96 protein-coding genes (1 of these 96 cut by a window edge) are annotated in these 115,343 nt (G+C 50.5%); 29 read left to right on the forward strand and 67 right to left on the reverse strand.

Annotation, left to right across the window (positions count from 1 at the left end; all coding sequences use genetic code 11):
- Positions 1–82 precede the first annotated feature (82 nt).
- Entirely contained in the window at positions 83–262 is a 180-nt protein-coding gene (locus F0L74_RS11950; protein ID WP_149838096.1) for a hypothetical protein, read from the reverse strand.
- Between the two features lie 445 nt (positions 263–707).
- On the opposite strand from F0L74_RS11950, the gene F0L74_RS11955 reads away from it, so the two are divergent.
- The gene (locus F0L74_RS11955; protein ID WP_149838097.1) at positions 708–1,346 is read left to right on the forward strand and encodes a 4'-phosphopantetheinyl transferase family protein; all 639 of its coding nucleotides are present in this window, start codon (positions 708–710) and stop codon (positions 1,344–1,346) included.
- 63 nt (positions 1,347–1,409) lie between these two features.
- On the opposite strand, the gene F0L74_RS11960 is transcribed toward F0L74_RS11955, so the two are convergent.
- The 3 genes from F0L74_RS11960 to F0L74_RS11970 form a co-directional block, all read right to left on the reverse strand.
- A complete protein-coding gene (locus tag F0L74_RS11960) occupies positions 1,410–2,282 on the reverse strand; it encodes a sugar phosphate isomerase/epimerase family protein (RefSeq protein ID WP_149838098.1) in 873 nt (290 codons plus the stop codon).
- Positions 2,283–2,381: 99 nt separating this feature from the next.
- Positions 2,382–3,044, reverse strand: a complete 663-nt coding sequence (locus F0L74_RS11965; RefSeq protein ID WP_149838099.1) for an NAD(P)-dependent oxidoreductase — start codon at positions 3,042–3,044, stop codon at positions 2,382–2,384.
- A gap of 170 nt (positions 3,045–3,214) precedes the next feature.
- Positions 3,215–4,633, reverse strand: a complete 1,419-nt coding sequence (locus F0L74_RS11970; protein ID WP_149838100.1) for a DEAD/DEAH box helicase — start codon at positions 4,631–4,633, stop codon at positions 3,215–3,217.
- A 216-nt stretch (positions 4,634–4,849) separates the two neighbouring features.
- Here F0L74_RS11970 and F0L74_RS11975 point away from each other — a divergent pair, with 216 nt between their 5' ends.
- The gene (locus tag F0L74_RS11975) at positions 4,850–6,121 is read left to right on the forward strand and encodes a PQQ-dependent sugar dehydrogenase (protein WP_149838101.1); all 1,272 of its coding nucleotides are present in this window, start codon (positions 4,850–4,852) and stop codon (positions 6,119–6,121) included.
- Between the two features lie 5 nt (positions 6,122–6,126).
- On the opposite strand, the gene F0L74_RS11980 is transcribed toward F0L74_RS11975, so the two are convergent.
- From F0L74_RS11980 to F0L74_RS12010, 7 genes are all read right to left on the reverse strand, one after another.
- The gene (locus tag F0L74_RS11980; protein ID WP_149838102.1) at positions 6,127–6,756 is read right to left on the reverse strand and encodes an HD domain-containing protein; all 630 of its coding nucleotides are present in this window, start codon (positions 6,754–6,756) and stop codon (positions 6,127–6,129) included.
- A gap of 32 nt (positions 6,757–6,788) precedes the next feature.
- Positions 6,789–7,184: a VOC family protein gene (locus F0L74_RS11985; protein WP_149838103.1), complete on the reverse strand. Its 396-nt coding sequence runs from the start codon at positions 7,182–7,184 to the stop codon at positions 6,789–6,791.
- Between the two features lie 15 nt (positions 7,185–7,199).
- Positions 7,200–7,940, reverse strand: a complete 741-nt coding sequence (locus F0L74_RS11990) for a protein phosphatase 2C domain-containing protein (RefSeq protein ID WP_149838104.1) — start codon at positions 7,938–7,940, stop codon at positions 7,200–7,202.
- An 18-nt stretch (positions 7,941–7,958) separates the two neighbouring features.
- Entirely contained in the window at positions 7,959–9,020 is a 1,062-nt protein-coding gene (locus F0L74_RS11995; RefSeq protein WP_149838105.1) for an aldose epimerase family protein, read from the reverse strand.
- Positions 9,021–9,040: 20 nt separating this feature from the next.
- Positions 9,041–11,254, reverse strand: coding sequence for an alpha-amylase family protein (locus F0L74_RS12000; protein WP_149838106.1), 2,214 nt, complete (start codon positions 11,252–11,254; stop codon positions 9,041–9,043).
- 61 nt (positions 11,255–11,315) lie between these two features.
- Positions 11,316–12,842, reverse strand: coding sequence for a RagB/SusD family nutrient uptake outer membrane protein (locus F0L74_RS12005; RefSeq protein ID WP_149838107.1), 1,527 nt, complete (start codon positions 12,840–12,842; stop codon positions 11,316–11,318).
- An 18-nt stretch (positions 12,843–12,860) separates the two neighbouring features.
- Positions 12,861–15,893 (reverse strand): SusC/RagA family TonB-linked outer membrane protein, encoded by a 3,033-nt coding sequence (locus F0L74_RS12010; protein WP_149838108.1) that lies wholly within the window; start codon positions 15,891–15,893, stop codon positions 12,861–12,863.
- Positions 15,894–16,073: 180 nt separating this feature from the next.
- On the opposite strand from F0L74_RS12010, the gene F0L74_RS12015 reads away from it, so the two are divergent.
- Positions 16,074–16,982, forward strand: a complete 909-nt coding sequence (locus F0L74_RS12015) for an AraC family transcriptional regulator (protein ID WP_149838109.1) — start codon at positions 16,074–16,076, stop codon at positions 16,980–16,982.
- On the opposite strand, the gene F0L74_RS12020 is transcribed toward F0L74_RS12015, so the two are convergent.
- From F0L74_RS12020 to F0L74_RS12055, 8 genes are all read right to left on the reverse strand, one after another.
- The gene (locus F0L74_RS12020; protein WP_149838110.1) at positions 16,965–18,167 is read right to left on the reverse strand and encodes a hypothetical protein; all 1,203 of its coding nucleotides are present in this window, start codon (positions 18,165–18,167) and stop codon (positions 16,965–16,967) included. The genes F0L74_RS12015 and F0L74_RS12020 overlap by 18 nt on opposite strands.
- Positions 18,168–18,233: 66 nt before the next feature.
- Complete coding sequence (locus F0L74_RS12025; protein ID WP_149838111.1) at positions 18,234–19,001, reverse strand: porin family protein; 768 nt, start codon at positions 18,999–19,001, stop codon at positions 18,234–18,236.
- Between the two features lie 315 nt (positions 19,002–19,316).
- On the reverse strand, positions 19,317–19,475 hold the full coding sequence (locus tag F0L74_RS33265; RefSeq protein ID WP_213086947.1) for a hypothetical protein: 159 nt from the start codon (positions 19,473–19,475) through the stop codon (positions 19,317–19,319).
- A 169-nt stretch (positions 19,476–19,644) separates the two neighbouring features.
- Entirely contained in the window at positions 19,645–20,544 is a 900-nt protein-coding gene (locus F0L74_RS12035) for an AraC family transcriptional regulator (RefSeq protein WP_149838112.1), read from the reverse strand.
- A gap of 23 nt (positions 20,545–20,567) precedes the next feature.
- Positions 20,568–21,767 carry an SGNH/GDSL hydrolase family protein gene (locus tag F0L74_RS12040; RefSeq protein ID WP_149838113.1) on the reverse strand — a complete coding sequence of 400 codons (1,200 nt, stop codon included), beginning with the start codon at positions 21,765–21,767 and terminating at the stop codon, positions 20,568–20,570.
- A gap of 6 nt (positions 21,768–21,773) precedes the next feature.
- Positions 21,774–23,975, reverse strand: a complete 2,202-nt coding sequence (locus F0L74_RS12045; protein WP_149838114.1) for an alpha-galactosidase — start codon at positions 23,973–23,975, stop codon at positions 21,774–21,776.
- A gap of 64 nt (positions 23,976–24,039) precedes the next feature.
- Positions 24,040–26,394 carry a glycoside hydrolase family 95 protein gene (locus tag F0L74_RS12050; protein ID WP_149838115.1) on the reverse strand — a complete coding sequence of 785 codons (2,355 nt, stop codon included), beginning with the start codon at positions 26,392–26,394 and terminating at the stop codon, positions 24,040–24,042.
- Between the two features lie 320 nt (positions 26,395–26,714).
- The gene (locus F0L74_RS12055) at positions 26,715–27,437 is read right to left on the reverse strand and encodes an SDR family NAD(P)-dependent oxidoreductase (protein WP_149838116.1); all 723 of its coding nucleotides are present in this window, start codon (positions 27,435–27,437) and stop codon (positions 26,715–26,717) included.
- Between the two features lie 110 nt (positions 27,438–27,547).
- Between F0L74_RS12055 and F0L74_RS12060 the strand changes: the two genes are divergently transcribed.
- Together F0L74_RS12060 and F0L74_RS12065 are read left to right on the forward strand one after the other, a co-directional pair.
- Positions 27,548–28,015: a hypothetical protein gene (locus tag F0L74_RS12060; protein WP_149838117.1), complete on the forward strand. Its 468-nt coding sequence runs from the start codon at positions 27,548–27,550 to the stop codon at positions 28,013–28,015.
- Positions 28,016–28,017: 2 nt separating this feature from the next.
- A complete protein-coding gene (locus tag F0L74_RS12065; protein ID WP_149838118.1) occupies positions 28,018–28,332 on the forward strand; it encodes a DUF3817 domain-containing protein in 315 nt (104 codons plus the stop codon).
- Here F0L74_RS12065 and F0L74_RS12070 read toward each other — a convergent pair whose 3' ends face one another.
- The 4 genes from F0L74_RS12070 to F0L74_RS12085 all read right to left on the reverse strand — a co-directional run bounded on the left by F0L74_RS12070 (position 28,333) and on the right by F0L74_RS12085 (position 32,106).
- On the reverse strand, positions 28,333–28,746 hold the full coding sequence (locus F0L74_RS12070; RefSeq protein ID WP_149838119.1) for a pentapeptide repeat-containing protein: 414 nt from the start codon (positions 28,744–28,746) through the stop codon (positions 28,333–28,335).
- A 78-nt stretch (positions 28,747–28,824) separates the two neighbouring features.
- Positions 28,825–30,495 carry a serine hydrolase gene (locus F0L74_RS12075; protein WP_188315975.1) on the reverse strand — a complete coding sequence of 557 codons (1,671 nt, stop codon included), beginning with the start codon at positions 30,493–30,495 and terminating at the stop codon, positions 28,825–28,827.
- Between the two features lie 51 nt (positions 30,496–30,546).
- Complete coding sequence (locus F0L74_RS12080; protein WP_149838121.1) at positions 30,547–31,101, reverse strand: dihydrofolate reductase family protein; 555 nt, start codon at positions 31,099–31,101, stop codon at positions 30,547–30,549.
- Between the two features lie 183 nt (positions 31,102–31,284).
- Entirely contained in the window at positions 31,285–32,106 is an 822-nt protein-coding gene (locus F0L74_RS12085; RefSeq protein ID WP_246197685.1) for a PfkB family carbohydrate kinase, read from the reverse strand.
- 229 nt (positions 32,107–32,335) lie between these two features.
- Between F0L74_RS12085 and F0L74_RS12090 the strand changes: the two genes are divergently transcribed.
- Positions 32,336–34,765 (forward strand): CehA/McbA family metallohydrolase, encoded by a 2,430-nt coding sequence (locus tag F0L74_RS12090; RefSeq protein ID WP_246197686.1) that lies wholly within the window; start codon positions 32,336–32,338, stop codon positions 34,763–34,765.
- Between the two features lie 17 nt (positions 34,766–34,782).
- On the opposite strand, the gene F0L74_RS12095 is transcribed toward F0L74_RS12090, so the two are convergent.
- Positions 34,783–35,211, reverse strand: coding sequence for a VOC family protein (locus tag F0L74_RS12095; protein ID WP_149838123.1), 429 nt, complete (start codon positions 35,209–35,211; stop codon positions 34,783–34,785).
- 163 nt (positions 35,212–35,374) lie between these two features.
- Entirely contained in the window at positions 35,375–36,145 is a 771-nt protein-coding gene (locus tag F0L74_RS12100; protein ID WP_306462922.1) for a DeoR/GlpR family DNA-binding transcription regulator, read from the reverse strand.
- A 391-nt stretch (positions 36,146–36,536) separates the two neighbouring features.
- Between F0L74_RS12100 and F0L74_RS12105 the strand changes: the two genes are divergently transcribed.
- The 7 genes from F0L74_RS12105 (at position 36,537) to pafA (ending at position 48,192) form a co-directional block, all read left to right on the forward strand.
- A complete protein-coding gene (locus tag F0L74_RS12105; protein ID WP_149838124.1) occupies positions 36,537–38,141 on the forward strand; it encodes a glycerol-3-phosphate dehydrogenase/oxidase in 1,605 nt (534 codons plus the stop codon).
- 42 nt (positions 38,142–38,183) lie between these two features.
- Positions 38,184–39,680: a glycerol kinase GlpK gene (gene glpK / locus F0L74_RS12110; protein WP_149838125.1), complete on the forward strand. Its 1,497-nt coding sequence runs from the start codon at positions 38,184–38,186 to the stop codon at positions 39,678–39,680.
- Positions 39,681–39,687: 7 nt separating this feature from the next.
- Positions 39,688–40,452 carry an MIP/aquaporin family protein gene (locus tag F0L74_RS12115; RefSeq protein ID WP_368732353.1) on the forward strand — a complete coding sequence of 255 codons (765 nt, stop codon included), beginning with the start codon at positions 39,688–39,690 and terminating at the stop codon, positions 40,450–40,452.
- Between the two features lie 232 nt (positions 40,453–40,684).
- Entirely contained in the window at positions 40,685–41,614 is a 930-nt protein-coding gene (locus F0L74_RS12120) for a glycerophosphodiester phosphodiesterase family protein (RefSeq protein WP_149838127.1), read from the forward strand.
- Between the two features lie 66 nt (positions 41,615–41,680).
- A complete protein-coding gene (locus F0L74_RS12125; RefSeq protein ID WP_149838128.1) occupies positions 41,681–44,740 on the forward strand; it encodes a SusC/RagA family TonB-linked outer membrane protein in 3,060 nt (1,019 codons plus the stop codon).
- Positions 44,741–44,763: 23 nt separating this feature from the next.
- Positions 44,764–46,332: a RagB/SusD family nutrient uptake outer membrane protein gene (locus F0L74_RS12130; RefSeq protein WP_213086948.1), complete on the forward strand. Its 1,569-nt coding sequence runs from the start codon at positions 44,764–44,766 to the stop codon at positions 46,330–46,332.
- Between the two features lie 213 nt (positions 46,333–46,545).
- Entirely contained in the window at positions 46,546–48,192 is a 1,647-nt protein-coding gene (gene pafA / locus F0L74_RS12135; protein WP_149838129.1) for an alkaline phosphatase PafA, read from the forward strand.
- 85 nt (positions 48,193–48,277) lie between these two features.
- Here the strand turns inward: pafA and F0L74_RS12140 are convergent, their stop codons facing one another.
- The 4 genes from F0L74_RS12140 to F0L74_RS12155 all read right to left on the reverse strand — a co-directional run bounded on the left by F0L74_RS12140 (position 48,278) and on the right by F0L74_RS12155 (position 50,413).
- The gene (locus F0L74_RS12140) at positions 48,278–48,712 is read right to left on the reverse strand and encodes a VOC family protein (protein ID WP_149838130.1); all 435 of its coding nucleotides are present in this window, start codon (positions 48,710–48,712) and stop codon (positions 48,278–48,280) included.
- A 26-nt stretch (positions 48,713–48,738) separates the two neighbouring features.
- On the reverse strand, positions 48,739–49,278 hold the full coding sequence (locus F0L74_RS12145; RefSeq protein ID WP_149838131.1) for an SRPBCC family protein: 540 nt from the start codon (positions 49,276–49,278) through the stop codon (positions 48,739–48,741).
- 105 nt (positions 49,279–49,383) lie between these two features.
- Positions 49,384–49,809 carry a VOC family protein gene (locus F0L74_RS12150; protein ID WP_149838132.1) on the reverse strand — a complete coding sequence of 142 codons (426 nt, stop codon included), beginning with the start codon at positions 49,807–49,809 and terminating at the stop codon, positions 49,384–49,386.
- 112 nt (positions 49,810–49,921) lie between these two features.
- Positions 49,922–50,413 (reverse strand): anthrone oxygenase family protein, encoded by a 492-nt coding sequence (locus F0L74_RS12155; RefSeq protein WP_149838133.1) that lies wholly within the window; start codon positions 50,411–50,413, stop codon positions 49,922–49,924.
- A gap of 149 nt (positions 50,414–50,562) precedes the next feature.
- Here F0L74_RS12155 and F0L74_RS12160 point away from each other — a divergent pair, with 149 nt between their 5' ends.
- The gene (locus F0L74_RS12160) at positions 50,563–51,396 is read left to right on the forward strand and encodes an NmrA family NAD(P)-binding protein (RefSeq protein ID WP_149838134.1); all 834 of its coding nucleotides are present in this window, start codon (positions 50,563–50,565) and stop codon (positions 51,394–51,396) included.
- Positions 51,397–51,457: 61 nt separating this feature from the next.
- On the opposite strand, the gene F0L74_RS12165 is transcribed toward F0L74_RS12160, so the two are convergent.
- Genes F0L74_RS12165 through F0L74_RS12180 form a run of 4 tightly spaced genes read right to left on the reverse strand, consistent with a single transcriptional unit; the run spans position 51,458 to position 58,459 of the window.
- Positions 51,458–51,862: a response regulator gene (locus tag F0L74_RS12165; protein ID WP_149838135.1), complete on the reverse strand. Its 405-nt coding sequence runs from the start codon at positions 51,860–51,862 to the stop codon at positions 51,458–51,460.
- A 9-nt stretch (positions 51,863–51,871) separates the two neighbouring features.
- On the reverse strand, positions 51,872–56,356 hold the full coding sequence (locus F0L74_RS12170; protein WP_149838136.1) for a chemotaxis protein CheB: 4,485 nt from the start codon (positions 56,354–56,356) through the stop codon (positions 51,872–51,874).
- Complete coding sequence (locus F0L74_RS12175) at positions 56,353–57,882, reverse strand: GAF domain-containing protein (RefSeq protein ID WP_188315976.1); 1,530 nt, start codon at positions 57,880–57,882, stop codon at positions 56,353–56,355. Before F0L74_RS12175 ends, F0L74_RS12170 begins: the two co-directional genes overlap by 4 nt.
- Positions 57,863–58,459 carry a biliverdin-producing heme oxygenase gene (locus tag F0L74_RS12180; protein ID WP_188315977.1) on the reverse strand — a complete coding sequence of 199 codons (597 nt, stop codon included), beginning with the start codon at positions 58,457–58,459 and terminating at the stop codon, positions 57,863–57,865. Before F0L74_RS12180 ends, F0L74_RS12175 begins: the two co-directional genes overlap by 20 nt.
- Positions 58,460–58,634: 175 nt before the next feature.
- Between F0L74_RS12180 and F0L74_RS12185 the strand changes: the two genes are divergently transcribed.
- Entirely contained in the window at positions 58,635–59,048 is a 414-nt protein-coding gene (locus tag F0L74_RS12185; protein ID WP_149838139.1) for a c-type cytochrome, read from the forward strand.
- Positions 59,049–59,315: 267 nt separating this feature from the next.
- Here the strand turns inward: F0L74_RS12185 and F0L74_RS12190 are convergent, their stop codons facing one another.
- From F0L74_RS12190 to F0L74_RS12210, 5 genes are all read right to left on the reverse strand, one after another.
- On the reverse strand, positions 59,316–60,392 hold the full coding sequence (locus F0L74_RS12190; protein ID WP_149838140.1) for a M48 family metallopeptidase: 1,077 nt from the start codon (positions 60,390–60,392) through the stop codon (positions 59,316–59,318).
- A 6-nt stretch (positions 60,393–60,398) separates the two neighbouring features.
- Positions 60,399–61,385, reverse strand: coding sequence for a YjgN family protein (locus F0L74_RS12195; protein WP_149838141.1), 987 nt, complete (start codon positions 61,383–61,385; stop codon positions 60,399–60,401).
- Between the two features lie 140 nt (positions 61,386–61,525).
- Positions 61,526–61,858 carry a tRNA-binding protein gene (locus F0L74_RS12200; RefSeq protein ID WP_149838142.1) on the reverse strand — a complete coding sequence of 111 codons (333 nt, stop codon included), beginning with the start codon at positions 61,856–61,858 and terminating at the stop codon, positions 61,526–61,528.
- A gap of 29 nt (positions 61,859–61,887) precedes the next feature.
- Positions 61,888–63,009: an AAA family ATPase gene (locus tag F0L74_RS12205; RefSeq protein ID WP_246197687.1), complete on the reverse strand. Its 1,122-nt coding sequence runs from the start codon at positions 63,007–63,009 to the stop codon at positions 61,888–61,890.
- On the reverse strand, positions 62,972–63,688 hold the full coding sequence (locus tag F0L74_RS12210; protein WP_149838143.1) for an RNA ligase family protein: 717 nt from the start codon (positions 63,686–63,688) through the stop codon (positions 62,972–62,974). The genes F0L74_RS12205 and F0L74_RS12210 overlap by 38 nt, the downstream gene beginning before the upstream one ends.
- A gap of 183 nt (positions 63,689–63,871) precedes the next feature.
- Here F0L74_RS12210 and F0L74_RS12215 point away from each other — a divergent pair, with 183 nt between their 5' ends.
- Entirely contained in the window at positions 63,872–64,621 is a 750-nt protein-coding gene (locus F0L74_RS12215; RefSeq protein WP_149838144.1) for a cupin domain-containing protein, read from the forward strand.
- On the opposite strand, the gene F0L74_RS12220 is transcribed toward F0L74_RS12215, so the two are convergent.
- Complete coding sequence (locus F0L74_RS12220) at positions 64,596–65,804, reverse strand: FAD-dependent monooxygenase (protein ID WP_149838145.1); 1,209 nt, start codon at positions 65,802–65,804, stop codon at positions 64,596–64,598. The genes F0L74_RS12215 and F0L74_RS12220 overlap by 26 nt on opposite strands.
- A gap of 135 nt (positions 65,805–65,939) precedes the next feature.
- On the opposite strand from F0L74_RS12220, the gene pepE reads away from it, so the two are divergent.
- Positions 65,940–66,659, forward strand: a complete 720-nt coding sequence (gene pepE, locus F0L74_RS12225; protein ID WP_149838146.1) for a dipeptidase PepE — start codon at positions 65,940–65,942, stop codon at positions 66,657–66,659.
- Between the two features lie 90 nt (positions 66,660–66,749).
- On the opposite strand, the gene F0L74_RS33270 is transcribed toward pepE, so the two are convergent.
- The 3 genes from F0L74_RS33270 to F0L74_RS12235 all read right to left on the reverse strand — a co-directional run bounded on the left by F0L74_RS33270 (position 66,750) and on the right by F0L74_RS12235 (position 69,636).
- Positions 66,750–66,893, reverse strand: a complete 144-nt coding sequence (locus F0L74_RS33270; protein ID WP_188315978.1) for a hypothetical protein — start codon at positions 66,891–66,893, stop codon at positions 66,750–66,752.
- 87 nt (positions 66,894–66,980) lie between these two features.
- Positions 66,981–68,498 (reverse strand): choice-of-anchor I family protein, encoded by a 1,518-nt coding sequence (locus F0L74_RS12230; RefSeq protein ID WP_149838147.1) that lies wholly within the window; start codon positions 68,496–68,498, stop codon positions 66,981–66,983.
- A 97-nt stretch (positions 68,499–68,595) separates the two neighbouring features.
- Positions 68,596–69,636, reverse strand: coding sequence for a phosphotriesterase family protein (locus F0L74_RS12235; RefSeq protein WP_149838148.1), 1,041 nt, complete (start codon positions 69,634–69,636; stop codon positions 68,596–68,598).
- A 94-nt stretch (positions 69,637–69,730) separates the two neighbouring features.
- Here F0L74_RS12235 and F0L74_RS12240 point away from each other — a divergent pair, with 94 nt between their 5' ends.
- Complete coding sequence (locus tag F0L74_RS12240) at positions 69,731–70,711, forward strand: NAD-dependent epimerase/dehydratase family protein (protein WP_149838149.1); 981 nt, start codon at positions 69,731–69,733, stop codon at positions 70,709–70,711.
- A gap of 14 nt (positions 70,712–70,725) precedes the next feature.
- Here the strand turns inward: F0L74_RS12240 and F0L74_RS12245 are convergent, their stop codons facing one another.
- Positions 70,726–71,535 carry a GNAT family N-acetyltransferase gene (locus F0L74_RS12245; RefSeq protein WP_149838150.1) on the reverse strand — a complete coding sequence of 270 codons (810 nt, stop codon included), beginning with the start codon at positions 71,533–71,535 and terminating at the stop codon, positions 70,726–70,728.
- A 118-nt stretch (positions 71,536–71,653) separates the two neighbouring features.
- Here F0L74_RS12245 and F0L74_RS12250 point away from each other — a divergent pair, with 118 nt between their 5' ends.
- A complete protein-coding gene (locus F0L74_RS12250) occupies positions 71,654–72,784 on the forward strand; it encodes a YncE family protein (protein WP_149838151.1) in 1,131 nt (376 codons plus the stop codon).
- Positions 72,785–72,793: 9 nt separating this feature from the next.
- Here the strand turns inward: F0L74_RS12250 and F0L74_RS12255 are convergent, their stop codons facing one another.
- The 13 genes from F0L74_RS12255 to F0L74_RS12310 form a co-directional block, all read right to left on the reverse strand.
- Positions 72,794–76,081, reverse strand: coding sequence for an AsmA family protein (locus F0L74_RS12255; RefSeq protein ID WP_149838152.1), 3,288 nt, complete (start codon positions 76,079–76,081; stop codon positions 72,794–72,796).
- Positions 76,082–76,289: 208 nt separating this feature from the next.
- Positions 76,290–77,060, reverse strand: coding sequence for an SDR family oxidoreductase (locus F0L74_RS12260; protein ID WP_149838153.1), 771 nt, complete (start codon positions 77,058–77,060; stop codon positions 76,290–76,292).
- A gap of 28 nt (positions 77,061–77,088) precedes the next feature.
- Positions 77,089–77,697 (reverse strand): TMEM175 family protein, encoded by a 609-nt coding sequence (locus F0L74_RS12265; RefSeq protein WP_213086949.1) that lies wholly within the window; start codon positions 77,695–77,697, stop codon positions 77,089–77,091.
- Between the two features lie 24 nt (positions 77,698–77,721).
- Positions 77,722–78,720: an L-histidine N(alpha)-methyltransferase gene (locus F0L74_RS12270; protein WP_149838154.1), complete on the reverse strand. Its 999-nt coding sequence runs from the start codon at positions 78,718–78,720 to the stop codon at positions 77,722–77,724.
- A 27-nt stretch (positions 78,721–78,747) separates the two neighbouring features.
- Positions 78,748–78,876 carry a hypothetical protein gene (locus tag F0L74_RS34020; protein ID WP_262714233.1) on the reverse strand — a complete coding sequence of 43 codons (129 nt, stop codon included), beginning with the start codon at positions 78,874–78,876 and terminating at the stop codon, positions 78,748–78,750.
- Positions 78,870–79,046 (reverse strand): SUMF1/EgtB/PvdO family nonheme iron enzyme, encoded by a 177-nt coding sequence (locus F0L74_RS33885; protein WP_246197688.1) that lies wholly within the window; start codon positions 79,044–79,046, stop codon positions 78,870–78,872. The genes F0L74_RS34020 and F0L74_RS33885 overlap by 7 nt, the downstream gene beginning before the upstream one ends.
- 109 nt (positions 79,047–79,155) lie before the next feature.
- A complete protein-coding gene (locus tag F0L74_RS12280; protein WP_149838155.1) occupies positions 79,156–80,025 on the reverse strand; it encodes an alpha/beta fold hydrolase in 870 nt (289 codons plus the stop codon).
- A gap of 78 nt (positions 80,026–80,103) precedes the next feature.
- Entirely contained in the window at positions 80,104–80,970 is an 867-nt protein-coding gene (locus F0L74_RS12285; RefSeq protein ID WP_149838156.1) for an alpha/beta fold hydrolase, read from the reverse strand.
- 104 nt (positions 80,971–81,074) lie between these two features.
- Positions 81,075–81,614, reverse strand: a complete 540-nt coding sequence (locus tag F0L74_RS12290) for a TetR/AcrR family transcriptional regulator (RefSeq protein ID WP_149838157.1) — start codon at positions 81,612–81,614, stop codon at positions 81,075–81,077.
- Positions 81,615–81,905: 291 nt separating this feature from the next.
- Positions 81,906–82,445, reverse strand: a complete 540-nt coding sequence (locus tag F0L74_RS34025) for a TetR/AcrR family transcriptional regulator (RefSeq protein WP_149838158.1) — start codon at positions 82,443–82,445, stop codon at positions 81,906–81,908.
- A gap of 169 nt (positions 82,446–82,614) precedes the next feature.
- Positions 82,615–82,866 (reverse strand): hypothetical protein, encoded by a 252-nt coding sequence (locus tag F0L74_RS12300; protein WP_149838159.1) that lies wholly within the window; start codon positions 82,864–82,866, stop codon positions 82,615–82,617.
- A 300-nt stretch (positions 82,867–83,166) separates the two neighbouring features.
- The gene (locus F0L74_RS12305; RefSeq protein WP_246197689.1) at positions 83,167–85,494 is read right to left on the reverse strand and encodes a S9 family peptidase; all 2,328 of its coding nucleotides are present in this window, start codon (positions 85,492–85,494) and stop codon (positions 83,167–83,169) included.
- Between the two features lie 257 nt (positions 85,495–85,751).
- A complete protein-coding gene (locus F0L74_RS12310) occupies positions 85,752–86,408 on the reverse strand; it encodes a dienelactone hydrolase family protein (protein ID WP_149838161.1) in 657 nt (218 codons plus the stop codon).
- Between the two features lie 323 nt (positions 86,409–86,731).
- Between F0L74_RS12310 and F0L74_RS12315 the strand changes: the two genes are divergently transcribed.
- On the forward strand, positions 86,732–87,154 hold the full coding sequence (locus F0L74_RS12315; protein WP_149838162.1) for a response regulator: 423 nt from the start codon (positions 86,732–86,734) through the stop codon (positions 87,152–87,154).
- Between the two features lie 3 nt (positions 87,155–87,157).
- Here F0L74_RS12315 and F0L74_RS12320 read toward each other — a convergent pair whose 3' ends face one another.
- The 4 genes from F0L74_RS12320 to F0L74_RS12335 all read right to left on the reverse strand — a co-directional run bounded on the left by F0L74_RS12320 (position 87,158) and on the right by F0L74_RS12335 (position 91,406).
- Positions 87,158–87,319 carry a phosphatidate cytidylyltransferase gene (locus tag F0L74_RS12320; RefSeq protein WP_149838163.1) on the reverse strand — a complete coding sequence of 54 codons (162 nt, stop codon included), beginning with the start codon at positions 87,317–87,319 and terminating at the stop codon, positions 87,158–87,160.
- A gap of 118 nt (positions 87,320–87,437) precedes the next feature.
- Positions 87,438–89,027 (reverse strand): MFS transporter, encoded by a 1,590-nt coding sequence (locus F0L74_RS12325; RefSeq protein WP_149838164.1) that lies wholly within the window; start codon positions 89,025–89,027, stop codon positions 87,438–87,440.
- Positions 89,020–90,084, reverse strand: coding sequence for an HlyD family secretion protein (locus F0L74_RS12330; protein ID WP_149838165.1), 1,065 nt, complete (start codon positions 90,082–90,084; stop codon positions 89,020–89,022). The genes F0L74_RS12325 and F0L74_RS12330 overlap by 8 nt, the downstream gene beginning before the upstream one ends.
- A 5-nt stretch (positions 90,085–90,089) precedes the next feature.
- Positions 90,090–91,406 carry a TolC family protein gene (locus F0L74_RS12335; protein ID WP_149838166.1) on the reverse strand — a complete coding sequence of 439 codons (1,317 nt, stop codon included), beginning with the start codon at positions 91,404–91,406 and terminating at the stop codon, positions 90,090–90,092.
- Positions 91,407–91,509: 103 nt separating this feature from the next.
- Here F0L74_RS12335 and F0L74_RS12340 point away from each other — a divergent pair, with 103 nt between their 5' ends.
- On the forward strand, positions 91,510–92,295 hold the full coding sequence (locus tag F0L74_RS12340) for an AraC family transcriptional regulator (RefSeq protein ID WP_149838167.1): 786 nt from the start codon (positions 91,510–91,512) through the stop codon (positions 92,293–92,295).
- Here F0L74_RS12340 and F0L74_RS12345 read toward each other — a convergent pair.
- The gene (locus tag F0L74_RS12345; RefSeq protein ID WP_149838168.1) at positions 92,258–92,638 is read right to left on the reverse strand and encodes a hypothetical protein; all 381 of its coding nucleotides are present in this window, start codon (positions 92,636–92,638) and stop codon (positions 92,258–92,260) included. The two genes, F0L74_RS12340 and F0L74_RS12345, sit on opposite strands and share 38 nt — an antisense overlap.
- 110 nt (positions 92,639–92,748) lie before the next feature.
- On the opposite strand from F0L74_RS12345, the gene F0L74_RS12350 reads away from it, so the two are divergent.
- From F0L74_RS12350 to F0L74_RS12385, 8 genes are all read left to right on the forward strand, one after another.
- Positions 92,749–93,390, forward strand: coding sequence for an RNA polymerase sigma factor (locus tag F0L74_RS12350; protein WP_188315979.1), 642 nt, complete (start codon positions 92,749–92,751; stop codon positions 93,388–93,390).
- A gap of 83 nt (positions 93,391–93,473) precedes the next feature.
- Positions 93,474–94,067 carry an RNA polymerase sigma factor gene (locus tag F0L74_RS12355; protein ID WP_149838170.1) on the forward strand — a complete coding sequence of 198 codons (594 nt, stop codon included), beginning with the start codon at positions 93,474–93,476 and terminating at the stop codon, positions 94,065–94,067.
- 68 nt (positions 94,068–94,135) lie between these two features.
- Complete coding sequence (locus tag F0L74_RS12360; RefSeq protein ID WP_149838171.1) at positions 94,136–95,296, forward strand: FecR family protein; 1,161 nt, start codon at positions 94,136–94,138, stop codon at positions 95,294–95,296.
- A gap of 235 nt (positions 95,297–95,531) precedes the next feature.
- The gene (locus F0L74_RS12365) at positions 95,532–98,798 is read left to right on the forward strand and encodes a SusC/RagA family TonB-linked outer membrane protein (RefSeq protein WP_188315980.1); all 3,267 of its coding nucleotides are present in this window, start codon (positions 95,532–95,534) and stop codon (positions 98,796–98,798) included.
- 16 nt (positions 98,799–98,814) lie between these two features.
- Positions 98,815–100,329 (forward strand): RagB/SusD family nutrient uptake outer membrane protein, encoded by a 1,515-nt coding sequence (locus F0L74_RS12370; protein ID WP_149838172.1) that lies wholly within the window; start codon positions 98,815–98,817, stop codon positions 100,327–100,329.
- A gap of 18 nt (positions 100,330–100,347) precedes the next feature.
- Complete coding sequence (locus F0L74_RS12375) at positions 100,348–101,205, forward strand: PKD domain-containing protein (protein ID WP_149838173.1); 858 nt, start codon at positions 100,348–100,350, stop codon at positions 101,203–101,205.
- Positions 101,206–101,218: 13 nt separating this feature from the next.
- The gene (locus F0L74_RS12380; RefSeq protein ID WP_149838174.1) at positions 101,219–102,325 is read left to right on the forward strand and encodes an acyltransferase family protein; all 1,107 of its coding nucleotides are present in this window, start codon (positions 101,219–101,221) and stop codon (positions 102,323–102,325) included.
- Between the two features lie 4 nt (positions 102,326–102,329).
- On the forward strand, positions 102,330–103,709 hold the full coding sequence (locus tag F0L74_RS12385) for a Gfo/Idh/MocA family protein (protein WP_149838175.1): 1,380 nt from the start codon (positions 102,330–102,332) through the stop codon (positions 103,707–103,709).
- Positions 103,710–103,767: 58 nt separating this feature from the next.
- Here F0L74_RS12385 and F0L74_RS12390 read toward each other — a convergent pair whose 3' ends face one another.
- The 6 genes from F0L74_RS12390 to F0L74_RS12415 all read right to left on the reverse strand — a co-directional run.
- Positions 103,768–106,059: an FAD-dependent oxidoreductase gene (locus F0L74_RS12390; RefSeq protein ID WP_149838176.1), complete on the reverse strand. Its 2,292-nt coding sequence runs from the start codon at positions 106,057–106,059 to the stop codon at positions 103,768–103,770.
- A 37-nt stretch (positions 106,060–106,096) separates the two neighbouring features.
- On the reverse strand, positions 106,097–108,061 hold the full coding sequence (locus F0L74_RS12395; protein ID WP_149838177.1) for a glycoside hydrolase family 2 protein: 1,965 nt from the start codon (positions 108,059–108,061) through the stop codon (positions 106,097–106,099).
- A 21-nt stretch (positions 108,062–108,082) separates the two neighbouring features.
- Complete coding sequence (locus tag F0L74_RS12400) at positions 108,083–110,860, reverse strand: hypothetical protein (protein ID WP_213086950.1); 2,778 nt, start codon at positions 110,858–110,860, stop codon at positions 108,083–108,085.
- A complete protein-coding gene (locus F0L74_RS12405; protein WP_149838178.1) occupies positions 110,838–112,685 on the reverse strand; it encodes a glycoside hydrolase family 97 protein in 1,848 nt (615 codons plus the stop codon). Before F0L74_RS12405 ends, F0L74_RS12400 begins: the two co-directional genes overlap by 23 nt.
- A 149-nt stretch (positions 112,686–112,834) precedes the next feature.
- Positions 112,835–114,253: an SGNH/GDSL hydrolase family protein gene (locus F0L74_RS12410; RefSeq protein WP_149838179.1), complete on the reverse strand. Its 1,419-nt coding sequence runs from the start codon at positions 114,251–114,253 to the stop codon at positions 112,835–112,837.
- 22 nt (positions 114,254–114,275) lie between these two features.
- A protein-coding gene (locus tag F0L74_RS12415; RefSeq protein ID WP_149838180.1) for a hypothetical protein crosses the window boundary here: on the reverse strand, positions 114,276–115,343 show its 3' end. It continues 2,337 nt past the right edge of the window; 1,068 of the gene's 3,405 nt are visible here — the last part of the coding sequence; its start codon lies off the right edge, out of view; the stop codon is at positions 114,276–114,278.

Below are 115,343 nucleotides of genomic sequence, written 5' to 3' on the forward strand. Positions count from 1 at the left end.
GTTACAACAAAATGCCCAAGGGCCGGATAACCTTTCGCCCCAGAGGAACAACAATCCATTGCAAAAGAAAAAACGTAAATGACTAAACGAGCCAGGTGATGGCATTCTTTACAATAACGCCTACAGTACCAACAATAGCGGGTACACCCTGTACCAGGCTTACCGCATTGGTCAGCAGGTCTGATAATAAACCACCGCCTTGTACTTCCGTTAATTCCTGTGAGGTTAATTCTGTGAGGTTTTCAGTGGGGAAGTTTTTCATAGTTTGATTAATTTTTATGGTTACTTTTTTGCCTACTCTATTCAAAGCTTTTCGGCTGCCGCTTATGAAAGGAAAATTGCAACAAATTAGCATGCCAAACAAAACCCCTTAGTTTTAAATTATAGCCATCAGTTCTAAAACGAGATATTTCATATAACTAATAATGAACAAAGGATAATTAATCTTCATAACTGCAATTTTTGCACGCATGATGAAGCTGCTGATAGCATTGGGTTTACAAGGCAGTAAGCAGTTAAGTAACGTTGTTTGAAAATGAATTTGCGTGGAATGCCCTACATATTGTAGTTATCACACGATAGTGTGTATTAAGTTATTGTGATAAAGGCGCAACGATGAGTACACAAATTAAAATTATATTTTATGTAATAATTTTCCAAAATTGCGGTTCCAAATTCATTTTTTAATCCTTTAACTATCCTATTGCATGGCGGGAACCATTTACTTTGCCACTTATCCTATGCCGCTGCCCACCGCGGGTTTTCAGGCCTTACTGGAGCAATTACCTGCTTACATGCAAAAGAAGGTAACGCAGCTCAGAAGATGGGAAGACGCCCACGCCTCTCTCTTAGGTAAACACCTGCTGCTCACTGCCCTAAAGGCACGGGGCAGCGCAGATACGTTGCTGCAGCTGCGTTACTCCGGCTATGGACGCCCTTTCCTGGAAGGGAATATGGATTTTAATATTTCGCATGCCGGACGGATGGTGGCCTGCGTAGTAGCCCCGCAGGCAAGAGTGGGCATCGACGTGGAGCAGATCCGCCCGGTACAGATCGCGGAATTTAAAAGGCAGTTCACTGACCGTGAATGGGCGGCCATCAATAACGCGCCCAACCCGGTGAATGCCTTCTATTCTTTCTGGACCTGTAAGGAAGCGGTATTAAAAGCAGATGGCAGCGCCCAGCATGGCGCTTTGCCCAATATGGATGTAACAGATAAAAAACCGGTGGTACTGGATGGACATACATGGCATCTACACGAGATAAAAGCATTCAGGGACTATGCCTGCCATATTGCCGTTGATAAAAAGGGGGTGGAGTTTAACGTGGAGGAGGTAAAGTTCTGATAAAACAGGAAGGATGGATAGCTATGTTCAGCTGCTATCCATCCTCCATAATTACATTATCTTTTAATCGCGCAGGCTTAACAGGTATTTGATACTCTGCGGCACCTGGGTTTCTACGTTGCTGCTTTCGTCTTCTATATAATAATGCTCAATAGCGGAGCGTTGAGCGGCCTTCAGCACAGCCGGTATATTTATCTCGCCGGTGCCTAAGGTTACATCATTCTCGCTGGAGGTGCCACCGGAAAGATTGCCGGGTACCCCTTTCTTCAGATCCTTCACATGCATAAGGCGGAAACGGTTACCATATTTCTTTAACAGCGCTACCGGGTCCTGACCGGGGAAATGTACCCACAGGATATCCATTTCAAAGCTTACATACCGCGGATTGGTCTGCTGCATGATATAATCGAACAGCGTACCCTTTTCATAGGGTTGGAACTCAAAGCCATGATTATGGTATACCAGTGTTAAGCCGTATTGATCTTTCAGGATCTTGCCCACGCGGTTAAACTCGGAAATGGCCTGTTTGGCCTCATCCAGCGTTAAACCGGTTTTGCTATGCGGAAAGCCTGCTACGCGCACAAACTTGGCGCCCAGCGTACGGGCATTTTTTGCCACCTCGTCTGTCTTACCTGTCAGGTCTTCATAACCCACGCCAAATGAGGAACATTTGATACCTCTTTCATCGATCATCCGGCGGATATCCGCAGCTGTTTGTCCAAACAGGTTGGAGAACTCTATATCCGTAAACCCGGTCTTTTTTACCAGGTCCAGCGTGCCTGGCATATCCGTGGCAAATGCTTTACGGTAAGTATAAGATACAACGCCCGGATGTTGTTTTAGCAGGGGGCGGCCTGTTTGAGCGCTCAGCGGCAGATGGTTATACAGCAATCCGATCAGTAAACAACTAAAAAGCGCTAGTTTCCTTACAATCATAAGTGGCAATTTATATGGTTAGGCCACTAATATAACAGTTCTGTTGTAAAGATCATAGTGGAAAGGCGGACGCCCCTGGCAGCCCTTTGCCACCGGCGCTTAATAAGCAGCGGTAAAACGCCGGCGTATATGGTTGGACTGCTCCAGTTCATCCACGATCACAATGGCGGTATCTTCCACGGAGAGCCGGCTTCTGCCGTCTTCATCAAATACCGGCGTATCCAGGCTGGTACGGTACAAGCCGGTACGCTCGCCGGGATGTGCGGGGCTCATTTCAATGGCAGGGCTCAGGAAGGTCCAATCAAGGTCCTTTTCCTCTTTAAGTATATTCAGGTAATCGCGCGCGGCCGTAGCGCCGTCCTTAAACTGCGCCGGGAAATTGGGCGTGTCTACCAATTGCATACCGGGGGCTATTTCCAGGCTGCCGGCGCCGCCGATAGTGATGAACCTTTTTACGCCGGCCTTTTTTACGCCAGCCTGTATGGCTTTGCTGCCGGTCATAAAATCTGCATAGATATTAGGATTGTCCCAGCCAGGGTTAAAAGCATTGATCACCGCGTCCATGCCGGATACCAGCGCCGCCACAGCATCCTCATTGTATACATCGCCTTTTTTAACAACCAGGTTGGGATGCTCCGTAGTGATCTTTTCCGGGTTACGTACGATAGCGGTTACCTGGTGACCACGGTTCAGTAACTCCTGCAGGATATGTGCGCCTACAAAACCGGAGGCGCCTATCAATGCGACTTTTTTGCTTTCCATATTATAGTATTTATACTGTAACTTTTAACATTACAGTACAAAAGTAGGGATATTTATATGAATCTTCCAAGTCTTTTATTTTATCCTTTCCAACACGGTAGATCTATAAAAAATAGGATGCACTGGTTACCCGGTACATCCTATTGTTTATTACACGATCAGTAAATAGCTTATTGCTGTCCGCTGGCTTGCTCGCTGCGCGGACGGCGGCGGAAATTGTTGCGGGAACGGTTGCCGTTACCACTATGGCCGCCGGAATGATGGCCTTCAGCACGGTTTCCATCAACGCCGTTTCCATTAGCGCGGTTACCATTAGCATGGTTACCATTACGGTTGCCACCCTGGGAACGGTTACCGTTACCATTAGACGGGCGGCGCTGTTGTTGCCGCTGGCCGTTACCCTGGGTCTGGGCAGGCGCCTGCGATGATACAGCGGTGTTATTACTATGCCAGGGATGTGTGTCCATCACCGGTATATTACGGGCGATCAGTTTATGGATATCGCGCAGGAAAGCCCTTTCTTCCGCATCGCAGAAGGAGAAGGCGGTGCCATTGGCGCCGGCACGGCCTGTACGGCCAATACGGTGCACATAGGTTTCCGGTACGTTAGGCAGCTCATAATTGATCACATAGGCCAGTTCATCGATATCAATGCCCCTGGCGGCAATGTCTGTAGCCACCAGTACCCTGGTTTGCTGTGTCTTAAAATTTGTTAAGGCACGCTGACGGGCATTCTGGGATTTATTACCGTGAATGGCTTCCGCGGTGATACCAGACTTGTTCAGGTCCTTCACTACCCGGTCTGCCCCATGTTTGGTACGGGTAAACACCAATACGGTCTTTATATCCCGGTCCTCCAGCAGGTGCAGCAAAAGGTTCTTCTTATCTCCCCGCTCTACAAAATATACCCATTGTGTAATGGTTTCTGCGGTGGAGGAAACAGGCGTTACCTCTACTTTAGCGGGATTATTTAAGATAGCATTGGCCAGTTTCTGTATTTCCGGCGGCATGGTAGCAGAGAAGAACAGGCTTTGACGTTGTGCGGGCAACAGGGTAAGGATGCGTTTTACATCATGTACAAAACCCATATCCAGCATACGGTCTGCTTCATCCAGCACAAAGAATTTAAGCTGTTGCAGGGAAATGAACCGTTGTTGTATAAGATCCAGTAAACGGCCTGGTGTAGCAATCAGTATATCCACGCCTTTTTTCAGCGCCAGCGTTTGCGGATGCTGGGATACGCCGCCAAAGATCACCAGGTGTCTCAGGTCCATATTTTTACCGTAGGCGGCAAAGCTCTCTCCTATCTGTATGGCCAGTTCACGTGTAGGGGTCAGCACCAGCGCTTTAATGTTGCGTTGTGCCCTGGGCTGTGCGCCCTGTGATTGTTGATGTGTATGTAATAATTGTAATAAGGGCAGCGCAAAAGCAGCGGTTTTACCGGTACCGGTTTGCGCGCAACCCAACAGGTCGCGTTGCTCTAATACAATGGGGATAGCTTGTTGCTGTATAGGGGTTGGCGTTGTATAACCTTCACTTTCTAAAGCGTTCAGCAGCGGGGCAATGAGCCCAAGTTTCTCAAATGACAATATTCAATATTTTATAGTGATTTAATAGTGGTAAGGCTATCAAAGAATGAGGATTGATACGTTACCTGCCTTACTCAATACCTGCATGATTTTCTGATGGTTGGACCTACAAAAGCAGATGAGGATGTGAATAAAAGTGGTGCAAAGATAGTACAAATATCCGGGATTGCGCCGGGCATGCGTTTTGTATTTGATAGTATGCTAAATACTATTGTTATGAAAGTGATACTACCTATCATAGCTTTCAGCTTTATTTGCCATACAATTGTTGCACAAAGTCCACAAAAAGCCGCTTTACCGGCTCCTTTTGCCACTAAATCCACCAAAAACTTCAGCAAAGTCATCGGTTGGGAGAACGGGGTAATACCCCGGGCGCCCAAAGGTTTTGTGGTAACCCTATATGCGGATGGGTTACAAAATCCCCGGTGGACCTATGTAACGCCTAATGGCGATGTGCTGGTGGCAGAATCTAATACCATCAAAAACACGGTCATGCAGGTAGGCGCCGTAGTACTAGGCGCCGCCAAAGCAGAGAATATGAAGAAAAGCGCCAACCGGATCTCCATCCTGCGGGATACTACCGGCGATGGGCATCCGGATCTTAAACAGGTGTTCCTCGAAGACCTGAACCAGCCCTTTGGCATGCTGATCATGGATAACCAGCTCTATGTAGCCAATACCGACGCGCTACTACGTTATCCTTACCAGCCTGGCCAGCTAAAGATGGACTCCGCCGGAGAAGTACTAATGGACCTGCCTGCAGAAAAGCGCAACCAGCACTGGACCCGTAATATCATCACCAATGCGGACAGCTCCCGGATCTATATCGCCGTAGGCTCTGTAGATAACCTGGGCGATAATGGAAAGGAAGTCAACCCGCGCAGGGCCTGTATACTGGAAGTGGATAAAGATGGTCATGGCGAGCGCATATATGCGTCTGGTTTACGCAATCCTGTGGGCATGGCCTGGGCGCCGGGCACTAAAACACTATGGGCAGCCGTGAATGAACGGGATGAACTGGGAGACGACCTGGTACCGGACTACCTGACCAGCGTAAAAGACGGCGGCTTCTATGGCTGGCCTTATTCTTATTTCGGACAACATGCAGACCCGCGTATTGAAGCGCCCCGGCCAGACCTGGTACAAAAAGCCATTGTACCGGATGTATCCTTGGGCGCGCATACCGCTTCTTTAGGCCTGGCCTTCTATACAAAGACCGCTTTCCCCAAAAAATACAGGGGTGGCGCTTTTATAGCCCAGCATGGCTCCTGGAACCGCTCACAGCTGGCCGGTTATAAAGTGGTATTTGTTCCTTTCAGGAATGGAAAACCAAGCGGTAAGCCGGAAGATTTTCTGACGGGTTTTACCGCCGGCAAAGACAATGAAGTACATGGCCGGCCCGTGGGCGTAACCATATTGCCAGATGGCAGTATGCTGGTAACTGATGATGTGAATGATAAGATCTGGCGGGTGGCTGCAGTCAAATGATCCCTTTAGAGCGTATCCAGTTCTTCCTGTATATTCTGACGGGCCTGTGTTTCATATAGCTCCCGGAAAAGGGTAGTACGGAATACCGGCGATTGCAGGAAATGGGTTAACACCTTACGCCGGCCAGGGTTATATACCAGCTCCGGATATATGCTATACTCTTTTCTTATTTGCTGCGCATACTTCCTGTACGCTGCAGCCGGGCTACCCAGGATAGCCATATCAAAATCAAGGAACAGCGCCAAGTCGCCGTCTTCATCATTGCCACTATGTGATTTGGTAGCCCGGATATAGTCCATTACCAGCTTAGTATCCGCAGGCGGGAAATTTGTTTGCTCCAGGAACTTGCCGGCAGCCAGTGCGCTTTTCTCTTCGTTATCGCCTTTTAATACATTGTAAACGACATCATGAAAGAAGATAGCCCATTGTATAATTTCCGGGCGGCGGATCATATGGGCATACTGTTCCTGCAATTGCAGCAGAGTATATATATGCCGCAGGTTGTGATAATGCCGGTTAGTGCTACCGTAGGCTTTTACCAGTTGATCAAATTCCTGTTGGATCAGGGCTTCGTTGGTGCAATAAGGGGTGGCCAGCTTTATCCAGGACGCTTTTAATGTATCGAAGGTTTCCATGATTAAATTATGCGCCGGTAAAATTAGGGTTTTTATCTCACCGCCGGCTCCAACAGATCCCACAGATTACCATACAGGTCCTTAAACACTGTCACCTTACCGTAAATCTCTTGTACCGGCTCCCGCACAAACACAACACCTTTCTGCCGCATGGCATCATAATCACGCTGTAGATCATCAGTATACAGGAAAAGGAACACCCGGCCACCGGTTTGGTTACCGATACGGCTGCCCTGCGCTTCATCTGCCGCCTGGGCCAGCAACAGGCAACAACCATTTGAACCGGGCGGCGCTACCCGTACCCAGCGCTTGCTGTCAGAAAGCGCGGTATCTTCTACCAGGGTAAAGCTAAGCTGTTGGGTATAGAAGGCGATAGCCTCATCGTAGTCTTTTACGACCAGTGTAATATGGGCAATGTATTGCTGCATAACGGCGCTGTTTTATTACGGATGGATAAGCCGTATTACAGCCAGATCATCCGTAGGCATTAATCCATGATGATGCTCAAGATACTTCAATTTTAAATGCAGCATATCGTCAGAACCGGTTTTGCTGCTATCCACCAGGAGATAGTGTACAGGGTCTATATCATCATCTGTAGGCTTAGTTTGCAGATTCGTGAAGGTACTGGCTCCATCGGTGGCAATACTGATGTCTTTTATTCCACTGACCTGTAACGTTTGCTGTTGCCCGGCATACCATTCCTCAAAATCCTCAGACAAATGATAACCGATATAATCAGGTTTGTTATCCTGGTCATATTCCGTGATCACGCCATTCAGCGCTATCACGCCATCCCCTATCGTTACAATCAGCGCCTGATCCTGCTGGGTATCTGCCAGCAACAGGATGAGGGTGGATAACAATTCCTTTTTGTCCAGTAATAGTTGATTCTGTAGTGATTGCAGTTCGCAGAACAGTTCTTTCAGGATCGTTTTAAGCTGTTCTTCCAAAGATATCGTGGCGGCCCGGGGATTGTAAAACGCCTCATAGCTTTTAGCCTTGGCTATTTTCCGTAGCACCCTGCCTGTCAGGGTAGCTGCAAAATAGCTGTCAATTCCCATGGTACAACCATCCATTACAGCGCATAACAGCCTGTTGGGGCCAATATGGTCATAAAAAAGATAGTCCTCGCAGTGATGTAAATGGTATTCTCCTCTCCGGAGCGTAGTGTAAATATGCATGCAGGATGCAAAAATACATTATCTCACCCCAAATTCATACACCGTGGTGGTTTGATAAACCGCTCCCGGGTTTAGTATCGTATTAGGAAAATCCGGATGATTAGGGCTATCCGGGAAAGCCTGCGTTTCCAGGGCAATAGCGCCATGTTGTACATAGGGCTTACCTTGCTGGCCAGTGATGCTGCCATCCCAGAAATTGGCCGTATACACCTGCATCCCCGGCAGATCAGTAAACACTTTCAGCCACCGGCCGGTGCCCGGATCTTCCAGGATGGCGGCAGGCTGGTCTTCAGTCCCGCTGTTTAACACGTAGTTAAGGTCAAAACCCATATCCCGGGGAAAAGTACCTAACCGGTCCCCTATCCTGTCCGGCTCCGTAAAATCAGCGCCGCTGCCGGCAACGGATACTATCTGGCCGGTTGGTACATTCTGGGCATTCTTTTCTGTATAACTGCCGGCATGCACCTGTAGCAGGTGATCATGGATCAGCGGCTCCTCGAAACCGGTGAGGTTGAAATAGCTATGATTGGTAAAGTTTACAGGCGTGCGCTGGTCGGTTACGGCGGTATACTCCATGATCAGCTGGTTATGCTGGTTCAACAGGTATTTTACCGTGGCGGTCAGGTTGCCGGGGTATCCTTCTTCCCCGTCTTTACTCATATATTCGAATATAACGCCGGTATGCTCCTCTTCACGGATCTGCTCTTTCAGGGACCATACCTTCCGGTTAAAACCTACCCAGCCGCCATGCAGGTGATTTTCCCCGTTGTTCACGGACAGTTGCCTGGTTTGCCCGTCCAGTACAAAACGGCCGCCGGCAATACGGTTGGCATAACGCCCTACCACACAACCAAAATACCAGGGATTGTTGGCATAATCCAACGGTTGTTCAAAACCAGCGGCAATGTTCTTTATATTACCATCACGGTCCGGGGTGTAAACAGCCATTACGGCACATCCCAGGTTGGTAATATGCACGGTCACGGTCTCATTCTTCAGTGTTACCAGGTACAGGGCCGCTCCATGTAAAGCGCCATGCGGCCTGGCAGTAAGCGATAATGTCTGCTGCTGGGTATTCAATTTCGTCTGTTTTTAAAAGGTTAATCACCTAAGGGAATGCATTTTACCAGTATCGCATCTTTCACCGGCACTGCCAGCGAAATGGACTGCTGTCCACGCGATACCTGCCCTAGTGATTGACCGGTCAACAAGTCTTTCAGTTCATATCTCCCGTCAGCCAAGCCAATATCTTTCATGTGGATGGTTTCCCGGAATTCCTTTTGCGTAGCAAAGTTAAACAATGCCAGCATGGTTGTATCGCCTTTCAAATAAAAACTTAACTGCTGGTCCATTGTTTCTCCGTCTGCCATACGTAAAGGGGTAAATACTTTAGGCTGACTGAAGAACGCGCAAAGCTCCGGGTTATTTAAATAACGTTTTGCCCTTTCTGCGGCTACCTTATCCCGCAGGTCTGATCCATCGCCCAGTATGCTGCCCATCACCATCATGGCATACAACCGCACTTTTATCTCCTGCTCGCTGAGGTCCGGATTCTTCTGGAAATGTTTCATAATAGCCACGTCCAGGTTAGTATAGGGCCATAGCGTGCCCTGCATCCACCACATATGGGAGCCGGTTGCCAATGATGACTCCGTGCTGCCCCAGCCGGGAAATCCCGGTTGATCATCCCTTAGATGAGAATATACATCCGTAGAAACAAAACGCGTATGCGCATACTGATGCGGGAACATGGGCGATATGGCCATGGTGATAAAGATATCCGGTCCCATAATGGAATCCATCAGGGATTTCAGCATCTTCATGCCCTGGTTATAGGCCTGCATGCCGGTGCGCACATTTTTATCATAGCGGGTCACTGATTCGAGCGAACCAGCTGTGAGGAAGTCGATTTTAATAAAGGAAGCATTAATGGCCTTTGCTTTTTTTAGCTGGCCAATGATATATTCCTTTACGGCCGGGTGTGTAGGGTCAATGGCGAAAGCGCCCCAATCCCCGTCTTTATAGGCAATAGGCTGCCCATCGCTGCCTTTTAATACCACATCGCGCAGCAGCGTGCTGGTGCCGTTCAGTTTGGTCTGGTCCATATTGTTCTTCCAGGTCCAGACCGCAAAAGGGATAAAATAAAAGCCTAATTCCTGGTTGCGTTTTTTTGCATATTTACCTAGAGACGCCAGCAGATCGGTGGTGTAAATATTCTGATCATAGGAATCAATGCTCAGCACCGGCTTTGCATACTTATTGAAATTATCCAGGGTGGCAATAAGATCAGATACCTTGGCCACACCGGGCGGCATCATTACCTTCTCATACCCCAGTACGCCCTCTACGCCAAAGCTGTTCCAGTAAAAAGGCGCATATCCTTTCCACTCCAGGCGGCCGGACTGTTTTACATTCACGTTGCCGTAATTCACAAAATCCTGGCGCGTATCTGCGCTTGCTGCCAGGTAAATAACCGGCGACTGTATCCGCCCGCCCTGCAAAGTACCGTGCGGCGCATGATCATGCGTGCCATCCAGGCCGCCGTAAGCGGGCGGTAATGCCTTGTTATCCGCGGTGGCCGCTCCGCCATAGATGTTAAAAGTATCCAGCTCTCCTTTGGCGAGCGCTGTGTGGTAAGCGATACCGGTCTTCCAGGTATCGTGCGTAATGCTGCCGGCTACCAGGCCGGCAAATGTATTGTTGTCATATAATGCCGAAAACTCGTAACTAACGCCGCTGGCAGCTTTTGCGCCCGCCGCCGGCCATGCCTGTGTTAATACCTTCACCCAGTTATCATTGTCAAAAGGCACGTCGAGGATGCGGGGCTCCGTCCCGGGTATAATTACCCGCCCTTGTACTTTGGACGATACTGCCAGGGGCGATATGTTACGGGTTTCCGGCAAGGCGCCGGGCGCCTTACCAGTAACTGCTTCTACACTGATTAATAGAAATGGCTGGTTTTCGTATAGGATAATATGCTGGATCAAACTCACCGTCCGCCGGGTATCTGTATGCTCCACCTGCACGCTAAGTCCTTTGCCCAGTGTACCTTGCACCGGCGCGGTAGCGATATGATGCTCACTAAAATCAGCGGTACCCAGGTACCCCGCATGCACATCTTCCACATAGGCAGTAGTATTCAGCAGCTGTACGCCATTCTTAAAATAATAGCTCAGCTTTCCGGACGTATGGTCCACTACCAGCCTCACCTGTCCGTTAGACAGCACTGTGCTGTCTTTTGTCTCCTGTACATCCTGTGCTGTTGCTGACTGCAGCAAAAAGCACCCGATGATAAATATTAGTGATCGTCTCATATGCTTTTACAGGCGGCCGCGAAAAGCCTATATTGCTATCTCGCTTTTCGCAGCCGCGGATTTAGTAGCCCGCGTTCTGATCGGCCCGGCTCAATGACTGGTTATTATCAAACTCCCAGGTAGGTATAGGATATAACAGGTGTTTTTCCTGGATATTGGGCGCGCCATCCGGGTTATAATCCTTCACGGCCTGCAGCAAGGTGCCGGTACGTTTCAGATCAAACCAGCGCCAGCCTTCAAAACCCAGCTCCCGCATACGCTCCACCATGATCTCCTTACGCAGCTGATCCTGTGAAGGCGCGCCATGTACGATCTCATAGTTATCCAACCCGGCCCGGGTACGGATCCTGTTCAGCTGTTGCAGGGCAACAGCGGTTCCGCCTAATTCGTTCTCCGCTTCTGCATACATCAGGATGGCGTCTGCCAGTCGCAGGTAATACAGGTTGCGGGAAGAATAGGATCCAGACACAGAAATGCCTTTGGTAATGTCAAATTTCTTCATGTGTGGTTTACCTACGTCTGACCACCAGGAATAATCAACAGGGTTGCCGTCTTTGTCGAAAAACTCCCAACGGAAAGAAGCCGCTTTGCGCTTGTCCCCTGCTTCAAAACTGTTAAAATAATAGTCCGTAGGTATGATCACGTGACCGCCGCCGCCAGGCAGCGCCAGGTCATTGACCTGCCAGGAGCCCAGGTTGTTGGCCAGATTGCTTGTATTATTATTTTCATTGGAGAACTGTACCTCAAACAGCGACTCTATATTATTTTCATTGGTTTCCACATACAGGTCCGCATAGTTATCCATCAGTTTTACGTTAGACGCGGCTAATAGTGGCTCAAGCGCCGCTTTCGCCTTGTCATATTTTTTCTCTGTAAGATATACTTTACCCAGCAGTGCCATAGCAGCCTCTTTTGTAGCAGCGCCTACCTGTGTCCCGTTTCCACCTTTGCTTTTCAAATTCGCTGCCGCAAATTCCAGATCCTTCTCGATCAGTTCGTATACTTGCTCCGGGGTACTCCGCGGCAAGCCGCCTTTCTGGTCAGACACTTCGCTCTTTTCTTCCGTGGGCAGGGGCACACCGCCATACAGCTGCACCAGGTAAAAGTAAAAGAGCCCGCGCATAAATTTTGCTTCGCCCAATCCCTGGTTCTTCACCGCATCCGGGGCAGCCGCACCAGGTATATACCGGATAGCAGTGTTCGCGTTGTTAATGCCCCGGTAGCAGATCACCCAAAACCATTGTATCACATCATTCTGGCTGGTCATCAACTGCGAGTAAGTGTTCACCGCGCAGAAGTTCTGCCAATAAGTGCCCCAGGTAGGCACAAATAGTGTGGTCTTTGCCTCATCGGTGCCCACCATTCCAACTATTACATAATCGCTTCTCTTTAAGTCCAGCAGCTGGCGGTAAAGACCTACCACGCCCGCCTTAATGCCTGCTTCATCTTTATACAACGCCTCTGGCGAAACAAATACTTCCGGCGTAATATTCAGTTGTTTGGAGCAACCGGAAAGAAACAGGCCGGCCATGATAATGCAGATCGATACGACCTTGCTTTTTTTAGAATATTTATATGCAGTTAACATTTGATTACAGATTTTAGATTATAAACCCAGGTTTACGCCTACCAGGAAAGTGCGGTATCGTGGATAGATATCCGTTTTCTGGTCTGTGCTGCCATTAATTTCAGGATCTATGCCCCGATAGCTGGTAAACAGGAAGGGCTCCATAACCTGTACATAAGCGCGGAGGGACCTTACTTTTAACCTGTTCAGCAAATTGGGCGAAAAATCGTATGCCATGGTGATATCCCGCACGCGGATAAAATCCCCTTTCTCTGTCGCATAACTGGAGGAGCCATTACGCAGCATGCGCAGGGAGGCCCCAAAAGCATTAGGCCGTGGTATATCCGTATTCGTATTGGTGGGGGTCCAGTAGTTCAGCCCTTCTTTTATGATCACATTGCGCCCCTGTCCCATATACAGATAGTCTGTGTATGCCCTGTCGTATACGTCATGCCCATACATGTAAGTCGTAAATACGGTCATGGACAAGCGTTTGTACCGGAAATAATTCCATACGCCGCCCCAGCCTTTAGGCGTAGTGCGGCCCACAATGGCCCTGTCATAGTCATTTATTACGCCATCCTTATTCAGGTCTTTTACCCGCGCATCACCCGGGCGGCCACTGGGATTCAGCGTAAAATCATCACCCTCCTGGTAAATGCCATCAAACACGTAATCCACTATCAGGCTGTTAGGCGCCTCTCCCACTTTCAGCGTAGGGCTGAGGGAGTCGCGGCCAGGTAACAGGGAGGTGATCTTTGACGTATATTTTGACCAGTTCAGGTTTATCTGCCAATCGAAATTGTTGGTTTTTACCGGCCATAATTTCAGGCTTATATCTATGCCGCGGGTATTCAGCGCCGCAACGTTGATCATTTTATTGCTGAAACCCTGTGAAGGCGCTAAAGCCTGGTTCAGTAGCAGGTTATGGACATTTTTGTTATAAAAATCAAAACTAGCCTGTACCCTCGAGTTAAAGAAGGCCAGGTCAAAGCCGGTATTGAACTGACGCTGGCTTTCCCATTGGAGGATGGAGTTGCCGGCATTACCGCCCAGCTGGTAGCCGGAGGTTTGGCTATTACCGTTATAAGGATAGGCGGAGGCATCCATACGGGTATAGATCTTATCGTATGTAATATCCTGGTTGCCTATCAAACCGTAGCTTACGCGGATCTTGGCATCGCTCATCAGGGATTTGAGCTTGTAACCGATAAACGGCTCGTCTACCAGCCGCCAGGCGCCACTAACAGAGGGAAAAAACCCATGCTGGTTTTCCGGGCCAAAATTGGAAGAACCATCATAACGGGCCGTGAAGTTAAAGATGTAACGGTCTTTAAACTTATAGATCACCCTGCCCAGCACGGAGTTGATCACCCGGTTCCAGTAATCGGAGTTGATGTCGTCCCTGCGGGAAGCCGCTTTGATATTTTTATAGGTCAGTACATCTGTGGGAAAGCCGGAAGCCTCCTCATAGTTCCACTCCTGCCTTCTTTTCTGGTAGGTAAAGCCGCCTAATATATTCAGTGAATGCTGTTCGGAAGGATTGTAATCATAGGTAAGGGTATTTTCCCATACCCAATCCCGCCAGCCAAAGTTCTCCACTTTGGCTACGCCGCCTTTTACAAACCCGTCGCCGGACGTGTTGCGCGGCAGGTACTGGAATTTCTGCTCCTTATACACATCCAGTCCCAGGCTGGAACGGAAGTTCAGGTTCCGTATTACCTTATAATCAAGGAACAGGTTACCCAGGAAACGATCGTCTACGGCCTGGTTCACAGCATCCCGGGCCATTGCTACCGGATTATCGGAAACGATATTGCCGCTGCCGGGGTCCAGCTCTACAAAAGGCCGGCCCAGGGAATCATAGATAGGCCGCAGCGGGCTTTGCGTAACAGCGCTGTAGTAAGTGCCCTTACCTACGCCGTTTGTTTCTACGTGCGAAAAGTTGGTATTCAACCCCATGGTCACCTTATCCGTTACCGCGGATTCCATATTGCCTTTCATGGAATAACGCTTCATGTTCGAGTTGATGATAATACCATCCTGGTTCAGGTAGTTGCCACTCAGGTAGATCTTATTGCGGCCAATACCGTTAGATATGCTCAACGTATGGCTTTGCATAGGCGCCACCTGGGTAATAGCGTCCACCCAGTCGTAGGATTTACCGGCGGCCAGGCTTTGCAGCTCGCGGAAGCTGAATACCACAGAATCGGTCTTAGGATCATTCAGCGGCCATGCGTCCGGGTCTTCATCGCTCAGCGCTATACGGCGCAGCTTTATATAATCCTGCGCCCCTATAAAATCGTAGGAGCGGTATATTTTCTGTACGCCGTAATAGCCGTTATAATCTATGCTGGACCTGCCGGACTTTGCCTTCTTGGTGGTGATGATGATCACCCCGGCGGCAGCCCTGGAACCGTAGATGGCAGCTGCGGAAGCATCTTTGAGCACATCAATGGACTCTATGTCATAAGGGTTGATCTCGCGTATATCACCGCTCAGGATCACACCGTCCACTACATAGATAGGCGATCCCCCGCCTTCGATGGAGTTGATGCCCCTGATCTTGATATTAGTACCTGCGCCTGGCTCAAAACCGCCATTGGTGATCTGTACACCCGGTACCCTTGCCTGCAGGGCGCTATTGATATTAGTTACCGGCATCTCGCTCAGCTCTTTACCGGATACGCTGGATACGGCGCTGGTCAGGTCCTTCTTTTTCTGGGAACCATAACCGATCACCACCACTTCATTGAGGCCGGAAATATCTGATTCCATGGCCACCCGGATAGCGGTATCCGCGGGTGATACTGCAATGCTCCGGCTTTTGTACCCCACATAGGAGAACAAATAGGTGGTTTTACTTTGTGCTGCCGGAATGGTGAAATTGCCATCGGCATCTGCCTTTAATGATAATTTTTTGTTCGCTGTGTTGGTAATTGTAACAAAGGGAAGTGGTTTTTGGGAAGCTGCGTCCGTTACCCTCCCATGTAGCATTTTTTCTTGTGCATTCGCCGGTATGTATAGGCACAGCGATAGCAGTAAAAGGTAAAAGGATGTATAATTTTTCATAACAAGAAATTTTTGACATGACGGCAGGCATTGCCGTCATACATTGCCCCATCGTGGATTTGAGCCAAAATTCGTGATTGGAAATAAGACTAAGAATAGTGGTTTTTTCGGTAATGATGGATTTTTTTGCGGTAAGTGTACTACTTTGCAGTTTAGAGGGTTCCTGCTTAATTTTAACGTATGAGAGATAAAACAGCGAGAAAACGGGAAGGGTTTGAAGGGCAACGGCTCATCGTATTGCCTAAAAAGATCAGTACGGATTTTCTGACCAAAGATCCCATTACCCGTCAGATCTATGTTACCGATATAGGGTACTATCCTAAGGCCAAAGGGCATTATATGAAACGGGCAACAGGCGTAGGACAGCATATCATCATCTACTGCGTGGAAGGTAGTGGTTGGGTAGAGATCAACCGTAAGCGGGTAGAAGTGCTGCCTTCACAGTTCATTACCATTCCCATGAACACCCCGCATATCTATTCCGCTAATGAACAGGATCCATGGACTATTTACTGGATCCATTTTAAAGGAGAGCTGGCGGCATATATTGTAGAACTGATCCTGCAGCATGCCAAGAACTATAAGCCATACCTGCCCTATAATGAGCATCGCATCAAACTATTTGAAGATATCTATAGTAACCTGGAGCGGGGTTATACAGCAGACAACCTGCGGTATGTGAATATGATCTTCTATCATTTTCTCTCGTCATTACTGTACGAGGACAAATTCAACTACGTAAAACATCCAGATGAAAAGGATGTGATCGCGGCCACGCTGGACCTGATGCAGCAGCAGATCCATACCCGTGTTACGCTGAATGAGTTTGCGGAATTTGCCAACCTGTCCGTATCTTATTTCTCCACCATTTTCCGGGAACGTACGGGCTACGCGCCGGTGGAGTACTTTAACCACCTGAAAATGCAGAAGGCCTGTCAATACCTGTTACTGCCAGACATTACCATTAAAGAGGTAGCCAGCACCCTGGGAATGGATGATCCGTATTATTTCTCCCGGATGTTCTCCAAGCTGATGGGCGTATCTCCTAAAGAATACAGGAAAAGGAACAAATCAGGATCTGTTAGCTAGTTGTTGTTCCCATTTTTTGACAATAGGGCCGGCCACACCGCAGGCTTCCAGCAGGGCGGTAAATCCGTCTGTCATTGTCCAGTCTACGGCGTATACCATAAATTCATTGCCGGTTGCTATCTTCCCATCAAGCTTTCCCGCATTCAGCAAACGGGCTACTTTCCTGAGCATTTCCGTTGCCAGCGCGTAGTCATTGCGTTTTTCCACTTCTGCCATAAAAGCCGCCATTGGCCGCTCAAAAGGCTGTCCATAGATCATAGCGCCTTCTTTATCCGGATAGGTGATCCAGTCTTCAAACAGGCTGTCTTTAGTAGCTGCCTCTTCTATCTCTTCCCGTTGCCTTTCCGTGACCATACAAAGATAGGGCGTGTATTGATTGATCTCCTGGTAGTGTAGTTCCAGGGCTGCCAGTGGTTCCCCTGGCGCGGCTTCTTCTACCGCGCTGATAATATCAGCGGCCATCTGCTGCGCCACCTGGTCTCCCAGCTCTTCCAGCGTAATATTATCAGGTTTCCGCACGTACAGGTAGCCAACGTTCTCATCATCATCAAATATGGCCCTTACCTCCTCCAATTCGCCGGCGCCATCATAGCTATATTCTTCCTTTGAGGTCATTTGCTCATTACCTGGCAGCACCTGCAAACAGTCTGCGCGCTCCAGCCGGTTACCGGACCAGTGATATATTTTGCATTCGCACAGCAGCTCCCGCTCATTCAGGGCGTTCAGCACAATTTTTTTGTCCGCTCCGCGGAAATCTTCTCCCTCACCACGGTTATCCAGGGTCAATGACTGAAAGGTTTCCTTTCTGCCATCGTTATAAACAATACGCTGTATACAGGAAGGCAGGCGGGATTGCAGGTTGTACTCGGTATATTCAACCAATTCCGCTGTATAGGTATAATGGCCTTTTATCACTTCCTTTCCACCGGGCTCCGTCACGGTCAAATAAACAGGGCGGCCGGTAGCATCCATGGCATAGGCGTATACCGAACCGGGGCCAGGGGCCGCCAGTAGCGGGCCGGCCGGTAAAAATTGTTCCGGGCTGTATTTCTCCAGTTTGAAGCGAAAGTTTTCCGCGTAAATAGTCTTTACAATATTATCCGCTGCCGGCATAGTGGCGGGCAATGTATCATATGCGGTCAACCATCTGTCCAGCAGGTCCTGCTTCAATTCGTGAAGTGTCATTTGCGTATGTCTTAGTCGCTAAAGATATAAAATCAGTGCTGCATAGCAAATAACGTTCACTATTATTTAACGGCCAATACGGAAAGCGTATCCGGCTGCTATTACTGCGGCGCCCGTATTATTCTTTCCATTAATATCGTTCTTCTGAATATTGATAAACCCGTAGTTACCGCCACCTTCTAAGAATACGCTGCAGCGCTTCCATCTGTAAGCAATACCTATGTGCCCATCTATACCGGCATTGATGGGGCGTATTTCATCCTTGATATCTTCCTTACGGTCAAAAGACTGGGCGCTGGGAAGCATAGGTTGCATATGCGTTTCATCCAGGTAGATGTTGCTGGAGCCGCTGGTAATGTTCTTTGCAGATACCCGCAGGCTCACAAAAGGGCCCAGGGCAGCATACAGGTCCCAGGGACCATTGGGAAGAAAGTGATACTTAGCCAGCACCGGCAACATCAGGTAATTGATCTTAGCCGTGCTTTTATAGTCGGCATATAAGTATTGGGGCGCTGTGCCCGGCGGGAACATGGGTTGTAATTCCGGCGGTACGGAAAAGGCCTGATTACCGTTTTTCTTACCGCCTTGCGCTGAATACCGCAGTTCCGGCTGTATAGAAAAACGGCTGGTGATATGGAACTCCGCGTGTATGGCAATATCCGGTCCTAACCGGGAACCATAACCGCTGTTAATGGGATTTGCGGAAGAACCGGAAGAAAGATTGGGGATGCTAAGGCCGGCTTTAATACCCAGGTCTATCTGAGCCTGTGCGGTGTGGGGATGTAGCAGCAATAACAATACAGCAAAGCATACCAAAGAAGCGTAATTTTTCATAAGGGTAAACTTTAGTGAGCTGAGGTTAAGTAATATGTATATATAAAGCTACGATTATCCCGGGATTATTCCATGATAGCGGTCAGTAGCCACCGCTTAGCTTTTTTAGGCCTCATTTTATGATATAGCAGTTACGGGCAAACGCTGTCGTTTAAAAAAACATACCCGATAGCCCGTTATGCTATAAAAAAGTGTCTTTACTACAGATGGATCATCATAAAAACGCGCGTTTAACCTGTGCCTTAGCTGTCGCAAAATCCTTATGTTGATCGACCCAGTTGTTTTATCAACCAATGTCTAAACGGCCGGGGGCAGTTAGCCCCTGGCCTTTTTATTGAGGTAGGAAAGGTCCAGGGTGTTAATGATCTCCTCTGGCGAAAGATCGATCAGCAGCTTCCAGAGTGGCAAGCCTCTTTTCTTTGCCCACAGGTCATAACAGGCATTGGTCACAGCGGCCAGCGCCAGGTGCAGCACTATACGGGGTTGCGGTGCACCGCATCGCTGCCAGTGCCTTCATCCAATGGAAAACGTGCGTCAAACGTGAGGATATCCTTGATCATGATGTTAGCTTACCAGGGTGAAATTAAAACGATCAGTAAGCCCGTAAAATGATCAATCCTTTCATTATGATGGATTATCCCATTCAACCTTCGCGGCGGCTGGCAGCTTTATACTGCTCCGGCGATACATTCATATGCTTTTTGAACAACCGGGAGAAATGATAGGGATCATCATACCCAATGGCCTCTGCCACATCCTTCACCTTCAGGTTGTCCTGGTACAGCAGCAGGCAAGCCTTCTGGATCTTCAGATGTATGAAATAGTCGATAGGCGGCATACCGGTGGCCTTGCGGAACAGCGTGGAGAAATAAGAAGCGGACAAATGGTGCGCGGCGGCCATATCCTCTACCGTTAGCTTTTCATGCAGCCGGCTGCGCATGTACAAAATGGTTTGGGTGATAGGATTTTCTACTGCGGCTGCCTGACGTTGCTGGTGTTTATCAGGGAATATAAAAGTGGATACAAAATGGTACAGGCAAAAATTAGCATTAATAAGATTATCTGTGCTATAGCCCATAGAAAGGCTTTCATACATATTTTCCCAGATCTGCAACCCTTTCTCGTTCAGCGGCATATCCTGCGGCCCGTCAAATGGGGCTATGTTCAGGGATGTGTTAAACCCGTCCATATCCTGTCCGCTGAAATGTACCCAGTAAATAGTCCAGGGGTCTGCCTCATCAGCGCCATAACTCAGGTGCAAGCTGGTAGCAGGGATAATAACATACTGGTTGGGCCCTACCGTAAACTGGCGTTTGCCAATACGGTACCAGCCTTTGCCACGCAGGCAGTAGATAAGGATATTATCCTTACAGCCATTTTTACGTAAACGGTAATGTGCTATTGCTTTGGGAAAGTACCCGATATGGGTAATATAGATCTGGCTAATGGCCGCATGGCGTTTTGCATGCTGCTGGCATACCGCATCGGGCAAACTGATCAGTTGCTGCCCTTCAAACCCGTCACGTCGCTTGTGTTTCTCCATATGCTACCATCGCAGCAGCGAACCTATTTATTCACCAGGAAGTACACGATCCTGCATATATTTTTGGTTGATCCGGTATGGGGCCCGCCTGTCTGCAGTCGCAAAATATGCTTTTCCTGCGTTAATCCGTCGCCCAGCAGCAAATACCAGGGCAGGTACAGGTCCTTACTCCATTCCGTATACACGTCTTTTTCTTTCATGGGTTGCCCGTCAATACTATATTGAATAGTACCGGCATCCGGGCCGGAGAGCACGCCAATACCCACCGCGCGGCCCGTAAAGGTAAATTCCAGGGAGCCGCCGCTGCTATCGGATACTAATACCGGCACGTGTACAAAACCCGGCCGTGTAGCGGTATTATCATCCGGCTGCCAGGACTCCACCAGCTGAAAACCATTTTTGTTGGTGGCTTCATGTATATCCGCATAGCTGGCATACTGGTAATTAAAGCTATCTGCCGGCATAGGCAGCTGTGCAGCTATCAGCTTTGCCGGTACGGGCCTTTTAAATGCGCCATCCAGCAGCTGACGGATGGTATTAAAATACAGCCCCTGGCCAAAAGGTGAAGGATGCAGGTCCTTAAAATCATCCTGCCAGGTAAACTCACGGGCATTGATACGGTCCGTGATCTCCCGCGCCAGGTTTATAAAGGGCAGGTGGTATTTACGGGCAATATCCGCATGCACCTGCACTTCTGCCGGTATTTTACCCGCCTTGTAATCCGCCATCTTATCCGGGTCTACAAATGCCATCAGCACAATATTGGCATCCGGGTTGGCAGATAACATATGCCTTACAATACCTTCCAGCGCGCGGCGCTGCGTGGTCTCATCCGTGCCATTCACATGGTCATTCACGGCAGACTCTATAAACAGCAGGTCCACTTTTCCTTTGTCCAGTACATCCCGCTGAAAACGGAAAGCATGCGGCAGGCTTCCCAAAGAAGGAATGCCTGCCGCTATAAAATTGAAATTGGTACCCCGGTATGTATCTGATAAATATTTGCATACCATATCCCGCCAGCCCTCCATATGCGTAATGGAGCCGCCCAGGAAGGCTACAGTGGCCTGCTTATCCTTGCGGATGCAGTACCAGGCATTATCCAGGTTGCCATTGCGTATAATATAGTCCTCACTCTTCAGCGGCGCCGCTACACGCACCGTTTGCGCACCGGCTGTTAAGCCGCCCAGCATGAACAGGCACAAATAAAACAGTCGTTTCATTACGGTTTATATTTCGTCTATCTGCAAAACTACGCTGGTCCGGTGTGCATTCACATTCGGATTAAAACCTATTTTCATCAGGAAGTCGCCGGAATAGGTCTTATCTTCCTTAATGCCAGACTTAGTTCCAGGGTAAAGGTTTACTTCCCTGATCTTATATTTCGCAGCAGGTTTTAATCCTTTCATGCGTATGGGTGCATGGCTGCCTTCCCCATACCGGTTATTGACCAGGTAATTAAAGATCACGCCGGAAGATTGTTTTTCATCCAGGTACAGGATAGCAGCTACGCTGCTCTCCCTTGGGTTTGACAAGCGGTATTGCTCGCCCTGCCAGATAATGGACTTCACCGCATCGTATGTTTTAATCGCCTGCTGGCAGAACTGCAGATCCGGTGCGCTTAATTTGCTGACTGCAACGTCAAAGCCCAGCTTACCCATCATGGCTACATCTGTACGGAACTTCAGCGGTTGTTTGCCCCAGTCTGTTACGTGGTTGGAGCTGCTGATAGCTGGGTAGAAATAAGAATATTCCCATTGCATAAAAATACGTTCCATAGGATCTGTATTATCACTGGGCCAATACTCCGTGAAGTATTGCAACGCCGCATAATCCACGCGGCCCCCGCCACCGGAGCACAACATCATCGGCACTGTTGGGTATTTAGCCCTGATCTTTCCCAGCACCTTATACAATCCGCGCATATACTCAATATAGAAATGCGATTGGTTTTTGATAGTAGCGGAATGCGCATTATAGATCACCGCATTGCAGTCCCATTTAATATAGGCCAGCCCGGGGTTCTTTGTGAACAGGCCATCTATGATCCCAAATACAAAATCCTGCACCTGTGGGTTGCTAAGGTCCAACACCAGCTGGTTCCTGAAATAATGCTCCTCGCGCGCAGGCTCCCGCACTACCCAATCCTTATGCTTTTCATAAAGTTCGCTCTTGGGATTCACCATTTCCGGTTCTACCCATATGCCAAACTTAACGCCGTCATTGCCGGCTTCCTTTACCAGCGATGCGATACCGTTTGGCAGCTTGCTTTTATTCTCCTGCCAGTCGCCCAGACCCGCATGGTCATCATTACGGGGATACTTATTGGCAAACCAGCCATCATCCAGCAGGAACAGGTCTACGCCTAGTTCCTTGGTCTCCTTTAACAGCTGGAACAGTTTGCTTTCATTAAAATCGAAATAGGTGGATTCCCAGTTGTTCAGCAAGGTAAGCCGCGTGCCTTTACCATCCAGCAGCTTATAGTTCCTGGCCCAGCGCTGCAGGTTCCTGCTGGCGTTGCCTTTGCCCTTGTCAGAGAATGTATACAGGAAAGCGGGGGTGGTAAATTCCTCGTTAGGCTGCAGGGTATAGTCAGACGCGTAGTTATTAATGCCGGCAATAATACGCAGGTTATCCTGCGGATCCAGTTCCAGGTCTACCCGGAAATTGCCGCTGTATTCAAGCGCCCCGTATAACACGCTGCCCTCATCTTCCGTTGCGGGTTTATTCATGGATACCATGAACACAGAAGGCTGGAAAAGGTTAGCCCTGGTACCCAGCTTTGTATCCAGCGTGTGGATGCCGTGCGTGATCTTAGATTCTTCCGGCTGCATTTCCTTTGCCCAGTCTCCATGGTATTGCGTAAGCCAGAAGCCGGCGTCTGCCTTCAGGTGCAGGTTGGCAGAGGCAAATTTGTGCAGCACCACATTCCCTTTTTCTTTATGGCGGATGGTGCTCCATTGTTCCACCACATCTTCCTTAAAATAGGTTTTGTAGTATAAGGTTACTTCAAGATCGTATACCGGATCTTTCAACACAATGCTCAGCAGGGATACATTATCGTCTGTTTTGGTAACCTGGTGACTTACATAACGAAGGTCCAGCGAGTTGTTGCCATCTGCATGCGTAACCGTGATAGCCGGTTCTGCCAGGTTGCGGGAGCCGGCCGGTGTATAGGCGGCATTCAGCACCTCGGAATAATCATTGCTCTGTTTGTAAACGCCTGGCACAGCATCATATTCCGCGGGATCGGCCAACTTTTCCCCAAAATAGATCGTGCTAAGGTCCTTGTGATCATTTACCTGCAATACCAGCGCATTATGCGCTGTTTGCACGGGAATATTGATATGCTGCGCCTGCGCCCTGGATACCCGTACCTGGGTACCCAACAATACGAGTGATAACGTGGTTAAATATACTTTTACCTGCATGTGTTATTTTATTCCTATCGTAAATAGTTTAACGGTATCCAATATATATTTTCAGGCGGATATTTTACAATTTCGCCGTCATAATTTGCTTTATTGCTCCATTTATCCGCACTTTCACGGTACGCGGCTGCGGACTGGCGATCTTATAACTGGTGATCTTCCCATTTTTCCAGGCCATACTAACCGTGCAATTGCCGCGCGCTTTAAGACCGCTAACGGAGCCGGCAGATTTCCACTGGTCCGGGATAGCCGGCAGCAGGTCTATAAATCCGGCGTGGCTCTGCAACAGCATTTCCGCAATACCGGTTTCGCCGCCAAAATTGCCATCTATCTGGAAAGGCGGTCCGGCAGAAAGCAGGTTGGGATAAACACCGCCGCCAGCGCCGTAGTTCATATTTGTTTTCAGGGTAGGCTTCATCAACTCTTTAAACAGTTTAAAAGCCCGGTTGCCATCATGCAGCCTTGCCCAGAAAAGTAATTTATAGGCAATAGACCAGCTGGGGCCATCGTCTCCTCTTACCTCCAGTGTTTTTTTGCAGGCCTCTGCCAGATCAGGCGTAGTTTCCGGTGTGATCAACCCGGCGGGGAATATGCCGTACAAATGCGATATATGACGGTGCTGCGGCTCTGCCTCCTTATACTCCTCCATCCATTCCATTAACCTGCCATCGCTGGCTATCCTGCCGGGAGGTGGTACATGCTGCAGCTGCGCTTCCAGCTTTTTGCGGAAGTCCGCATCTATGCCCAGGTCTTTGGTGGCCGTGATCACGTTGGTGAACAGCTCCCGCACGATCTGGTTATCAATGGTAGGGCCTACGCATATGCTGGCGGATTTACCATTTGGCAAATAGAACCAGTTCTCCGGTGAGGAAGAGGGCGAGGTGACCAGCCAGCCGGTTTTATTGTCTGTTACCAGCATGCTGCTATAAAACTGTGCGGCGCCTTTCAGCACCGGGTAAATATCCTGCAGGTATTTTTTATCATTGGTAAAAGCGTAATGATCCCAGAGGTTGCTGCACATCCAGCCGGAGCCGGATTTGGTGATACCCCAGGAAGCGCTTTCGCCCGGTTCTGTAAAACCCCATACATTGGTGATCACATGGGCCACCCATCCTTCCGCATTATAATAGGCTTTAGCAGTACGCTCCCCTGGTTTTACCAGCCCCTTTACCAGGTCTGCCAGCGGTAGGTCCAGCTCCGGCAGGTTGCTAACCTGTACCGGCCAGTGGTTCATCTGCACATTTACATCCAGGTGGTAATCGCCGTTCCAGGGCGTTTGCACCTGGTTAGCCCATAAGCCCTGCAAATTAGGCGGCAACAGGCCTACACGGGTACTGCTGATGGTGAGGTAACGGCCAAATTGAAAAAACAGCGCCGGCAAGGCATCATCGCTGGCAGGATCGCTACGGAAAGCAGCCAGCCTTTTATCCATAGGCAGCTGTTCTGCATGGCTGGTACCCAGCTGCATATTTACCCGGTTAAATAACCGCTGGTAATTGGTGATATGCTGCTGTTGCTGGGCCACATACGGCTTTTGCATGGCGGCAGCTAATACCTGTTTGGTTTGCTGCTCAAAACCAGGGTTCCTGAAGTCCGTACCCATGGAAAGGTACAAGATCACTTCTGTGGCGTCTTTTATCACCAGTGCATCCTTTTCCGCAGTTAATGTGCCGCCGGTCAGTTTTGCCTGTACGCGGGCCATATAACGCATGCCAGGAGTATCTGTGCCGCTTTTAAGCTGACCGTACAACTGCAGTTCCTTACCGGTAGTTTTTGTAGCAAAGTTTTCCGGACGGTCCATGCTTACGCGTATATTCAGCTGTCCTGGTTTGCTGGCGCTAAGGCGTACAAAACCGGCATCGTCGGCAAAGCTGGTAAAGTATTCCCTTTTATAAGTAATCCCGTTCAACTGGAAAGTGGCAGCTGCCACGGCCGTCTGCAGCGATAGCTCCCGCTCATAACGCTTAGCGGTGGTGTCAGCTCCTTTATAGTCAAACTGCAGGTTAAGCGTGCCTAATACCTGGTAACAGCCAAAAGGCACATCCGCAGAGCCCTTACCTGTACAAACAAACGATTTATCCATGATAGCCTGGGCCTCATTGTTCCTGCCTTCCGCCAACAGTTGGCGTATCTGCGGCAATAACTTATAAGCATCATAGTTGTTCGCGTCCTGCGGTGCGCCGGACCAGAGGGTAATATCGTTCAACACGATCTTTTCTGTATGCACGCCGCCATCCGGCATCATGCCCAAACGGCCATTGCCCAGCGGCAATGTTTCTTCCCATACTTCCGCCGGCTGGGTGTACCAGAGGCGCAAAGGAGCCTGTTGCTGTGCAACTGCGGTTACAGATAAGCCAAGAAAAACTACTACTCCTGCAAACCACCGCAGGCTACCGGAAAAAAATTGCTGTACGTTCATCGTTTACTATTACTGTTTAAAAATAAAACCTGGCCGGCTATATGCCAACGGGTAAGATAAAAAGCAGCCCGGAGATAATGTTAGGTTAAATATACCGCGAAAACCGTGATGACCCGGTTGATCACTATCGCAATAAAAATATCAGGATAGCTGCGAACAGGAAATGGGGAAATCTTCTGTCATGATGGATTATACTACTATTTCAATAAAAAGACATTCCCCGCAGCAGCTTGCCCGGCGGGGAATGGCATGATCCACTAAATTAATATCAGTTTAGATCAAATGAGTATCAGTTTACCTGCAGGCAACAGCGCACGGCCTTACCAGGGCAGCGCACCCGCTGCATTAAAGAACTGTCCGGTTGGTCCTTCCTCATCCAGCATCGCATAACGCGCCACTATACGCGCAGCATCTGCCGGATCTCCGTCTGCTGTAAAATTATTCAACGCCGTGCGGGTATACCCGGGGCAAACGCTGTTTACCTTAAAAGCCGTATCCTTCAGTTGAAAGGCCAGCATCATGGTATACAGGTTCAGCGCTGTTTTAGAAGGTACATAAGCGGCGTCCTTAAATGCATAATACATCCAGGCTGGATCCTGGTGCAGCGTAAGCGAAGCTACTTCGCTGGATACATTTACGATCCTGGGCTGTGCAGCCTTTTGCAGTAATGGTAACAGTGCCGTAGTGATACGGATAGCGCCCAAATAATTAGTGGCAAACACCTGCTGCGTATTCAACACGCCATCCTCTCCTGCCGGCGCCGGAAACTGTCCCAGGATACCAGCATTATTGATAAGCACATCCAAAGTAGCTGTTTTTGCAGCAACAGTTTGCGCTGCTTTTTCTACAGACAATGCATCCGTAACATCCAGCTCAATAACGTCGCAGGATGCCAGCCCCTCCGCCTTTAATGCAGCTATCGCATCAGCGCCCAATGATGGGTTCCTGCTTCCCAGGTAAACAAAATACCCCTGTTGTAATAAATGTCTGGCGGTTTCAAATCCTATGCCTTTGTTAGCGCCGGTGATCAATGCCTTTTTCATGTGATAAATAATTTAGTCTGGAGCAAAATAAATGCAGGCTTCATTCGTCAACAACCCAAATCATGCTATGTTCCAGAAGCCGGAACTTTCCAGCATACAATTATCCATACATGTATCTGTATCTGTTATTCTTTCATTCTTTATTGCGCTGGCTGGTATTGGGCAGTTTTTTATACGCGCTGTTCCGGGGCCTGAGGGGATGGCTGGGAAAAAAAAGAAATTTCCGCGCGGCAGACAGCGCGGCCCGGCAATTGGCGGTAACAATGGCGCATATACAGCTGCCTGTTGGTTATGTGCTGTATTTCAATAGCCCGGTCATCAGCTATTTCCGCACGCACTATCATGAAGCGGGATTGCCGTTTGATTTCCTGTTCTTTGGATTGATCCATATCATCCTCATGACCTTATCCGTGGTGTGTATTACCACTGGCGGCGCGGTTGCCCGGCGTAAGATCGACGACGCCAGCCGCTTCAGGGCCATGACGCTCTGGTTTGCAGCCGCTTTGCTCATTATTTTAATTGCTATACCCTGGCCGTTCTCGCCCCTGGCGCAACGGCCGCTGTTAAGATCCTTTTAATTATGCTAAGTTTTTTCCGGACAAAGATCGGACGGCTGCGACTAATAGCCCTCCTGGAAGGTATTTCCCTGCTGGTACTGGTATTTATTGGCGTGCCGCTAAAATATATATACCAGGCCCCTGCCCTTGTAAAAACAATAGGCCCCGTGCACGGACTGTTGTTCCTGTTATTTGTGTTGAATACGCTGAGCGTAGGCGTAACCTATCAATGGAACTTCCGCACTACAACGTGGAAAGTGCTGCTGGCCTGTATCATCCCGTTTGGCACTTTTTATATAGACAGGAAGATCCTGTCTAAAATGCCACCGGTGCAATAGTTACTTTCCCTGCTGCTGCGCATAAGCCTGTAACAGGTCTGCCACTGGTATCCCATTTATCTGCATACCCGTGATGGTGCAATCATGTAACCGCACATGGCTCAGATCACAATGCAGAAATTCGCTGCCCTCCAGGGTACAATCCTCAAACTTCAGCGGCCTTTGTCTGGCGGCAGGATCATACAATGGATGATCTGCCGGCGGCATGCCAATATTGTGGATATAAGCGCCGCCCAGCTGAGCGCCTTCAATTTCAATGTCGCTCAGGTTGGCGTTGGTGATGATCGCATTGGTAAGACATACATTCTCGAGGGAGAGACGTTTTACAAAAACATCTGTAAAGCTAACTTCTTCTATGCCGCCGGTTTTCAGCGCCAGGGCGTCCGGCGTTTGGGTGATGGTGATCTTGTCCATATCCTTTTTTCCCAAATGTAGAAAAGGCCCTTGGCCTGTAAGGGGGGTATCAGCGACAATACCGGGGTGTTTTGCGTCTCACCTGGCCACTACCGTAATAATAGAATCAAAGCTCTCCGGTTTGGCCTGTTTATTAGACGGGTCCGGGATCCAAACGCCATCCACTGCAAACTTATAGGTGTAGGTACCAGGTTTTAGCGCGATGGTAACCACCCATGCGCCATTTTCCCAACGCATGGGCGTGCGCAGATCGTTCCAGTCATTAAAGGTACCTCCCAGGCTTACATACCGGGCATTGGAATAGGCCTGTAAACGGAAGGTGGTGGGCACGGCCGCGCTATCCTTTGCGTTTTCCGGCAGGTTCTCAAGGCGGCGGGCAATCTGTCCTACCTCCTTATCCGCTGTATCCAGGGCAGCGGCTTTTTCAAAAGCGGTAGCGGCTGCCTGCCGCTGTCCTTCCCGTACTTCCGCTTCTCCTAATCCCCTCCAGGCGGCAGCGCCCCGGGGATAGATCCTGGTATTCATTTCAAATACCTGCCGGGCCGTAGCGCTGCGTTTCAGTTCCAGCAACCGGTAACCAATGCCGTTCATCTTATCTTCCGGGAAACGGGTAGTATCCTGGTAGGGAGCGCCCGGCTGCATATAAGGCTGCATGGCTTCTTCAAAAGGCAGGTCCAGCAGGCGGTATATCAGGGCTATATCCTGCAGGCTGGCATTGTCATTGTTCACCCATTTTTCTGCTGGCTGTTCATGATTAAAGAACATCCGCAGCAGGTCCGGCGCGATGACCAGTCCTGTGGAGCTATTGGCAAAATATACCAGCCCCTCCTTTTTATCCGGGTAACCAAACAGGAAGGCTTTAAAAGTGCCATTATCCCCCCATTGCCAGAAGGCAGGGGCATTGTCTGCAAATTGATACCCCACGCCCAGGCCCCAGTAAAGGGCATTATTATCCTTGGCCACCCGGCTGTTAGGCTGCGGTTTAAAGACCTGTTCATAAGTACTTTTCTTTAATCCTTTGCGGTTCAGCAGGGCAGTCAGGAATTTGGCATAATCAGTAGCGGTTGTTTGCAGGGAAGCGGCGGTATTTGGCTCGTTGGGCTGCCAGCGGCCGCTGGTCTGCCCTACATCTGTATGCGGGAAAGCGGCGTCCGCATTATAGGCCTCCTGCCAGATAAAGCTGCTACGGCTCATACCCAGGGGGCGTAATACGGTTTGCTGCAGATAATCCTCTATGGTTTGCCCGGTGATCTTTTCCACTACCTTGGCCAGCATCACAAAACCTTCGCCGGAATAGTTCCAGCGCTCGCCCGGGTTATATTTAAATCTTAAGGTATCGCCGTTACGCCAGTTGGGCAGGCCGCTGGTATGGCTTAGCACCTGCCGGGCCGTGATCTGCCGGTAGCGGGCATCATAGGCAAGGTCAGGATAATCGTAGTAGTTATACAGGGGTTTGTCCAGGTCCAGCTTGCCGGCATCCACCAGTTGCAGCACCCCATAGGAAAATACGGCCTTGCTCAGGGAAGCGGCGGAGAAGATGGTGCCTGCATCTACCGGTTCTTTGGTATCTGCGCTGCGGATGCCCAGGCTATAGAGCTCCGCTACCTGCCCGTTTTTTACATATGCCAGGGAAAGCCCTGGGATATGGGCTTGCTGCATGAGTTGCCTGATGGCCTCTTCCCGGGATTGTGAGCAGGCAGCAGCCGCCTGCAGCAGGATGAGTACAGGCAATAAAAAGAACTTCCTCATGTAAAAGGATTTATTATAAAAGACGCCCCTCCAAAAAAAAAGTTGCATTGACTAACGCTTTACCGCATACTCTGCCAGCATCACACCGGCGGCAGATGTTTTTACACCGTTGAATGTTAACCCTACCCTTTCTTTAATATCCTTGAAAAGCGGTTTGCCGGCGCCTAAAATAACGGGATGAATAGCCAGGCGGTACACATCCACCAGCCCCAGGTTCATAAAAACCGTGATCAATTGTCCGCCGCCGTATAACCATATGTCTTTACCGGGCTGCTGTCTTATTTCCTGTACGCGTTCGGGAATGTTATCGTTGATGAAACTGGCATGGCCATCGTTGCCGTTTTTTGTGCGGGAGAATACGTATTTGTTTTTGCGGTTAATGACCTCGCAAACTTCTTTCATAGCAGCGGGCTCATTTTCGCCGGGCTGGTAGTTGCCCCAAAGGTCATAACTGATACGGCCATAAAAAATATCGTCAATACCTGCCAGGAAATCCGTAAAGATCTCCCCAGTGTCGCCATCCATATTACACCAGTCAATCTCTCCATTGGGGCCTTCTATAAAACCGTCAAGGGTTACTGCTAAATCCAGAATGATCTTTCTCATTGTATATAGGTTATCTGTTTGAATATAGGTTATCTCTTTGAAAAAGATACTACTTTCTACAATGGAGGACAATAGCTAACTGCTGCCTTACCGGACCAGGTTCCGGTTTTGCCGTTGGCTGGCAGGCCTGGTTTGCTTGCTGAAAATATCCTGTTATTATTGGCTAAAGGTTCGGGCTTTATTTTACTGTATTAAGATCCTTGATTCACTATTGGCCAGCAGGTCAAGCACATCTTCCGGCGTACCGGTGAAAGGACCGGAAGATTCTATCTTCAACGTAGCCATGGCGGCCGCAAATTCCCCGGCCGCCTGGAAACCTGCGCCTTTGCTGCGCTGGTACAGGTAACCGGCCATATAGGTATCGCCACAACCGGTGGCGTCTGTTACAACGGTTGGCGCATACGCCGGTACCTGGTGAAAGATCCCATCGCTGTAGATCACAGAGCCCATACTCCCCAGGGTGATCACCACTTCCTTTACGCCCCAGTCTGCCAGCACTTTAGCGCCTTCCGTCACATCCTTATGCCCGGTAAGCACTTCCATTTCGTATTCGTTCACCTTCAGGATATGGATATATTGCAGCGCCTCTTTTTTGGCCGGCCAGTCGATAGGTATTACATTATGATTTTCCACTTTGCGGAGGTAACCCTGGGCATCCAGCGAGATCTGCCCTCTCTGGGACAGGGTCTTGATCAGTTCTACCGGAATATCATCCGCCAGCAGGGGGCCCAGGTGAAAGATCCTGGCCTGTATAGGTTGCAACTGTTCTACTGTAAAGGGATCTGCTTTTTGCAGCACGCGCTGGGTGCGGTGGTCCTGGTTTTCAGAATAGATGTTCTCAAAGTAAACGGTAAATTCGCTGGGCAGTGCCTGCACACTGATGCCTTTAGCCTGCAGCGCTTCCACCACATGCATTTCACTGGCCGCCAGGGCGGTTACCAGCGTATATTGCACATCCATATTGCGGATAGCATTCGAAAAATAAAAGGAAGTGCCTCCCGCCATATGTACCACTGATTTAGTGGTGACAACCTTATCTAACGTAATATGCCCAACGCAGCAGATATCGTACATGAACTTGTTTTAAATAATGAATTCCCCTAAACGATTGTTTGCAGGCTAGCGGCAAAAGTAGCCAATTGCTCATTTATTAACAATTAAATAAAGCGACAGGCACTGCAATGCGCGCTAAACCAATGAATTAGTATTTTTGCAACATTACCACGTTACATATATGAAGTACCTCCTGCTCCCCCTTATCTGCCTGCCCATGCTGCTGGCGGCACAACACAACGCCCATCCGGCCGCTGCCGGTAGTAACCAACACAGCTCCCATTCGGCCGCGGCAGATAGCAATATTGTTGACAATATAGACCCGCAACCTTTACTGGCCCAGGCCTTACGCCTCCAGGAAGCCCTGGCCTTCCTGGGCAGCGCCCTTGCGCCGGCAGATGTGCAACATTTACAGGCCTTGCAGCGGCAGGCGTTAACACCCGCAACCGCAGCAGCGATCCAACGGCTGCTGGACCCGTATTGCCTGGCCACGGTAGAGATCAACCCGGAGGCCCGCGTAAAGGTGAACCGGGGCCCTGCAAAAGCCAGCCTGATACAGGGCGGCTGGACCAGCTTCCTGGTAAAAGTGCACAACGAGGCCGGCGTAACGGCCCGGCTGGAGCCCACCAGCGCGCATGCCTCACCGGCCCTGCACATCTCTACCTCCGCTGCCCGCGCCCTGCCTGAGAATAAACTCTCCAAAGGGCAGGTACAGAACCGCTTCCTGGAGCTGCAGCTATACCGTAACAGGCCTTTGTTGCCCAGCCTTTCCGGCTTTGCGCTGGAATATGCCGTACTGCAGGTGTACAGTAAAGACGCGGGGCAACGGGAGGCGGACCTGGGTTTCCATATTGGCCAGGGCACCCAGGACATTGGTTTCCGTAATAGCATTCCCTTACTGTTTAATATACGCCCGGCCGTAAAAGTGATGCTGGATATAAAGGATGAAGACGGCGCCCCCGCCATGGCATCGCTCACCATCACTGACGGCATTGACCGCGTACGCGATAGCGCTGCCAAAACCGATTACCGGCTTACGCTGGCACAGGAAAATTACCAGGTCTATTCAAAAGCATTGACCGGCATCTATCCCCTGCCCTCCCGCCGGGTAGCCGCCTATGACGAATACCCGGATTTCTTTTTCCAGCCACAGGTATACCGCCAGGATGGGGAGCATATTATGCTGGCGCCCGGCCACTATACGGTCAGCTTTACCCGGGGACCGGAATACCTTACACAAACCAAGGAGCTGGTGATACCGGAAGGCGTTACCAGCGTAAAGGCCTCTTTCCGCCTGCAACGCTGGATCAATATGGCCAAACTGGGATGGTACAGCGCAGACCATCATGTACATGCGGCCGGCTGCAGCCACTATGAAAGCCCGGAAGAAGGCGTATCGCCGGTAGATATCTGGCGGCAGGTACTGGGCGAGGACCTGAATGTAGCGGCCGTACTGGCCTGGGGACCAGGCTGGTACCATCAGAAACAATATTTTACCGGCCAGGCGGATACCTTATCCACCGCCAGCAATATCATGCGTTACGATGTGGAGGTATCCGGCTTCCCCTCTTCCCACTGCGGGCACCTGGTGCTGTTACGGCTAAAGGAAGATGACTACCCCGGTACCAGCGAAATTGAGGATTGGCCCAGCTGGACCAAACCTGTGCTGCAATGGGCAAAATCACAAGGCGCGGTGACCGGTTATGCGCATTCCGGCTGGGGACTGGCGCCCATAACGCCGGCAACAACGCTGCCCAATGAAGTACTGCCCAAAATGGACGGCATAGGCGCCATGGAATATATTGTAACGGTAACGGAAGGATTGGTAGACTTTTTCAGCGCGGGTGATACGCCGGCGCCATGGGAACTGAATATGTGGTATCATACCCTGAACTGCGGGTTCCGCACAAGGCTGAGCGGCGAAACAGATTTTCCCTGCATCTTTGACGAAAGGGTAGGTATTGCCCGCAGCTATTTTAAACCGGCCGCCGCCCTGGATTATGATGGGTATGTAAAAGCCCTGCAGCAAGGCAGATGTTATGTATCGGATGGCCGTTCCCATATCATTGACTTTGCAGTGAACGATGTGGAACCCGGTACCGGCAACAGCGAACTGCAGCTGAACAAACCACAGGACCTGCGCATCCGCGCAAAAGCAGCCGCCTGGCTGCCCATTCAACAGGACGAAGAAAGCAATGCCATCGCGCATCGCCCATCCTGGGAATCCCCCTACTGGCACCTGGAACGCGCCCGTATCGGACAATCCCGGCAAGTGGGCGTAGAGCTGCTTATTAATGGCGTACCGGTAGATACGGCGCCCCTTACGGCAGATGGCAAACTGCAGGAGCTACAGTTCTCCTATCACCTGGAGCACTCCGCCTGGGCGGCATTGCGCATCCTTCCCAGCGCCCATACCAACCCGGTATTCATTATTGTGGATAAACAGCCTATACTGCTACGCCAAAGCGCGGAATGGTGCCGTAAAACGGTGGACCAATGCTGGAAAATGAAACAAGGCAATATCCGCACCAGCGAACAGCCGGCCGCGCAGGCGGCCTATGACGCGGCGCGTAAAGTATATGACGGGTTAATAAAAACAGCCGTGCAATAGGCAGCGCCATCCAATATTTATCCCGCCACGTGCTCTTCGCAGCTGATGATCCAATGAATGCCAAAACGGTCCGTGAGCATGCCCAGCCAGGTATCCCGGCATACTTTCAGGAATGGCAGGGCTACCTCCCCGCCGGTGGAAAGCCGTTTAAAGAACCAGGAGGCTTCATCTTCGCTATCTGAATTAATGGAAACGGAAAAATTCTGACCGGGAATACCGTCGCCTTCTGCCGCGGGCCGGTCGCTGCCCATTAAAACGGTGTCCGGTCCTATGGGAAGGGATATATGTACGATCTTCTGACCTTCGCTGTAAGGGACATTTACATCATCATCCAGCTCGTTGAACCGTGTTTTCTGATAGAAATTACCGCCAAATACGGACCGGTAAAAATTGAATGCCGCTTCGCAATTCCCATCAAATACCAAATAAGGGTTTATTGCTGCCATTATAAATAAATGGTTAGTTAGTAAAATAGTTAGCCGGAATGTGCTCATGCAGGAGTTGAACGGGAGCGCCGTTCATACCGTATCCGGTAATGTAAAGCTAGGATGGTATGCTTAATTCAAGGGGTTGTTACCGCGACAATAAAAGGGGCCTTTGCGACATCCCTTATACAATGGTCACCTTGATGCCCATATCTTCCAGGGTCTTTAATATATGTGGGGAAATACCCTTATCGGTGATGATCTCATCCACGTCTTCGAGCCCGCAGATGCGGCCAAAGCCTCTTTTGCCAAACTTACTGGAATCTGCCAGCACAATGGTCTTTTGCACAGTACTGATCATTTTCTGGTTCAGGTGGGCCTCCATAATATTGGTGGTGGTGAGCCCAAATTCTATATCAATACCATCTACCCCCAGGAACAGCTTACTGCAGGAAAAATCTTCCAGTATTTTCTCTGCATAGGGCCCCGTTACGGAAGATGAGCTGTTGCGCAGCAGGCCGCCCAATTGAATCACCTCTATTTCCGGGAACCGGAGCAGCTCCAGGGCCACATTCAGCGCAGCGGTGATCACGGTCAGGCTGCCTTTGGGGTGGATGTTGCGGGCCAGCGCCAGCACCGTGGTACCGGAGGCGATGATAATGGCGTCATTGGCATCTACCAAAGCGGCGGCAGCCAGGCCTATATTATCCTTCTCATCCTTGCGTATCTTTTCCTTTTCATTGACCGGTTTATCATTGGTATAGGGATTATTGACCATGGCGCCGCCATGGGAACGGAATAACAGCGCCCGGTCCTCGAGCAGCTTCAGGTCCTTACGGATCGTTACCCCGGATACATCCAGTTCTTTACACAGGTCAACCACACTGATGTATCCTTTTTCGTACAGTTTATCCAGGATGAATTTATGGCGTTCAGCAATATTGATCATAGACATAACACATAAAATTAATGGATTAAAGACTGCCGCAATGTGAATTTTTTACCCATCCGCATTAATTGCTGCCGGAAGGGCCCGGTTCCTGAAGGTGTGGCGGCTGCGCCGCCGGCCACCGCTCATCCACTTTCAATTGATTTCATTTCAAGCTTCCATTGCCGGCAAATTAACCCTTTCGAAACCAATACTCTCCAAACAATTGGCGGCAATATTCGTTAAAACGATCATTTTCAGCACATTATTATCAAGTAGCCCACTTTCTCCCGCTTAACCAAAATATTTTTGCTTTTTCATATTATTTTATATTTTGGTTTCGATTTGTTTTATTTTGCACCATTAATTCCACAAAATAAACACAATCGAAAGTATTTAAAAGTGGCAAAATAACAAAATGAACAGAACCGACTTCGTTGCACACATACAAAAGACTCCTTCCGCACAATGGGATATGATCATCATCGGGGGCGGCGCCACGGGTTTAGGCATTGCGATGGATGCCGCTACCCGGGGGTACAACACGCTCCTGCTTGAACAGGCAGATTTTGCAAAAGGCACCTCCAGCCGCAGCACCAAACTGGTGCACGGCGGGGTGCGCTACCTGGCCCAGGGCGATGTAGCGCTGGTAAGGGAAGCCCTGTATGAAAGAGGGCTGCTGCTGGCCAACGCACCGCACCTGGCCCATAACCAGGAGTTCATTATCCCCCAATACAACTGGTGGCAAGGCCCGTTCTATACCATTGGCCTTAAAATATATGACCTGCTCTCCGGCCGCTTAAGCCTGGGCCGTTCCCGCCACATCAGCAAAAGCGAGGTAGTGGCAGAACTGCCCACCATTCGCCAACGGGGATTAAAAGGCGGCATTGTGTATCACGACGGGCAGTTTGATGACGCCCGCCTGGCGGTGAACATTGCGCAAACCGCCGTAGAGAATGGCGCCATATTACTCAACTATTTTAAAGTGACCGGCCTGCATAAAGATGGCAACGGCCGCATAAATGGCGTACAGGCCCAGGACCTGGAAACGGGCCGCAGCTACAACCTGCCTGCCAAAGCCGTGATCAATGCCACCGGCGTTTTTGTAGATGAGATCCTGCAGCTGGATAATCCTGCCGCCCGCCGTATGGTACGGCCCAGTCAGGGCGTGCATGTGGTCCTGGACCCATCCTTCCTGCAGAGCAAAAGCGCCATCATGATCCCTAAAACGGAAGACGGGCGTGTGCTCTTTGCCGTGCCCTGGCATAATAAAGTATTACTGGGTACCACAGATACACCGCTGGACGAACATAGCCTGGAGCCGGTAGCGCTGGAAAAGGAGATCGATTTTATACTGCGCACTGCAGCCAACTACCTGTCCCGGCCCCCGGCCCGTACAGATGTGCTGAGCGTATTTGCAGGCCTGCGCCCGCTGGCTGCCCCGCAAAAGAGTACCGGCAGCACCAAAGAAATATCCCGTAGCCATAAGATCCTGGTAGCGCCCTCCCGCCTCATTACCATTACCGGCGGTAAATGGACCACCTTCCGCAGGATGGCGGAAGATACCGTAAATGAAGCCATCCGCACGGCCGGCCTCCCGGCGGCAACCTGCCGTACCAAAGAACTGCATATACATGGTTTTGTACAACACCCTTCTAACCGCGAGCCGCTAAACGTGTATGGCAGCGATGCACCGCTGCTGCAGGCGCTGGCAGCCCTGCAACCGGATTGGGGGCAGCCCCTCAGCACCCGCCTGCCCTATATCGGCGCACAGGTGATATGGGCAGTAAGACATGAAATGGCGCGCACCGTAGAGGATGTGCTGGCGCGCCGCCTGCGCGCCCTGTTCCTGGATGCAACAGCAGCGCTGGAAATGGCGCCAAAAGTGGCCGCCCTCATGGCACAGGAACTGGGTAGGGACGAGGTCTGGCAACAGGCACAGGTAAAAGCCTTTGCAGATATGGCCGCCCATTACATCCTAAAACAGAGCAGCCCGCAGCAACAGCAGCAGGTAACAGCATAGCAGATATAAATTCCATCATCCACGTTGATAAACAGGATACGCATGAATCAGTACATTATGGCCCTGGACCAGGGAACTACCAGCTCAAGAGCCATTCTATTCGACAAAGCCGGCGCTATTGTAGCAGTGGCGCAAAAAGAATTTACACAACTATTTCCCGCACCCGGATGGGTGGAACATGACCCGGCAGAGATCTGGAGCAGCCAGATAGGCGTAGCTACAGAAGCCATGGCCAAGGCGGGATTGGAAGGCGCTAATATTGCCGCCATAGGCATCACCAACCAACGGGAAACCACCCTGGTATGGGACCGCGAAACCGGCAAACCCATCCACAATGCCATTGTATGGCAGGACCGCCGCACCGCCGCTTACTGCGACAGCCTGAAAGCAGCCGGCCATGAAAAAATGATCCGCCAGAAAACCGGGCTGGTGATAGACGCTTATTTTTCCGGTACCAAAATAAAATGGATCCTGGATAACGTTCCCGGCGCACGGGAACGCGCCAATAAAGGACAGCTGGCCTTTGGCACGGTAGACGCCTGGCTGGTCTGGAACCTGACCCATGGCGCCGTGCATGCTACCGACATCACCAATGCATCGCGGACCATGTTATTTAATATCCACACGCAAACATGGGACCCGGAGCTGCTGCAGCTGCTGGATATACCCGCTGCTATACTGCCGGTGATCAAAGAATCCAGCGAAGTATGCGGACAAACCGCACCTGGCATCTTCTCCGTACAGATACCCATTGCTGGTATAGCCGGCGACCAGCATGCGGCCCTGTTTGGGCAGATGTGCACTGCGCCCGGTATGGTAAAGAACACTTATGGCACCGGCTGTTTTATGCTCATGAATATTGGTGACCAGCCTATCATAAGTAACAATAACCTGTTGACCACCGTGGCGTGGAAAGTAAATGGGCAGATCCAGTACGCGCTGGAAGGCAGCATCTTTATTGCCGGCGCTATTGTACAATGGCTGCGCGATGGATTAGGCATTATCCGCTCCTCCGCAGAAGTGGAAGCCCTGGCCGCCGGCGCTCCGCAAAATGAAGGCGTATACCTGGTACCCGCTTTTGCAGGCCTGGGCGCGCCGCACTGGGAACAGCACGCCCGTGGCACCCTGGTAGGCATGACCCGTGGCACCACTGCCGCGCATATTGCCAGGGCCGCGCTGGAAAGCATCGCCTATCAGACCATGGAGGTATTACAGGCCATGGAAGCAGACGCCAATATCAGTATTAAGGAGCTGCGCGTAGATGGCGGCGCTACCGGCAATGACCTGCTGATGCAGTTCCAGGCAGATATCCTGCACACCAAAGTAGTGCGGCCGCGTATCACAGAGACCACCGCTATGGGCGCTGCTTACCTGGCAGGACTGGCCACCGGCTATTGGAAAAACCTGGAAGAGATCTGCAGCCAGTGGCAAGAGGAGAAAAGTTTTACGCCCGCCACGGAACAAACGCACCGGCAGGAATGGATCAATGGCTGGAACCGTGCGGTAAAAGCAGTAAAAAGCTGGGCCGCCGCCAACTGATCCTTTTATCAACTTAACCTTAACTCAACCAAATACGATGCACCCATTTTTAGCGGAATTCCTGGGCACTGCTTTACTCCTGTTGCTGGGCAACGGTGTGGTAGCCAATGTAGTGCTGAACAGAACAAAAGGTAATAACAGCGGATGGATAGTAATTACCACCGGCTGGGCGCTGGCGGTATTTGTAGGCGTGGTGCTCGCAGGCCCGTTTAGCGGCGCGCACCTGAACCCCGCAGTCACCATAGCCATGGCCGTAGCCGGCAAATTTGCCTGGACCAGCGTACCTGCATTTATTGCAGCACAGATGCTGGGCGCTATGGCAGGCTCCTTCCTGGTATGGATGAACTATAAAGATCACCTGGACGAAACGGCAGACAATGGCCTGCAACGCGCCGTATTCTGCACAGAGCCGGCTATACGCAATACCACACGCAATTTCCTGTGTGAGGTGACCGGCACTTTTGTACTGCTGTTCACCATCTTTTATTTCACCACCGCAGAAATGGGCGTGGATAAAACGCCGGTAGGCCTGGGCTCCATTGGCGCACTGCCGGTAACCCTGCTGGTATGGGCCATTGGCCTGTCACTGGGCGGTACCACCGGTTATGCCATCAACCCGGCCAGGGACCTGGGGCCACGCATCATGCACGCAGTATTGCCTATAAAAGGCAAACAGGGCAGCGACTGGGCATATGCCTGGGTGCCGGTAATAGGCCCGCTGGCAGGCGGCGCGCTGGCAGCCATATTATACCTGGTCATATTGAAAATGTAATCATAATGTACGTACGCATATAATCAATTATCAGCCAAACAGCGGGCAGAAAGCTTTCAACAGACGGGCTACTACGCAGCATTTAACGGATTGTCAACGATAGAGCGGGGGAACACAAACGCTCCTTTTTGGTACAGGTAGCATTTAATATCACTTAATAATAATTAATCAAAGCCGGGATCACATAAAACGGCTTGAGGGGATTCTATTCCGAAAATAAAATAGTATGCAGATGAAAAAATGTACAGGCATTGCGCTAAGCGCATGCGTAGTGGCAGCCATTTCCCTTGCTGCCTGCAGATCCACCAAAACTGCTACAGCCGGCAATAAAGGCTTACCGTCCTTTTATAAGGTGGGGCACCGCGGCACCCGGGGACTGATGCCGGAAAACACCATCCCCGCCATGATCAAAGGCATTGAAGCAGGCGCCAATACCATCGAGTTTGATGTACATATCACGAAAGACGGTCAGGTAGTGGTATACCACGATGCATCATTCACGCCGGCCTATACCACCAAACCGGACGGCAGCGATATAACGCCTGCTGAACGGAAACAATATACTTTTTACCAGATGAACTATGCAGATATCCGCTCCTTCATCATCGGTGAAAAGCCCTACCCGGCCTATCCGGAACAACAACGTATGCGCTCCTATGCCCCCTTGCTGTCAGATATGATAGACGCTGTGGAAGCATATACCACCGCGCATCACCTGGCCCCGGTATACTACTTGCTGGAGGTGAAATCATCCGCCAAAACAGATGGGGTTGAACAGCCGGAACCGGAATCCTATATGCATACGCTCATGGCGGTTAAGCAGCTGGCGCCTCTGGGCAAGCGCCTGTTTATCCAATCCTTTGATATGCGCCCGCTGCAGGTACTGCATCGCACCCATCCGGATGTAAAACTGGGATTTCTTACAGACGATAAAAAAGGCACATTCGAAGAGCACCTGGCGCAACTGGGTTTCACACCTTTCTTCTACAACCCGCATTACCAGCTGGTAACACCGGAACTGGTGGCCAAATGCCACGCAAAACACATACAGATCGTTCCCTGGACCGTACAGGAGCCGGCAGAGATGAAAGCCCTGCAGGCCAAAGGCGTAGACGGCATTATCACTGATTATCCAAACAGGTTTAAAGCGGCGAACCTATAAACTGATTGTAGGGCACAAGCGTACTACGCCAACCAAAATATAAATCCATCAAAAAAACAAACGTTTATGAAACTGCTACGAAGATTCCACACATTGAACCGGTACAGGTTCCTGATGTGCTTATTGGGGATCATTTGCATTACCGCATTATCCCTGCAGGCACAGAACCTGCCTGTTACCGGAAAAGTAACGGCCGTTAGCGGCCTGCCATTGATTGGCGTAAACATACAGGTGGCCGGCACCTCCAACGGCACAGCCACCGGGGCAGACGGGTCCTTTAAGCTCAATGCTCCCGCCGGCGCTACCCTCAAATTTTCATTTATAGGCTACCTGCCTAAAGAAATAAAGGTCAGCAACACCAATCCGCTGACCATCACGATGGAAGAAGACGTGCAAAAACTGAATGATGTTGTGGTAGTAGGTTATGGCACACAGAAAAAAGCCACGCTTACCGGCGCTATCACCACCGTAGAGATGATAGATAAAGTAGGCCAGCCGCTCACCAACGCCAGTAATGCCTTACAGGGCGTGCCCGGCGTATTTGCCAACATGAGCAACAGCCAGCCCGGTGTAGACCGTAGCACCATCCGCATCCGCGGTGTGGGCACCCTGAGCGGCAACGACCCGCTGGTGCTCGTAGATGGTATCGAATACTCCATGGATGAGCTAAACCCGAATGATATAGAAAGCATTACCGTGTTAAAGGATGCCGCGGCCGCCATATATGGTTCCCGCGCAGCCAATGGCGTGATCCTGGTGACCACCAAAAAAGGAAGGGGCGACGCCAAAGTAAATTACAGCTACTACTATGGCATACAGAAACCCACCTACCTGCCGGATATCATCGATGATCCCATCCAGTACATGAAACTGAAGAACCAGGCCAATATAAATGAGGGTAAAGCCCCGGATTACGCCGATGCGGATATAGCGGAGTATGAAGCCGGCATGAAAACAGATCCTATCACCTACCCTGCTAATAACTGGTATGATATTGCGCTCAAGAACGGTATCATTAAAAAACACGATATCAGCGTAGCAGGCAGCGCAGAAAAATACCAATACCGCCTTTCACTTGGCTACCTGGACAGGGACGGCATCCTCTTTGGCCCCGGCAACCATGAAAAGAAATATTCCATAGGCCTGAATGCTTCCATGAACGTAAGCAAACGCCTGAAAGTAGGCGTAACGCTGGACGGTTATTACCGTAATTATACCCAGCCTTTTTATACTGATACATGGAGCTACCTGTCCCGTGCGCTGCCTATCTTAACAGATACGCTGGCAGACGGCCGCTATGGCAACTCCTGGCTGCGCACACCCGGCCGCAACAACTGGGAGAACCCGCGCATGCTGGCCTACAACGGCCTGTATACAAAAGTGGTGCAACGTTTCCTCTCCACCATATTTGCGGAGTATAAGCTGCCGTTTGATATCACCTACAATATCAAATTCGGCGTGGATAAATATGATGGATTACTGACCGGTTTTACGCCGCGTATGCAAACCTTTAATCCCAAGACCGATGCCGCTATCAACTGGAACGCGCCTGCTACCGCGCCCCGCTCCTCTAAAGAGGATTTTAATAACATGAACATCCACTTCTACAATACCCTGAACTGGCAACACCAGTTTGCCGGTAATCATAACGTGAGCGCCATGTTCGGCTCCAGCTACGATAATTTTGATGCGGACAACTGGGCCACCAGCATGTACGGTTACCTGGACCGTACCCTGGATGCCTTTGACGCAGGCACCGTATGGAACGCTACCAACGGTAATGTAACACGCGATGTACTGGAATCTTATTTTGGCCGTGTGAACTATGACTATGATGGCAAATACCTGTTGGAACTAACTTTTCGTAGTGATGGATCATCCCGCTTTAACCCGCAGAAACGCTGGAGCACTTTCCCCTCTGCTTCTGCCGGCTGGCGTATAGACAAAGAATCCTTTTTTAAGTCCAAATTCATCAACCTCCTGAAATTGCGCGTATCTGCCGGCCAGATGGGTAACCAGGCCGTAGCATTATACAGCAACAAATCCACAGTTGAACTGGGCGAAGATTACAGCTTTGGCGGCACGCTGAATTCCGGTGCGGCCAACAAAAGTTATGCGGACCCTGATATCCATTGGGAAACCACTACTACTTACAACGCAGGCATGGACATTAATTTGTGGGACAACCGCATTGGTCTTACCCTGGATGCCTATAAAAAACGCACCACCGATATCCTGCGCGAGGTGAACATTCCCGCACAGATAGGCAACCTGGCTGGTCCCAAACAGAACGTAGGCACTGTAGACAATACCGGTGTTGAATTTACCATGCAATACAAGGATAATGTAGGCGCACTGGATTACTCCCTTTACGGCAGCGTATCCTACAACAAGAATGAAGTGGTGGATCTGAACGGCGAGATCATCTACGGCAGCGATGGTACTATTACCAAAGCCGGCAGCATGATAGACGCGTTTTATGTGCTGCAGGCCGATGGCATCTTCCAAACACAGGACGAGGTGAACCATCATGCCAAACAAAGCGTAAATACCAAACCGGGTTATATCAAATTCAGGGATATTAACGGCGACAATATCATTAATGGCGATGACCGTGTACTTGTGAACGCCTCTCCGCAAATGCCCAAGTATACCTACGGTTTTGGATTTAGCCTGGGCTTTAAAGGCGTATCGCTGACCACCGCCTTCCAGGGCATTGCCGGCGTAAAGGTATTGCCTACTGCGAACCTGGCCTACCCGTTCAACAACGGCGCCAACGCCACCAAAGAATGGGCTACCGATGCCTGGACGCCTGAAAATCCCGGTGCACGCCTGCCTATCGTAACTACCAGCACCGGCTCTGTGGACAATTACCAGCGCTCTACCTTCTGGATCAGGGATAACTCCTACCTCCGTATGAAGAATATACAGCTGGGTTATGCGCTGCCGGAACGCTGGCTGTCTAAAGTAAAGATCAGCAAGCTCTCCATATTTGTAAATGCGCAGAACCTGTTTACTATTTCCAAATACAAGGACTTTGACCCGGAAGCTATCCTGGACCGTACCACGCTGTACTCCTACCCGATGCTGAAGACCTATAACGGCGGCCTTAATGTGACATTCTGATAATCCAATAAAACACGTATACAATGAAAAAGATACATATGCTTATCACCTGCGCAGGTTTCCTGGCGGCAGGCTGTAATACCAGCCTGCTGGAGGTTACTCCGCATGACCGATATACCGAAGCCACCTTCTGGACAACACCCGAGGCAGCAGCCGCCGGCCTGGTGGGCTGCTACTCCGTGTTGCGCAATGATGGTATTTACGGCGGCAAAGGCAGCAATAATGCCACCGCCCTGTGGGATGAAAGCCTCTCCCCCAACGCCTACAATTACAGCAATTCAGAAAGCTTTAATACCATTGCCTCCGGGCAACAGATGGCCAGCACCACCAATATCATCACAGACCGCTTTGGTGACAGCTATTCCGGTATAGGCCGTTGTAACACCCTGCTGGCAAAAATTGACGGGGTGGAAGGAATGGACGAAGCCGCAAAAGACAGGATGAAGGCGGAAGCGCGCTTTCTGCGGGCGCTGTACTATTTTACGCTCACCACTTATTATGGCGGCGTACCGTTGATACTGGACCCGCCAGACCGCGCCGCACAGGCCAGCCTGCCCCGCACAGAACGCGGCCAGGTAATAGCAAAGATCCTCTCTGATCTCGATAGCGCCGCCATGGTACTGCCAGACAAATTTAGCGGCGCAGACCTGGGCAGGGCCACCAAAGGCGCCGCCATGGCATTAAAGGCCAGGGTGCTCCTATACGAGGCCAGCCCCTTGCTGAATACCGCCAACGATGTTACCAAATGGCAGGCAGCGGCAACTGCAGCCAAGGCGGTGATGACCATGGGTTATACGCTGTTCCCCAACTATCGCAGCCTGTTCCTGAAAGCCAATGAGAACAATAAGGAAGTGATCTTTGACGTGCAGTACCTGTTCCCTAACCAGGGCAGCTCCTTTGACCTGATCTGTACACAGTACAATACCAATGCGCCGTTGCTGGGACTGGCCCAGGCCTATTATATGAAGAACGGCCTGCGCACCAGCGATCCCGCCTCCGGTTATGATGCCGCCAACCCGTACCTGAACCGCGATCCGCGCCTGTATGCCACCTTTACCTATCCCGGCGATGTGTACCGCGGCCAGAAGATAGACTCTACCCGCTTTGCCATTACCGGTTACGGCATGAAGAAATACAGCGTATATGATAGCATTAAACCGCCAACAGACCAGGCTGACATTAAAGGCGGCCAATCCGAGATCAACTTCATTGTGCTGCGTTATGCGGATATACTGCTGATGTATGCAGAAGCACAGAATGAAGCCGTAGGCCCGGACGCTACCGTGTACACCGCCCTGAACCAGATCCGCGACCGTGTAGGCATGCCGCACTTCCCGGAAGGGCTGACCAAAGAGCAGATGCGCACGGAAATACGGCATGAGCGCCGTATAGAGCTGGCCGGCGAAGGACTATACTATAACGATATACGCCGCTGGAAAACCGCTGAAACGGAATTGAACACGCCTATTTACAGCTGGAGCGGCAAATACCTGGAGCGGCGCTCCTTTGATCCCAAACGGGATTACTGGTGGCCCATCCCCCAGATAGAAAGAGACCTGAATCCTGCACTGGAGCAAAACCCATTATACTAATAGTGGGGAAAGGGGGCTGGTAACGCAGCCCCCTTTTAGTTTTAGGCTCCTGACCGCTTATCCAATCTGCACCAGCTTTTTTACAGGTATGTGTTTATATTTGCTGGATGCAGTAATACAGCCGGCATTCCACCGCCGCAAAGGATCTACGCTTATACTCCCCTGCGGTGGCCCGCTGATATTTATTTATTCACTTTTTACAATCCATCCTGAATGAACGGAATTCGTAAACCATTGTACTTTCAATTACTGGCCGGGGCGGTTGCGCTCCTGCAAGGCGTTGCAGCAATGGGGCAAGCTATTGAGCGGCCCAAACTAGTAGTAGGCATTGTAGTAGACCAGATGCGCTGGGATTATCTGTACCGTTACCATGACCGCTTTGGCGCGGGCGGTTTTAAACGTATGCTGAATGAAGGATATTCCTGTGAGAATACTTTCATCAGCCACCTGCCTTCCTTTACCGCGGTAGGGCATAGCACCGTGTACACGGGCAGCGTGCCGGCTATCCATGGCATTACCGGCAATGACTGGACAGATCAGCAAACCGGCCGCCATTGGTACTGTACAGAAGATACTACCGTACAATCTGTAGGCAGCACCACCAAAGCCGGCGCTATGTCGCCACGCAACCTGCTGGCCTCTACCATTACGGATGAGCTGCGGCTGGCCACCAATTTCCGTTCAAAAGTAGTAGGCGTATCCCTGAAGGACCGCGCCTCCATACTGCCCGCGGGCCACACGCCCAATGGCGCTTTCTGGCTGGATGACAGCAACGCCAGCTTCATTACCAGTACCTTTTATATGAAAGAGCTGCCGGAGTGGGTGAAACGTTTTAATGACCGCAAAGAGCCGGAGCAGCTGATGTCTAAACCCTGGACTACCCTGTATCCTATCAACACTTATATACAAAGCACAGAAGACAATAGCCCCTGGGAAGGTACTTTTGGCGGCGAGACAGCGCCCGTATTTCCGCACAACATGCCGGAGATCTACAAAAAAGATCCCGTGAGCCTGCGCTCCACGCCATCCGGCAACACCCTCACGCTGGATTTTGCCAGGGCAGCCGTAGAAGGTTATAACCTGGGAAGCGGCACGGTAACAGACTTCCTGACCATTAACTGCGCTTCTACAGACTACGCAGGCCACAAATTTGGTCCTAACTCCATTGAGGTAGAAGATGTGTACCTGCGGCTGGATAAAGACCTGGCCGCCTTTTTCGCCTTCCTGGACCAGCGCGTGGGTAAAGGCAAATACCTGGTATTCCTCACTGCTGATCATGGCGCCGCGCACTCTGTAGGTTTTATGCAGGAACATAACATACCGGCGGATTTCCAGAAAGACAAAGACCTGCTGGCCGGCCTGAACAACTTCCTGCAAACACGTTTTGGCGCAACAGGGCTGATCAGCAATGCACAGAATTATCACTTAGGCTTTGACCAGCACAAGATCGAAGCCGCCCAACTGGATTATGATGTGGTGAAGAAAGAGACGGTTAGATACCTGCAGGCCCTGCCAGGTATTGAGTTTGCCGCGGATATTGACAATATTGGCAACAGCCCGCTACCGGAGCCTATCAAAACTATGGTGATCAACGGCTACAACCCTAAACGCTGCGGCGCTATTATGGTGATACCGGAACCAGGCTGGTACTCCGGCTTTGAAAAAGGCACCACCCATGGTAACTGGAATGCCTATGATGTGCATATCCCCCTGGTGTTTATGGGCTGGCATGTAAAACATGGCAATTCCAATGCTATCACACATATGACGGATATTGCGCCCACTATTGCCGCTATGCTGCACATACAAATGCCCAACGGCTGCGTAGGCAAACCGGTGGAAAGCGTATACGTGCATTGAAGCCTGCATAAAAAACAAACAGCTTTGACAGATCGCACACCGCATCCGTCAAAGCTGTTTGTTTATGAAAGTAGTATTACTGCCTTTAGCTTTTCGGTTCTTCGAATTGGTAGTTCACCATCCAGTTGATCCCATACTTATCCGTGAACATACCAAAATAAGCGCCCCAGAAGGTCTTTTCCAGCGGCATTTGTACCTTGCCATTGGCAGAAAGCCCGTCAAACAGGCGTTTGGCCTCTTCTTCGCTGCCTGCGCTGATGGAGATATAGTAGCTGTCGCCCTGGTTAATATCCCCAAAAGAAGCCGGCCGGTCGCTGCCCATCAGGTAAGTACCCTGCCCTATAGGCAGGCATACATGCATAATGCGGTCGTTCTCTTTTCCTTCCAGCTGATGCTCCTTGGGACCATCGCTATACTTCATTTTTCCGCCCATGTACTCCGTACCAAAAACGGATTTGTAAAAGTCGAACACTTCACCGCAGTTGCCGTTAAAGTGTAAGTAAGGATTGACTGCTGCCATGGCTGCAATTTTTAGGAGTGAAGAAATTAAGGATGCTCCAGTATAGTTTTAAGGTCGGTAAGTCCGGTCTGCAGGTCTTTACCCAATACTTTATCCATATCCATTACCAACAGCATAATGTTCATGGGGTAAGGCATACTGCTGCTCATGCCCCATTTTACCGTGGTCTGGTTGTCAGATACTGGGGCTGTGCTTAGATAGGAATCTGCCCGGCCAGCCCAGGGCCTGATGAAACGCAGCTCATAATCTATCCGGCCATCGGCTGTTATCTTTTTGATCTCCTGCTCGCCGGCGCCCACATCTTTCTTGCTGTCCCAGGCAGACACAAAACCTACCGTGGCATCTGTACCGCGGTACTCCCTTTTCATGCCGGGGTCCATCTTTGCCCACACGCTGAAGTTATCCTGGTTTTTCAGGTATTTGATATAATCAAACACCTCCTGCCGGGGTTTGTTAATGGTGATCTCCCTTTCCACCGCATAGTTCTTGCGGCTGAACAAGGCAATGATCAAAGGGATAGCGATCAGGATGACAATGACGATCAGGATTCGTTTCAGAATTTTCATGGTATATAAGGTTTAAGTAAATAGTGTACAGTCCTACAAATATAGGCCAGGCCACTGGTTTGAGCCGGGTGCGTATACGACATTTTAAGGGGTCTTTGCGACAGTTCAGGACTGCGGCATAGTACTGTAATACAAGATCCAGCTCATCCCGAAGCGGTCTTTCAGCGCGGCTATCTTGCCTGCAAAAAATTCGTGGGGCGCACGGATCACCTGACCGCCGGCAGCCAGCTTTTCAAAGAAAGTATCCATCTCTTCCGGTGTGGCGCAGGTTAAGGACAGCGCCACGGCATTCCCGTTTACCAGCGCATCGCCATCCGGGCTGGGCATATCAGAGCCCAGCAGCAATACCCCATTTTTGATAAGGGCCGCATGCAGCACGCCTTGCTGTAAGGCCGCCGGCCATTGGTCCGCCATGGGCGATTCGGCAACGGTTTGCAGGGTCAGCTCGCCACCCAGGCAATCTTTGTAAAAGCTCATGGCTTCACGGCAGTTGCCGCTGAATGATAAGTAAGGATTAATTTGCGTTGTCATGATTCATTGTTTGTTGTTAACATACTAAAGGCATCAACATCCAGCCTGTAATGCAAAACTATTATCCCCCCGGTTATGGTAAAGGGGGAGAACACGACAATTAAGGGGGGGATTATGACTTCCTGATACAGGCTATCACCACCAGCACCAGCGATACAATACAGGCAATGGTACGTACCGTATGCAGGCTATTCCAGGGGCCTTCAAACTTTAGCCGCTGCGCAGCCAGTGCCTCCGGTGTGGCGCCGTTTATGGAGAATGCGTCCAGTCCGTTATTTAAGGGCACGTTGCCCACCATGGTAAGCCCAAAGCCGCCAACAATATATATAAGCGTGGCGGCTACCAGCAGCCAGAAACTGGCGCTTGCCGGCTGGCTGTAATGCAGGTAGCTGCAGCAGGGTAATAACAAGGCCGTGCCTATAAAGCTAAGAAAGAAAACGGGGTTCAGGATAGCCCGGTTCATGGCCTGTATGGCAGCCAGGTACTCCCGGTCCGGCAGGCGGCCAATACCCGGGATAACGGAACAGGACCAGGCATAAAACAGCCCGGCTATTAGGGCCATAAGGGTAGCGGTAACTGCAAGTACAATGTTGGAAAGTGTCATGATCAGCTGTTTTAATAATGATCCTACAAAGATGGAAAGGCGGGGTAAATGAAAATAGAACAAAACCGCCAGCATAATTACAGTTCCCTGTCGGTTTTGTTCTATTTCCGGCGTAATGGCGCCTGTAGCTTTGTGTAAAATTCAAACTGATGAACACAAAAAAACATACCCTGGTATTAGGCGGCAATGGCAAAACAGGCAGCCGCATAGCGCAAAGGCTCACCCAGCTGGGATGGCCCGTACGTATTGGTTCCCGCTCCGGCAGCCCGGCATTTGACTGGGAAGATCAGCGCAGCTGGATGCCCGCGCTCGAAGGCATGGAAGCTCTGTATATCTCCTTTTACCCGGACCTGGCCATGCCCGGCGCGGTAAACGACATCCGCGCGCTTACGGATCTGGCGGTGCAAAGCGGCGTACAACATGTAGTATTGCTCTCCGGCCGCGGAGAAAAAGAGGCGCAGGACTGCGAGCAGATCGTGATGCAATGCGGTATACCCTGGACAGTAGTAAGGGCCAGCTGGTTTAGCCAGAACTTCAGCGAAAGTTATTTACTGGATCCGGTGCTGGCCGGCCATGTAGCCCTGCCCGCCGGTAATGTAGGCGAGCCCTTTATAGATACAGACGATATTGCAGACGTAGCCGTTACCGCCCTTACGCAGCCAGGTCATACTAACCAGCTGTATGAAGTAACCGGCCCGCGCCTGCTCACCTTTGCGGAAGCCATTGCCATCATTGCAAAAGCCACCGGCAGGCCCATTCAGTTTGAGCATATACCTATAGAAGCCTATACAGCCACTCTGCGGGAATACCAGTTGCCGGAGGACCTGGTGAGCCTTATCACTTACCTGTTCACAGAAGTGCTGGACGGCCGTAATACCTATGTAACGGGGGATGTGGAGCGCGTGCTGGGCCGGCCCGCCAGGGACTTTGCAGACTATGCGCAGCAAACTGCGGCCAGCGGCGCCTGGGCCGTGCCCGCCTAAGCCTGCCGCCAGACCGTGCTGATAAGCTGTTTGCCAGCCCTGGATGTATGCCGGGGCTGGTCTATTGCCGCAGGTATTGGGTTACCAGCATCAGGATCATGGTGCGGAAGCCTTCAAAAGAGTCTGGTTTGGTGATGATCTGCGTAGCGCCAATACGCAGGCATTCGTCAGACAAACGGCCGTCATTATACGTGGAGTAGATCACTACGGGGATATGTTTCAAACGGGGGTCGCTTTTTATCACCTCCAGCGTTTCCTTGCCATTCATCTGGGGCATATTCTGATCCAGCACCACCAGGTCCGGCAGCGCCTCATCCTGCCGCAGGAGCTGCACGATCTGCAGTCCATTGTCCACCGCATCAAAATGGAAATGATAATCCGTTTTCAATTCATTCAGTATTTCACTGAAGATCATTTTGTCGTCCTCATCATCCTCCGCCAGTAAGATCCTTTTAAATCCTGTCATTTTCCCGGGTTATTTATCCTGTTCCAGGGGTAATATGATAATAAATATGGAGCCCTCCCCTGCTATACTGTCTGCTGTAATAGCCCCATTATGTTTCTCAATGATCTTTTTTACGATAGCCAATCCAATGCCGGTACCCTCATATTTATCCTTGGAGTTAAGGCGCTGGAACAGGTCAAAGATCTTTATGCGGAACTGCTCATCAAAACCAATCCCGTTATCGCTGATCTCAATGCGGCACCAGCGGCCGTTATCATCTTCCGGCGCGTCAAATTTCCGGGCCGCTATCCTGCAGGAGCAGATGCGGACCACCGGCGGCACATCCGGCCGGTTAAACTTTAATGCGTTACCTATCAGGTTCTGGAATACCTGCTGTATATGCGAGCGGATCACTTCCAGCGGACAAATATCACCGGCTATGATGCTGGCATTCTTTTCCTTGATGATCACCTCAAAATCTTCCCGCACTTCGCGCACTACCTGGTTAATATCCGTATGCTCAAACCCGGAACTGTCAGCGGACAGTTTGGAGAAATGCAGGATATTCTTCACCAGCGCCTTCATGCGGGTGGCTGACTGCATCACTTTACCCAGGTACATCAGCGTATCTGCCGGCAGGTTCTGTTCGTGTTTGTCTTTCACCATCTTGGTGAACATATGGATCTTACGGAGTGGTTCCTGTAAATCGTGTGAGGCTACGGAGGCAAATAACTGCAGGTCGTTGTTGCTGGACTCCAGCTCGCGGTTGATCTCCTGGAGCTGCAAGGTGCGCCGCTCCACTTTTTCTTCCAGCACCTCATTCATCACCTTTTGCTCATGCACATCCATATTGGTGATCACCCAGCTGATCAGCCTTCCTTTTTCATCCATGCGGGCTTTGGCCCGCAGCAGGTTCCAGCGCAGGTTGCCGTTGGCGATGCGTACCCGCACTTCGCAGTCAAAATCTGACTGTGAAACAGCAGCCTTGTCCCAGGCTGCGGTCAGGCGTCGCAGGTCTTCCCCGTGTATCACCTGCTGCCATCCTTTGCCCAGGGCATCATCGTGATGCAGCCCTGTGTAATATTCAAACTGCCGGTTCACAAAATCTACGCTGCGCGATGGATTCGCCGTCCACACCATCAGCGGCATAGACTCTGCCAGGAAAGTTTTCTCGGCAATATTGGCGGCGATCTCCTGTTCTGCCTTCCGCAGCGCTGTAAGGTCTAACATGGAGCCCAGCATGCGGTAGGGCACGCCAAACTCATTATGCAGGATATAACCGCGGTCCAGGATATGCGCATACTCACCGTCTGCCCGGCGAAAACGGTATTCCAGGCTCCATTGGCTGTTATTATCATTAATAGCGCCATAGATGCTTTCCTGCACCTGTGTCCGCTCATCCGGCGCAATATTCTCCATCCATTGCTTACGCGTCATTTCGGAGGGTTCGTAGCCAAACATCTTGGCAAAGGAATCGCTCCACCACATTTTATCCTGTGTAAGGTCCCAATCCCATAGGGTATCATTGGTCGCGCGGGCTACCAGGCGAAAACGTTCCTCGCTGAAGGATAGCTCCCGGGTGCGCTCCCTCACTTTATCCTCCAGGTCCTGGTTCAGCTTTTTCAGCGTTTCCTTGGTTTCATTCAGTTCGCTGTAGCTCCGGCGTATCTTCTTCTCCGCCTTTTTCTTATCCGTAATATCTGTGTAAGTGACTACCAGGCCATGCGGCATCTTTACCGCTATCAGCTCAAACCAGCTATCCTGCTCGCGGAAATAAACATCTCGTTGCAGCGTGGTATCATCCTTTACCACTGATACATATTCCTGGAACAGGTCCGGAGTGGCCAGCTGTGGCAGCGAGGCCCTCAGTCCTTTACCCGTCAGGGGCGTTTCTTCATTGCCAAATTGGGCATGCGCATGACTATTGGCTGTTTCGATCGTAAAATCGCTGATCACACCCGGCGTATCAGACACCGTGCGCAGCGCAAAAATAGCGCTGGTGCTGGCATTGAACACACTGCGCACAATATTGTTCAGGTGGGTGATGGTGGTGATATCCACAAACGTGATGATGATGCCGGCGTATTTATTATCCCGCGTAATGTAGGGCATGATACGCATAAGGAAATTCTTTCCCTGTTTCAGCGTTACTTCCTTTTCTATCACCTGCAGCGATTGCTGCACATGCCGGATATCATCCGCCAGCTGATCATATTTGATATTACTGGAGATATGCCCGATAGGCCGCCCCAGATCAGTATCAATAAAATTGATCATACGGGCAGAGGCCGGGTTAAATTTGCGGATGTGCAGCTCCTTATCCAGGAAGATCTGGGCAATATCTGTGCTCCTGAAATAATTGTTTAGATCATCATTCAGTTCTATCAGCTCCTTGATCTTGAGCTGGTGCTCTGTATTGAGCGTATATAATTCCTCGTTGAGGGATTGCAGCTCTTCATTGGAGCTTTGCAATTCTTCATTGGAGGAGAGCAGTTCTTCGTTAGAGCTCTGCAACTCTTCATTGGCGGTTTCCAGGTCTTCTACGGCCAGTTGCAGGCTTTTCCGCGTCTCAGACAATTCCTGCTCCAGGCTATGCAGGTAGTCGGAGTCAAGCGTAGGTGTGAATGCATGCGCGGGCCTGTCCTGCGGCAGCTGCGCCTTGCTGATCACCACCAGCGTATAGTCGTTATCCATTGCGCTTACCTGGGGGTTGATAAGCAAATTTACAGCGCGCAGGTTATCTTCTTTGCCAAACACAATGTTATGCAGCTGTATCTTCTCGCGTTCTTTCCAGGCTTTGCGCACCTCCCGGTTAAGGATCACGGACAGGTCCTGCGGCAGCATGCGCATCAGGTTCAGGTTCAGCACGCGCTTGGGCAGGGTAAGCAATTGCTCATAATTGCCCATGGTCTCGCGGATCTCGAAATTACGGTCAATATACAGCGCAATAAGCCCCATATCCTGTGTTAACGCGGTGCGCAGGTCGCTCCAGAGGTTTTTCTGCCCTTTGGTGTCCAGCACCTGTTCACCCTGCAGGGAGTGACCGTTTTCGCTACGTATGATTTTTACCGGCGTGGCAAAATTATCGCCAAAATGCATGCGGGGTTTAATGTCTGCTATCTTCCGGAAGATCTTCCATTTGGCGCTTACCTGTTGCATACTGCCACCTTTACCATAGGGCGGGTTTTCGCTGGGGCCCAGGAACATGAAGCCTTCTTTATTGAGCGAAAAATGCAGCATGGCATAGATGCGGTCCTGCAGGATGCCGTTCATATAGATGAGCATATTGCGGCAGCACACAAGATCATTCTTGATGAAAGGCGGGTCTTTGGTAATATCGTGCCGCGCAAATACGATCTGTTTACGGATGCGCGGGGTTATCTGGTAACCTTTCGATTTACGGGTAAAATACTTTTCCAGCAAAGCTGCCGGCACATCTTTATCAATGGTCAGGGGATATATGCCGGCAGCGGCAATATCCAGGTTAGCGGTGTCTATATCAGAAGCAAAGATCTTCACTTCCATACGTTTGCCCGCCGTTTCCAGAGCCTCATCAACGGCTATGGCAACGGAATAAGCTTCTTCCCCGGTGCTGCAGGCAGTTACCCATATCTTCAGCTGGTCCCCCTCCCGGTTGGCGATCAGCTGCGGCAGCACCTTTTGCTGCAGCACCTGGAAAGCCTCCGCATCACGGAAGAAACGGGTAACCCCTATCAGGAAATCATGCGCCAGTTCCTTACATTCTTCGGAATGCTCCTCCAGGTATTCCACATACTGCTGAGGATCATTAATGCCCAGCTGCGCCATACGTTTGCTGATACGGCGCAGGATAGTAGGCGTTTTATAATAATGGAAATCGTGCCCGGCAGCCTTATGGATGAGTGAAAAGATGTGACTAAGGGTATTATCATCCGGCTCTTTTGTCTGCGTGTCCGCATCCAGCTGGTGTATCTCTTTTACAATGGCTTCTGCTATACCTGCGGGGGAGGCTACCACATCCGCATACCCGGAGCTGAGGGCACTATTGGGCATGCCATCAAACTTAGCCGTAGCAGGGTCCTGCACCAATACCTGCCCGCCATTTTCCTTAACGGAGGCAATACCCCGTGTACCATCTGTACCCGTACCGGAAAGGATCACCGCCACCGCCCGCTCCTTTTTATCCAGGGCCAGCGAATGCAGGAATACATCAATAGCGTTGTTGGGTACTTTATCATGCGTTTTATCAGACAGCAGCAGCTTGTTGCGCTGTATGCGTATCTGTTTATTGTTGGGGATCACATAGATATAATTTTTCATCACCGGCAGGTTATGCGTAGCCTCCAGCACCTTCATATGGGTGCGGCGCGCCACCAGCTCCACCAGCAAACTCTTATAGTCCGGTGACAGGTGTTGAATGACCACAAACGAAAGATTACCCGTTTGCGGCATATTATCAAAAAACTCCTGGATAGCCTCCAGGCCGCCGGCAGATGCGCCTACCGCTACAATGTAATGTTGGTGCTTGCTTTTCATAGCTCATTCTTACCCATAGTATCCCGCGTGAGGAATTCAAAAATAAAACTGCGGAGGTTCTCTGCTGCGATCAACTCCTCCGGCAGCCATGGCCGGGAAAATCCTTTCACATGCTCCTGCCATAATTTAAAGGAATGGCGGGGATGATAGATCTTGGGGTTCTCATCAAAGAAGATCCTTTCATCGGGGTTACCGCCCCAATTAGTGGTTTTAACAAACTCTTTCCTGAAAAGAAGGATGTAGGTATCCTCCTCCGCCTGTACCGGTATGGCCAGCAGGCCACTGGCTATCTCCTGGAACTCTTCCGTAATATCATATACTGCGGGCAGGGAGTCCGTATCAAAAACCTTCCGCAGCTGTTTTACATGCAGCCATAACAACAGGTCTTCCAACTGAGCTGCATCCGGTACTTCTCCCGCATGATAGGTCTTATTTTTATAAGTGATGACCACCCCGCTTGCGTCAAATAAAGTCATTATATTAGGCGTGCCATTGAGCAGGCCGGCGGCCAGGCTGGCTGTTTTATAAAGATGTTCTATCAGTTGTGTATATATATTATTTAACCGGGAAGAGAGATCATGAAATTGCTGGTGATGCAGCACGCTGATACGGCCGGAGATAACACCGGATAACAGCTCCAGCACAGACCGCAGCTGCGGGTCTATAGTACGGGCTGTTTTATGATGGCAGGCAATAAGCCCCCATAACGCATTATCCTTAATAAGCCTTACAGACATGGAAGCCATCACATGCATATTCTTCAGGTATTCCACATGTACCGCCGCCACCGCGCGCAGGTTACATTCAGACATATCCAGGAAAGTATGCGTTAATGGGTTGATGACCGGATACAGTTTTACAGGCTTGAACTCGCGGTCCGGGATAAAGCGGTAAGGATTCCGCAAATACATATCACGCGCCGGTTTGGGTATATCAGAGGCCGGGAAGGTAAAACCGATATAGGATTCCATACCGGGCTCCATGGCCTCTGCCAGTACATTACCGTTCCAGTCCTTATCAAAGGTATAGATCATGACCTTATCGAAACCAGACAGCTTTTTAATTTCCGTTGCCGCCGTATGGCAAAGGGCGGCTACATCCTGTGCCTGTTCTATTAACCCGATCGATGTTTTGATCTGTTGATACAGATGGGTAAAGGTGGCTTCTTCGGCCACCAGATCAGGACTATGCTCTACCTCTGCCAGCAGTTGCTGGCCATGTACATGCACCATAACGGCACAAGGGCGTTCCTGTAGCTTCCAGGTTGCCGCCAGTTTATTACCATCACTTTGCTGCGCTAATTCCAATAAGGATTTATAGGCTTCGTCATTTATCAGCCCGTTGATGGATTTACCCGGTAACTCCCGGAAGGGTACGCCCAGCAGGTCGCCGGCATTTTCACTCACTTGTACGATGGTCAGCGTAACCTTGTCCAGCACCAGGAGTGCGCCATACTCCTGTACGGTATTAATGATATGAATGGGGATATTGCCGCAGAATTCCGAATCATATTTTGAAAACTCCATTTGACTCATATAGATCGGCCCAGTTACTAAATGTTAAAAAAGTTTGCCTGGCAGCATCGGCAGCCAGTAGTTGATCATCTTTCCCTTCCACACTGTTGAGGTAGACGTGGAATTTCTTCCACATTTGATGAACAGCATCACCATAACCGTTAAAGAAAGAGAACCCTTCCCCGGCTGGTATCGCTAGCTGCCCGCTGATCATCCTGGCGATGATCACGCCTCCTAAAGTAGATCCTTCCAACACATAGGCAGCGCCTAGAGCCTGTGGCCAGGAGCGGATCTCCGGCGTTTGTACCGCATGGTCTTCCATCGGGGAGGTATCCCCCATAAAACGGATGTCTTGTAAAATGGCAGCAGACTTCCTTCTTTCGTCTATGTCGGGTACGTTATCTATCGACAAATATTGATCCATTTTGAGCTCAAGTGCATGATAGTAAGCGTAGAACATCCTTAACAACGCAATGTACTGCTGCGGGGTACGGATACGTTTGATCATACCGATCAATTTCTTTTCCAGGCTGGCATGTTCCGCTTTCGTATAGTCCTTCAGGTGGACAGCGAATAAGTGTTCCGTCAAGATGCTAACAATTTATGGTTCCGTGAATATGTATAAATAATACAAGTTTTTTGCCTGTAATTTTAGCGGGCAGGGAGGGATATGCAGGACAGGAGCAAACATTTAAGCCTGTCATCATATTTAATTATTAAAAGTGCCGGAAAATTAATAAGTTCATCATCAAAATCATAAGGTCATGATAAAGAGAAGCTTATTAGTTGCGGTGACTTTAGTTGTCGCCGTTATCCTCTGTTCCCTATCCTTGCCGCAGGATCCACCCAAGGCCAAGAACCTGAAGGTGCTGCCCAAGAACATCAGTCATGAGGATCTGGAGAATGTTATGCGCAATTTTAAGAACGCCCTGGGCGTAAAATGTGGCTTCTGCCATGCGCCGCAAAAGGACAACCCGCAAAAGCTGGATTTCGCCAGCGATGAGAACCACCACAAAGAGATTGCACGCGGTATGATGAAGATGACAGCGCGCATCAACAAAAAGTACTTTAAAGAAGGCGAAGCCATGACGGTGACCTGCTTTACCTGTCACCATGGCAATGAAGAGCCCAAGTCAAGCCCGGAAGTTGCCGGTGACGCAGGCGGAGAGAAGAAATAAATACGTGTCCATATAATCTGGTAAGAGGATGTATCAACGAGCGGTACATCCTCTTTTTATTTGGATCCTGCCAGCGCACACTCTTATAGAACCCTGCCGCCCGGAAGAAAAAGCGTTATAAACCCTGCCCAACCCTTGTATCTTTGAAGATATATCGATAATATCAGGGCATTTATGAATAGTACCTACTTTGCCAGCCTGGTATACCGTTTATAACCGATCAAATGCTGGTACGTTTCGCTAAAGATTAAGCTGATCTTACCGGCATTATTTGTGGTACAGTTGCTCCAGCTGGCGGAAGATCTTTTCCATCTCCGCATGATCATTTACGGGAGCGGGATTTGCAGCGATCTCACGGCGCACATAACGGATACGGTTATCTGTAAGCGGGTGGGAGCTCACAAACTCGGGGATCTTAAGTTTATGATCCAGCTTTTGCAATTCCTGCATCAGCTGCAGCATGCCTTGCTGGTTAACATGATTGCTGCGCATGGTGGCCAGCCCTTTTATATCCGCCTGCTCCTCATATTGGCGGGAGTAGGTAAGGCTGTATAGCGCGCCGGCATTGGAGAACAATGCGCCGGTAGCAGCGCCGCTGTTACCGAAGGCAGCGGTCCATACCAGCGAGGTGCTCATATCACGGCATAACTTATGAACAGAATGGCGGCAGGTAATATGCGCCACTTCGTGGGAAAGCAAAGCGGCCAGCTCCTCTTTGGTCTTCAGCCTTTTTAGTAACGCGGTATACACCACTATATAACCGCCAGGCAGCGCGTAGGCATTCTCTATTTTACTGGGCGCCACCGTAAACGTAAGGGTATCCGGGGCATCCCATTTCATCTGGGCGGCAAAACGGGTAAGCAGCTGGCTGGCAGCTGTATCCACCGGTTCATCCATACTGGCGCGGGCCATATCTCCCAGCTCCTTATCAAAAGACAAAGGCAGCCTGTCCACCACGCGGTCTGCACACCAGGGCAATACCCAAAAATGGGCCGCCAATATAATACCGGCTATTGCCAGCAATATGAGAAGGCTCGCTTTTAAGCCACCACGGAGCGCCAGCTCATGTAAGCCGGCGCCCCGTATGTGCTTATAGTTTTGCAGGAAGTCTTTTACAAACACCGGGTCGCTTACTTCCAGCGTACCGGCATCCGTTCCCGTGCCGGTAATGCGGATAAAGTTACGGTCCACCAGTTCCATGGTGATCTCTGTAAACAGCCAATGCAGCTTTTTGGCAGGCATAGCGCCTCCTATAAAGTCCAGCTGCAGGCTCTCCGTAAAAAGCTGGATAGTGACAGGGGTAGCATTGGCTACCTGGTGGTTGAAATAAACTCCCTTGAACATGCGTAATTAGATAATACTCAGGTCCAGCATATCTGCCAGGTTTTCGCCGGTAGAGTTCCTGTATTCTTCTTCTGTCTGCCGCAGTTCTCTCAGCTCCAGATCACCCCGGATCTCCACATGGTTCATGACGAACTCTATGGTGCGGATCTGTATCCAGGCATAGGCGATGCCAAAGGTGAAAACGAGCATCAGCATGTTTACGATAAGTAAGCCTGCCAATTCGCCGCCGGTAGCGGTAGAACGGCATTCCAGCACCTTGTTGTCCTTGCTGGTGAGGCGTATGTTATCGATGTAATAGCGGAAGATATCCGCCTGCCACCAGAAAGAATAAATACCCAGCGTTAAAACAGTTAGAATACACCCTTTCAGGTTCAGTTTAAAATACTCCCAGCCGTCACCATCGTAGAAGAACTCTCCACTACCAAAACGGAGATTACGCAGCAGGTAATTGCGTATGTTCATCGTCATCCAGGAGCCGTAGATACCAGCGGTAATAAGGGTGAGCAGCAGTTCTTTCGCCCACAGCTTAATGAATTCAGTCCTGTCGCCACGGTAGCCAAAACGGATGGCTCTCCAGGAAGTGCGGGACCAGTGGTAACGGTTGGCGCCATGTATGGCATAAGGGATCAGCAGGAACACGATAAACACGTAGGTCAGTGCAATGAGCGTACCACTCACCGGCCCCGTAAGCCCCAATGCTCCGATAGCAAAGGCAAGTATATAGTATCCCACGATAGCGGCTACCACTATGATGAATCCTTTGAACATCTCGTTACCGGTGCCGCTCCATTCAAACCGGGAACCCTCCATCTCTGTGGAGGAATACAGGTATTGCAGCCTTTTGGCTTTAGCCCAGGGATAATAAAGCCCAAGGGTTATAATGGTCAGCAGCATGTTTACAATGAGAATACCAAAATAGGTACCACCGTCGCCTTTAAATGATATTACAGGACGGTTAATGGGATTGCCCGAAGGGCCGTACTCTTGTTGCATAGGGGAAATAGGTTGTTATATAATGAAAACAAATATATTAAATATTTCCATTTTAACTGTCATGATAACTAAAAAAGGCTGCCCCTTGTATTAAGGAACAGCCTTATCCGTTAGTTATGAAGCGCTTGCGCACAAATTAATTAATAGAGTCTTCCGCCCGGCGGCACAGTTTTACCTGGTTCGATCAGTACTACATTCCCATCTTTATCCGGTACGCCCAGGGTAAGCACTTCAGATATAAAGGGCCCTATCTGCCGCGGCGGAAAGTTTACCACGCATAATACCAGCTTATCCGCCAGCTCTTCCTTTGTGTAGTTTTGCACGATCTGGGCGGATGAGCGTTTGATGCCGATCTCTGGCCCCAGGTCAATGCTGAGCTTAAAGGCCGGTTTCCTGGCTTCCGGAAAATCCGCCACTGCTATGACCTTGCCTACACGGATATCCAGTTTGTTAAAATCGTCTATTGTAGCCATGACAAATTGTTTCAGCGGCAATATACTGTTTAACCCACATAATACTCTACTTCATGGGCTTCCCATAACACCGGCACTTCCAGCTTATGCACCAGCTTGTCCAGCGCAATGACCGGTATGGCGGCCTCCCGGCTCTTATTCTGCCGGTGCAGTTGCTGGTAAGGGCTTTCTATGTACACGATCTTTACCCTGGCGCCATATGACAGGAACAATGATATCAATTGTTCCCGCATCATACGGGTGGTATTGGTCGCATTCCACACAAAACCGGTTTGCTTGCGCAGATAAGCCCTGGCCAGTTCCTTGGCCGCCTGTATCACCTGCCCGTTGCCGGTTTTATCCGTAGCGGCTATATCATGCTGCTCCCGGATCCCATCCAGCGAGATCACCGGCCAGTGTTTGTAATTGCGTTGCACAAACGTATCCTTACCGGCGCCCGGTAAACCGCTCATCAGCACCACCTCTGTCACAGGCTGCTCAAACGGCATATATTCCAGGTAAGCATCTTCCCGTTGCAGGTAATGCATACGCGCGTGGGATGAGGTAAAGGGTTTGGCAATACCCCAGCAGCCATACTCTTTGCACAGCTCTTCAAAACAATCCACGCGGTATAACATTTCCTGCTGGTCCGCGCAGCAGCGGCCCAGCACATCTGCCCGCGCCAGTAGCGCCAGCCATACGGTATTCACTTCCAGGCTGGCTCTCACCAGCGCTTTTACAGGATCCGGTTTTTCAAAGATCCAGAGCGGCAGGCCATGATAACGTACCAGGGCGCTTACCTGTTCCCTTATTTCAAAAGGCGCCGGTATCTCTGTGTACAATATCCGGCGGGCTGTTTGTGCGCCCTTGCGGGCGTGGCCGTTGGATGTGATGCTGCCGTCCGGCTCTGTCACGGTGGTACTGTGCTTCTCCACATCATGCAGCAGCGCTGATGCCCACAGGATCTCCTGTTCCTGCGGGCCAAGCGCCTGGTAAGCAGTTGCCTGCTCCAGTTCCTGCAGCACCATTTGCGTGTGAATGGCCACGTTCCCTTCCGCATGGTGGATAGGGTCCTGTGGCGTTAACGCCATGACCCGTACCCACTCAAAACGTTGTTCGAGATAAGCCCAGTTTTTATTGTCTGTGATGGTCCACATGTTTACCTCCTTCATAATGCAGGGGGGCGCGTTGCCAGTGACGGGTCCAGTGTTCGTCTGTTTTCACGTGCCCCTTCCTTACGTACTTAAATACATTTTCCGGGAATGCCGCTACCGGGTATTGTGCGGCATTGCGGGTAACAATACCTTCCATCGTTGCGGGCCGGCCGCTGTGCGCATCATGCGCATCAAAGGCGCCGGGGCCGGCTACGATCTCCAGTACTTCTTTTTCAAAAATTGCCTGTTGTAACGGCGGCGTAAAGACCTTTATTTCCGGCACGGTAGGCAGGTCCAGCATGGCTGCATAATACCGGGTCTCTTCCCAGCTTAGCCATTGGTCATGCTCCCGTACGGCAAACACATAAAAATGATGATCCAGCTGGCGATAGGCGATGGAATGCACCGCGTACAGGTTTTCCAGGAATATTTCCAGGTTGCCCAGATCATGTTTTATACTTTGCCAGAAACGGCGTATGCTCTCCGTCCACGGTGATGTGGTGGGCGCTGCATGCGAACGCGCAAACACGCCCAGGCGGGAAAGACAGTTGTTTTCCCCGTCCAGTTTCTCCGTATGTACCAACGCGGGTATGCGGCTCAGGTGCTGCCAGTAATCGTGTTGTATGCGATCATCGCTGGTGGTGCCGGGAGAGAACGGATAATGAAAGGTGCGGCCGTATTTTTGTGAAATAGCCATGTCCTGAGGTTTAATATCAACAAATAAGATACCTGGCCGCCTGAGAAGCAGCCTTGTTTACCTTTTATATGTTTGTGATATTACATGGCACTTTGTATGATAGATTTTACATAATGGGGGCAAAGATATACAAATTTCTTTCAGGGTTATTTTTTTGTATATTAAAGAATTAATAATACTCCCATGAAAACATTATGGATGATCTTACTGCTGCTGGCCCCCGCATTTGCCCATGCGCAAACAGACAGCCTGGCCTCTGCCGTATATCCGTGGAACAGTGAAAAGCCCATCATCTCCGGCAGTACACTGGACCTTACTACCTTATATGCCTACACCGTAACACTGGCGGCCAACAAAACATGGAAAGCGCCTGCACAGGAACAGGCGCTGGAAAAACTGGTGATCGTAAAAAGCGGGAACATGCACCTGCAGGCTGGCCAGGCTTCCCAAACCATTGGCCCCCGCAGCCTGGCGCTGGTAATAGCAGGCGATGCCTACAGCTGTAAGAATACAGGTAAGGAGCCGCTTACTTTTTATGTGCTCAACTATCAAACGAAAATACCCGGAAACATACAACGCGGCCGCGATGCCGGCGGCTCGCTGATTAAAGAATGGAATACGCTGCCGGTCACCACTTCCGACAAAGGCGCGTACCGCCCTTTATTTGACAGGCCCTCCGGCCTGTTCCCCCGTTTTGATATACATGCTACCCAGCTAAACCCAGGTTATGCCAGCCACCCGGCACACACGCACCGGGTGGAAGAGATCATCCTGCTGATCAAAGGCAAGGTGCAAATGCAGACAGGCGATACCTTTCATGATGCCTCAGCAGGCGATATTGTTTTCCTGGAGGCCAATGTGCCGCATGCAGCCAAAAACCTTTCCAGTGAGCCGGCGGAGTATTATGCTATACAGTGGCATGTAACGCCGTAGGCATTGGTTGGCGGTACTCCTTTAGCTTAATGGAACTGGCCACTTTTAAGGGCAATGTTACCATCATATCCTTCCAGGGCGTGTAAGGTAGGATCTTCCATAGCTGATTACTCATCCACTGCCTGAATTTAGTCTTGGGCACAAACCAATCCACGCCATCTGCCAGTCCCTGGCAACGCAATACAAATTCCCGCATCTGCGCGTCGTAGCTGGCAAATGCTTTTTCATGATCGCCGTCTGCTTCCATCAGTTCGCCGGCCAGTATATAGGCGCCAATAGTTGCCATGGAGGTGCCCATGCCAGACATGGGAGAAGCGCAATGGGCGGCATCTCCCAACAGCGCGATGCGGCCTTTATACCACCGGTCCATTTTGATCTGACCGATAGAATCGAAATAAAAATCATGCGCTTTGTCCATCTGCTCCAGCAGGTAAGGCACCTCCCATGCCTCGCCGGAAAACCTTTCGCGGATGATCCGTTTTTGCTGTTCAATATCCCGGTAATCATACTCCAGCGAGTCTTCCGTAAAGTAAAAAGAAGCACGGGCCTCTTTACCGTTATCTGCGCCAAATATGCCCACCCGTTTACCCGGCACGCCGTAATACACACCATCCATACCCTGGTCCATAAAATTGGGCACGGTAAAGATGGCGATATACAGCCCCATATGTTTTATATAACTGGCCTCTGTACCAAATGCGATAGATCTTACCCTGGAATGCATACCGTCTGCGCCAAACACCAGGTCAAAACGGCGGGGTTTGTTGCGCTGAAAACTTACCTCCACACCGTCGTTGTGTTCTGTAAGTGAAGTGATCGTATCATCAAAAATATATTCCGCCTCATGGCGGGTGGCATCATACAGCACATTGGCAAGATCGCCCCGCATGATCTCCAGCTCGCCGCTGGTAAAGCCGTCCGGGAAGCTGGCCTTTTTGCGGTTATCCTTATCAACGATCGTGATCTTGCCGGCGCGGGTCTGGCGACGGCGTATCTCTTCATCCACGCCCATCTCCTTTAATAAAGGCATCACCGCGCCTCGGAAATCCACCGCATGCCCACCCGGCCGTATGCCCGGCGCACGCTCAATAATGGTCACCTTATATCCATATTTCTGTAGCCAGTAAGCCAGTGCCGGGCCGGCTATGCTGGCCCCCGATATTAATACAGTATTTGTTTTCATGTTGCAAAGCTAGGCAGCATGTTTGCCTGGGGCTATAGCAGATAGGTTAACGCAGGGCAAAAAACCGGTGAAGACAGTTTTTGCACCGGCAAAAAATGTATTTTGCGCCACCAAGCATAAAAACGACCATCACCCATGAAAAACATTGTTCTGGCCAGCACCTCTACCCTCTATGGAGAAGCTTATCTCGCCTACCTGGCGCCTGTTATCAGGGAGCTTTTCGGCAACAAGCCAGAAGTGATCTTTATTCCTTATGCACGGCCCGGCGGCATTTCCCATGACGATTACACGGCGCGTGTGTCCACTGCTTTTGCGGACTTTGGCGTTCCCGTACGCGGCCTGCATACTTTCCCTGATCCGCAACAGGCGCTGCGCGAAGGCCATGCTTTTTTTACCGGTGGCGGCAACACTTTTCTGCTGGTAAAACAGCTGCATGAGCTGCATTTGATGGATGTGTTAAAACAGGAAGTAGAAAAAGGCAAGCCTTACCTGGGTACCAGTGCGGGCAGCAATATTGGCGGTATTAATATGCAAACCACCAATGATATGCCTATTGTATACCCGTCCAGTTTCCGGACCATGGGGCTGGTACCGTTTAACCTGAACCCGCATTACCTGGACCCTATCCCTTCCCTGCCGCATATGGGTGAAACCAGGGAGACCCGGATATTCGAATTCCATACGCAGCAAAACACACCGGTAATTGGTTTACGCGAGGGCAGCTGGATAAGGGTAAAGGGCGATGTGATCACCCTGGAAGGCACACAGCCCGCGCGGATCTTTGAGCAGGGCAAAATGCCTTATGAGCTGGAAGCGGGGACTGTTATGACTACCATTTCACAGGTACATCTGTAATATCTATTCTTTCTTCAACAGAGAAGGGAATGAATGCTTAGCCATTCATTCCCTTCTCTATTATTAATCCTTCCTGTGATCAGCCAGCTATCAGCAAACCCAGAAAGTAGCACCGCAGGAGATATACTGCGTAGTGGGCAGCGTGCGGTTCTTTTCTGTTTGCTGATCTGCGCGGCTCAGGTTAGCCAACTTGATCTTTACCAGCTGTAATTTCTGTGATGTTTTCTTTTTCATAGTCTGTGTCTGGTTAAATGGTGAATAATATTCAATTTAACACAAAACACCACAGGATTTACTCCCGTAAAAACAGGGTTTTTACGGTTATTCTTTGGGTGAATACACTTTGATAACGCCATCATCCTCGCTGCTCACGATCAACAGGCTTTTCTTGGTAGGACTGTCATTGGCAGATACGAACAGCACCCCTTCCGGCGCATCGCCTGTTTTTAAGATCTGCAGGAAAAGCGGTACGGAGGGTGTGGAGATATCATACACCGCTACGGCATCAGACCTTTCCATACCTACAAAGGCAATGGCTTTACCGCCTACATTACCAATGGTAATGCCTTCCGCTTCTACGCCTTTATCATCGCTACGGCCATCGTCATAATAACCTGCTCCGTTGCATTTTACTTCCAGCTCATTTTTGCTATCGTACAGCAGGGTACCGTTGGTACCATTCCATACGCTAAAGGATCGCGCACCAAAGGAGTACAGGGACTCGTACAAACCGTCTGCATTCGCATCGCCCAGGTAAGGCGTTACGTTCAGGCGGCCCAGGTTCTCGTCTTTCTGCAGGGTAGCAGCATCCGGGAATGCAGCGGGATCCAGGTGAAGATCTTTTATACGCACGGCTTCATCCAGTGCATCGTACTCGCGCACATCGCCTTCGTTTACGGTGTACAGGTAAGGCGTGCCGTCTTTTTCAAATACGGCAATGGCGTCCGGCATATAAATCCCTTTTACCGGCCACTTCTTAAAACTAATGCCACCGTCTTTATCTGACAGGTCTACTGCATTAGCATCCAGGTTATAATCTTTAAAGCCCAGGGGGAAGATGTCCGTAGCCTTTTGGGTAGCGATATCGATCTTTGCGATGGCATTGTTCTCCTGCAAGGTGACCCAGGCAGTTTTAGAATCAGCGGAGATAGTGACATACTCGGGCTCCATATCCTGGGCAAAAGAGGCATTCAGGCCAAACACGCGCAGGCCTTTCTGCTGCAGGGCAGCCTGCTGGGAAGCAAAGGAGCTGAAATCCACATTCACCACGCTGTAGTTGTTATCTACGCTGATGATGGACACAGAACCAACCGGATCTGCCGTATAGTCCTGGCTGGGCTCACCTTCGTTAGCAGTAAGGATGTATTTACCATCCGGGCTAAAGGTGATCATGTCCGGTAAAGCGCCGGTAGGGATGGTCTTGATCTCCGTATAATCGCTGGTCTTATATACGGTCACATGGCCGGCGTCCTGTTTGTTAGCCGCCTCTATGGCTGCCGCCAGCTTGCCGTTGTTTACGCTCAGGCTGTTCACCGCGCCGCCAACCGTAATAATGCTATGGATCACCGTCATTTTGGAAGGATCCGCAAAATCGATCACATCGATCTTATTGGGCTGTCCTTCTTCATTATTTACCACAAACAGGCGTTTGGTAGCAGGATCATAGGTGCTGATCTCAGCGGCGCCGGCTTCCTCGCCAATATCAATGGTACCTATCTCCGCAAAGGTTGCGGGGTTTTCGCCACCAGAAGGAGGTTTTTGGCCACCATCTTTATCATCTTTGGAACAGGCGCATAGTACAGCCAATGCCACAACGGGCAGGAATTTTTGGAAATTCATACTTTTTAGTCTGATATAGGTTTGATAATAGACCGTAAGGTTAGCACCTTTGCGCGAATCGCGTGTAAAATTTGGGTTATTTTAATGTTAACAAGCGTCAAACACCGGCTGGCTGCGGCTGGATGGTAAACGCCCTGGCGGGGTTCTCCACGGTAAGCATACGGATATCCGCCTCCGTAAAACCATGTTGTTTTAACAGCGGCACGAACGCAGTAAGCAGGTAATTATAATTCCTGAATTGACCACCGCCGGGTTGCCCTACATTATACCAACCAGCATCGTGGGAGATAAGCGTTTGTTGTAAAAAGCCGTGCTGTTTGAGCCGGGTTAAGCGGGTAATATAATCCTGCGCATTTTCTTTACTAAGGCCATCCAGCGATACCCAGGCCCCGGCGCCGGCCAGCTGGTCATGTATGGCCAGGTCCTTTTCATTCTGGGCATGTATCCAGATCCAGGCGCTAAGCGGCACCTTCATTTCTTTTAGTATGGCCGCCTCTTCCTGTGCAGCGGCGCCATCGCCGGTATGGATGCCAATGGGCAGACCAGTTTGCCGCCAGGTAAGCGCAGCGGCAGTTACCAGCTTACGCTGTAAGGGGCTTAAGGGCCCCTTATCCATACCGCTTTTAATAAACCCCGGTTTAATACCGGTATCCCCTATCCCGTTCTTCCATTCTGCCACCCAGCGGCCGGCCAGTTGCTCCGGCGTTTCCTGCTGCACATAGGCGGGCAGGTATTTATGAGCGGCAGCGCCATATAAACCGGTATTGGTGATGAGATGCAAGCCGGCCGCCAGGGACAGCCTTTGTAACAGGCGGGGATTGCGGCCCAGGAAATTGGGTGTGCACTCTATAAGGCTACGGCAGCCCTTTTCCCGCAGGGATAAGAGGTGCGGTAGTATAATGCGGTAAGCTTCATGCTCATCATAGCGGTTGGGCGAGACCTTATCTGCCCCAATAAAATCCACCAGCACATGCTCATGCGGCAAGGTAACACCCAGCTCCGAAGGCCGTATGGGACCATTCACCGTCATGATGATACCCGCTGCCGGACTTGCAGCAGCAGCTTTGAGCCAGGCGGCTATGCTGAAAACGGCGGGGGCGTATGTAAGGAAATGCCTGCGGGAGATAACGTGGAGCATGATAAGCAGTTTAAGGAAGCGCTATAGCAATATAAGTAAAAACAGTAATTTTACCTGACTGGATGTTCTTTTAAACTGTATTGTAGTCAATTATATGAAAGTTTTAGTTACCGGAAGCACCGGCCACCTGGGCGAAGCGCTGGTGCGCACTTTACGCGAACTGCCTTATGAAGTGGTGAGCCTGGATATACTGCCCTCCCCTTTTACTACGCATACCGGTTCTATCGTGGACCGTCATTTTGTAAAACAATGCCTGCAAGGTGTAGAGGTAGTATTACATACCGCCACCCTGCACAAACCGCATGTGGGCACACACAGCTTACAGCAATTTGTGGATACCAATATCACCGGCACACTGAACCTGTTACAGGAATCGGTAGCCGCCGGCGTACATAGCTTTGTTTTTACCAGTACCACCAGCGTATTCGGAGATGCACTGGTACCACCCGCTGGCATGCCCGCGGCATGGATCACAGAGGAGGTAACGCCCGTTCCCAAGAACATTTACGGCGTTACCAAAGCCGCCGCAGAGGACCTCTGCGCACTGTTCTACCGGAATAACGGACTGGCCTGTACCGTACTGCGCACCTCCCGTTTCTTCCCCGAGGAAGACGATCATAAAGCCACGCGGGATGCGTACGCAGATGCGAACATGAAAGCCAATGAATACCTTTCCCGCCGCGTGGATGTGGAGGACGCCGTAAGCGCGCATATTGCCGCAATAGCACGTACCGGCGAAATAGGTTTTGGCAAGTATATTATCAGCGCTACCACACCGTTCTCCCAGGCAGACCTGGCGGAACTGCGGAGTAATGCGCCGGCTGTGCTGCAACGTTTAATACCGGAGTATGTGGATCTGTACCAGCAGAAAGGCTGGCATATGTTCCCCGGCCTGGACCGGGTATATGTGAATGAACGCGCACGCAAGGAGTTGGGCTGGCAGCCAAAGTATGATTTCAAGTACCTGATAGCGCGTTTACAGGCGGGAGAAACGGTGCAAAGCCCTTTAGCGAAGGTGATAGGCGCAAAAGGGTATCATGCGGAGACATTTACGGAAGGACCGTACCCGGTATAACGAGTTGTGAAACATCATCCTTTATTCACATACCTGATCATACCAAATGCCTCCGTAAACCCTGCCTGCCGATAAAACGGCTCCAGCGTTTCGCCCGTTATAAGCGATACCAGCGCCTTATCGGCGCCATGCGTATCCAGCCAGCCGGTAAGCGCCTTCATCATGGCTGTGCCTATGCCTTTCCGCTGCCAGTCCGGATGCACCATTACATCCTTTACATAATAATAGCTAAGATCATCCCCCATTAATAGAACACAGCCTATTACCATACCGCTTTCCGCATCTGCCGCTATCACGCCCGTTACAGCGGGCGCTATGCGCGCCCTGGCTGCTTCGTGCGTTAAGGCAGACCATCCTACCGCTACAGATAAACGTATATAATCTTCCGCAGCTGGCAATTGCATATGTACTTTTACAGCAGGCGGCCGCACCGCATCAGTGGCCCGCTTATCCTCCACCGGACCGGCAAAACACACATAGTAGCCATTATTATCCCGCACGGCATATTGATGCATGCCCCATGGCTGCTGTTCCAGCCGCGATACAATATTGGCGTTCCGCTGCTGGTGCAGGGCATACAACGCGTCAACATGCCGCACACGTATCCAAACGGAATACTCCTTTGGCAGGGGTGTAGTTCCGGTATACTGAAAGAACTGTACATGCGCGCCGTGCCAGGAAACAGCGCCTAATGTAGGGGGATCGTCCCAGGTCCACTTATTCGGGAAACCAAGCACTTCCTGCCAGTAACGGATGGTCTCCGCTACGTCTTTTACAGGAAAGCAGGGCTCTGCATGGGAAAAGACGGGCTCCTGATGTTCCATAACCGTTGTTTTGGGGGTGAAGGGATACCGATGATCACTAAATTACGCTGATATTCCATTAAGTGTAAAAAATACAGGGAAAATCGCCTATTTTACCCATAGACCATTACACATCGTTATGAAAGCACACTTGCCCGCTGTATTACTGCTCTGCGGATTATCTGCCCTCTTTTTAACCGCCGGCGCTCCCGCACATACCACTGAAGAACCCGGAAAAGCGGGAGAAAAACATTATCTCTACGTAGCTACGCCCGGCATACGCGACTACCTTGGATTTGGCGGCCATGGCCTGCTGGTGTTCGATATGGACAACAATCACCGTTTTGTGAAAAGGATCAGCACCAAAGGGCTACATCCCAACGGCAAACCATCCAACGTAAAAGGCATTGCCGTAAGCATTCCGCTCAACAGCATATATGTAAGCACACTGGAATCCTTACAGCGCATAGACCTTACTACGGAAAAAGTGGTATGGGAAAAATTCTATGAAGCCGGCTGCGACCGCATGTCCATCTCGCCGGATGGCCTTACCATGTACCTGCCTTCCCTTGAAAATAAATTCTGGAATGTGGTGGATTGTAAAACGGGCGATGTGATCAAGAAGATAGAGGTATACAGAAGAGCGCACAACACCATCTACGGTCCTTCGGGCAAACGGGTGTACCTGGATGATCTGGCCAGCCCCTGGCTCTATATTGCGGATCCGCAAACAAATAGTATCGTAAGCAAAGTGGGCGAATTTAACAACCACATACGCCCCTTTACCATCAACGGTAAAGAAACCCTGGTGTACGTAACGATAGACAGCCTGCTGGGCTTCGAAGTGGGCGATCTGAAAACCGGCGCTAAGCTGGCCCATGTGGAAGTAGAAGGCTGGGAAATGGGACCGGTAAGGCGGCACGGCAACCCAAGCCATGGTATTGGCCTTACGCCGGATGAAAAGGAGCTCTGGGTATGCGATGGCCATAATATGCGCATGCATATCTTCAAGGCCACGCCTCCTTACCAACAGCTTACCACCATTCCTTTACAGGATATGCCGGGATGGGTAACCTTCAGCCTGGACGGCAAATACGCCTACCCCTCCAGCGGAGAGGTAATTGATGTAAAGACCCGCAAGATACTCTTAACCTTAAAGGACGAGTTCAATAACAGTGTGGCCAGCGAAAAGATGGTGGAGGTTGAGTTCAGCGGTAATAAGGCCACCCGCGCCGGCGACCAGTTTGGCGTAGGGCGGGTGACGCAATAGCCGTTACGGTCAGGTAGATTTCTTGGCTTTACCTAAACCTATCTTAAAGTTATCCGGCGTGCCGGTAACTTTGATGTTCATAAAACGTACTTTCTTGTCCACGTCCCGGTATTCGATAGCGTCTACCTGGTCGGGGTCTACCTCTTCCTGCTTTCTGCCAAACAGCGCCCGGAAGCCTACGGACGTGACCATTTTCATGGGAATGCGCATGTAGTATTCCATCTGCAGGTTCAGCGACTGCTTACCGGATATTTCCATAAAGCCCAGGGAAGAGTTGATATTCATATTGGGGATGGTCAGCGCGCCGTCCTGGAAAGTAAGTTTGTTACGCAGGGTATCAAAACGTACCATGTTCAGGTTCTTATCCTTAAAATAAGACGACATGGCCTGTATGGGCGCAAAGTTTATCAGCACGCCATTACGGATATCTACATCCAGCTGCGCTTTGGAATGGTCTATCAGCGGCGTAAGGTCCGGATGCACCTGTACATAACTGCGGATGGTACCATTCAGCCGGCCTTTGATGTTTTTATTGATCACATAGTCCTGTCCAAAATAATCCAGCTTCAGCATCATTTTCTCGATGTTCATATCATCCACCTTAATACGGCTGGTGAGGTAGATCTTTTCAGGATTGCTGCCGTTAAAGTGACCTCTTGCGGCCAGTTTACCTTCTGCTATCTCCATCATCAGCGTGTCCAGGTACAGATGCTGATCTGCCTGCATGCGTACATTGCTGGACAATTTCTTGATCCAAAGGCGGTGGTATTTGATGGTAGCCACGTTAACAGTGGCTTTAAAATCAATAAAAGGTATCTGGAAGATGTTGAACGCATCCGCATGCGTGGAAGTCTTATTCACCGCCGCTGTGGCCACTGGTTTGGTGGGCATCTCTGATATGGAAGGCGCCGCGGCAGGATCATTGGAGGCAGTAAGCTTGTAGTTCGTCAGCTGATCCACATCCAGCAACCGGGAAGAGAAGAGCAGGAAATTCTCCTTCTTCCTTTTAACGGTATCCTTACCCGCGTACAGGCGCATATTGATATCAAAATCACTGCGGCCTACCTTACCCTTCAGCGTGTCTATCCGGATAAAATTATCGGCCCCTATTTTTACGTTACCACTGATGCTATCCAGTTTAAAGGCGTGTTTCTTTAACTCGCCGGAGATATTGGCGATCTTGATATTGGCAAAACGGAAAACAGAATCATAGCGCAGGTCTATCTTAGAGCGCAGCCAGATATTGGTAGCCACTTCTTCATGATAATCCCCGGGCACATATTTACGGCTCATACGGCCCAGCACATCATGCATGGCCAGGCGCTGGGATTTCAGGTCAAAGGCCACCTGGGTACGCCCTCTCATCACCTTATTGAACCACAGCGCGTAATTATTAACGCGGCCGCTGAACTTGATATCGCTGCTATCTATACGGCCGGCAAAATTGCGCAGCAATAAAGAGGTATCGCCGATGGTGAGCTCCGCGCCAAAATCATGGAAGGCATGCGGATAACGTTTAAAGGAGGCAAACAGCTTCTCTATCTTAAACTTGCCTTTGGGCAGCGGGTTGGGATGCAGCAGCTCATTCACAGATGTTTCCAGCGACATACCGATGTTAAACCCATAGATCTCTTCCCTGCCCTTCCGGCGTTTGGCAGTATCCGTGGGGGATTTAGCCAGGTCCCGCTTCGCGCTGTCTGATCTTGCCATCAGTTCCTTTAGCACTATCTTGTTACTGTGGGCATTAAAGGTTACCAGCACAGATTTGTCCTGTGCATGGAAGAGCGCGGGCAGATCGCTCAGCGAGCCTTCCATATGAAAATCTGAACTGCCTACGGTAAAGGCCAGGGAATCCAGTTTTACAAAACCACCTTTCATATCTGCATGCAGGTTCAGATGCTCCACATTATACGGGTAGTTGGGTATACGGAACGTAAGATTGCTTACAGTCAGCTCACTTTGTATGCCTTGCGTTAGTTTGTTCATGGATTGCTCCGGCACGCTGATATCCACCAGTTCCTTAAAGTTCATCTTAAGGCGGATACGGCCGGTGAGGCGCTGCAAGTCCTTAATGCCCAGGAAATCGCCCAGGAACTCCAGTTCCAGGTCAGAGTCCACCTGCATCAATATCTTAGGATCAGAAAAATCACGCATGACAAAACTGCCGCGGAAAACGCCTTTACCAGGCCTTGCATTCATATTCAACAGGCGCAGCTCCGAGGTTTTCAGCGAGTGCTGCGCGCCATTGGTGTAAAAACCTGTAAAGGCCAGGGAATCCAGTTTTTTATCGGAGTCTGTATTATGCAACCAGGCGTCAGCAATGGAAAAGGATAGTTCTATCAGCGGTTGTTGCCCGCCTTCCAGTTTACCTTTTACCTTACCATCAAAGGACAGGTGACCGTCATATTTGAAATGTTTAAGCTCTTTGGCCACATCTTCCGGGGCAAAGGAAAACAGTTGCTTAAAGTCCGGCTTATCCCCTTTTATGTGGAAATCAATATCATTACCATGCAGCAGGTCTGCCGTGCCGGTGATATCGAACAGGGCTTCTTCCAGCTTCACTTTACCCTTGCCCAGTTTTACCAGTTTTAATGGTTTGTTGTAGGAGACCTGTATATTGGTTTCCACGTGTTTATGACGGAACAGGGAGGTATCTTTCGGGCTGGTATAGTCCACCACCATTTTACCGTCCAGGTCTGCGTTGATCAGCACACTGTCTATACGCACAGCGGCCTTTATCTTTTCTATATGCGTAGCGATACGTTGCCCGCTCTGCTGATCCAGGTACGTGACCCGCATCTCTTTCAGGATCACCTTTTTAATATCGAGGTCCAGTTCGGTGGAAGTAGTATCTATGCTGGTGGAGGTATCCGGCTTCATTTCGCTGGCCTGCACAATGTTCAGATTGCCCTGGTTGTCCTGTACCAGGTCCAGATGGCCATTCTTGAGGACAATAGCCTTTACGCGGTATTGCTGTTTCAATATATCCGGCAGGCTAAAACCCACGTACATACGTTCCGCCTCATAGATAGGACGGCTTGTTTTTGCTTTACTGGCATAGAACTGTACATTCTTAAGCCCGATGGAGATATAAGGGAAATTCTGTACAAGGGAAATATCGCTGCCGCCTAAAGCCAGTTCTCCGCGTAGTTGTTTGTTAAGCTCTTTTACGGCCATCTTCACAAGCCGTTGTTGCTGGGTGAACAGGATAGCAGCAGCAATGCCCACCAGTAACAACAGGGCAATAATAGGTATCAGTATAAAACGAAGTATCCGTTTGCGTGTTTTACGTTCCATATAATTGATCGGCCAGCAGGTATTTTCGGGCCCAAAGATACAGTACTGCTAAATAATGAGCCTGTTAAAATGGGCCCAACCTTTAACGTATTGGTAACCAGATATATTTTATGGACCGTAACGGAATTCCCCCTTTATTTAGCCTTATTTATCAAGTTTATTGCCGTAAAATATAAGGACGTATCAGCACTTTGATACGTCCTTTTTATCAGATCCCTTTTACTTCTCCCCCATCTATGCGCAATGCGTTGCCGGTCATCCAGCGGGCGGGTGGCGACACCAGGAATGCGATCAGTTCCGCCACATCTTCCGGTTCCCCATAACGGCTTATATGGGCTTCCTCCAGGAATTTCCCGGCTGCTGCTTCCATAGAAACGCCATTTGCCTGCGACCATTTGGTGAGGAAGGATTTGCGGCGCCCGGTCATAACGGGACCGGGAGAAACGCTGTTCACCTGTACGCCATCCTTGATGCCCTGGTCAGCAAAGGCCTTGGCCAGTGCGATAATAGCGGCATTAATAGTGGCTACTGCCGCAAAAGTAGGTTTGGGCGTAAAGGCGCTGGTACCGGAAATAAATACCACTGCGCCCTTGGCCGCTTTCAGGGCCTCCCAGGCTTTGATGGCCAGGCGGCGTGCGCCATGCAACTTCAGTTCCGCGCCATCATTCCATTGTTCATCCGTCATTTCAAAAAGGTCGATCTGCGGCACGGCGCCGGCTACATTCACCAGGGCGTCTATCCTGCCAAACTGCGCCAGTGTTGCCTGCACTATCTGCTCTGCCGCCTGCGGCAGGCGCAGATCTGCGGCTATTGTTAAGGTTTGCTTACCCTGCGCTTTTATGGCAGCAGCCGTTTCCTGCAGGCCATCCTCATCACGGGCTACCAATACTATTGCGCCAAATGTTCCGGCTAACTTAAGCGCCGTAGCCTTGCCAATACCCTGGCTGGCGCCCGTTACAATTACAACTGAAGTTTCCATGGTTTGTTTTTGTTGATGTAATAAATATTTAATAGCCGGGTTTACCCGGTATTTCCGGTCTTAAGTACAGCCCCAGGCAACAGCAGATCAGCCCCAGACCCAGGTAGGGGAACCAAAAAGAAACGACCATCGCCAGGAAGAACAGCGAGATGGTAAAAAAGGACCGGATATGCAGCAGCTTCCTGGTACGGACAGCTGCTGCCGTTGGCCTCCTGACGCCCAGGCATTCCCATGCCAGCACCAGGTAGGTGACGTTCACCAGCATGAACACGCCTGCATACAAGGCTACCGGTACCGCCGCCAGTTTGCTCTCCGCTATCCAAACCGTTAAAATGGGGATCAGGGACACGCTGAACAGGTGCGCAAAATTGCCCCATATTAAGCGGAAAGAAGCCCCCTTGGCGTACTTTAACAGGTAGTGGTGGTTTACCCAAACGATGGCGATAAAGAGATAGCTTACGGCATAACTGATCCAGGTAGGCCACAGGTGGAACAATGCCCCGAATGTGGGCTCCTCCGGCTTTTTTAATTCCAGCACCATAATGGTGATCACAATGGCAAACACGCCGTCTGAAAATGCGTTTACGCGTTCCGGCGCAGACTCTTCTGGTCCGTGCATTTTTTTGTCCGTCGTCATAACTGCTCGTTTTTAAAGGTGATCTTATACCGCCAGCCATATGGCGTCCATAAACCATTTCCGGTGATCAAAGAACTGGCCGGCCGGTTTAAAGGAGGCGTCAGCGGCTAATTGGTCCATTTGCGATACCGTATACTTTTGGGAGATCTCCATAAAAATGTGCTCATCTTTGGCAAAACGGATGATCTCTTGCCCATTGATCTCCACTTCCTGGTCTGTACGGCTTACCAGGTAGCTTTTACAGCTGCCTGTTTCCGGGTCGTAGGTAGGATAATGCTCAAACGCGCTCAGGTCAAAATTGGCGTGCAGCTCCCGGTTAATGCGCCTTAACAGGTTCAGGTTAAATTTCCGGGTAATGCCCTCCCGGTCGTTATAGGCCGCCAGTATCGTCTTTGGATGTTTCTTCAGGTCTATACCTATCAGTGCCATATCCCCCGGCTGTAAATGCTCCCGCAGCTCCTGGCAGAACAGGGCCGTATCATGCACCGTCATATTCCCCAGGGTAGAGCCCAGGAACAAGACTACTTTGCGGTTATTGGAAAGCCGGGCCGCCTGCCGTAGCATATCAAAATATTCCCCGTTCAGGCCAGTCATGCGTAAACCCGGTAATGTTGCGGGCAGCGTTTCTTCCAGCTGGGAGATCACATTCCGGGAAATATCTATCGGCATATACGTAAAGTCAGCGCCTTGTTGCAGCAGGTGTTGTAACAGAAAGCCGGATTTTGTAGCATCGCCCGCGCCCAGCTCAATCAGATCAAAACTACCTCCGGGATGCGCAAGCGCACTCGCCAGCGCCGCCGTTTGCCGCATAAAGATCTCCAGCTCGCAGGCAAACGGATAATAATCCTCACATTCCATGATATCCTGGAACAGCTTATCCCCCGCGGCGTCATAGAAATATTTGGATTGCAGGTATTTAGATGTTGCGCGTAAACCGGTGATCACATCCCGGTAAAATTTTGTGTTGATCTGGGTGGTTGCGCACACTTCCGTTGGCGCTATTATCCTTTGTTGACTTTTCATGTTCAAAACCTGTTTTATATAAGGGTACTATTTTGCCAGCCGGATACCGGTAAACTGCCATCTCAGCTCAGGCTGAAAGAAGTTCCGGTAGCTGATCCGGCTATGACCGGGAGATGTTACTTCAGAAGCCCCTCTCAGTACCTGCTGACTTACCATAAATTTGCCGTTGTACTCTCCAGCGCACCGGGCGCTTTACTAAAGCCCGGATAAGGCAGGTAGGCGCTTTCTGTCCACTCCCACCGCTGGCCCCAGTGTAGCTGCGGGGCAGCTACTTCCCACTCCGCCTCCGTAGGCAACCGCATACCTCTCTCCCACCGTTTGATCATCTGTCATAAAAAAACATTTTCCTATTTAGACGGATAAACAGCACAACCCTGACAAAGCAGCCGCCTCCGGAGCCGCCGCCTTGCCACGGTTGTGCACTTGAACTGCTATTTATTCAGGTAATTTCTCCAGGAAGCTGCGGATGGCAGCGCCTATTTCGCGTACATGCGTTTCCAGGGCAAAATGACCTGTATCGAAGAAGGTGACGGTTGCATTCTTTATATCCCGTTTAAAGGCCTCTGCGCCGGCAGGCAGGAAAAACGGATCTTTATTGCCCCATGCGGCCAGGAAAGCAGGTTGCTTATCCCTGAAATAAGCCTGGAAAGTGGGATACAGGGCCACGTTAGAGGCATAGTCCTTAAACAGGTCCAGCTGGATATCTACATTACCGGGCCTATCCAGGAAGTGTTGATCCAGCGTATAGGATTCCGGGGCCACCAGGCTGGTATCGCTTACCCCATGCTCATACTGCCAGCGGGTAGTTTCTTCGGTAGCCATCATCTTTAATGCATTACGGTTCTCTGCGGATGGGTCGTTCCAGTATTTCTGGATGGGATTCCAGCCATCGCTCAGGCCTTCCACATAGGCATTACCATTCTGTGATATGATGCCGGTGATCTTTTCCGGGTTGGCAACAGCCAGGCGAAAACCTACCGGAGCGCCATAGTCAAATACATAAATGGCGAAACGTTTCAGGCCCAGCTGATCGATAAAACCCTGCATAATGCCGGCCAGGTTATCAAAAGTATATTTAAATGTTTCGTAAGCCGGTGCATCCGAATAACCAAATCCCGGAAGGTCCGGTGCGATCACATGATACTGGTCATTTAACAACGGTATCAGGTTCCTGAACATGTGTGATGAGGTGGGATAACCATGCAGTAACAACACGACGGGAGCGCCTGCCGGCCCTGATTCGCGATAAAAGATCTTTACGCCGTTTACCTTAATGTCACGGTAGTTTACAGATTGCGCGTTCATAATTTTTTGCTTTTTTAATGATCAATAATTGAACTCTCGAAAACAGACAAGTTGGTTTAAGTAAGTAGCAAAAAGAAATCAGCGGCCGTTTACGAATTTCCGGATTTTTTCTGCTATTTCAGTATGGTATTCTTCCAACGCCAGATGGCTGGTATTAAAGGCATGGAGCTCAGCGCCGGGCACATCCTTTTTGATGGCTTCCGCGGCAGATAGGGGAAAGAAAACATCATTTTTGCCCCATACCAGTAATATGCGCGGTTGCTGGGTTTTCAGAAATTGCTGCCAGGCAGGATATTCCGCCAGGTTGCTGCCGTAATTGTACAGCAGGTCCAGCTGTATTTCCTGCTGTCCGGGACGGTTCAGGTAGTAAAAAGAATTGTTATAGCCGTCTGGATTGATCCTGGAGGCATCCTCTGCCCCGCTGAGGTAAAATAGCTTGATACCATCCAGTGTAGTTAATAAGGGGCGTACCAGTTGCTCTGTTTCTTCGTTGCGGTTCTTCAGGTACGGCTCTGCCGCCTGCATGGCTGGCCCTAATCCTTCAAAATAGGCGTTGGAGTTCTGGAGGATCAACGAGGCAAACAGCGCTGGCTGGCGCACCGCAATCCTGAAGCCCACTGGCCCCCCGTATCCGATGGCGTACAGATGCGGCTTTACAAGACCCAGCTGGCTGATGAATTTCTCTATTGTTACTGACAGGTTATGAAAAGTATACTCATATTCCTGCCGGCTGGGAATATCGCTGTTGCCAAAGCCGGGGAAGTCCGGCGCTACGAGATAAAAATCGTCTTTCAGGTCATTCATGAGTTCCTGGAAGGCGCTGGAAGAAGAGGGTACGCCGTTTAGGAGAATGAGGTGCGGCTTGGTCCGGTCTCCTGTCTCCCGGTAAAAAATGTTGATCCCATCAACATGCTGCTGCTTGTAATGCATGGTTTGTTTTTTCATTGTTGCAGATATTATATAGTGGTGCTTACTCCGTGCTGGCTATCTGTTCTATCTATATTGTTCACTTAATAAACAGACAGGTTGGTTTTTTACAAGATCAAAAATCAGATCAGCTTTTTTACGATATCCCGCGCCCTCACAATAGGCCAGGTATCGCTGTGTACCTTGTTCCCGATCAGGGCGCCTTCGAATAAGGTATAGATCTCATCGGCCAGCCGCTCTTTATGGATGGGTTGCAGTATTTCCGCAAACAGCTGTCTTACGGTATCCTTTTGGTATTTGACCTGCTCCCGTATGCGCACCGCATCTTCCGGCAGCTCATATACGATGTTCAGGAAATTGCATCCAAAGAAATCCTTTTGCTGTACCAGCCCCTCCAGGTAATCAAATATGGCCACTACTTTATCCCGGGGCTCATTTACCTCATCGGCTGCCGCCTTAAGGGCCGCATGGGTCTTTGCCCCGGTTTCCTCCAGGTATGCCATCAGTAGGTCTTCTTTTGATTTGAAGTAATGGTACAGTGAAGATTTTGCGATGCCAGCTTCGTCCACTATCTGGTTAATGCCTGTGTTGCTGTAGCCCTGTCTGTAGAACAAACGGGTAGCAGTGCCCACAATTACCTCTCTGATCGATTTCTTTTTCATGTGTCAAAGGTATAGAAATATTTCCAAAACAGACAAGTCTGTTTTTAATTATTTTTAAAATAACGGGAAGAAAGAGGATAGCAGAAATGGCGGGGGTATAAAGATCAGGTGGAGGTGTTTGTTAAGAAGACCGACAGCTGCGTTCTAAACTAATGTTGATGGATGCGTTCTAATAAAACGCGGCTGATAATCGCCACAAACGGCATGATCACGGCGGCTTTGACAATACTGCATCCGCTGAAGAGCGAACGCTAAAAAGCCAGGACGGTTAATGATGATGGTAATTGATGCTTACAACAGCTTGTTAACAATATTACGTGCGGATCTGATGGGCCATACATCATCATGTACTTTGTTACCTATCAAAGCCCCTTCAAATAGCGTATACAGCTCGTCGGCCATGGCTTCTTTCTGAACGGGTTTCAGAATGCGGGCAAACAGGTTCCTTACATTGTCTTTTTGTTTCTTGATCTGTTTCCTTACCCGGACCGCTTCCTTGGGCATTTCGGAAACTATATTAAGGAAATTACAGCCGTAATACTCTTTCTGCTGCACCAGATCATCCAGGTAATCAAATACGGCCAGCACCTTATCTTTGGGATCCTCGTGTTTATCCGCGGCTGCTTTCAGGGCGGCGTCCGTCTCTGCCCCTGTTTCCTCCAGGTATACCATCAACAGGTCTTCTTTAGACTTGAAATTCTGGTATAAAGAGGTTTTTGAAATGCCGGCTTCCTCAATGATCTGGTTAATGCCCGTTCCGTTGTATCCCTGTTTATAAAATAAACGTGTTGCTGTATCTATGATAGTCTGCCTGATCACATTCTTTTTCATGATGCAAAAGTATGGCAATAATTGGAAACAGACAAGTCTGTTTGGAATGATGTCTCTCCCGGTGGCAACGGGCTGTGGCAGGTCATCTTTAGAGCAGCCGGCTGGAGCGTTCAGAAGATAGTGGTTTTTAATACATAGCGGGATACATCAATAAAAGCCAGGTATTATTTTAATCCTTTTTATGTGGCTTATGCTCCGCTTTTTTATGTGTGGAATCTGCCTTTGTTTTCTCCTCCTCTTTCATGGTCCGGTCTACATCCGGTTTGGTCATGGGCAATTCTGTGGGGGGCTTACTTTTTTTGGGGGCCTTCTTATACTTTCTTTCCTTTTGTTCCTTTTGTGGCTTTTCTACGTTTTGCGCATAGGCGCTTATGGAAAAAGCAAGCATAGCTGCCAGCAGGCCGGTGGAGATCTTTTTCATGATTGGGGTTTGTAAGACTAAGATACGCCCTTTTTACGGCAGAGCGATCATCCGGCAGCCCGGGGCTTTGCCTATTAGCTTATTCCACCCAAATGATACTATCATCACCTAAAACAGGTTCACCAACTGATACTATATTACCAATAATGGCTATTCCAACCTTTAACGAACCTAAAGCGAAGGAAAAGGCAAGGTAAAGCTTTAGCAAAATGGGGTAAAATAACATTAGAAAGGGCCGGTTTGAAAGTGACAGCACTTTCAGACCGGCCCTTGCGGTACTCTAAATTTAACGTATTTTCTCTACTCCCTGCCAGGCATATTACGCGGGTCTGCCTTGGCCTTCAGCTCATATTCTTTGGGCGGCTCCGCAGATAATAGGTTGCGCACAAAATAATCCCAGCGGCGGCGCATCATATACGGGCCAAAAGCGCCGTAACCGTGCGGGCTGTTGGGGAATATCACCAGGTCATAGTCCTTATTGGCTTTTTCCAGCGCTTCCACTACCAGCAGGGTATTGTAAGGCGGCACATTGTTATCCATCATCCCGTGGGCCAGCATCAGCTTACCTTTGAGGTTCTTTGCGTAGTTCTGGTTGGCCTGGGCGGCATAATCGGAGTTGGCTACCAGCCCGTTATAACGCTCGCCCCAGTCATCCTCATAATTGCGGTTTTCATGGTTACCAGATTCAGAGATCCCTACTTTAAAGAAGTCCGGGTAGCGGAACATCGCCGCCGCCGTGGCAAAACCGCCGCCGGAGTGGCCCCAGATACCAATACGGGTAGTATCCATATACTCATACTGTGCGGCCAGCTGGCGGATGCCGCCTATCTGGTCCGGCAGGGTGTTTTCTGCCATATTACCATAGCTCATATCATGGAAGCTTTTGGAGCGCAGCGGGTTGCTGGTGCCTTCCAGTATTACTACGATAAAGCCTAGCTCCGCCAGCGCCTGGTGATCGCCGCGGGAAGGGCTAAAGTACCAGTTACCGGCTATACTGCCGCCCTGCGGGCCGGGGTAGATATAGTCGATCACCGGGTATTTCTTTTGCGGATCCAGTTGCGTGGGTGTGAATAACATACCATAGATCTCTGTTTTGCCGTCATGCGCTTTTACGGAAAAAGGTTTGGGCGCTTTCCAGCCGGTAGCGGTCAGGCGGGACAGGTCCGCTTTTTCAAGGTTAACGGCCAGTTTGCCGCTCATGTTGCGCAGTACTGTCACCGGCGCTACATCCGGCTGAGAATACGTATCAATAAAGTAATCGCTGGCAGGGGCCAGGGATACCTGGTGAATACCTGCTTCCGGCGTTAACAGGGTAAGACCCTTGCCATCAAACCCGGTTTTATAGAAATGCGTGAAATAGGGATTGCCCGGCTCACGACCATTGGCCATAAAATACAGCTGGCGGTTCTTTTCATCTACCTTGATCACCTTCGTTACTACCCAGTCGCCCTGGGTGATCTGGTTCTTCAGTTTACCGGTGGTAGCGTCAAATAAATAGAGGTGGCCCCAGTTATCGCGTTCGGAGTACCAGATAATTTCGTTGGAGGCTTTGAGGTAACGCCAGTTAATAGCGCCCTGGCCGGACTCAAACTGGGTAGCCACGGTCTCTTCCAGTACCTCGCGTACAGCGCCGGTGCCGGCGTCCGCAATCCGCAGCTTTTCCTGCTTATGGTCGCGGGAGGTGGAGAGGAAGGCCAGCTGGGTATTATCATCGCTCCAGTCTACATCATCGAAGGTGCCGCTGCTGGATATATCATCGCTCAGGGAGGCGCGGTGCGGGTCCGGCGCTGCCTGTATATTGATCACTTTAGCGTTGTCCACGTCAATGATCACGCGGTGGATCATAGCAATTACGGAGTCGCCCGGTAAGGGGTATTTCCAGGCCTTTAAAGTAGGGGTACCTACGTTGGTGGTCACCAGGTACATTTCGCCTACATTACGCTGATCCTGTTTAAACGTGGCGATCTTACGGGAGTCGTGCGACCAGCGCAGTACCGGACGGTCGCTGCTGCTCCAGCCGGCATTGTCTGTGGCATAGCCAAAGTCCTTAATACCGTCTGTAGTGAGCTGTGTTTCTTTACCGGAGCTTAGATCGCGCACCCACAGGTTATCTGCCTTAATAAAAGCAGCGCGTTTACCATCCGGGGATACTACGGCGTTACCGGTGGGTACAGGCCCTCTCCTGCCGCCTGGCCGTACGGCGTTACTGGCCATTACAGCCGTGCCGTTATCCTGGCTGCAGGCATAACTTTGAAGATCGCATTTCCATTGTTTGCCATCAGTATGGAAGATGATGGACTTACCATCCGCAGCAAAACTAAAGGACTGGAAGGGCAGCATAGCGGCGGTATACTGCTGGCCGGTAGCGGCAGATAGCGCCGTGGCCAGCTTCTGCTGGTCAAAAGCAGCAGCGCGGGTTCCCTTGGCGGGATTCACCAGTATGAACTCGCTGCCCTGGGCAGTTAATACACGGTACCAGAAACGCCCGTCCGGCAGCCAGTTAGGCACAACGCCGTTATGATCCACCAGTGGCTCGGTGTTATAACTCAGCATGCGCTCCGCCTGTTCATAGTCTTTTACCGTTAATGCCTGGTGTTGTTGGGCATAGGTGGCCATCGTAGCAGCCAAAAATGCTGAAGTCAGTGAGAGTCTAATCATTATCAATGCAAAAAAACTGTTAAAGATGGTTGATTGAGCGCGGAATATACAGGAAATTATCACATCCGCATGGGGATATTGTACGAGTGGTAAGCGGGCATGGAGAGGCTTACGGGCTAACAAACGGCCTTAATAAACAGGGCTCAGGGGTGCAGGATGACTGCACTATACGGGGCGCCGCCAGGTAAGGTCAGCGGCGCGGGTTACGGCTATACGGTCCAGGTGGGCTATACGGTTGGAGCTACAGCCAGGTACTGGTGAAACCAGTCTGTGGTAGCTTCCATGACCACATCCATGGCCTGTCCTTCTACGAACATCTGCCCGGCGCCGGCTATCTCCAGCAATTGTTTGGGGCATTGCAGGTGCTCAAAGGCGGAGCGGTTGTGTTTTAGCACGTGATGGTCCATACTCCCGGCTATCAGCAGCGTAGGCGCTTCTATCTCCGGCAACACATCCGTTACCAGGTCCGGGCTGCCGCCGCGGCATACGATGGCCTGTACCTGCGGCCGTTGTGAGGCGGCTTTTAAAGCGGCGGCCGCGCCTGTGCCGGCGCCAAAATAGCCCATGCTCAGCTGCGCGGTGCGGGGATTGCTTTCCAGCCATTCTGTTACGGCCATCATGCGGTCTGTCAGCAGCTTAATGTCTACGCGCGTATAATAGTAGGCAATATCCTCCTCGTGGGTAAGCAGATCCAGGAGCAGGGTGCTATACCCCTCCTGCTGCAGTTGATAGGCTACTTTCTTATAACGTTTGCAAAACCGGCTGCGGCTGCTGGCGTGTGCAAAAATGACGATAGCATTGCTACCCTGAGGCAGCGTTAACTCTGCCTCGAGGGAAGCCCTCCCGACAGGTATCCTTACGGTATCATGAAAAAAGCGTTTCATATAACAAAGCTATGAAGTGTTGCCCTTTCGGGTAAATGACGGTGATCATACGGAAATATAATTCTCATCAGCAGGCGGCCGGTTATCAGGCGTACCGGCACGTGGCCGTGTCTATAAACAGTATGCAGGTCCCTTTAAAACAATGTAAATGATTCTTATATATCTATAACCTTTAAACTGGTAAAAATGTTCGGAGATGGGGAAAAATCCAATGCCGGCGCGCTTATTTAGCAGCAGCGGTAATACCGCCTGGCCATCGTGGCACAAAATATGTAATTAATTTTTGCCCAACAGCTTAATCTTCACTCTAAACCTGTAATAAGATGAAGTCCGGTCCTATCATTATTATAGAAGACGACGCTGATGATAAAGCTATTATGGAAGATATTATAAGGGATCTGAACGTACGCAACCAGCTCATCTGGTTCAGCAACTGTGATGATGCCTGGCAATACCTGAAGGTTACCACAGAGCAGCCCTTTATCATCTTCAGCGATGTGAATATGCCACGGCAAAGCGGCATTGAATTCAAAAAGCAAATAGATACGGATGAGCACCTGCGGAAGAAAAGCATTCCCTTTATCTTCTATTCCACCGCGGTGAACCAGCAGGCTGTAAATAAAGCCTATACAGAGATGACGGTACAAGGCTTTTTCCAGAAGCACAGCACATATGATACCATGAAAAATGATCTTAAACTGATCATTGACTACTGGACCGTTTGCAGGCACCCCAACACCATATAATAATTATTTCCGTCCTCTCGTCACCAGGAAGATGATAAAGCCTATCACGACGGCCACTATCAGTATGCCTGTCCATACGCCGGCCTTAAAGATACCGCCTATTACTTCGCAGCTGCTAAACATCATTGCCATTAAAACCATCATGCCATAAGTAACCTGTTTCATAGATCATTGATTTGGTGATATAAACATGGTTTGCATATTCTATGCCGGTTTAAGGAACATGTATCAGCGCGCTATTACTATCGTTTATTGGGTAAATTCTTCTACAATCCGGAACTTATTACTCAGGAGATAACCGCCTGGATCTTAAATACACCACGGTCCTGTTCAGGTAAGGAAACAGTGCGATCAGCAGCAGCGTGCCCACCAGCACTACGGCCATCCATTGATAATAATCCATGGCAAAACGAAGCTGCCCCTGGCCGTTAATGGCGTTTACCAGCAATTTACCGGAGGCCCTGGCAGCCTTGCCGGGCAGCATACCCCTTGTTTGCAGTGCGCTTGCCTGTGCGCTCATTGTATGTAACACCGGGGAATCTATTTTGGTAAGATGATCCTGGAAAGCGTTGTAATGCCGGCTTCTTGAAAACAGCTCTGCGTAGTTGATGATGGCAATGCTTACACAAAAGCCCAGGTAACGCATCAGTAGCAACATAGCGGAAGCAGAAGGCCCCATCACCACCGGCACGGATGAAATCGTGTATACGATCGTAGGCGTCATGATCATCCCTACTCCTAAGCCCTGTACAAAAAGTGGGATGAAATATTTATCCGGATCTGCCTGCACATCAAACAAAAAGAACATATGCACATGAAAGACCAGCAACAATAAAAAGCCGGGCAGCCAGATATAACGGATCCGTTTTTGTAACAGGATCATACAGCAGGATATGATTGCGCCTGTTATCAGCCCTGCCATATTCAGCACGTTGATGTAGGATATATGCATGGGATCAAAGCGTAACACGGTAGCAAAAAAACTGTTGGTGATACCGGACGCAAAGCGGCAGATGTACATCACAAAAAGCACCAGCAGCCCTATCTTGCAATTACGGAAACGGAATACGCCCAACTGCAGGTAAGGCCGTTTCAGGCTGCGCTGACGAAGCGTATACAATATGGCTAATCCCCCAACGGCCAGTGCGCTGTACCGGATCCGGAGATCTTCCAGCCAGTAATATTCCTGGCCATATATACATATATAACCAATAAGACAAAGCAGGGTACCATAAAGGGTAAAGCTCTGCCAGTCCAGCTGGTACAACGGGAACCGCACGTTAAGGCGCACATTGTTCATAGACAGCAGCAACAGGCACAGACAGGGCAGGTAAGAGAACACCGCCGCTTTATACACGGTATTGAAGTCATAAGCGTCAATCAGGTCTGCCGTCACCAGGTTGTTAAACGGCACTGTACATAACAGGATACAGAAAAACACGGAAAAGCCCACTTCCCTGGCGCGTTCACTGCGCAACCGGGTAAACATTAATGCCAGCGACAGGTTCACCACGCAGGAAAACAACATGCCCTGTATAAACCGTACCGGAAAAAAGATATACAGCTCATGGGTATAATAACATACCAGGCAGGCGATCATCTGCAGGAAAGTAAAGAGGATAAAATATTCCTTTGCCGCCAGGTAGCTGAAAAAACGGCGCTCCAGGCCGGCAAACCCGGCGTAGCCCGCATAGAACAATGCCACGCCAAATTGTATATCTGCCGGCTCGCCGCCATAATAACCCGCCGCCGCGTTGATGTTTGCCAGGGGCAGGAAAAAGAGCACGATACTGGGCAGGATCAGCACAAACAATATCACTTTCACCAGCCAGTCCGGCGCCCATTGGCGGAAGATGGGAATACCGTTAGTCATGCTGCTGCTTTTTAGGGATGTACACGTTCACGTTCATCCCAACCTTTAGCACATCAATATCTTTACGGACGCCATCTACACGGATGCGGACGGGTATACGCTGTACGATCTTTACATAGTTACCGGTAGAGTTATCGGGCGGCAGCAGGGAAAAGCTGGAACCGGTAGCCGGCGAGAGGGAGATAACGGTGCCTTTAAAATCCTGGTTGGGATAGGCGTCTGCAATGATCTTTACGGCATCACCTACACGCATATGCGCCACCTGCGTTTCTTTAAAATTGGCCACTACCCATTTGTCTGTTTCATTATTTACGATAAAGGCCAGCACTTCCCCCGCATTGATCATCTGGCCCGGCTCTACGGTCCGCCTTCCCATACGGCCATCGTAGGCGGCGGTTACCACGGTATAGCTTACATCCAGTTTGTGCCGGTCCAGCAGGGATCTTAGCCGGGACAGGTCTGCCATCACTACTGTTTTCTCTGCCTGTATATCCTCTATCCGGGAAACGGCCGCACCGTAATTATCCTGCGCGGACTGGTATTCGCTGTTGTCTACGTCCAGGGTAGATTGTACATTCTCCAGCTGCTGCCGTGTGGCGGATTCCTCGTTGAACAGCTGCTGGTAACGGTCATATTCCAGCTGTTGTTTCCACACTTTGGCCTTACTGGCCGCTATCTGGGCTTTTGCAGCGCCGGCGGTTTTCTCCAGCGTATGCGTATTGCTTTCCAGTACCTGCAGCTGCGCCATGGATTTTTGGATAGCGGCCTCCGTTTGGGCCTGCTGCAGGGTGTATTCCCGGTTATCGATCAACAGCAATGTGTCGCCTCTTTTCACCAGCTGATTCTCTTCAAATTTTACGGCTACGATAAACCCGCCGGCCCTGGCAATTACCGGGTTTACATATTCCTGTACCTGGGCGTCATTGGTTTCCTCATAGATATAGTAGGCCCATAAGGTACGTACGCCCCAGATGGTCAGTGCTATGATGACAAGACCCGCTATCCAGCCGGTGATCTGGGTGATGATCCGGTCTGTAACTGTGTATTTCTTTTTCATGATAATTAAAGGATGCCTGTAATGTTTTGAAGCAGATAATATTTGTGCTGTGCTTTGATCCTGGCGGCAGCCAGCTCAAAGCGGGTCTGCAGCACCTGTATATCTGCGTCCAGCAGATCGGTGATCAGGGATGTATGATTGAAATAGGTATTCCGCATGATACGCGCATTCTCTTCTGCCTGGGTCACATTCACTTCTGCTACGCTTATCTGGATCAAGGCTTCTTTGTAACGCAGGTATGCCTCTCTGACCTGTTGGCGTACTTTATCTTCCATATCCTTATGCGCGGTCTCTTCCCTTTCCAGCTCCAGCCGGGCGGCCCTCAGCTTGTGCGTGTTATGGTACAGGGCGGAGATGGGATACGAGACCTTTACCCCGCCTATGCCCAGCGAGTACCAGTAAGGATTGTATGGGTACAGGAAGATCTGCGGATTGGCATAATAAAAATCCCCATAGATACCGGCCCTTGGGCGTGTATTGGCTTTTATCTGGCGCACGTGTATTTCGCTTAAAGCCGTTTCCTGTTCTGATACATGATAAGGGAAGGAGTGCCGGAGCGCATCTGTGAGCCATTGTTCATAAGGAATACCGGCGTCCTGGTCTGCCTGCAGGTCCAGGGGTTTTATCACCCGTTCATCCGGTTCGCCCATAATGATATTGAGCTTTTGCGTGGCGATGAGGATATCGTTCTCTATCTGTACCAGTGTAAGCTTGCGTTTGGAGAGGTCCAGCTCTACGCGCAGCACATCGCTTTTTAGCACGGTGCCGTGTTTGTAGAAGGCTTTGATCTCTGTGAGCTGTTTTTCCTGGTCTGCTATATCCTTTATGATAAGCATGCGGAAAATAAAGGACTGTTGCAGCTCCAGGTACAGGGCGGCTGTTTTGTAGCGGATCTCTGATACCGCCTCATCCTCCCTGATCTGCGCAATCTGGTGCAGGGTCTTATCCTCCGCAATTTTCAGGTTGAGCTTATTACCGTTATAGATATCCAGGTAAAGGTCTGCCCCTACTTTATACAGGGTATGGATCACTTCATGCTGGGTGGGATGGGAGAACAGGCCGTGCTCATAGATGGGGATATTGGTGGCTTTCTCCATACTGGCCATTACGCCCAATTCCGGGTAACGTTCTGTTTGGGCATCCCTGATCTCTTCGCCGGCAATACCGGTTGATAGTTTTTTGATCTCAATAAACCGGCTGTGGGCGGCTGCTTTTTGCCAGGCTTCCGGCAGGGATAGGGATAAAGTATCCTGTTGACTGTAGGTCCTGATGCTCACTGTCATCAGCAAGACCCAAAAAAAGACAATGTTTCGCTGTTCCATAATGTTATCGGGCAGCAAAATTATAGCAGCAGGGCTTGTCCTTTTTCGCCTAAATAGTCAATATGTTCATCATTCCGGCCAAATTAAAAATTAACTTTGGGGCATGGGATTAATCGCTTCATTACCGGATATCAACAAACAGAAGAACGCGGTATTTGTGATGCATGAGAAGTCTGAAAAGCTGATCCCCCTGCATACGCATACCAAGGGGCAGCTGAGTTATACAGAGGGCGGTATTGCTTATATCACCATCGATTACCATACCTATGTGGTGCCCGCCCGGCATTATTTCTGGATCCCGGCCGGCATGACGCATGTGTTACGCGTTGGCCATTCTGCCACGGTGTTACGCTCCCTTTATTTTTATGATCATGATGATGACCGGCATCCTTTTTACAGTCAGCTGGGTATCTACCCCGCCAGCGAGTTGCTGATACAGATGATCAATTATTCTGAGCGGTGGGATGGCCGTCATGTGACCAGCAAAGACGATAATTTTGAGTTCCTGGTGGCATTAAAGAACCTGCTGCCGGAGCTGAATAACAAGGCGCTGCCCATTGTGCTGCCTATTACGGACGATGAGCAGATGCAGTCCATCATCAAATACCTGGAGCAGAATATAGGGGAAAAACTAAGCCTTGAAAGTGTAAGCCGCCGGTTCAATATGAGTGAGCGGTCTATGTCCCGGTTATTCCAGGCCAATTTAAAGATCTCGTTCCTGCAGTATCTTAAAACCCTGCGGATGGTGAAGGCAATAGAGATGATCTTAAAAACAAACCGGCCGATAGGCGATATCGCTTTCTCGGTCGGTTATAATACCATTGGTTCTTTCAGTGATACTTTCCGGGAGTTTACGCACTCACGCCCTTCGGATTTCCGGAAGGGTTAGTGCTTAGCTGGGCCAGTGTATAGCCGCCTATTGCCATTACCAGGTCACGCACGGCCACGTCCAGGTAATGCCCGCCTGCCAGCAGCTGCAATGCGATACAGATGAGCCAGGCCATTACCAGGTATCCACCCGGTTTAGGGCGTAGCAGCACCAGTACCCCGGCTATGATCTCAATTACGCCTACCACTTTCATAAAAACGGACGGATCGATGGGGATCAACCCTTTATTCAGGTAATCTGCCCAGTTAGTGAGGAGGTTCGTAAATTTGTCTAAGCCGGCCACTATGGGTACTAATCCATAAGTAAGCTGCAGCGTCTTTTGAAGCTGTTTTAAGGTTGCCATAATCAGTATTTTTAGTCTACCCATTAGAGGAAACAGGGTGAAAAAGGTTACAAAGTTTTTTTTGCCGGATGATTGTAACCTTTTGCCGCTGCCTGCATCTAAAGACGTATATGACCATACAACCGGACATCATCACCAGCGACTACTCTGATGAGCAGCTGCTTGCCAGGATCCTGGGAGGCGAAAAAAAGCTTTTCGAAGTGATCATCCGCCGGTACAATCAGCGGCTGTACCGGGTAGGCATGTCTATCCTTGGCAACGATACGGAGGCGGAGGACGCCATGCAAACTGCTTATATCAGCGCCTATGAGCACCTGGCCCAGTTTGAGGGCCGTTCCTCACTGGCCACCTGGCTTACCAGGATCATGATCAACCAATGCCATCAACAGCAACGCAAAACCCGCCCTGTTAACAGTAATGTTGAACCATCTGATAATTTTGTGAATATGCAGACACCGGCACATGTTTTAGCTAATAAGGAGTTGAGCGCCGTTCTGGAGCAGGCCATTACCCGGCTGCCGGAAAAATACCGGCTTGTTTTTGTGTTACGGGAAATGGAGGATATGTCCGTAAGGGAAACCTCCGCCGCCTTAAATATAGAGGAAACGAATGTGAAGGTGCGGCTCAACCGGGCCAAGACCATGTTAAGGGAAAACCTGAACAGTTATATGAAGGATCATGTGTTCAGCTTCCATCTTAGCCGCTGTGATAAGGTGGTGCAACATGTAATGCAACACCTGGGAATTGTATAGGTAAGCGCCTCTTTGCCGCCCCTTTCTATAAATTTCTCCCCGCCCCTTTTTTTAGCCCCGGAAATTCCCTAAAATTGGGGGGCATGCCTGTAATGATCACCGACCATGACCTGCTTAAAAAGCTGAAAGAAGGGAACGAGCCCGCTTTCAGGGAACTGTATGCCCGGTTTAGCAGGCAGGTGCTGGCCTTTGCGTATCATATGACACATTCCTCCATTGATGCGGAGGATATTCTCCAGGAAACCTTCCTGCGCCTGTGGACGGGGCGGGAACAGCTGCCGGAGGTGCTGCATGTGGGCAATTATATCTTTACCATTGCCCGTAACAAGACGGTAGACCACCTGCGTAAAGTATCCCTGCAGCAAAGACTGCTGGACCAGGTATGGGCCAATATCTCCGAAAGCTCCAACGAGCTGGAGCTGCAGCTGGAAGCCCGGGAAAGCAATACCCTTATCCGCCAGGCGCTGGCGCAGTTATCCCCCCAGCAACAGACCGTTTTCCGGCTAAGCCGGCAGCAAGGCCTTAGCCATGAGGAGATCAGCCGGCAGCTTTGCCTGTCCAAAAGCCGGGTAAAAAACCTGCTGGTAGAGATCCTTAAATACCTCCGTACCTACCTTTCCCAGCACTCCCTGTTGCTGCTGATCCTTTACCTGCTGGCTGCTACCATGCTCCGCTAAAAATATTTTAGATTTTCACGGTCCTTCTTTTCCGCCCATCCGTCTTTATCTATATAAGGAGTTCCACTATGCCGAAAAACGGTTCCCGCATCACGTATCTATTGCAACGCTATGCCAGCAAGACCTGCTCCCGTGAAGAGCTGGAAGAGTTATTCGCTTATATAGCCAGTCAGCCGGAAGACAGCACCCTCCACGAGTTTATGGAAACAGCCTGGCAGGAGCAGCAGCCTGGCGCAACAGTGCCGGATGTAGACCTGAACAGCGTATACCACAACATTATTCCCACTACGCCTGTTAAACGGGTGTTCCCCTTCCGTTATGCCGCAGCAGCCGCATTATTACTGGCCGTGGCCACACTGGCTTTCCTATGGCAACGGCCCAACCGTACATCGCCCCAGGACCTGCCGGCCATACAGCAACCGGTTGCAGTTATTTCGCCTGGCAGCAATAAAGCGGTGCTTACACTGTCCAACGGCGCTACCATCACCCTGGACAGCAGTGGCCAGCAGGTGATCAGTGGCGGTAACGGCAACCAGATCACCCAGCAGAACGGGCAGCTGGTATATGGCGCAGCCGCCACGGCGGATCATATCCAGTACCATACTTTAAGCACGCCCCGGGGCGGCCAGTTCAGGCTTACCCTGCCGGATGGCACCAAGGTATGGCTGAATTCCGCCTCCTCCCTCCGTTATCCCACCGCCTTTAAAGGCGCGGAAAGGGAAGTGGAGCTGCAGGGACAGGGGTATTTTGATGTAGCACAGAACGCCGCACAGCCGTTTAAAGTCAAAGTGAATACTGTGGAAGTACAGGTACTGGGCACTGGCTTTGATATTATGGCCTATGGCGATGAAGCCACCATTAATACCACCCTGGTCTCCGGCGCGGTACAGGTAAAAAGCGGCAATAACCTGCAACGCCTGCAACCCGGACAGCAGGCCGTATTTAACCAGCAAAGCCATGCGCTGAGCGTGCAGGAGGCAGATGTAGATAAGATCACCGCCTGGAAAAGCGGCCTGTTTGTGTTCAACAATATGACGCTGACGGCTATACTACGTGAGGTGGCCCGCTGGTATGATGTAGAGATAGCGTATGATACTACGCCCAGCACGGAATTATATGGCGGCGGTATTTCCCGCAGCCTGCCGCTGGCAGATGTGTTAAAGCTGCTGGAGGCCAACGGGTTCAATCATTTCAGGATAGCGGGCAGAAAAGTGATCGTGCTGCCCTGAGTACAAGAAGATATACACAACCAAAATACAACAACCAGGATCAGAAAAAAACCGGCCCCGACTGCCATCGGAAACCGGTTGAACATCTGGCATTGAATAATCGCTGAAAGATCAATCATTTACCAAACACCACAAAAGTATGCAATTCAATTGTAATGCTTTAGCCCGCTATTGCCGCGGGCTATCAACCAAAATTTCCCGTGTCTTAGACCGGGACTTAAAAAGAAAGCTCATTATGCAGATCAAAGGAACCGCATTCCTGCTCCTGGCCACCTGCCTCCACGTTACCGCCGCGGTGTACTCGCAACGGGTCACGCTGTCTGTGAAGAACACGCCGCTGCAAAAGGTGTTTGCCGCCGTGATCACACAAACGGGCGTATCCATCGTGTACTCAGAAAAAGTGCTGTCCGGCGCCCGTCCCGTATCTATTAATGTAAAGGATGTATCCGTGCAGGAAGTACTGGAGCTATGCCTTAAACAGCAGCAGCTTACCTATACGCTGGAGGGCAACAGTTTTGTGATCAAACGTACCCCGCCGGATAAAGCGCCGCCCAACCTGGCAGATACCACCATTACCGTTAGCGGTACCGTTACCGGCGGCGGCTCGCCATTGCCCGGCGCTACCATTATGGTGAAAGGCAGCGGCAAAGGCACGCAAACCAATGAGCATGGCCAGTTCCGGCTGAGCGGCGTACCGCCCGGCGGCACGCTCACCATCAGCAATATTGGTTTTGTGACCAGCGAAATGCCCGTGCCTGCCAGCGGCACGCTGCAGGTGACCTTAACGGAAGACACCAAAAACTTTAACGAAGTAGTGGTGGTAGGCTACAGCGATAAAAAGAAAAGCGAGCTTACCAGCGCCGTTAGCGTGGTATCTTCAGAAAAGCTGAAGGATGTGACCACCAACGATGTGGGCTCCATGCTGCAAGGCAAGGTAGCCGGCCTGCAGGTGATCAACAGCTCCGGCGTACCTGGCAGCTCCGCAGAGATCCGGCTCAGGGGCGTATCATCTGTAAACGCCTCCCAAAGCCCGCTGTATGTGGTGGATGGCATCATTGGCGGTAATTTTGACCCTAATGACGTTGATAACATCACCGTACTGAAAGATGCCGGCGCTACCGCCATGTATGGCTCACAAGCCAATGCCGGCGTGATCATCGTGACCACTAAAAAAGGCCGCAGCGGTAAAACGCGTTTCGAAGCCAAGGTGACCACGGGTTTCCGTCAACCGGATTTTGGCAAGATGACCATGATGGATGGCCCGCAATTATATGAGCAGCATAAACAGTTCTACCGTGATTACATTCCCGGCGCTGCGGATAACTCCTATAAGATAGACCTGTTAAAATTTTACGAAGAGCGCCCGCGCGACCTGCGTAACCAGGACTATAACTGGCTCAACGCTATGTTCCGCAGCGCGCCTGTGCAGAATGTATACATCGCCGCCAGCGGTAGTAATGAGAAGAACGAATACTATAGCAGTATCTCCTATTACAATGAGAAAGGTACTTTCCTCAATACCAATTTCCAGCGTATTAATGTGCGCGGTAACTCCACGCATCATTTTTCAAAGGCAGTAAGCGTTACCAATAATATTAACCTGAGCGCCTCTACCGGTAAGAGTTTTAACTATGAAGATGTGTATTACGCCTACCTGAACCTGCCCTGGGATAATCCTTATGACGCCAATGGGCAGCCGGTGTATGTGGATGGCAACAGCCCGTTCAAATGGTGGTCCAGGGATAAGGTGAACCCTATCCATACTATTCAGAACTCCAACCATCCTTATAAAAGCTTTAACGCCAATTATGACCTGAACCTGAATGTACAGATCACAGACTGGCTCTCCTTTTCCAGCAACAACCGCGGCGCGGTGAGTTATAACAAGGCTACGGATTATTATTCTCCCCTGGTGGCCGGACTGTATAACGGACAAGGTTTCCTGAATGAGCTGGGCACCCTGAGTTATGGCGTGATCTCCAACGATCTGCTGAAATTCAATTTCCGTATGGGCGATCACTCCATCAGCGGCCTGGCCGGTATTGCCATAGAGAACAATAAAACGGAGGTGGTAGGCGCATCCGGTAAAGGGTTACCGGAAGGGCTGAAGGTGCTGAACGTAGTATCCAATACGCAGCTGGTGAACGGGTTTAATGATCAGACCATCCTGCAATCCTTGATATCACAGGTAAGTTACGGGTATAAGGAAAGGTATTTCCTTACCGGCTCTTACCGCGTGGATGGCTCAACCAATTTCCCCGCCGCTAACCGCTACGGCTCTTTCCCGGCTATCTCTGCCGCCTGGCTGGTAAGCAATGAACCATTCCTGCAGCAGAACAGTATTGTAGATAACCTGAAGCTGCGCGCCAGCTATGGCGTAACCGGTACGCAGGATATTGGCTCTTCCCGTTACCTTGGATTATACGGCCTTAACAGCCAATACAATGGCGGTACCGCCGCTACGCCTTTACAACTGCCCAGCCCTGACCTTACCTGGGAAAGCAAACACCAGCTGAATGCCGGTGTGGACCTGGGCCTGTTTAAACGCGTAAACCTGACGGTGGATGTGTATAACAACACCACTAAGAACCTGCTGCTGCAGGTATCCCAGCCGCTGTCCATCGGCTTTGAGCAGCGTTGGGAAAATGCCGGTGAGATCATCAACAAAGGCATTGAAATAGGCATTAACAGCGTAAACATCAAAACACGCAATTTTGAGTGGAGCACTGATTTTAACATCAACTTCAATTCCAATAAGCTGCAAAAACTGCCCAGCGATATTATCCGCACGCAGCCTACCTGGAGCATTTCCCAGATCTACCGCGATGGCGGCAACCTGTATGAGTTCTATATGCCCAAATGGCTGGGCGTAAATGCGCAAACAGGCGCCCCGCAATGGGAAGTGATCAACCGGGATGCCAGCGGCAAAGAGATCTCCCGCGAGGCTACTTCTAACTACGCCAGCGCCACCTACCAGGAAGTAGGATCTGCCCTGCCAAAATTCCAGGGCGGCATCAATTCCCAATGGAAGTACAAAAACCTGGCGCTGAGTGTGAACGCTTATTTCCTGTCCGGCAACAAGGTATTCAGCAATGCGCTGCGCTTTGTGATGAACGACGGTATAGAGCCTTACTATAACCAGATCGTACTGCCCAAGGATTACAGCACCTGGACCAAACCGGGCGATAATGCCACAGAGCCCAGTCCGCAGAATGCGGCCAACGCCACGGAAACCTCTACCCGTTACCTGAAGGACGGCAGTTTCCTGGCCATTCGTAACATAGCGCTCTCCTACTCCCTGCCAAAGCTGTGGGTAAGCTCTCTGAAGCTGGATGATGTGACCATTTCGCTCACCGCAGATAACGTATATACATTCACGAAGTTCCTGGGCCAGGACCCTAACACCACCATCACCAGCGATGCGTATGTGATGCCGGGCCTGTCTGACTTCAAGTATCCCAACAACCGCCAGTACCTGTTAAACATTAATGTCCGGTTCTAGGAAAAAAACTATTATCATGCGTACAAGATCCATACTCACCATACTATGTGCCGTGCTGCTGATGACGGGTTGTCTGAAAGACATTAACCCCAGCGACGCGCTCAATACCGGCGATCTCACCGGCTCCACACAAGGCCTGCAACAGGCCCTGAACGGCGCTTATGCCTTATTCAAGGACCATGTATCCTTTAACGGCACGGTAGACGGTAACAATATGTACCTGCGCCAGTACTTCCAGCTCAGCGATTTTGCCTCTGACGATATCGTGTGCGGACAAAGCACCACGGACCCGCTGTATTACAGCTTTTCGCTGGACCATACCGCCACACAGACCAATAGCCGTTATTTCTGGTATATCTCTTACAAGATCATCAACGACGCCAATACGGTGATAGAATCCGCGGCGAACATTGCCAACCCATCAGACCAGGTAAGACAGCTGGTAGGCGAATGTTATTTCCTGCGGGCTTTCTGTCATTTTAACCTGGCGCGTTTATTTGCCAGGCCCATTACGCAGGACCCTAACGGCGCCGGTATTATCCTGCGTACGGCTACCAGCGATCCTGCTTTAAAGGCCCGCGCTACCGTGAGCGAGGTATATGCCTCCGTAATAGCAGATGCGGAAGCCGGCGCAGCGCTGATGAACCAGCCGCGCGGCGTACAGTTTGGCTCTAAAGAAGCCGCCTATGCGCTGTTATCCCGCGTGTTCCTGTACCAGGAGAATAATGACAGCACTACTTACTATGCTGATAAAGTGATCGCCTCCAACCGCTTTAGCCTGGAAACAGCCGCTACTTTCCCGCAGCTGTTTGCCAATGCCATGGCCGGTAAGGAGACTATTTTCTGTGCCGCCTTTACCCCGGCGGACGATTATGGCAAAGCAGGCTCCATTGCCTCCATGCTATACTCTGACGGCAACTCCGGCTGGGGCGAGGAATATGCTTCCCAATCCCTGCGGGATACCATGGCAGTGCATCCGGAAGATGTGCGCTGGTCTTATATAGAGCCTTTAAAAGACGCCAACGGCGCCCTGCAAAAGAAGAACGGAATAGAGATCTATTATATCAAGAAATTCTCCGGCCAGGGAGGCAGCCCTACCCTAAGCTCCCCCATCCTGTTCCGGCTGGCAGAGATGTACCTGAACAAGGCGGAAGCCGCCGCTAAAAAAGGCAATGCCAATGAAGCGCTGGATAATGTGGACATGATCCGTAAAAATCGAGGACTGCAGAATGCTTTATACAACCATGTGCTGCCCGCCGGCAAAACCGCGCTGGATATCGTGCTGAAGGAAAGGCGTATTGAGCTGGCCTTTGAAGGCCACCGCAATTTTGATGTATACCGCAACAAGCGCAATATGAACCGCACCTACTGGGGTTATCATTTGCCGGGGCTTAAAGAATCAGACATTAACCTGGCAGTGGCGCCCGCCAATTACCAGAACATGATCATTAAGCCCGATGCGGCCCGTATCATCTATTACATACCGATCGATGAAGTGCAGACCAACAAACTGTGCCAGCAAAATCCTTAATCATTAATCCGTATTATCATGCAACTCAATAAATATATATACCTGAACCTGCTGCTGGTGATAATAGCAGCCGGCTGTAAAAAAGATGATACAGCGCCCTCTGCGGATATCGTGTATAAGGTAGATATAGTGGACCGCACGGTTACCTTCACCAATGAAACGGAAGGCGCCGTATCCTACAAATGGGATTTTGGCGATGGGGAAACCTCTACAGAAACCAGTCCGGTGCATACCTATCCCGGCAAGGGCAAGTATGTGCCTACACTATATGCCACCAACGCAAGCGGCCAGGTAGCAGAAGGCTCCACGGTGATCCATATAGCCAAAACATCGCCGGTAAAGCTGAATGACAACAGTTTTGCGGATTGGGACGCCGTAACGGATAATGTGGTACAGCCCGCTCCCGGCGAAACTTATTTTAAACAGCTCAAAATTGATTATGACGCTTCCTATATATATCTGTATTTTGAGGTGAATAGCAAAGAAGCCAATGGCGATATCTATGACTTTTACCTGGATACGGATAATGACGCCACCACCGGGTTCCTGTCAGGAGATTTCCCCGGTATGGGCGCTGATGTACTGATGGAAGGCACTATATTCGGTAACTGGCTGGATGCTTTTAACCACTCTGGGGCGCAGAATGCGTTTTCCTTTGATCCTACCGGGGTTACGGAATTTTATAGCCTTGGTTATAAGGCGCAGGATGCCGGCGTATTCAAATTTGAGATGCGCATTTCCCGCAGCAAGCTGAAAGGGCTGGCTGCCACCACGGCGTTTAAGATGGGCATCCAGGCGCTGAAAACAGGCTGGGCCGCCCTTCTTGGCCAGATACCGGCTAAGACCGGGGCCGCCATTGAGGTAACCTTCGAATAACCATTCACGTTATATGACCCAACTGAAAGCAAACGGCAGGCTCCTGTCGCTGGATGTGATGCGTGGCGTTATCATGATACTGCTGGCCGGCGAAAGCTGCCGGGTGTATGAATCGCTGCACGACCTGGAGGCAGGCAGCCTGTTCAAGGGCCTACTGACCCAGTTCTTCCACCATCCCTGGCATGGCCTGCATTTCTGGGACCTGGTACAACCCGCGTTTATGTTCATGGCTGGTACGGCCATGTATATAGCCGTTGAGCGCAGGCGCGCCAAAGGCATCCCGGAACGGGACACATTCCGCCATATTGCCCTGCGCAGCCTTAAACTGTTCCTGCTGGGCACCGGCCTGCACTGCATATATGCGGGACGGCTGGTATGGGAACTGTGGAATGTACTCACCCAATTATCCTTTACCACCCTGGTGGCCTACTTCCTGATCCGCAGCCCTTTTAAAATACAAATAGGGGTAGCCGTGGGTATGGTGGTCCTGAATGACGTATTATATAGGACAGTACTGATGCCCGGTTTTGACCAGCCCTTTACGGAAGGCCATAATTTTGGCGCTTATATGGATACCCTGCTCATGGGCAAGATCAACCGGGATGGCTGGGTAACCATTAACTGTATACCCACCGCCGCGCATACCATACTGGGCGTAAGCGCCGGTAAGCTGCTGATGGGCCCCTGGACGAATACCTATAAAGTAAAAACATTGCTGATAGCGGGTGTGATTGCCCTGGTCATTGGCTTTGGGCTGGACCTCAGCGGTATTTCACCTATTATCAAAAGGATCAGTACCGGGGGCTTTGTATTCGCCTCCCTGGGCTGGGTAACATTAATACTGGCGGGGCTGTACTGGTGGATAGATGTAAGGGACCATCCAAAATATACCTGGATAGCGGTAGTAGTAGGTATGAATGCTATCTTTATCTACCTGCTGTTTGAAACGGTAGGCGGGCAATGGCTCAATGGCGCCGTGGCCATTTTTGTAAATGGCTTTACCGGCTGGCTGCATATACCGGCGGCCATACAGGCGGTATTATCCGCCCTGGCCGTATGGGCGCTGGAATGGTATATTTGTTATTGGTTGTATCAGAGAAAAATATTCTTCAAATTATAAACACATGAGAAGGAGAGAATTTTTACGGAACACAGCGGTAGCAGGCATGGGTTTTTCCCTGCTGCACACACCGGCACAGTTGCTGGCTGCTGAAAAGAAAGACAAGGTAAGATTAGGGCTGATAGGCGTTGGCGCCCGTGGCCTGGGCCACCTGGAGCTATGCCTGCGCCGCAGTGATGTGGAGGTGATCGCTATTGCGGACCCGGATACGGACTACACCATTCCCAAAGCGCGTAAGCTGATCGACAAAGCCTATGGCGCCAGCCGCAAAGTAGCGGAATACACCAACGGCCCGGAAGATTTTCATAACCTGCTTAAACGGGATGATATTGACGCGGTGATCATTGCCACCCCCTGGGAATGGCACAGCATACAGGCCATTGCCGCCATGAAGGCCGGCAAAACGCCTGCCGTAGAAGTATGTGGCGCGGCTGATGTACAGGAATGCTGGGAGCTGGTGAACACCAGCGAGGAAACCGGCATACAGCTGTTTGGTATGGAGAATGTATGCTACCGCCGTGACGTAATGGCGGTGCTGAACATGGTGCGGCAAGGCCTGTTTGGCGAGCTTACTCACCTGCAGGGCGGCTACCAGCACGACCTGCGCGAAGTAAAGTTCAACAACGGCAAACAATATTATGGCGGCGGCGTAGAGTTTGGAGAGAAAGCGCTGTCAGAAGCCAAATGGCGCACCAACCACTCCGTGCACCGCAACGGCGACCTGTATCCCACACACGGCCTGGGCCCGGTGGCGAATATGATCAACATAAACCGGGGCAACCGGCTTATTACGCTTAGTTCCATGGCCACCAAAAGCCGCGGCCTGCATAAATATGTTGTAGATCATGGCGGCGCGGACCATCCCAACGCCAAAGTAGAGTTCAAACTGGGTGATCTTGTAACCACCCTGCTTAAGACCTATAACGGGGAAACCATTATGCTCTCACATGATACCAACTCACCCCGCCCCTACTCGCTGAACTTCCGTGTACAGGGCACCAATGGCCTGTGGATGGATGATGTGCAATCCGTTTATGTAGAAGGCAAAAGCAAACCGCATACCTGGGAAAAAGCAGGCCAGCCTGATGAGGATGGCAGCTATATGAACCGGTATGATCACCCGCTGTGGAAACGTTATGCCGCGGATACTGCCGGTGCTGGGCACGGCGGTATGGATTGGTTTGTGATCAATTCTTTTGTGGAGAGTATTAAAAGAGGTACGCCATATGCGCTGGATGTGTATGATCTGGCCACCTGGTATGCTATTACGCCGCTGAGCGAGCAGTCCGTAGCGGAAGGCGGGGCTTTGCAGCATATCCCGGATTTTACAAGAGGGAGGTGGATGAACAGGAAGCCGATATTTGCGTTGGATGAGGCGTATTGAGCCTTTAATGATAAAAAAATGGCGCTGATATCAGCGCCATTTTTTTTCTGTTATATACTCAACCTTCTACAGTTCCGTAACACCGTACCGCAAACACTGCCGCCGGTACATCTGCCGACGGATGCTCCAACTCCAGCGTTAGCTGATCTGTGGTAATGGGCTGCTCCAGCACCACGCGGTTATACGTTTGATAGTTATCCTTTTTTGCCGCAATAATATTCCCCGCGCCATCTTTAATACGGTACTCCCTTACACAGAACGGCATCACTTTTTCGGGGTGCGACATCAGCACAGATTCCATGGGATGATCATAGTCCGCATCAAAGAACAGATCGATCTGGCTGATCTGCTGCGGCTTATCCCAGCTAAGCTGCAGCTGTGGATGCGGGTCGTTCCAGTCTGCCACCCAGGCATTGGGCGCATTGGTAGGGCGGTTTATGCCATTACGGATATTCTCTGCTTTAAAAAGATCGATGCCGGTATCGTATTTCACCGCAATGTTCTGGCCTTCCGGGCGGCGCTGCGGGCACCAGAATTCAAAGGCTTCCATGCCAATATCTTCCGGCGGGGTTTGTTTGCCATAGTTGGATACCGCTTTGTTTACGCTGTTAAAAACAGATAATACGCCGGTTACCCGTTTGTCTGTATGATGCAGCTGTACCAACGGATTTTTCATAAAAGTGATGAACGCGTATCCTGGTGCTGCCATGGATGCGTTGAATTGCAGGCGCATACAGTTCCTGCCGGGGTGTATGTCAATGGTTTGTTTGGCCAGCGTAATATCTGGCGTATGGTTACCGGGTTTGCTGCTGATGCGTAGTTCAACGTCCAGTGTGGTGGCTGCTGCCGCATCTGCATGGAAGATGAAAGGCGCTATCTCGCCTTGCGGTAAAGGCAATAGCTGCGCTACGGACAAGCTAAGCGGTTTCAGGAGCGGCTGACCGGGAAATTCTTTCAATACCAGTTCGCTGGAAGCTTTGATAGTGGCGGTATGCACCAGGTCCTGCGGATCCCGTAATTGTACGCCGGGGATATGCTGCCCGGTCCTTAACAGGCGTTGCTGCAATGCGGTGATATGTCCTTTGCTGATGATCTCTGCGGGGAGTATGCCCTGCTCCTTACAAACAGCGGCTGCTACTCCCACCGCCTGCGATACATAGGCTGCTGTAGCCATTACCCTGCTGGAAGCAAAGGCCACATGCGATGCGCTGATGATACGGCCGCCCAGGAAAAGGTTGTTGATATTACGGCTGTACAGGCAGCGGTAGGGTATCTGGTAAATACCTTTGCTATGCCATTGGTTACAGCCGGGCAGCTCGCTGAATACGCCGTCTGCCGGGTGCAGGTCTACGGACCAGCCGCCAAAGGCTACCGCATCTGCGTGTGTGCGTTGCTCAATGACATCCTGCTGCCTCAGCATATAATCGCCCTCAAAACGGCGGCTTTCCCTTTTACCGGGTATAGCCCCTACCCATTCAAGCGTGAGCGTTTCCGCCTCCGGGAACCCGCCGGAGTTCTTGATATGGTTCCATACGCCGTACACCACTTTCCATAGCTCCCATTTTATGTCTTCCGTATCGTGCACCGTATCCATACGGCCGCCGTATTCTATCCACCATAGCTTACAGCCAAAATCCTTTGCATTGAATGTTTTAAAGCGGGGGATCTTTGTGATATCTGTCAACGCAAACTCCGGCGGAGTAAACGTTACCGGCCGGCCGGTATCCTTGCTGTAGAAGTAGAGTGTGTGGCCCAGCAGCTCTCCGTATTCAGCGGAGGGCGCAAATAACTCTCCAAACTCCTCCCGGCTTTCCGCGCCCATACGGAAGGCCGCGCCGGATAAAAAGCCCACTACGCCGTCGCCGGAGGCGTCGCAGAAAAACGGGGCAGTTAAAGTATATTCTTTCTGGTTCTGGCTGCAGAATGCTTTCAGGGATTGGATGGTGACCGCGTCTTTTTTCTCTACCGCATATACGGAGGTATTTAAGAGCAATGTGATATTAGGCTCGCGTTTCACCTTATCGAGCAGCACGGTATCAAATATCACCGGGTTGCCTTCCGGGTTGCGGTAGGTATTTTCGACCAGTATCTCATCTACCAGGCCGCCTTCCCTTGCCCAGCGGTTATTGTTGCCCATATGGGAGGTTGCCCCCAGGATCCAGAGGCGCACTTCGCTGCTGGCATTACCGCCCAATACCGGCCGGTCCTGTACCAGTGCTACTTTTAAGCCTTGCCTGGCGGCGGTGATAGCGCAACATACACCTGAGAGGCCCCCGCCTGTTACAACAAGGTCTGCATGGATATTTACCTGGGGAAAAGAACGGCTGTCTGTTGTTCCGGATTTGATCATCGTTGCACAATTATATTTTATCGGAAAAAGTTGTTCGTTATTGTTGAATGGTTTGATGCAGCACCGTAAAACCGCCAGGTTTTACCAGCGTCAGTTCTGTTGCCCCTGCTGCCACCGGCAGTGTTAGCTCCTGGCTTTGACCCGGCTGCAGCGTTTGCAGCGGTACCGTGTGGCCGCCGTATTGTAGCTGGTAATGCCGGAGGGTATAAGCAGGAAAGTCCGCCCGTGCTGTTACCCGGATACGCAGCTGGTTGCCACTATTGCTGATGGTGATCACAGCCGGGGCAAATTCCTCCTGCCATACCTGGTACACGGAGCGCAGCGTGCGTTCCGGCGATACCAGGCCCCATGCCCGGTAGCCATCCGCATCTGTGCCGGGATAGCGGCTCATATAGTCATTGAAGGTCCATACAGAAGCGCCAATGAGATAGTTACAGCGGCGGAAGTCAGCCATGGCTTTCCTGAAATACGCGATACGTTTTTCTTCCTTGCCATCCGCCGGCAGGCGCATACCAAATTCGCTGATGTATACCGGTTTATCCGGGTACAGCGTATGGATATGTTCCAGGGCTTTCAGATGGTCGCCATAGATATTGGTGCTAATGAAGTCCACATAGCGGGAGGCCTCATCTTCCGGCTGTTTGATATTATCGCGCCACACATGAAAGCTGGCGAAGGTGATAAGACGGGTGCTATCCAGGGTTACTGCAAAAGCACGCATATCCCGTACCCAGGCCTGGCCTTCCGGTGTATGGGAGGGAAATTCATTGCCCAGGCTATAGGCAATAATACAGGGATGGTTCCAATCCCGTTGTACCATTTCTTTTAACTGGGATTGGTATTTAGCGCGCATCAGCGGGTCTGCCATTTGCCGGGCAGTCATTTGCCAGTTGCCCGCTTCTGCTATGATCAGCATCCCATGTTTATCTGCCCAGTTCAGCAGCTCTTCTGATACCGGGTAGTGACTGATGCGGGAAAACTCCATGCCCGCGTTTTTGATCAGGGTAAGGTCTTTTTCCAGCACGGCGGCTGGGTCAATAGACCCGTAGCCGGGATAATCCAGCGGGCGGTTACAACCGCCCAGGCGTACCGGTTCTCCGTTCAGCAGTAACTGCGCATGACTGATCTCCAGCTGCCGGATGCCAAATCGGGTACGCATGGTATCTGCTCCGGCAATCACTTCTGCCTCGTAGAGGTTCGGCGCGTCCACACTCCATAGGCGGGCAGCGGGCAGCAGCCCTTCCAGTATTACTGTTCCTGGATCTGTTTTAGATACCTGCTTGAACGTGATGTTCTTTTTACGGCCATCCTGGTAGATGTTTACCTGTACGGGAGCCTGTGTATGAAAATCTTTTAACCAGGTTTGCACCTGTATAAGGGCGCTCCCTTTTTTAAGGTCTGGTTTCGCGTTTACTTTTATACGTTCGATATACGCCGCCGGGCGGGTGATCAATTGGACCGGCCGGGTAATACCGCCAAAGTTCATCCAGGCGTATAACTGCGCTGCATTGGTACGTTCTGTGGCGTCACTCGCTTTAGCCCCGGGGATGGTGGTGGTATCCCAGGCATTGTTTACCATTACGGCCAGCGTGTTACGGTCTTTTTTTAGCAGCTGTGTTACCTCTGCTTCAAAGGGGGTGTAACCGCCTTCATGGGTGGTGAGCAGCTCCCCGTTCAGCCATACTTTTGTTTTATAGAATACGGCATCAAAATGCAGAAAGGTGCGCGTGCCCTTTTGTACAGCCGGCGTGGGAAAGTGTTTAAAATACCATGCCGTCCCGGTGTAGAAGAAATAACGTTTATCTACAGAAAAACTATGCGGCACGTCCACCTTATCAAAGTAGGCGGATTCAAAACCTGCTGCCTGCCATTGGTGCTGCTCCCCAGTTTGCAGCGGATCGAGCGCAAAGGTCCAGGCGTCGTTCAATGATATTTTGCCTGTTTGCTGCGCGGCAGCCAGCAGGGGGAATAGCAGTAAAATGGATAATAGTTGCCTCTTCATGCTACTGTGTTATTTTCAGGGTTATTCATTACCTAAGATCACGGTTTTGCCTGTTTGCGTAGCGCCCCGCGTATCTACTACAGACAGGCGGAAGGACACCGGTTTATGGCCTTGCAGCGGCACTGTGAACTCAAACGGATAAGCAGTATCATTTAATGTTTGCTGCCTGCCCGCAGCATCTGTATACTGCAATGCGGCGCTGCGCACTTTGTTATCATCATCTTCCAGGTACACGTACAGGCGGCGGCCATAGTTACCCAGTTTAAACAGCATGGCTTTTGCATGGCCGGTTTCCAATGCTGCATAGTCCTTGCTGTTATCCCCGGTAGCTGCCAGTATCTGCTGCTGGAAGGAGTTTGCACGGAATACCGCTTTGTGCAGGGCTATTGCCTGGATACCATTGGCCGGCACAGTAACAGCAAACGTGCTGTCTTTTGCCGTTTTTACCCATAGCGGGTTTACGGTCACCGTGGCGGTTACCGGCTGATTGGATTGATTGGTGAACGCCAGCAGCAGCTGGTCATCTTTGCGGGCGGCGATATAATTGAGCTCCACATTGCTGATGTGCAGCAATCTTGCCGGCATCCAGAGCTGCACCTCCTTTTCATCATAGAAGCTGCCTTTTTGCCGGCCATACATCTTATCCTGCAGATAGGCATACCCTTCTATATACTCCGCCGGAAAATTGATCTGGCCCTGGCTGCGCACAAAAACATCCGTTACCAGGTAATCCAGCAGCATGGAAGCCATGGGCAGGATATGGTTATAGTGGAAAGAGTTTACGCTTTGCTGTTTATGTGTGTGCAGCGGAAAATCTGCTTTCTCGTAAGCGGTGGTGCGCTCCGTATTAATATGATACCCGGGAAAGCTGCGGTAACGGCCTATGACCGCGGCCTTGGCCACATTCAGCAGGAACGTGTCTTTAGCATAATAGCCCAGCCTTAGCATCCAGGGCGCAAAATTGGCCATAAAAATGCCACGGTGGCCGGTGGCGGTACCTGACGATTCCGGCGTAAGACCGGTTTCTGATAACCGCCAGGCAGGCACCTGCTCTTCCGGGCAATACATTTGCTGATGCCCTTTTGATTGCAGGTACCAGTACATGGGCGCTTTACCGCCTTTGTTTACGGTGATCAGACTATCCGGAATGGCAGGGCACATCCAGGTGAACATGGTATAATGCCGGGCGCCATCAACGGCCGCATACAGGAAAGCAGTATCGTTCGTGAGCTCATATAGTTCTGACAGCTCTATCCAGCGGTCTGTATACGAAGGCCAGAAAAAGAAGCTGCCGGCAAAAGGATCGTTAAAAGCCGTTTGCGGCTGGTATACCCGCTGCTGCAGGTAACGTTTGGCTTTGGTAACAGCGGTTGCCAGGTAATGCTGATCGCCCGTGGCTTTATAGAGGTGCATAGCATTGATCCAGTTATCTCCTTTTTCTTTTACGTCCAGGTTGCGTACACGGTCTTTACCGTATTCCTGCTGCATCATTTGCAGGTAAAAACCGTTCTCTTTACCAAATACATTATACAACGCTGCCAGCTCTGACAAGGGCGCTACCGGGCCTTTTAATTTGCGGGAAGGGCTTTGGATCTGTTGATTGCTATCCAGGCTAAACAGGAATTTCTCGCGGGATAGCATAAACTCCATGAGCGGGTAGGCCCTTTTTTCAAACATAGCGGTATCATCCCGCACCAGGGCCAGCTCCAGCGGGTTCAGGCTGGATACATTCTTTACGGCCCCCGGCACATCGGTGGAGTAAGCGCAGCCTTTGAGGCTGTCTACAAACCAGGCGTAACTGCTCATGGCATAGTCTACCATATTATCCAACGCGGTGTTGAGGGATGCGATATCGTTATGCCGGTAGTTATGGAAACCAAATACGGTTTGGGCTATCTGCTGATAGGTAGCTGTAATGTCGCCGGGCGTGGCTACCAGTTCTAAGGCAAAATGGAAAGGTTCCCCGGCTTTCATTTTTGACAGGTAACCGCCGGGTATGGGTGCATATACCTGGGGCTGCAACTGTCCTTCTTTATTGCGTAAGGCCACGCCAAAACGGCTATTGGCTAATACGGGCAAGGGTTGGAAAGGGATATATTCCGGACCGGCCAGCGCACCGGTGGTCACTGCGCCATCGTATACCAGCGTGGTGGGCAACGGGGCTAAAAAAGCCGGCGTAAGATAGGCTGCATCCGGGATCCGTTTTTCCTGCCAAATCAGCGGCTGCCAGATGGCGGCTGCCCGTGCTGGCGATAGCACCGGCGCGCCGGTGTAACCAATGCTATAATAACCTGCCTGTAAAGGGGTAAAGGTATACCCTAATACCGGGTATGGTTTGGCGGATAATACTACGTAAGCGGATAGCGTAAACCGGTCATTAGCGGGGAAATGGAAGAACAGGGTGTCCTGTTTTTGTTCCGCACTGTTTGCTTGTATGGAGATGCTTTCTCCGGCGTTGAAGATATTGGCGGTACGCGCTTCTGCTTTACTGCGTAGTATCTTATCATCAAACCCATCACCGGCCACGCTGTTGCTGACCTGCTGCTGCCGGAAATCAGCTTTGCTGGTATCTGTTACTTTCCAGGTAAGTACATTATATGCTACTTTTTTTATGCCAGCCGGTTTTAAAGCCATACCCGGATCAGCGGCATTGTATAATACTACAAAAGAGGGCGTGAATGTGTAGGTGCGCCCGGCGGCAGTAATGACGATCTGCTGCCGCTTAGCAGTAACCTGCGCCTGTGCGGTTGCAGCCCAGGCAAACAAGAGCAGGAGATTAATGTATAATAGCTTTTTCATGTATTAGTTTTGATGTTTGCACCGGCATAGGTATGTGTATCACCAAACCACCTGTTGCGGGGATCATGAATTGTTGCCGATCCTGTTTGCGGAGATTTGTTCTCTCTGTCACAAATGCTTTTCCATCCGGGCTGTCTTTGACCAATGTACTTTTATAGATTCCCGCGTCTTGCAGGAACCGTGGTTGCAGGGTAAAACGTTGTACGGTATCTGTTCCGTTGATGACCGCCACATACCAATCCTTTCCTTTGCGCCTGGCAAAAGCGGCCATTACGCCAATATCGCTGCCCGGTAATACGATGGTCTCATCCCAGGTAACCGGCAGGGTCTTTAGGAAAGGGAGGATAGGTGCATAGGTACTGTCTTCCAGTAAGGTCAGCGGGCTTTCTGCTATACACTGGAATGAAGAGTTAAAAAGGTAACAGAGCGCCAGCTGGTGCGTAAGCGTGGTATTGCCACGGTTGCTGAAAAACCCGGGTGTATAATCCCCATTCCCGCATACAAACCGTGTAAAGGGCAAGGCGGCATTATGCCAGGCCGGTATGGGCTCTTTCATAATATTGAGCTCCATGCCACGGATCCCCTCCCGCGTCATTTCATTGGGGTAGGTATGGCTTTCGCCGGTGGGCGCCTGGCAGCCGTGGAAGTTTACCATCAACCTGCGGGCAGCGGCTGCCTGTAGCAGGCCTTCTTCAAAGTTGATGAGGTCCATGGCCTCGCTGTTCATAAAATCTGTTTTAATGCCTACCGCGCCAGCCATGGCTACGCTATCTAAAAAGACGTTGCGCTGTACGCTATCCCTTATTTCCTTTGAATGTTTCCATACCCATACCCCTACACCGGTTTGCGCAGCGCTGTCGCAAAGGGATTTTAACTGTTGCCATTTATGGGGCCATTTGGTTTCCCAGCCTTCATCTATAAGCGTATATTCAAATGAGAGCGCTGCCGCTGCGTGGATGAAACGCAACTCTTCTGCAGGCTCCATATAATGCGTATTGCGGGTGATCCAGCTCCATACGCTCCTGCCGGGTTTTATATACGTTTTATCCGCAAACAGAACAGGATCAGGCTGCGGGTTTAGCGCGGCGATCACCTGGTTATTTACCAGCCCGTTCAGGTTATTGGCATACAGTATTACGCGCCAGGGTGTAACCAGTTTACCTTTTACGGCAAAACCTTTGTCGCCTTCCGTAAAGTTCACCTGTAAAGTATTATTACCGGTTGCTTTTAAGCGCATGCCACTGTAGTTATATAAGGCGGCTTCTGTTAATACGGCATATTGTTTATGCGGCAATTCGATCACCAGCGGTTTACCTTGTACCGGGCCTTGCGAAGACACGGTGGGCAATTGCTCAACGGTGGTACGCTGCCACAGGCCGGCGTAGGATTGCAGCTTCCAGCTGCTGTTGCGCTCAAAATACCATACACCTGCGGCGGGTGGCAGGGTAAAACTGGTCAGCTCCTGTGTCACCTGTTTATCTTCCGGCCCGCCGATCACATAACGGAAGGCGGCGCCGTTATCAAACATGCGGCATTCCAGGGTATAGGCCCCTTCTTTTTCCTGTACGGTAATAGTATAGGCGAGGCTGTTGGCATGGACAAAAGGCCGGTGGGAAATGGTTAGCTGCCGCACCTGCGTACCGGCTGTGCGGCCGTTCACCTGTATACCCAGCTGCGAGGGAGCGATCAACAACTGTGCGACGTGTTGTACCTGGTACAATAAATAACCGTTGCGGGTAAACAGTTTTGCAAGCAATTGCTGATGCGGGCTTTTCAGCAGCAGCGTATCTGCCGCGCGTACATACAACGGGCATAAAAAAGCCATGGCTGTTATGCAGCTTAGTAAATGTGTTCTTATGATATTGTACCAGTTGTTTTTCAATGCTTCAAATTAACGGCCGCAGCCCCGTATGTTCAAGGTTCCCGGCTACAAAAAACGGATGGGAACATTCCCATTTACCGGGAATGTTCCCATTATTGTGGCAAAGGCGTTCCCCTTAAAAGTATCTTACCGATGTACGCCACCGTGCGGTCATATTTATCCGGATGCGCGGTGATATCTTCCAGCTGGGCGTTGCCCAGGATCTTATGTTTATCTGCTTTATCCGCGCTTAGCCGGATGGTAACGGTATGGTTACCCGGTTCCACGGTAATAAGCTCATGCTGACCGCGGTAGCGGTTATTACAATAGTTATTAAAGCGGTTAATGAGCGGGTTGCCGCCGTTATCCACCGCTTTTAACAGGCGGGTGCCTTTAATACCCCGCTCCGCCACTTGCATAGCCTTCCCATCTACTTCGATGGTCAGTTGTCCCATTTCCGGACCGCCAATATCAAAGAAGCCGAACATGTTGCCTTTAAACCGGAAGGTAAAAGACGCGCCGGGTTGCTCCGCTTTCATCACGTAAGGGAACCATCCTTTAAACTGTTGCAGCCTGGAGCCTGCGGTCACTTCAGGGAGCCAGTCCTTACTAAAAGTAGCCAGCTGTTGCGGGTCATACATACCGGCGTCTTCCCAGTTATCTGCTATCAGGGGCGCGGGTAAGGTACTGTTGTCCTGGTTGCCGCTTATGCTCATCCGCCGCATACTATCAAATGCCCTGGCAATAGCCTCTGCGTAGAGGTTGCCGCCTGCTGCCAGGGGATGAATACCATCCGCAGAAAAAACGATCCGGTCATGGACCTGGGCAGTATCTCCTTTCCAGACCAGTTTGCCTTCTTTTTCCAGCAAGGATGCCTGCATACCCAGCTGTACGGAGGGGAGTTGGTAATAAGCCGCTATCTTTTCCAGCCCCTGGATGTTTTCCGGGATGCTGTCTGCCGCATATATTTTCGTTTGCCCGTTATAAATGGTATAGATGAGGCAAATGTCTATAGCGGGATCATAACGCCGGATCTGCCGGATAATGCCTTCCATACCATCTGTATATGCGCCATTGGCGGCAAACTCTATAAATACCAGGTCTGGATGGTGTATTAGTAACTGTTCTTTTAATCTACAGGCGCCCAGGTCTGTACCGGTGCCAGACACGCCGGCGTTAATGCCTTTCATGGTCACCGCCGGGAACATGGATTGGACGTAGCGCATGGTTTGCAGGCGGTAACACCAGGAGCCCTGCGTAATGCTGCCGCCTATGAAACCAACCCGTAGCGGCTGCCCGGCGGCTGCTTTCTTAAAGAAATGCGGCAGGCCGTTGCGCAAGGTATACTCTCCTGTCTGGGTAAAACCTTCCGGTGATACAAGCGGCACCTTAGCCGCATCCACGGTGAAGAATAGGGGCGAAGCGCCTTCCTGCGAGGCAGCGATCAGCCGGTTCCTTTCTGCGTCGTCTTTAGTTTGCGCAGCTGTTGTTACAGCTAGCAACAACAGGTATATGAGCAGGTATTGTTTCATTATTGATCTTACTTTACGTTTATTATTGTGCACCATCAAATACTACGGTTCCTTCGTCTGTTTCGCCGCTGTCTGTTCTCAGCTTCACTTTCACGGTTACTGCTTCCTGCGCGTTCAGTGGGTGTACAGACCATTCATAGGGATAGCTTGTAACGGTTGTTTCTGTGTTGTTCACCAGCACAGTGCATTGCAGCGCGCCGGCCGGTTGCGATTCCAGGTAACCATAGATGCTGTCCCATCCAAATGGGGAGCGGATACGGAATACATAACATTTACCTATGCCCGCTCCCAATTGTAATACCTGCATGCCGTTCTTTACCGGCGGTATGGGCTTGTTGGCGGTCTTTGCCGCCAGCGGAAAAGAAATGACCGTATAACCGTGCGCAGGTAGCGTAACTGCCAGCTGGCGTTGCTGCATGGGTACCTGTTTCTTATCGGTCGCATAAACAGTAGCAGGGGTATTATCCTTTACAGGCGTCTCCGCTCCCATTTGGATATGGGCAGCGGACTGGCCAGATGATTCATTCAGTAGTATGAGCCAGAAACGATCATCGCCCACTGCGGTCACATAGTTCAGCGCGGGGTTATCGATCGTTAGCAGCCCTTTTTTCATCCATAGATGTACAGTGCTATCACCCATTATAGTTCCGGTGCCGCCGCCAAAGACCCGGTTGTTGAACCATACAAAACCATCCTGTTTACCGTAAGGAAAATACACGTTGCCACCGGAACGCTGTATCGCTTCCGTTACCAGGTAATCCAGCGTAAATGCCAGGTGTGGCGGAATATGATGATAATAAATGGAGCTTACATCCGGGCCTTTGTAAGGAAAATCCGGCTGCATGGTGATGTTGGTAAAACCGGTGGCGTAATAACCGGGATAGTTGGTAAAGCGGCCTATTATGGCATTGCGGGCGTAAGTCTCAAAGATCTTACGATGATCGTAGCTATACAAACGCAGCAGATGCGGCGCCCAGTTGCTCATGAATACATGCCTTACCAGCTTACCCGGATCAAAGAAGGTGTAGGGCTGTTCAAAACCCAGGCCTACGGGTGATACCAGGCTCTCCGGCACTTGCTGCTCCCGCAC

Source organism: Chitinophaga agrisoli (assembly GCF_008386695.1).
GTDB classification, from domain to species: domain Bacteria; phylum Bacteroidota; class Bacteroidia; order Chitinophagales; family Chitinophagaceae; genus Chitinophaga; species Chitinophaga agrisoli.

What these genes read in the sequence shown, in the direction of transcription:
- F0L74_RS11950 (WP_149838096.1), bottom strand. Translation starts at nt 262, where the DNA reads ATGAAAAACTTCCCCACTGAAAACCTCACAGAATTAACCTCACAGGAA.
- F0L74_RS11955 (WP_149838097.1), top strand. Translation starts at nt 708, where the DNA reads ATGGCGGGAACCATTTACTTTGCCACTTATCCTATGCCGCTGCCCACC.
- F0L74_RS11960 (WP_149838098.1), bottom strand. Translation starts at nt 2,282, where the DNA reads ATGATTGTAAGGAAACTAGCGCTTTTTAGTTGTTTACTGATCGGATTG.
- F0L74_RS11965 (WP_149838099.1), bottom strand. Translation starts at nt 3,044, where the DNA reads ATGGAAAGCAAAAAAGTCGCATTGATAGGCGCCTCCGGTTTTGTAGGC.
- F0L74_RS11975 (WP_149838101.1), top strand. Translation starts at nt 4,850, where the DNA reads ATGAAAGTGATACTACCTATCATAGCTTTCAGCTTTATTTGCCATACA.
- F0L74_RS11980 (WP_149838102.1), bottom strand. Translation starts at nt 6,756, where the DNA reads ATGGAAACCTTCGATACATTAAAAGCGTCCTGGATAAAGCTGGCCACC.
- F0L74_RS11985 (WP_149838103.1), bottom strand. Translation starts at nt 7,184, where the DNA reads ATGCAGCAATACATTGCCCATATTACACTGGTCGTAAAAGACTACGAT.
- F0L74_RS11990 (WP_149838104.1), bottom strand. Translation starts at nt 7,940, where the DNA reads ATGCATATTTACACTACGCTCCGGAGAGGAGAATACCATTTACATCAC.
- F0L74_RS12000 (WP_149838106.1), bottom strand. Translation starts at nt 11,254, where the DNA reads ATGAGACGATCACTAATATTTATCATCGGGTGCTTTTTGCTGCAGTCA.
- F0L74_RS12005 (WP_149838107.1), bottom strand. Translation starts at nt 12,842, where the DNA reads ATGTTAACTGCATATAAATATTCTAAAAAAAGCAAGGTCGTATCGATC.
- F0L74_RS12010 (WP_149838108.1), bottom strand. Translation starts at nt 15,893, where the DNA reads ATGAAAAATTATACATCCTTTTACCTTTTACTGCTATCGCTGTGCCTA.
- F0L74_RS12015 (WP_149838109.1), top strand. Translation starts at nt 16,074, where the DNA reads ATGAGAGATAAAACAGCGAGAAAACGGGAAGGGTTTGAAGGGCAACGG.
- F0L74_RS12020 (WP_149838110.1), bottom strand. Translation starts at nt 18,167, where the DNA reads ATGACACTTCACGAATTGAAGCAGGACCTGCTGGACAGATGGTTGACC.
- F0L74_RS12025 (WP_149838111.1), bottom strand. Translation starts at nt 19,001, where the DNA reads ATGAAAAATTACGCTTCTTTGGTATGCTTTGCTGTATTGTTATTGCTG.
- F0L74_RS12035 (WP_149838112.1), bottom strand. Translation starts at nt 20,544, where the DNA reads ATGGAGAAACACAAGCGACGTGACGGGTTTGAAGGGCAGCAACTGATC.
- F0L74_RS12040 (WP_149838113.1), bottom strand. Translation starts at nt 21,767, where the DNA reads ATGAAACGACTGTTTTATTTGTGCCTGTTCATGCTGGGCGGCTTAACA.
- F0L74_RS12045 (WP_149838114.1), bottom strand. Translation starts at nt 23,975, where the DNA reads ATGCAGGTAAAAGTATATTTAACCACGTTATCACTCGTATTGTTGGGT.
- F0L74_RS12050 (WP_149838115.1), bottom strand. Translation starts at nt 26,394, where the DNA reads ATGAACGTACAGCAATTTTTTTCCGGTAGCCTGCGGTGGTTTGCAGGA.
- F0L74_RS12055 (WP_149838116.1), bottom strand. Translation starts at nt 27,437, where the DNA reads ATGAAAAAGGCATTGATCACCGGCGCTAACAAAGGCATAGGATTTGAA.
- F0L74_RS12060 (WP_149838117.1), top strand. Translation starts at nt 27,548, where the DNA reads ATGTATCTGTATCTGTTATTCTTTCATTCTTTATTGCGCTGGCTGGTA.
- F0L74_RS12065 (WP_149838118.1), top strand. Translation starts at nt 28,018, where the DNA reads ATGCTAAGTTTTTTCCGGACAAAGATCGGACGGCTGCGACTAATAGCC.
- F0L74_RS12070 (WP_149838119.1), bottom strand. Translation starts at nt 28,746, where the DNA reads ATGGACAAGATCACCATCACCCAAACGCCGGACGCCCTGGCGCTGAAA.
- F0L74_RS12075 (WP_188315975.1), bottom strand. Translation starts at nt 30,495, where the DNA reads ATGAGGAAGTTCTTTTTATTGCCTGTACTCATCCTGCTGCAGGCGGCT.
- F0L74_RS12080 (WP_149838121.1), bottom strand. Translation starts at nt 31,101, where the DNA reads ATGAGAAAGATCATTCTGGATTTAGCAGTAACCCTTGACGGTTTTATA.
- F0L74_RS12085 (WP_246197685.1), bottom strand. Translation starts at nt 32,106, where the DNA reads ATGGCGGGAGGCACTTCCTTTTATTTTTCGAATGCTATCCGCAATATG.
- F0L74_RS12090 (WP_246197686.1), top strand. Translation starts at nt 32,336, where the DNA reads ATGAAGTACCTCCTGCTCCCCCTTATCTGCCTGCCCATGCTGCTGGCG.
- F0L74_RS12095 (WP_149838123.1), bottom strand. Translation starts at nt 35,211, where the DNA reads ATGGCAGCAATAAACCCTTATTTGGTATTTGATGGGAATTGCGAAGCG.
- F0L74_RS12100 (WP_306462922.1), bottom strand. Translation starts at nt 36,145, where the DNA reads ATGTCTATGATCAATATTGCTGAACGCCATAAATTCATCCTGGATAAA.
- F0L74_RS12105 (WP_149838124.1), top strand. Translation starts at nt 36,537, where the DNA reads ATGAACAGAACCGACTTCGTTGCACACATACAAAAGACTCCTTCCGCA.
- glpK (WP_149838125.1), top strand. Translation starts at nt 38,184, where the DNA reads ATGAATCAGTACATTATGGCCCTGGACCAGGGAACTACCAGCTCAAGA.
- F0L74_RS12120 (WP_149838127.1), top strand. Translation starts at nt 40,685, where the DNA reads ATGAAAAAATGTACAGGCATTGCGCTAAGCGCATGCGTAGTGGCAGCC.
- F0L74_RS12125 (WP_149838128.1), top strand. Translation starts at nt 41,681, where the DNA reads ATGAAACTGCTACGAAGATTCCACACATTGAACCGGTACAGGTTCCTG.
- F0L74_RS12130 (WP_213086948.1), top strand. Translation starts at nt 44,764, where the DNA reads ATGAAAAAGATACATATGCTTATCACCTGCGCAGGTTTCCTGGCGGCA.
- pafA (WP_149838129.1), top strand. Translation starts at nt 46,546, where the DNA reads ATGAACGGAATTCGTAAACCATTGTACTTTCAATTACTGGCCGGGGCG.
- F0L74_RS12140 (WP_149838130.1), bottom strand. Translation starts at nt 48,712, where the DNA reads ATGGCAGCAGTCAATCCTTACTTACACTTTAACGGCAACTGCGGTGAA.
- F0L74_RS12145 (WP_149838131.1), bottom strand. Translation starts at nt 49,278, where the DNA reads ATGAAAATTCTGAAACGAATCCTGATCGTCATTGTCATCCTGATCGCT.
- F0L74_RS12150 (WP_149838132.1), bottom strand. Translation starts at nt 49,809, where the DNA reads ATGACAACGCAAATTAATCCTTACTTATCATTCAGCGGCAACTGCCGT.
- F0L74_RS12155 (WP_149838133.1), bottom strand. Translation starts at nt 50,413, where the DNA reads ATGACACTTTCCAACATTGTACTTGCAGTTACCGCTACCCTTATGGCC.
- F0L74_RS12160 (WP_149838134.1), top strand. Translation starts at nt 50,563, where the DNA reads ATGAACACAAAAAAACATACCCTGGTATTAGGCGGCAATGGCAAAACA.
- F0L74_RS12165 (WP_149838135.1), bottom strand. Translation starts at nt 51,862, where the DNA reads ATGACAGGATTTAAAAGGATCTTACTGGCGGAGGATGATGAGGACGAC.
- F0L74_RS12170 (WP_149838136.1), bottom strand. Translation starts at nt 56,356, where the DNA reads ATGAAAAGCAAGCACCAACATTACATTGTAGCGGTAGGCGCATCTGCC.
- F0L74_RS12175 (WP_188315976.1), bottom strand. Translation starts at nt 57,882, where the DNA reads ATGGAGTTTTCAAAATATGATTCGGAATTCTGCGGCAATATCCCCATT.
- F0L74_RS12185 (WP_149838139.1), top strand. Translation starts at nt 58,635, where the DNA reads ATGATAAAGAGAAGCTTATTAGTTGCGGTGACTTTAGTTGTCGCCGTT.
- F0L74_RS12190 (WP_149838140.1), bottom strand. Translation starts at nt 60,392, where the DNA reads ATGTTCAAGGGAGTTTATTTCAACCACCAGGTAGCCAATGCTACCCCT.
- F0L74_RS12195 (WP_149838141.1), bottom strand. Translation starts at nt 61,385, where the DNA reads ATGCAACAAGAGTACGGCCCTTCGGGCAATCCCATTAACCGTCCTGTA.
- F0L74_RS12200 (WP_149838142.1), bottom strand. Translation starts at nt 61,858, where the DNA reads ATGGCTACAATAGACGATTTTAACAAACTGGATATCCGTGTAGGCAAG.
- F0L74_RS12205 (WP_246197687.1), bottom strand. Translation starts at nt 63,009, where the DNA reads ATGAAGGAGGTAAACATGTGGACCATCACAGACAATAAAAACTGGGCT.
- F0L74_RS12210 (WP_149838143.1), bottom strand. Translation starts at nt 63,688, where the DNA reads ATGGCTATTTCACAAAAATACGGCCGCACCTTTCATTATCCGTTCTCT.
- F0L74_RS12215 (WP_149838144.1), top strand. Translation starts at nt 63,872, where the DNA reads ATGAAAACATTATGGATGATCTTACTGCTGCTGGCCCCCGCATTTGCC.
- F0L74_RS12220 (WP_149838145.1), bottom strand. Translation starts at nt 65,804, where the DNA reads ATGAAAACAAATACTGTATTAATATCGGGGGCCAGCATAGCCGGCCCG.
- pepE (WP_149838146.1), top strand. Translation starts at nt 65,940, where the DNA reads ATGAAAAACATTGTTCTGGCCAGCACCTCTACCCTCTATGGAGAAGCT.
- F0L74_RS33270 (WP_188315978.1), bottom strand. Translation starts at nt 66,893, where the DNA reads ATGAAAAAGAAAACATCACAGAAATTACAGCTGGTAAAGATCAAGTTG.
- F0L74_RS12230 (WP_149838147.1), bottom strand. Translation starts at nt 68,498, where the DNA reads ATGAATTTCCAAAAATTCCTGCCCGTTGTGGCATTGGCTGTACTATGC.
- F0L74_RS12235 (WP_149838148.1), bottom strand. Translation starts at nt 69,636, where the DNA reads ATGCTCCACGTTATCTCCCGCAGGCATTTCCTTACATACGCCCCCGCC.
- F0L74_RS12240 (WP_149838149.1), top strand. Translation starts at nt 69,731, where the DNA reads ATGAAAGTTTTAGTTACCGGAAGCACCGGCCACCTGGGCGAAGCGCTG.
- F0L74_RS12245 (WP_149838150.1), bottom strand. Translation starts at nt 71,535, where the DNA reads ATGGAACATCAGGAGCCCGTCTTTTCCCATGCAGAGCCCTGCTTTCCT.
- F0L74_RS12250 (WP_149838151.1), top strand. Translation starts at nt 71,654, where the DNA reads ATGAAAGCACACTTGCCCGCTGTATTACTGCTCTGCGGATTATCTGCC.
- F0L74_RS12255 (WP_149838152.1), bottom strand. Translation starts at nt 76,081, where the DNA reads ATGGAACGTAAAACACGCAAACGGATACTTCGTTTTATACTGATACCT.
- F0L74_RS12260 (WP_149838153.1), bottom strand. Translation starts at nt 77,060, where the DNA reads ATGGAAACTTCAGTTGTAATTGTAACGGGCGCCAGCCAGGGTATTGGC.
- F0L74_RS12265 (WP_213086949.1), bottom strand. Translation starts at nt 77,697, where the DNA reads ATGACGACGGACAAAAAAATGCACGGACCAGAAGAGTCTGCGCCGGAA.
- F0L74_RS12270 (WP_149838154.1), bottom strand. Translation starts at nt 78,720, where the DNA reads ATGAAAAGTCAACAAAGGATAATAGCGCCAACGGAAGTGTGCGCAACC.
- F0L74_RS34020 (WP_262714233.1), bottom strand. Translation starts at nt 78,876, where the DNA reads ATGGTAAGTCAGCAGGTACTGAGAGGGGCTTCTGAAGTAACATCTCCC.
- F0L74_RS33885 (WP_246197688.1), bottom strand. Translation starts at nt 79,046, where the DNA reads ATGATCAAACGGTGGGAGAGAGGTATGCGGTTGCCTACGGAGGCGGAG.
- F0L74_RS12280 (WP_149838155.1), bottom strand. Translation starts at nt 80,025, where the DNA reads ATGAACGCGCAATCTGTAAACTACCGTGACATTAAGGTAAACGGCGTA.
- F0L74_RS12285 (WP_149838156.1), bottom strand. Translation starts at nt 80,970, where the DNA reads ATGAAAAAACAAACCATGCATTACAAGCAGCAGCATGTTGATGGGATC.
- F0L74_RS12290 (WP_149838157.1), bottom strand. Translation starts at nt 81,614, where the DNA reads ATGAAAAAGAAATCGATCAGAGAGGTAATTGTGGGCACTGCTACCCGT.
- F0L74_RS34025 (WP_149838158.1), bottom strand. Translation starts at nt 82,445, where the DNA reads ATGAAAAAGAATGTGATCAGGCAGACTATCATAGATACAGCAACACGT.
- F0L74_RS12300 (WP_149838159.1), bottom strand. Translation starts at nt 82,866, where the DNA reads ATGAAAAAGATCTCCACCGGCCTGCTGGCAGCTATGCTTGCTTTTTCC.
- F0L74_RS12310 (WP_149838161.1), bottom strand. Translation starts at nt 86,408, where the DNA reads ATGAAACGCTTTTTTCATGATACCGTAAGGATACCTGTCGGGAGGGCT.
- F0L74_RS12315 (WP_149838162.1), top strand. Translation starts at nt 86,732, where the DNA reads ATGAAGTCCGGTCCTATCATTATTATAGAAGACGACGCTGATGATAAA.
- F0L74_RS12320 (WP_149838163.1), bottom strand. Translation starts at nt 87,319, where the DNA reads ATGAAACAGGTTACTTATGGCATGATGGTTTTAATGGCAATGATGTTT.
- F0L74_RS12325 (WP_149838164.1), bottom strand. Translation starts at nt 89,027, where the DNA reads ATGACTAACGGTATTCCCATCTTCCGCCAATGGGCGCCGGACTGGCTG.
- F0L74_RS12330 (WP_149838165.1), bottom strand. Translation starts at nt 90,084, where the DNA reads ATGAAAAAGAAATACACAGTTACAGACCGGATCATCACCCAGATCACC.
- F0L74_RS12335 (WP_149838166.1), bottom strand. Translation starts at nt 91,406, where the DNA reads ATGGAACAGCGAAACATTGTCTTTTTTTGGGTCTTGCTGATGACAGTG.
- F0L74_RS12340 (WP_149838167.1), top strand. Translation starts at nt 91,510, where the DNA reads ATGGGATTAATCGCTTCATTACCGGATATCAACAAACAGAAGAACGCG.
- F0L74_RS12345 (WP_149838168.1), bottom strand. Translation starts at nt 92,638, where the DNA reads ATGGCAACCTTAAAACAGCTTCAAAAGACGCTGCAGCTTACTTATGGA.
- F0L74_RS12350 (WP_188315979.1), top strand. Translation starts at nt 92,749, where the DNA reads ATGACCATACAACCGGACATCATCACCAGCGACTACTCTGATGAGCAG.
- F0L74_RS12355 (WP_149838170.1), top strand. Translation starts at nt 93,474, where the DNA reads ATGCCTGTAATGATCACCGACCATGACCTGCTTAAAAAGCTGAAAGAA.
- F0L74_RS12360 (WP_149838171.1), top strand. Translation starts at nt 94,136, where the DNA reads ATGCCGAAAAACGGTTCCCGCATCACGTATCTATTGCAACGCTATGCC.
- F0L74_RS12365 (WP_188315980.1), top strand. Translation starts at nt 95,532, where the DNA reads ATGCAGATCAAAGGAACCGCATTCCTGCTCCTGGCCACCTGCCTCCAC.
- F0L74_RS12370 (WP_149838172.1), top strand. Translation starts at nt 98,815, where the DNA reads ATGCGTACAAGATCCATACTCACCATACTATGTGCCGTGCTGCTGATG.
- F0L74_RS12375 (WP_149838173.1), top strand. Translation starts at nt 100,348, where the DNA reads ATGCAACTCAATAAATATATATACCTGAACCTGCTGCTGGTGATAATA.
- F0L74_RS12380 (WP_149838174.1), top strand. Translation starts at nt 101,219, where the DNA reads ATGACCCAACTGAAAGCAAACGGCAGGCTCCTGTCGCTGGATGTGATG.
- F0L74_RS12385 (WP_149838175.1), top strand. Translation starts at nt 102,330, where the DNA reads ATGAGAAGGAGAGAATTTTTACGGAACACAGCGGTAGCAGGCATGGGT.
- F0L74_RS12390 (WP_149838176.1), bottom strand. Translation starts at nt 106,059, where the DNA reads ATGATCAAATCCGGAACAACAGACAGCCGTTCTTTTCCCCAGGTAAAT.
- F0L74_RS12395 (WP_149838177.1), bottom strand. Translation starts at nt 108,061, where the DNA reads ATGAAGAGGCAACTATTATCCATTTTACTGCTATTCCCCCTGCTGGCT.
- F0L74_RS12400 (WP_213086950.1), bottom strand. Translation starts at nt 110,860, where the DNA reads ATGAAAAAGCTATTATACATTAATCTCCTGCTCTTGTTTGCCTGGGCT.
- F0L74_RS12405 (WP_149838178.1), bottom strand. Translation starts at nt 112,685, where the DNA reads ATGGCTTTTTTATGCCCGTTGTATGTACGCGCGGCAGATACGCTGCTG.
- F0L74_RS12410 (WP_149838179.1), bottom strand. Translation starts at nt 114,253, where the DNA reads ATGAAACAATACCTGCTCATATACCTGTTGTTGCTAGCTGTAACAACA.